At 70.5% G+C, this 115,015-nt stretch carries 91 protein-coding genes and 1 pseudogene (1 of these 92 running past the window's edge); 36 read left to right on the top strand and 56 right to left on the bottom strand.

The window, feature by feature from the left end; translation table 11 throughout:
• Positions 1-77 precede the first annotated feature (77 nt).
• From WMF26_RS01550 to WMF26_RS01525, 6 genes are all read right to left on the bottom strand, one after another.
• Positions 78-1,559, bottom strand: a complete 1,482-nt coding sequence (locus WMF26_RS01550) for a ferritin-like domain-containing protein (protein ID WP_437998854.1) — start codon at positions 1,557-1,559, stop codon at positions 78-80.
• Between the two features lie 178 nt (positions 1,560-1,737).
• Positions 1,738-2,379, bottom strand: a complete 642-nt coding sequence (locus WMF26_RS01545; protein WP_437998853.1) for a peptidoglycan-binding protein — start codon at positions 2,377-2,379, stop codon at positions 1,738-1,740.
• The gene (locus tag WMF26_RS01540; RefSeq protein ID WP_437998852.1) at positions 2,379-5,462 is read right to left on the bottom strand and encodes a hypothetical protein; all 3,084 of its coding nucleotides are present in this window, start codon (positions 5,460-5,462) and stop codon (positions 2,379-2,381) included. Before WMF26_RS01540 ends, WMF26_RS01545 begins: the two co-directional genes overlap by 1 nt.
• Positions 5,463-5,617: 155 nt before the next feature.
• Positions 5,618-8,455: an NAD(P)-binding protein gene (locus WMF26_RS01535; protein ID WP_437998851.1), complete on the bottom strand. Its 2,838-nt coding sequence runs from the start codon at positions 8,453-8,455 to the stop codon at positions 5,618-5,620.
• Positions 8,455-9,774 carry a hypothetical protein gene (locus tag WMF26_RS01530; protein WP_437998850.1) on the bottom strand — a complete coding sequence of 440 codons (1,320 nt, stop codon included), beginning with the start codon at positions 9,772-9,774 and terminating at the stop codon, positions 8,455-8,457. The genes WMF26_RS01535 and WMF26_RS01530 overlap by 1 nt, the downstream gene beginning before the upstream one ends.
• Positions 9,743-13,720 carry a serine/threonine-protein kinase gene (locus WMF26_RS01525; protein ID WP_437998849.1) on the bottom strand — a complete coding sequence of 1,326 codons (3,978 nt, stop codon included), beginning with the start codon at positions 13,718-13,720 and terminating at the stop codon, positions 9,743-9,745. The genes WMF26_RS01530 and WMF26_RS01525 overlap by 32 nt, the downstream gene beginning before the upstream one ends.
• 71 nt (positions 13,721-13,791) lie before the next feature.
• Here WMF26_RS01525 and WMF26_RS01520 point away from each other — a divergent pair, with 71 nt between their 5' ends.
• A complete protein-coding gene (locus WMF26_RS01520) occupies positions 13,792-14,631 on the top strand; it encodes a class I SAM-dependent methyltransferase (RefSeq protein WP_437953601.1) in 840 nt (279 codons plus the stop codon).
• 126 nt (positions 14,632-14,757) lie between these two features.
• Here the strand turns inward: WMF26_RS01520 and WMF26_RS01515 are convergent, their stop codons facing one another.
• Both WMF26_RS01515 and WMF26_RS01510 read right to left on the bottom strand, forming a co-directional pair.
• Positions 14,758-15,810: a protein-glutamine glutaminase family protein gene (locus WMF26_RS01515; protein WP_437998848.1), complete on the bottom strand. Its 1,053-nt coding sequence runs from the start codon at positions 15,808-15,810 to the stop codon at positions 14,758-14,760.
• Positions 15,811-16,079: 269 nt separating this feature from the next.
• Positions 16,080-16,994, bottom strand: a complete 915-nt coding sequence (locus WMF26_RS01510) for a LysR family transcriptional regulator (protein ID WP_437953599.1) — start codon at positions 16,992-16,994, stop codon at positions 16,080-16,082.
• A 118-nt stretch (positions 16,995-17,112) separates the two neighbouring features.
• Here WMF26_RS01510 and WMF26_RS01505 point away from each other — a divergent pair, with 118 nt between their 5' ends.
• The gene (locus WMF26_RS01505) at positions 17,113-17,883 is read left to right on the top strand and encodes an SDR family NAD(P)-dependent oxidoreductase (protein ID WP_437998847.1); all 771 of its coding nucleotides are present in this window, start codon (positions 17,113-17,115) and stop codon (positions 17,881-17,883) included.
• Between the two features lie 37 nt (positions 17,884-17,920).
• Here WMF26_RS01505 and WMF26_RS01500 read toward each other — a convergent pair whose 3' ends face one another.
• Positions 17,921-18,520, bottom strand: a complete 600-nt coding sequence (locus WMF26_RS01500; RefSeq protein ID WP_437998846.1) for a MarR family winged helix-turn-helix transcriptional regulator — start codon at positions 18,518-18,520, stop codon at positions 17,921-17,923.
• A 107-nt stretch (positions 18,521-18,627) separates the two neighbouring features.
• Here WMF26_RS01500 and WMF26_RS01495 point away from each other — a divergent pair, with 107 nt between their 5' ends.
• A complete protein-coding gene (locus WMF26_RS01495; RefSeq protein ID WP_437953596.1) occupies positions 18,628-19,128 on the top strand; it encodes an SgcJ/EcaC family oxidoreductase in 501 nt (166 codons plus the stop codon).
• A gap of 65 nt (positions 19,129-19,193) precedes the next feature.
• Here WMF26_RS01495 and WMF26_RS01490 read toward each other — a convergent pair whose 3' ends face one another.
• Complete coding sequence (locus WMF26_RS01490; protein ID WP_437998845.1) at positions 19,194-20,258, bottom strand: LLM class flavin-dependent oxidoreductase; 1,065 nt, start codon at positions 20,256-20,258, stop codon at positions 19,194-19,196.
• A 738-nt stretch (positions 20,259-20,996) separates the two neighbouring features.
• On the opposite strand from WMF26_RS01490, the gene WMF26_RS01485 reads away from it, so the two are divergent.
• On the top strand, positions 20,997-23,522 hold the full coding sequence (locus WMF26_RS01485; protein ID WP_437998844.1) for a penicillin acylase family protein: 2,526 nt from the start codon (positions 20,997-20,999) through the stop codon (positions 23,520-23,522).
• Positions 23,523-23,630: 108 nt separating this feature from the next.
• On the opposite strand, the gene WMF26_RS01480 is transcribed toward WMF26_RS01485, so the two are convergent.
• Both WMF26_RS01480 and WMF26_RS01475 read right to left on the bottom strand, forming a co-directional pair.
• Positions 23,631-24,473: a dienelactone hydrolase family protein gene (locus WMF26_RS01480; protein WP_437998843.1), complete on the bottom strand. Its 843-nt coding sequence runs from the start codon at positions 24,471-24,473 to the stop codon at positions 23,631-23,633.
• A 99-nt stretch (positions 24,474-24,572) separates the two neighbouring features.
• Complete coding sequence (locus WMF26_RS01475; protein ID WP_437998842.1) at positions 24,573-26,399, bottom strand: FG-GAP-like repeat-containing protein; 1,827 nt, start codon at positions 26,397-26,399, stop codon at positions 24,573-24,575.
• Positions 26,400-26,824: 425 nt separating this feature from the next.
• Between WMF26_RS01475 and WMF26_RS01470 the strand changes: the two genes are divergently transcribed.
• Positions 26,825-27,445 carry a hypothetical protein gene (locus tag WMF26_RS01470; RefSeq protein WP_437998841.1) on the top strand — a complete coding sequence of 207 codons (621 nt, stop codon included), beginning with the start codon at positions 26,825-26,827 and terminating at the stop codon, positions 27,443-27,445.
• A 108-nt stretch (positions 27,446-27,553) separates the two neighbouring features.
• Here WMF26_RS01470 and WMF26_RS01465 read toward each other — a convergent pair whose 3' ends face one another.
• Complete coding sequence (locus tag WMF26_RS01465) at positions 27,554-28,231, bottom strand: hypothetical protein (RefSeq protein WP_437998840.1); 678 nt, start codon at positions 28,229-28,231, stop codon at positions 27,554-27,556.
• A 15-nt stretch (positions 28,232-28,246) separates the two neighbouring features.
• Positions 28,247-29,209: an NAD(P)-dependent alcohol dehydrogenase gene (locus tag WMF26_RS01460; protein ID WP_437998839.1), complete on the bottom strand. Its 963-nt coding sequence runs from the start codon at positions 29,207-29,209 to the stop codon at positions 28,247-28,249.
• Positions 29,210-29,502: 293 nt separating this feature from the next.
• On the opposite strand from WMF26_RS01460, the gene WMF26_RS01455 reads away from it, so the two are divergent.
• Positions 29,503-32,952, top strand: a complete 3,450-nt coding sequence (locus tag WMF26_RS01455; protein WP_437998838.1) for an AgmX/PglI C-terminal domain-containing protein — start codon at positions 29,503-29,505, stop codon at positions 32,950-32,952.
• Between the two features lie 33 nt (positions 32,953-32,985).
• On the opposite strand, the gene WMF26_RS01450 is transcribed toward WMF26_RS01455, so the two are convergent.
• From WMF26_RS01450 to WMF26_RS01415, 8 genes and pseudogenes are all read right to left on the bottom strand, one after another.
• Complete coding sequence (locus tag WMF26_RS01450) at positions 32,986-33,741, bottom strand: class I SAM-dependent methyltransferase (protein WP_437335448.1); 756 nt, start codon at positions 33,739-33,741, stop codon at positions 32,986-32,988.
• Positions 33,742-33,925: 184 nt separating this feature from the next.
• On the bottom strand, positions 33,926-34,312 hold the full coding sequence (locus WMF26_RS01445) for a VOC family protein (protein WP_437998837.1): 387 nt from the start codon (positions 34,310-34,312) through the stop codon (positions 33,926-33,928).
• 110 nt (positions 34,313-34,422) lie between these two features.
• Complete coding sequence (locus WMF26_RS01440) at positions 34,423-35,031, bottom strand: GyrI-like domain-containing protein (RefSeq protein ID WP_437998836.1); 609 nt, start codon at positions 35,029-35,031, stop codon at positions 34,423-34,425.
• Between the two features lie 31 nt (positions 35,032-35,062).
• On the bottom strand, positions 35,063-35,551 hold the full coding sequence (locus WMF26_RS01435; protein ID WP_437998835.1) for an Appr-1-p processing protein: 489 nt from the start codon (positions 35,549-35,551) through the stop codon (positions 35,063-35,065).
• A gap of 338 nt (positions 35,552-35,889) precedes the next feature.
• Positions 35,890-37,410, bottom strand: a complete 1,521-nt coding sequence (locus WMF26_RS01430) for an L-fucose/L-arabinose isomerase family protein (RefSeq protein ID WP_437998834.1) — start codon at positions 37,408-37,410, stop codon at positions 35,890-35,892.
• Between the two features lie 296 nt (positions 37,411-37,706).
• Positions 37,707-39,038 (bottom strand): xylose isomerase, encoded by a 1,332-nt coding sequence (gene xylA, locus WMF26_RS01425; RefSeq protein WP_437953574.1) that lies wholly within the window; start codon positions 39,036-39,038, stop codon positions 37,707-37,709.
• A 361-nt stretch (positions 39,039-39,399) separates the two neighbouring features.
• Positions 39,400-39,552 carry a hypothetical protein gene (locus tag WMF26_RS01420; RefSeq protein ID WP_438002516.1) on the bottom strand — a complete coding sequence of 51 codons (153 nt, stop codon included), beginning with the start codon at positions 39,550-39,552 and terminating at the stop codon, positions 39,400-39,402.
• A 152-nt stretch (positions 39,553-39,704) separates the two neighbouring features.
• Positions 39,705-39,791: pseudogene (locus WMF26_RS01415) on the bottom strand (hypothetical protein); the annotation flags it as partial.
• Positions 39,792-39,995: 204 nt separating this feature from the next.
• Between WMF26_RS01415 and WMF26_RS01410 the strand changes: the two are divergent.
• Positions 39,996-40,655 (top strand): glutathione S-transferase family protein, encoded by a 660-nt coding sequence (locus WMF26_RS01410; protein WP_437998833.1) that lies wholly within the window; start codon positions 39,996-39,998, stop codon positions 40,653-40,655.
• A 58-nt stretch (positions 40,656-40,713) separates the two neighbouring features.
• Here the strand turns inward: WMF26_RS01410 and WMF26_RS01405 are convergent, their stop codons facing one another.
• Positions 40,714-41,109, bottom strand: coding sequence for a GFA family protein (locus tag WMF26_RS01405; protein ID WP_438002509.1), 396 nt, complete (start codon positions 41,107-41,109; stop codon positions 40,714-40,716).
• Positions 41,110-42,245: 1,136 nt separating this feature from the next.
• Between WMF26_RS01405 and WMF26_RS01400 the strand changes: the two genes are divergently transcribed.
• The 3 genes from WMF26_RS01400 to pabB are packed head-to-tail and all read left to right on the top strand — an operon-like array spanning position 42,246 to position 49,324.
• Positions 42,246-46,409: an amino acid adenylation domain-containing protein gene (locus WMF26_RS01400; RefSeq protein ID WP_437998832.1), complete on the top strand. Its 4,164-nt coding sequence runs from the start codon at positions 42,246-42,248 to the stop codon at positions 46,407-46,409.
• Positions 46,410-46,466: 57 nt separating this feature from the next.
• Entirely contained in the window at positions 46,467-47,057 is a 591-nt protein-coding gene (locus WMF26_RS01395; RefSeq protein WP_437998831.1) for an anthranilate synthase component II, read from the top strand.
• Positions 47,054-49,324 carry an aminodeoxychorismate synthase component I gene (gene pabB / locus WMF26_RS01390; RefSeq protein ID WP_437998830.1) on the top strand — a complete coding sequence of 757 codons (2,271 nt, stop codon included), beginning with the start codon at positions 47,054-47,056 and terminating at the stop codon, positions 49,322-49,324. Before WMF26_RS01395 ends, pabB begins: the two co-directional genes overlap by 4 nt.
• A 69-nt stretch (positions 49,325-49,393) precedes the next feature.
• Here pabB and WMF26_RS01385 read toward each other — a convergent pair whose 3' ends face one another.
• A complete protein-coding gene (locus WMF26_RS01385; protein ID WP_437998829.1) occupies positions 49,394-49,885 on the bottom strand; it encodes a hypothetical protein in 492 nt (163 codons plus the stop codon).
• Between the two features lie 266 nt (positions 49,886-50,151).
• Between WMF26_RS01385 and WMF26_RS01380 the strand changes: the two genes are divergently transcribed.
• Positions 50,152-50,661, top strand: coding sequence for a hypothetical protein (locus WMF26_RS01380; RefSeq protein ID WP_437998828.1), 510 nt, complete (start codon positions 50,152-50,154; stop codon positions 50,659-50,661).
• A gap of 43 nt (positions 50,662-50,704) precedes the next feature.
• On the opposite strand, the gene WMF26_RS01375 is transcribed toward WMF26_RS01380, so the two are convergent.
• A complete protein-coding gene (locus tag WMF26_RS01375; RefSeq protein WP_438002508.1) occupies positions 50,705-51,370 on the bottom strand; it encodes a dihydrofolate reductase family protein in 666 nt (221 codons plus the stop codon).
• A 153-nt stretch (positions 51,371-51,523) separates the two neighbouring features.
• Positions 51,524-52,483: a protein phosphatase 2C domain-containing protein gene (locus tag WMF26_RS01370; RefSeq protein WP_437998827.1), complete on the bottom strand. Its 960-nt coding sequence runs from the start codon at positions 52,481-52,483 to the stop codon at positions 51,524-51,526.
• 810 nt (positions 52,484-53,293) lie between these two features.
• On the opposite strand from WMF26_RS01370, the gene WMF26_RS01365 reads away from it, so the two are divergent.
• Complete coding sequence (locus tag WMF26_RS01365) at positions 53,294-54,256, top strand: ATPase (RefSeq protein ID WP_437998826.1); 963 nt, start codon at positions 53,294-53,296, stop codon at positions 54,254-54,256.
• 174 nt (positions 54,257-54,430) lie between these two features.
• Here the strand turns inward: WMF26_RS01365 and WMF26_RS01360 are convergent, their stop codons facing one another.
• From WMF26_RS01360 to WMF26_RS01350, 3 genes are all read right to left on the bottom strand, one after another.
• Entirely contained in the window at positions 54,431-54,760 is a 330-nt protein-coding gene (locus WMF26_RS01360; protein ID WP_437998825.1) for a hypothetical protein, read from the bottom strand.
• Between the two features lie 306 nt (positions 54,761-55,066).
• Positions 55,067-55,324: a hypothetical protein gene (locus WMF26_RS01355; RefSeq protein WP_437998824.1), complete on the bottom strand. Its 258-nt coding sequence runs from the start codon at positions 55,322-55,324 to the stop codon at positions 55,067-55,069.
• 100 nt (positions 55,325-55,424) lie between these two features.
• Entirely contained in the window at positions 55,425-55,676 is a 252-nt protein-coding gene (locus WMF26_RS01350) for an addiction module protein (protein WP_437998823.1), read from the bottom strand.
• A gap of 821 nt (positions 55,677-56,497) precedes the next feature.
• On the opposite strand from WMF26_RS01350, the gene WMF26_RS01345 reads away from it, so the two are divergent.
• Positions 56,498-56,911, top strand: a complete 414-nt coding sequence (locus tag WMF26_RS01345) for an LIC_13387 family protein (protein ID WP_437998822.1) — start codon at positions 56,498-56,500, stop codon at positions 56,909-56,911.
• A 390-nt stretch (positions 56,912-57,301) separates the two neighbouring features.
• On the opposite strand, the gene WMF26_RS01340 is transcribed toward WMF26_RS01345, so the two are convergent.
• The 7 genes from WMF26_RS01340 to WMF26_RS01310 all read right to left on the bottom strand — a co-directional run bounded on the left by WMF26_RS01340 (position 57,302) and on the right by WMF26_RS01310 (position 66,849).
• The gene (locus WMF26_RS01340; RefSeq protein WP_437998821.1) at positions 57,302-58,648 is read right to left on the bottom strand and encodes a DUF1552 domain-containing protein; all 1,347 of its coding nucleotides are present in this window, start codon (positions 58,646-58,648) and stop codon (positions 57,302-57,304) included.
• A 337-nt stretch (positions 58,649-58,985) separates the two neighbouring features.
• Positions 58,986-59,300 (bottom strand): HNH endonuclease, encoded by a 315-nt coding sequence (locus WMF26_RS01335; protein ID WP_437998820.1) that lies wholly within the window; start codon positions 59,298-59,300, stop codon positions 58,986-58,988.
• Entirely contained in the window at positions 59,276-59,491 is a 216-nt protein-coding gene (locus WMF26_RS01330; RefSeq protein WP_437953534.1) for a hypothetical protein, read from the bottom strand. Before WMF26_RS01330 ends, WMF26_RS01335 begins: the two co-directional genes overlap by 25 nt.
• Before the next feature lie 428 nt (positions 59,492-59,919).
• Positions 59,920-60,414 carry a TetR/AcrR family transcriptional regulator gene (locus WMF26_RS01325; protein WP_437998819.1) on the bottom strand — a complete coding sequence of 165 codons (495 nt, stop codon included), beginning with the start codon at positions 60,412-60,414 and terminating at the stop codon, positions 59,920-59,922.
• A 42-nt stretch (positions 60,415-60,456) separates the two neighbouring features.
• Positions 60,457-62,793 carry a hypothetical protein gene (locus WMF26_RS01320; protein ID WP_437998818.1) on the bottom strand — a complete coding sequence of 779 codons (2,337 nt, stop codon included), beginning with the start codon at positions 62,791-62,793 and terminating at the stop codon, positions 60,457-60,459.
• Positions 62,794-63,122: 329 nt separating this feature from the next.
• Positions 63,123-66,083 carry an RHS repeat domain-containing protein gene (locus WMF26_RS01315; RefSeq protein WP_437998817.1) on the bottom strand — a complete coding sequence of 987 codons (2,961 nt, stop codon included), beginning with the start codon at positions 66,081-66,083 and terminating at the stop codon, positions 63,123-63,125.
• A gap of 193 nt (positions 66,084-66,276) precedes the next feature.
• Positions 66,277-66,849: a TetR/AcrR family transcriptional regulator gene (locus WMF26_RS01310; RefSeq protein WP_437953532.1), complete on the bottom strand. Its 573-nt coding sequence runs from the start codon at positions 66,847-66,849 to the stop codon at positions 66,277-66,279.
• Positions 66,850-67,062: 213 nt separating this feature from the next.
• On the opposite strand from WMF26_RS01310, the gene WMF26_RS01305 reads away from it, so the two are divergent.
• On the top strand, positions 67,063-67,422 hold the full coding sequence (locus tag WMF26_RS01305) for an EthD domain-containing protein (protein WP_437953530.1): 360 nt from the start codon (positions 67,063-67,065) through the stop codon (positions 67,420-67,422).
• A gap of 329 nt (positions 67,423-67,751) precedes the next feature.
• Here WMF26_RS01305 and WMF26_RS01300 read toward each other — a convergent pair whose 3' ends face one another.
• Entirely contained in the window at positions 67,752-68,837 is a 1,086-nt protein-coding gene (locus WMF26_RS01300; RefSeq protein WP_437998816.1) for a hypothetical protein, read from the bottom strand.
• Between the two features lie 245 nt (positions 68,838-69,082).
• Entirely contained in the window at positions 69,083-69,928 is an 846-nt protein-coding gene (locus tag WMF26_RS01295; RefSeq protein WP_437998815.1) for an AraC family transcriptional regulator, read from the bottom strand.
• Between the two features lie 34 nt (positions 69,929-69,962).
• Here WMF26_RS01295 and WMF26_RS01290 point away from each other — a divergent pair, with 34 nt between their 5' ends.
• Positions 69,963-70,385 carry a YkgJ family cysteine cluster protein gene (locus WMF26_RS01290; protein ID WP_437335418.1) on the top strand — a complete coding sequence of 141 codons (423 nt, stop codon included), beginning with the start codon at positions 69,963-69,965 and terminating at the stop codon, positions 70,383-70,385.
• Positions 70,386-70,570: 185 nt separating this feature from the next.
• On the opposite strand, the gene WMF26_RS01285 is transcribed toward WMF26_RS01290, so the two are convergent.
• On the bottom strand, positions 70,571-72,076 hold the full coding sequence (locus WMF26_RS01285; RefSeq protein ID WP_437998814.1) for a hypothetical protein: 1,506 nt from the start codon (positions 72,074-72,076) through the stop codon (positions 70,571-70,573).
• Positions 72,077-72,290: 214 nt separating this feature from the next.
• Positions 72,291-73,349: a hypothetical protein gene (locus tag WMF26_RS01280; RefSeq protein WP_437998813.1), complete on the bottom strand. Its 1,059-nt coding sequence runs from the start codon at positions 73,347-73,349 to the stop codon at positions 72,291-72,293.
• A 517-nt stretch (positions 73,350-73,866) separates the two neighbouring features.
• Here WMF26_RS01280 and WMF26_RS01275 point away from each other — a divergent pair.
• A complete protein-coding gene (locus WMF26_RS01275; RefSeq protein WP_437998812.1) occupies positions 73,867-74,817 on the top strand; it encodes an integron integrase in 951 nt (316 codons plus the stop codon).
• Positions 74,818-75,182: 365 nt separating this feature from the next.
• Here the strand turns inward: WMF26_RS01275 and WMF26_RS01270 are convergent, their stop codons facing one another.
• Positions 75,183-75,461 carry a helix-turn-helix domain-containing protein gene (locus tag WMF26_RS01270; RefSeq protein ID WP_020464947.1) on the bottom strand — a complete coding sequence of 93 codons (279 nt, stop codon included), beginning with the start codon at positions 75,459-75,461 and terminating at the stop codon, positions 75,183-75,185.
• Between the two features lie 161 nt (positions 75,462-75,622).
• Here WMF26_RS01270 and WMF26_RS01265 point away from each other — a divergent pair, with 161 nt between their 5' ends.
• From WMF26_RS01265 to WMF26_RS01245, 5 genes are all read left to right on the top strand, one after another.
• Complete coding sequence (locus WMF26_RS01265; RefSeq protein ID WP_437998811.1) at positions 75,623-76,276, top strand: RNA polymerase sigma factor; 654 nt, start codon at positions 75,623-75,625, stop codon at positions 76,274-76,276.
• A 5-nt stretch (positions 76,277-76,281) separates the two neighbouring features.
• On the top strand, positions 76,282-76,908 hold the full coding sequence (locus tag WMF26_RS01260; protein ID WP_438002507.1) for a JAB domain-containing protein: 627 nt from the start codon (positions 76,282-76,284) through the stop codon (positions 76,906-76,908).
• A 469-nt stretch (positions 76,909-77,377) separates the two neighbouring features.
• On the top strand, positions 77,378-77,599 hold the full coding sequence (locus WMF26_RS01255) for a hypothetical protein (protein WP_437998810.1): 222 nt from the start codon (positions 77,378-77,380) through the stop codon (positions 77,597-77,599).
• Positions 77,600-77,859: 260 nt separating this feature from the next.
• A complete protein-coding gene (locus tag WMF26_RS01250) occupies positions 77,860-78,111 on the top strand; it encodes a hypothetical protein (protein ID WP_104985568.1) in 252 nt (83 codons plus the stop codon).
• A 52-nt stretch (positions 78,112-78,163) separates the two neighbouring features.
• The gene (locus tag WMF26_RS01245; RefSeq protein WP_437998809.1) at positions 78,164-78,547 is read left to right on the top strand and encodes a hypothetical protein; all 384 of its coding nucleotides are present in this window, start codon (positions 78,164-78,166) and stop codon (positions 78,545-78,547) included.
• Here WMF26_RS01245 and WMF26_RS01240 read toward each other — a convergent pair.
• Both WMF26_RS01240 and WMF26_RS01235 read right to left on the bottom strand, forming a co-directional pair.
• The gene (locus tag WMF26_RS01240) at positions 78,487-78,813 is read right to left on the bottom strand and encodes a type II toxin-antitoxin system RelE/ParE family toxin (RefSeq protein ID WP_437998808.1); all 327 of its coding nucleotides are present in this window, start codon (positions 78,811-78,813) and stop codon (positions 78,487-78,489) included. The two genes, WMF26_RS01245 and WMF26_RS01240, sit on opposite strands and share 61 nt — an antisense overlap.
• Complete coding sequence (locus WMF26_RS01235; RefSeq protein ID WP_020464932.1) at positions 78,810-79,052, bottom strand: addiction module protein; 243 nt, start codon at positions 79,050-79,052, stop codon at positions 78,810-78,812. The genes WMF26_RS01240 and WMF26_RS01235 overlap by 4 nt, the downstream gene beginning before the upstream one ends.
• Before the next feature lie 209 nt (positions 79,053-79,261).
• Here WMF26_RS01235 and WMF26_RS01230 point away from each other — a divergent pair, with 209 nt between their 5' ends.
• From WMF26_RS01230 to WMF26_RS01205, 6 genes are all read left to right on the top strand, one after another.
• Complete coding sequence (locus tag WMF26_RS01230; protein ID WP_437998807.1) at positions 79,262-80,269, top strand: GlxA family transcriptional regulator; 1,008 nt, start codon at positions 79,262-79,264, stop codon at positions 80,267-80,269.
• Between the two features lie 81 nt (positions 80,270-80,350).
• Positions 80,351-80,986, top strand: coding sequence for an HD domain-containing protein (locus tag WMF26_RS01225; protein WP_437998806.1), 636 nt, complete (start codon positions 80,351-80,353; stop codon positions 80,984-80,986).
• Between the two features lie 16 nt (positions 80,987-81,002).
• The gene (locus WMF26_RS01220) at positions 81,003-81,788 is read left to right on the top strand and encodes an alpha/beta fold hydrolase (protein WP_437998805.1); all 786 of its coding nucleotides are present in this window, start codon (positions 81,003-81,005) and stop codon (positions 81,786-81,788) included.
• 378 nt (positions 81,789-82,166) lie between these two features.
• Entirely contained in the window at positions 82,167-83,390 is a 1,224-nt protein-coding gene (locus WMF26_RS01215) for an MFS transporter (RefSeq protein ID WP_437998804.1), read from the top strand.
• A gap of 201 nt (positions 83,391-83,591) precedes the next feature.
• Positions 83,592-85,772, top strand: a complete 2,181-nt coding sequence (locus tag WMF26_RS01210; RefSeq protein ID WP_437998803.1) for an ATP-binding protein — start codon at positions 83,592-83,594, stop codon at positions 85,770-85,772.
• 267 nt (positions 85,773-86,039) lie between these two features.
• Positions 86,040-86,318, top strand: a complete 279-nt coding sequence (locus tag WMF26_RS01205; RefSeq protein ID WP_437998802.1) for a hypothetical protein — start codon at positions 86,040-86,042, stop codon at positions 86,316-86,318.
• A 118-nt stretch (positions 86,319-86,436) separates the two neighbouring features.
• On the opposite strand, the gene WMF26_RS01200 is transcribed toward WMF26_RS01205, so the two are convergent.
• Positions 86,437-87,048 carry a TetR/AcrR family transcriptional regulator gene (locus tag WMF26_RS01200; RefSeq protein ID WP_437998801.1) on the bottom strand — a complete coding sequence of 204 codons (612 nt, stop codon included), beginning with the start codon at positions 87,046-87,048 and terminating at the stop codon, positions 86,437-86,439.
• A 62-nt stretch (positions 87,049-87,110) separates the two neighbouring features.
• On the opposite strand from WMF26_RS01200, the gene WMF26_RS01195 reads away from it, so the two are divergent.
• Positions 87,111-88,082: an aldo/keto reductase gene (locus WMF26_RS01195; RefSeq protein WP_061626310.1), complete on the top strand. Its 972-nt coding sequence runs from the start codon at positions 87,111-87,113 to the stop codon at positions 88,080-88,082.
• A 9-nt stretch (positions 88,083-88,091) separates the two neighbouring features.
• On the opposite strand, the gene WMF26_RS01190 is transcribed toward WMF26_RS01195, so the two are convergent.
• Entirely contained in the window at positions 88,092-88,841 is a 750-nt protein-coding gene (locus WMF26_RS01190; protein WP_437998800.1) for a glutathione S-transferase, read from the bottom strand.
• Between the two features lie 120 nt (positions 88,842-88,961).
• On the opposite strand from WMF26_RS01190, the gene WMF26_RS01185 reads away from it, so the two are divergent.
• The 3 genes from WMF26_RS01185 (at position 88,962) to WMF26_RS01175 (ending at position 91,745) form a co-directional block, all read left to right on the top strand.
• Positions 88,962-90,401, top strand: coding sequence for an AAA family ATPase (locus WMF26_RS01185; protein WP_437998799.1), 1,440 nt, complete (start codon positions 88,962-88,964; stop codon positions 90,399-90,401).
• Positions 90,402-90,509: 108 nt separating this feature from the next.
• Positions 90,510-91,130 (top strand): glutathione S-transferase family protein, encoded by a 621-nt coding sequence (locus WMF26_RS01180; RefSeq protein ID WP_061626300.1) that lies wholly within the window; start codon positions 90,510-90,512, stop codon positions 91,128-91,130.
• Positions 91,131-91,370: 240 nt separating this feature from the next.
• Positions 91,371-91,745 carry a molecular chaperone DnaJ gene (locus WMF26_RS01175; RefSeq protein WP_437998798.1) on the top strand — a complete coding sequence of 125 codons (375 nt, stop codon included), beginning with the start codon at positions 91,371-91,373 and terminating at the stop codon, positions 91,743-91,745.
• A gap of 92 nt (positions 91,746-91,837) precedes the next feature.
• Here WMF26_RS01175 and WMF26_RS01170 read toward each other — a convergent pair whose 3' ends face one another.
• Entirely contained in the window at positions 91,838-92,752 is a 915-nt protein-coding gene (locus tag WMF26_RS01170) for an NmrA/HSCARG family protein (RefSeq protein WP_437998797.1), read from the bottom strand.
• Positions 92,753-92,874: 122 nt separating this feature from the next.
• Between WMF26_RS01170 and WMF26_RS01165 the strand changes: the two genes are divergently transcribed.
• Complete coding sequence (locus WMF26_RS01165; protein WP_437998796.1) at positions 92,875-93,900, top strand: AraC family transcriptional regulator; 1,026 nt, start codon at positions 92,875-92,877, stop codon at positions 93,898-93,900.
• 282 nt (positions 93,901-94,182) lie between these two features.
• Here WMF26_RS01165 and WMF26_RS01160 read toward each other — a convergent pair whose 3' ends face one another.
• From WMF26_RS01160 to WMF26_RS01145, 4 genes are all read right to left on the bottom strand, one after another.
• Positions 94,183-95,178 carry a metal-dependent hydrolase gene (locus WMF26_RS01160; protein WP_061626303.1) on the bottom strand — a complete coding sequence of 332 codons (996 nt, stop codon included), beginning with the start codon at positions 95,176-95,178 and terminating at the stop codon, positions 94,183-94,185.
• Between the two features lie 233 nt (positions 95,179-95,411).
• Positions 95,412-95,978, bottom strand: coding sequence for a hypothetical protein (locus tag WMF26_RS01155; RefSeq protein WP_438002506.1), 567 nt, complete (start codon positions 95,976-95,978; stop codon positions 95,412-95,414).
• 205 nt (positions 95,979-96,183) lie between these two features.
• A complete protein-coding gene (locus WMF26_RS01150) occupies positions 96,184-97,269 on the bottom strand; it encodes a Gfo/Idh/MocA family protein (protein WP_437998795.1) in 1,086 nt (361 codons plus the stop codon).
• Between the two features lie 182 nt (positions 97,270-97,451).
• Positions 97,452-97,859 carry a hypothetical protein gene (locus WMF26_RS01145; RefSeq protein WP_437953488.1) on the bottom strand — a complete coding sequence of 136 codons (408 nt, stop codon included), beginning with the start codon at positions 97,857-97,859 and terminating at the stop codon, positions 97,452-97,454.
• Positions 97,860-98,341: 482 nt separating this feature from the next.
• Here WMF26_RS01145 and WMF26_RS01140 point away from each other — a divergent pair, with 482 nt between their 5' ends.
• The 4 genes from WMF26_RS01140 (at position 98,342) to WMF26_RS01125 (ending at position 103,301) form a co-directional block, all read left to right on the top strand.
• A complete protein-coding gene (locus WMF26_RS01140) occupies positions 98,342-99,355 on the top strand; it encodes a galactose ABC transporter substrate-binding protein (protein WP_437998794.1) in 1,014 nt (337 codons plus the stop codon).
• A gap of 79 nt (positions 99,356-99,434) precedes the next feature.
• On the top strand, positions 99,435-100,949 hold the full coding sequence (locus tag WMF26_RS01135; RefSeq protein ID WP_437998793.1) for a sugar ABC transporter ATP-binding protein: 1,515 nt from the start codon (positions 99,435-99,437) through the stop codon (positions 100,947-100,949).
• Between the two features lie 35 nt (positions 100,950-100,984).
• The gene (gene mglC / locus WMF26_RS01130; RefSeq protein WP_437335386.1) at positions 100,985-102,028 is read left to right on the top strand and encodes a galactose/methyl galactoside ABC transporter permease MglC; all 1,044 of its coding nucleotides are present in this window, start codon (positions 100,985-100,987) and stop codon (positions 102,026-102,028) included.
• Positions 102,029-102,293: 265 nt separating this feature from the next.
• Entirely contained in the window at positions 102,294-103,301 is a 1,008-nt protein-coding gene (locus WMF26_RS01125) for an aldo/keto reductase (RefSeq protein WP_437998792.1), read from the top strand.
• Between the two features lie 12 nt (positions 103,302-103,313).
• On the opposite strand, the gene WMF26_RS01120 is transcribed toward WMF26_RS01125, so the two are convergent.
• From WMF26_RS01120 to WMF26_RS01095, 6 genes are all read right to left on the bottom strand, one after another.
• The gene (locus WMF26_RS01120; RefSeq protein WP_437998791.1) at positions 103,314-106,634 is read right to left on the bottom strand and encodes an ATP-binding protein; all 3,321 of its coding nucleotides are present in this window, start codon (positions 106,632-106,634) and stop codon (positions 103,314-103,316) included.
• 192 nt (positions 106,635-106,826) lie between these two features.
• Positions 106,827-107,255 carry a hypothetical protein gene (locus tag WMF26_RS01115; RefSeq protein ID WP_437998790.1) on the bottom strand — a complete coding sequence of 143 codons (429 nt, stop codon included), beginning with the start codon at positions 107,253-107,255 and terminating at the stop codon, positions 106,827-106,829.
• A gap of 577 nt (positions 107,256-107,832) precedes the next feature.
• The gene (tnpC, locus tag WMF26_RS01110; protein ID WP_437998789.1) at positions 107,833-109,725 is read right to left on the bottom strand and encodes an IS66 family transposase; all 1,893 of its coding nucleotides are present in this window, start codon (positions 109,723-109,725) and stop codon (positions 107,833-107,835) included.
• Between the two features lie 50 nt (positions 109,726-109,775).
• Entirely contained in the window at positions 109,776-110,117 is a 342-nt protein-coding gene (gene tnpB, locus WMF26_RS01105) for an IS66 family insertion sequence element accessory protein TnpB (protein ID WP_437562944.1), read from the bottom strand.
• A gap of 11 nt (positions 110,118-110,128) precedes the next feature.
• Complete coding sequence (gene tnpA, locus WMF26_RS01100; RefSeq protein WP_437996734.1) at positions 110,129-110,437, bottom strand: IS66 family insertion sequence element accessory protein TnpA; 309 nt, start codon at positions 110,435-110,437, stop codon at positions 110,129-110,131.
• Positions 110,438-110,683: 246 nt separating this feature from the next.
• A protein-coding gene (locus WMF26_RS01095; protein WP_437998788.1) for a wHTH domain-containing protein crosses the window boundary here: on the bottom strand, positions 110,684-115,015 show its 3' portion. It continues 471 nt past the right edge of the window; the window shows 4,332 of its 4,803 coding nt (coding positions 472-4,803); the start codon falls outside the window, past its right edge — the gene reads right to left on this strand; it ends in the stop codon at positions 110,684-110,686.

Below are 115,015 nucleotides of genomic sequence, written 5' to 3'. Positions count from 1 at the left end.
AAGAAAAGATCAATGATCTTCCTGCCTTCATGTGAACTCTCCCCGGGTAAATTTGAGCACTACCGCTCGCCCCCGGGCTACCCGAGCAGCGCGCGGCGGCACGGCTCAACCACCTCGGCGAGCGCCTGCCGCCGCAGCGCGCCCATCATCTCACGCGACAGCAGGCCGTGCTCGGGGGCGACGGCGCCGGGCGCGACGTCCGGATCGGCGCTCATCCCCGCGACCGCGCGCTCGAAGGCGCTCGCCGCCACCGCCCGCAGATCGTCGCCGGCGCCGCGCAGCAGCCAGGCGAGCGCCCGCCACCCCAGCTCCGCGTGCCGCCCCTCGTCCTCCGCGATGCGCTCGTACGTCCCGACGAGCGCCGGATCGCGCACGAGCCCGGCGAGCGCGCGCGCCTCGGCGGCGCCGACCGTCTCGCCGACGCACGCCTCCTCGACCAGCGCCGCCACGATCGCCGCGGCCGAGGTGGCCGGGGCGACGCCGGTCACGTCGAGCGGCCCCGGGCCGAGCGCGGCGCCGGCGTACGCGCTCGCGAGCGTGTACGCGGCGCGCGCGTGGGCGACCTCGTCCATCGCCGCCTGCTGCGCGCCGGCGAGCAGGGCCGGCGGCGCGCCGAGCGCGAGCAGCTCCAGCGAGAACCGCGCGAAGCTCGCGATCGACGCGTGCTCGAGCGCGGCGACGTCGCGCCAGTGCGCGGCGAGCGCGGCGCGCACGTCGCCGCAGAGCCCCGTGGTCTCCGGGGTGAGCGAGGCAGAGGTCCAGTCGGAGCGCGCCGCGCCGCCGGCGGTGCGCGCTCGGCCCTCGACGGCCAGCGGCCGGCCGATGGCGCAGCTCGGCGGCCGGCACGCCCACTCGCCCTCGCCGTCAGGCGCGACGCACTGCTCGTCTCCGGCCCTGCAGTCGGCCTCTGTGCGGCACGCATCGCCGGGGGCGCGGCAGGCGAGATCCAGCTCAACGCCGCACCCGTCGTCGTACAAGGAGACGCCGCACTCGCCGCTCGCGCAATCGTCGTTGGTGCGGCAGCCCGCGGAAACGCACGTCGGAAACACAAAATTGGTCGGCAAGACGCCGGGGCACACGCAGGCCTCGCCGGGGTTGCAGTCCTGATCCGTGGCGCAGGGATACACGCAACCGCAGTGCCACGCCGGGCCGTCGAAATTGTCGACACGATACGAGCCGCACTTCCCGCCGGGCTTCTGCGTGCAGTCAGCGTCGGTCTTGCACGACATCTCGTCCTCGACGCCCTGGCACGCCGGCAACGAGCCCTCACAGGCGACGGCCTCGACGCGGTGAATCGTGCCGTCAGGGCACCTGGCGAAGCCGCTGTGCGCCCCGTTCGGCTGGGGTAACGGCACCGCGCCGTCGCACACGAAGGCGGGGTCCGCCGCGCCGGTCGAGCCGGTCGCGCCGCCCCCTTCGCCGCCGGTGCTCGCGGGGTCCACCGTGACGTGACCGCCGCACGCGGACGCCGTGAGGCCCAGGGCGGCCCAGATCGAGGCGCGCAGCGGCGCGAACGCGGGGACGAGAAAGCCGCGATGAATCGAGCTTGCTTTGAGCATGATTGACCTTCGTGTGCGGGTTCGCCGGGGGCCGCGGACGACTCAGGATCGCGCACTTCCCGGCGCTGGTCGGCGCAAATCACGCCCGAAAAGTGCTCCGGGAAGCGCTTTGGGAGTCCGGCCCCCGATGTGTCGTCATGCGCTGCGGCAGGAGACGATGATCCGCGGGGTCCCCCGGCTACGAGCCGTGCGCGGAGGCGAGCTTTGCGAGCGTCGCTCCGTCGGCCTCTCCCGTCACCGGCAGGCCGTGGTCGCTCTGGAAGTCTTCCAGGGCGATCCGAAGGAGGCCCTCCTCCCGGCCCTGCTCTTCGCTCTCCAGGTAACCGAGGCTCACGAGCCGCACCAGCGGCCCTTCCGCCGTATCGAGGGGCGGAAGATGGCCGAGCGAGAGCGCCATCTCTTCCTGGTCCTCGCCGGTGCCCAGGAGGAGCCGTCCCCTCGCCGCGGCGGGTGAGATGGGCACGACGATGAAGCCGTCGCCGTCCGTAGCGCCCTCGAACGTGGCGCCGTCGATCTCGAGCACGTAGGGCACGCCGGCGCGCGGCTCGGACTTCGCGTCCAGGAACCGGAGCCGCAGCTCCTCGGGCACGCCGCGGCGGCGGAAGGTGTGACGAGCGCCCGTGGGCCGCTCTTCGATCTTCAAGCGCTTGTCGGGGATGAAGACGACATCTTCGGTCGGCGAGAGGGCGCTGGGGTTCGAGCGCTTCTCGCGGAGGGCCGCGTTCTCGGGCAGGTTCCAGAGCGTATCGGGGTAGAACCCATAACGAAAAGCGATGCTCGACAGACACTCTCCTGGCCTCACGACGTGCTTGAAGCCCATCACGAATTCTCCTTGTCCTTCGAGCCCGTCGTCTCCTCGCCTCTCGAGACCACCTTCGAATTGTCGTTCGATCGGAGGAGCTGCGCCTGGAACTCACCGACCTCGAAGTATGGAATCGGCTCGAAGCGGCTCTCCTCGTCCCCCGGCGTGATCGAGCCGTACGTCTCGTCCTCGTCCTCCAGATCGAGATCGCCGAGGACGTAGTTGAGGAGGTGCAGGTAGCGATTGGCCTTATGGACGCGGTTGCAAAGGTCCATGTCGGCGCCGACGAGCTGCTCGAAGCCTTCGGGCTTCCCCGCCACCCAGCAATCGAGGAGATACCCCCGGGCTCGTCGATCCCACAGATCTTTGGATTCTGGACCCCTGTCGATCCATCCCAGGCCCACCTGGCGTAGATCGTCGTCCGACAGCTTCGTTTCTTCGAGCTCCATGCTCGTCGGGCCGACGTTCTTCGCCTTCTTGTTCTTCTTTTCCGCTTTCACGGGAGCGGGGCCGAGCTCGAGCACGGCCCTCAGCCCCGCGTCGATGGGATCGGCTTTCAACCGAGCGATCATGAAGTTTTTGAGCCGCTCGTCGGTCGGACGTCGGACGTCGTGGCAGTACGAGAGCCACAGCAGCAGGGACTCGCTGGTAAGCCCCCTGGACTCCTTGGCGAACGCTCCATAGTCCGCCTCCGGCACCTCGGGCGCGAGATCCGTTAGATCGGGATCTTTGAGCACGCACGAGAGGAGGACACAGAAGCTCTTGAGGCATACGGTCCAGTCGTCTCTCTTTCCTCGGCGCTGCTTCGCGAGCTCGCAGAGGTCGGCCAGCGACTCGCTGATCCCTCGAACGGCGTCCCTCCGCATGCACGCCACCTTTTCGCAGGCTTCCTCGATCTTCGACCTGAAGTCTCTCGGTAATTTCTGGATCTCGAACCGGCGCCAGGATTGGGGGCGGTCCCCGGTGCAGAGGAGGGCGCCCACCGGGCAATGGTCGCTGATGTCCGACCACCAGTTCAACGCGCGATGGTCGAAGTCGAGCGGCAAGAGGCCGCCGCCCGGGGCGACGATCCCCGCCTGCCGGAAGACGAACGTCTTCGAGTGCGCGAAGAAGTCCGCGCGCTTGTTGAGGACGACGACCCTCCGCTCTCCTTCTTCCCCGTCTTCCTGCTTCGCGAGGATCATCCGGGTCGTGCGGTCCTGGATGTTCTGGGCGTTTCCCTTCAAGCGGGTCTGGTTCGTCGCCGACACCGAGATCGCGAGGTCGAGGTTCGCCTTGGCCAGATGGGACTCGAAGAGCTGGCTCTTGCAATGGTTCAGCTTGGTCGACTTGACCACCGTCGACTCGGGATCGAGGTAGTAGTCGCCGGCGAGCACCCAGTGCCCGCCTGCCTTGCCGACGTAGGCGAACATCCCTTCGAGCTGCTCGTACTCTCCCTGTCGCTTGAGCCCGTGCCCCGCGGGCGTCGTGTGGACGACGCCGACGGAGACCTTCTGGCCCTTCGGCTCGAGGAGCTCCAGGTCGTGGACGACGACGGGCCGGCAGTAGGCTGGCCAGAAGCGCGTTTGCAGGTAGGCGACGAGCTGCCCTTCGGGCTGGGCGTCGAGCTGCCGGCACGCCTTCTCGTAGTTCTTGAACTGGCGAACGAGCTTCTTGTCCGGCTTGGCCTTGTTGCTCGTCTTCTTATAATCGGCGATCACCTGCTTCAAGTCGTCCGCGGGCTTCATCTGCACGAGCAGCAATTGGACCTCGGGGTGCTGGTCGAGCGTGAAGACCCATTTGCGGACCCAGGGCGCTCCTCTGGAGCGAGCGGTGCTCTTGATCGAGCGGACGTAGGTGCCGGCGTTGGTCCGCACGGGCGCCCCTCCGTTCTTGTTCAGCTGCTTGTTCAGCTCCTCCAGCAGCGCCACGGGCAGGTAGACGGAGCCGTCCTTCGGTGGTTTTTTCAGAGGAAGTCTCTTCACGATGGACAGAGCCTTTTCGCCTGGAAGCTCGCACAGCTTGAGGGCGCAGGGTTTCTTTGCCCAGTAATGGACCCCGGGCGCCAGGCGCTCGCCGTCGTAGGACGCCCAAGCGTCGTCTTCGCGAGCCTTCCTGAACATGCGGGATCGCACGACGACGGGGTAGTACTCCGGCTGGCCCAGCCGCACGCTCTTCCAGGTCTTGAACCACCCCAGGTCCACTTCCACTTCGCGGAGCTTCACGCCCTCGCCCTCGCCCGTCACTCGGACCTTGAGGTCCTTCCCCCAGATCGACCATGTCTCCTCTCTCACGGAGCCGGGATCGTAGACCTCGGGGGCGTCCTCTTCGGGGGAGCCGTCGTCGTCTTCGCCCTCGTTGTCCGTCTCGTCGTCCTCGCCCTTCGTGCCCCCCTCGTCCTCCTCCTCGTCGTCGACCTCGATCTCGGGGCCGACCGCGGAGAACGATCGCATGAGCGGGCCGAAGCGGCACTCGAGGCCCCCCTCCTCCAGCGTGGCCACGAACGCGGCCTTCTCGAGCACGTCTCTCCCGGCGAGGTTCACCTCCTGGAGGGCCAGGACGTCGATCCAGAGGTGGCGCGTGAAGATCCAGGTGATGGTGCTGGTCTTCTCCTCCGCCTGGTTGATGTGGTTGAGGTTCCACGTCGCCACGCCGAGGCTGAGAGGAGGGGGCTTTCGCGTGTTGTCGGACCGCTTCGTCGGGTGCCCTTTGCCCGCCTTGGCGACCTTGAGCAGCTTGGGATCCGGTTTGAATCTCTTGTTCGGGTCGAAGGTCGCCCCCTCTCCCTCCTTGGCGCGCGCCCTCTTGGCCTTGCTGGAGGGCGGGTCCTTCTCGGGCGGGATCTCCGTGCTCGTCGAATCGAACTTGATCGACCAGGAGCTCCAATTCAGCCACTGCTCCTGCACGTTCGGCACCTGCGGGTACAGCCACGAAGAGCCGAAGTCGAACCCGACGAGGCGTTCACTCTCGTGCATGTGGCGCTCGTGCGAGTTCCGCGCGCAGTCCGGGTTGGTGCAAGCGAAGCAACGACCGCATTGGGTCCGCCGCTGGCAAGAGAAGCATCCGTAGAACGTGGTGAGGGTCTCGCACTTGGGGCACAGCGGCTCGTCGATGACGTTCATGGCAATCCTGTCGCTCCGATGTTGCTCACGATGGGTTCACGGGATCACAGAACGCTTGCGCGATCGCGGGACCGCGCTTCTCTCGACCGAGGCTTGAGGCTGCGAATCCTCTCGATGAATAAAAGCGTTTTGGACGTTGCCCCCTGCTGGCGCGCTCAGGCCTGCTTGCTCCCCTCCTCCACCGCCTTTCGGATCCCCCGCAGCATCTCCAGCACGGCGTCCGCGCCGCCCCACGGGTACGCCATCCGCAGGGTCCCCTCGAGCAGCGCGTCGAGCGACGCGCCGTCGGCCCCGGCCGGCCCGGCGCCCGCCTGCGCCCCAGCCGAATGGGCGAGCTTGGAGACGAGCGACGGGATCCGCTCGATGCCGAGGAGATCCCACGGGTGCGGGAGGCCGCGCTCCAGGCACCAGGCGTCGTACTGCTTGGCCAGCGCGAACTCGGGCAGCTCCCAGTGCTCCATGTCCCAGATCGCGCAGTAATCGCCGGCCGGGGTGGAGCGGTAGAAGACCTCCGATCGCATGTGGCGCGCCGCCTGGGGCGCGGCGCCGGCGTAGCCCCCGCCCGGCGCCGGAGCGGGCCCGCCGGCGGGGACGCCCGAGGCCGCCGGCGCCCCGGCGGGCGCGCCCGGCGTGGCCGCGGCCCCCGTCGCGGGCGCCTTCACGAGCCGCAGGTGGTCGAGGATCGCGTTGACCGCGTGGCGCCCGGACTCGTTCGCCGCCTCCATGGTCGACATGCGGGTGAAGGTCTTCAGGTACACACCGGCGAAGACCAGCTTGCCCCAGTGCACGAGATAGCCGCCGTGGGGAGCCTGCCACAGCGCCGCGTCCGGCGCCTTCGCCGGCGGCGGGCTCACCACCCGCGGGGTCGGATCCCACGGCGGCGGGCCGGGGCGGCTCTGGAAATCGGCCTTGATCGGCACGAGGTACGGGACCCGGGCGCGCGTGAACACGCCGCGCTCGTCGAACTCGAGGTACTCGTCGAGGTAAAACCAGGTCGGCGCCGGAGGATCGTAGATCGGCGCCTCGGCCGCGCCCGCCGGGCGCATCTCGGCCACGATCTGCGCGAATACCTGCTCGGCGATCTCCACCGGGCCGCACTCGGCCGCGGTCCTGCCGGCCGCCGCGCCCTCCCGCGCCCGGGTGTTCCAGTCGCAGAGGTCGATGCTGAGCAGCGAGACGAACCCGTCGCGCTCGAGCGTGGGGCGCCGCCGCCAGAACTGCGCGCTGTTGATCGAGGTCAATCCCCAGGGCGCCTGGCTGTAATAGACATATCCATTGTTGATCTTCAGCTCCTGGGTGAAGAAGAACTGGAGACCCGACATCGTCTGGAAGCGATCCCAGGCCGTCACGCCGAACGCGTGCCCCGCGCCGGCCGCCGGCCGCGGCGCCCCCTCGCCCTCCTCGGGCGGCGCCGGCCGGACCTTCGTGGTGAAGCCGCCGAGATCCCTCGGCACGCCCGCGGCGACCCCGGCCCGGCGCAGCGGCTCGGTGACCGCCTCCGCCGAGCACGCGTCGGTGGCGACCACGTGGTAATCGGCGCTCCGGAGGGCCTCGGCGAGCTCCCGCTCCCGCGGCGTGAGGTCGTCCCCCGCGGGCCGCTCCCCGGTGGCGAGGCGGATCAGGAAGCCGTGGGGCACGATCTCGCCGCCCTCGAGCTCGAGGCGCTCCAGCCCGCCGAGGATGAACTGCACCCCGAGGCGGCGCTCCAGGTACGCCCTCCAGGGCTCGAGCCACGCCTCGGTGGTCGGGCCGCTCAGCGTGCCGTCGACCTTGGGCAGCGTGCGGACCCAGTTGTAAAAGAGCTGCACGTACGTGTTCCCGCACGTCCGCGCGTCGCCCCACACCGCGTCGAACGAGGCGAGGACGCGCGATTGCGTCTTGGCGTCCCGCTCGAACCGCTCGCTGTAATGGTAGAGCCGGGCCCCGGTCGCGGGATCGTACCCCTCGAGGTACTCCCACCACGAGATGCGCTCCATCTCCTGCGCCCGGCGCCCGGCGGAGGTGCACATGTACCGCAGGACGCGCAGCATGAGCTGCGTGAGATCCGCCGCCGTGTAGCCCATGGTGCGGAGCGCCGCGAGGCGCTCGGCGCGCTCGTGATCCGAGCCGGGCGGCGAGCGCGGCATGATGAGCGGGCTGAGCCCGCCGCTGACGATGCCCTGGTTCGGGGTGGGCACCACGTTGTCGTAAACGGTCCTGCCGCTCTCGTTGCCGTCCTCGTCGAGGAGCGGGATCCGGCGCATCGTGTCGAAGACGTGGTTGTAATACGAGGGGAAGAAGCGAAAGCCGTGCTCGCCAGGGAGCACCGTGAAGCAGACCTCGACGACGGCCCAGCGGTTGTGGTCCGGCGCCTCGCCGTCCGAGCGCCGCGGCGCCCGCTCGCCCTGCCTGCTGGCCGCGATCGTGCACGCGGCGCCGCCCGCGGCGGCGGCGATCAGCGCGCGCGCCGCCTCGGCCCGCTCGACGCAGAGCTCGCGGTGCTCCTCGGGGTTGGTCAGCGGCCGCGAGCCGGGGCCGGGCGGCGGCGCGTCGTCGTGGGCGTCGGCGTAGCCGGTGATCTCCAGCCGGAAATCGACGTCCTTGCCGCGGAGGTACGCGAGCAGCGCGCGCACGCGCGCCTCGACGTCGGCGCGCGTCTCGCCGCCGGGCGCGTCGTGGCGCCCGCGCGCGAACGGGACGTGGATCGGGACGAGGCGCAGGTCGCGCGCCTCGGCGACGGCGCTCATCCCGTCGACGTCGCTGCGGCAAAACCGCGCCGACCAGGGCCCCTCGGCCCCGCCCGGCCGCGCCTGCCGGCCGATCGCGTACTGCGTCCGCGCCACGCCGCCCATGGCGATCCGGCGCCGGCCGTGCCGGTCGAGGCAGGTGTCCTGCTCGACGACGCGCACCACGAAGCCGCGCTCCGCGAGCTCGTGCGCGACCGTCAGCCCGGCGATCCCGGCGCCGAAGACGTTCACGGTGGGCCGCCGGCCCGCGTCGCTCCCGCCGCCCATCAGAACGCCGCCTTTCCGCCGCCGTGGAGGTACGCGCCGGGCTCGTCCGCGAGCGCGCCGGCGCCGCGACCCGGCCCGACGCGGAGCTCGACGCGGCCCCGCTTGGTGGACGCGCACTCGAGCAGGAACTGGCTGTCGGGGACGTCGGGCGTGGGCGTCAGGCACAGGGAGTGGACGCGCCAGACGGCCTCAATCTCGGCGGCGGCCGGGCCGCCGCGCAGCGAGCCGAGGAGCCGGGCGATCGAGAGCCCCTCGGCCTCCATCGAGAGCCACGCCGAGCGGTAGAGGAGCTCCCCGTCCGACCTGCGCCGGAGGAGCAGCCGAGCGCGCCCGCGCGGGCGTAGATCGGCGCGCACGCCGCCGAGGTCGGGGAGGAGCCCGACGCCGCAGAAGCGGAGCGACTCGGTCTCGGTCTCGAGCGGGTCGGGGAAGCGCGTCCACAGCGCCCCCTCGACGAGCGCCTCGGGCTCGGCGGGATCGTCCTGCCGCACCTCGTCGAGGCCAGGGGTGCCCCAGAGCTGCAGCGCGCGCTGCTCGCCGTCCTCGTGCTTGCGGAGGACCAGCGCGACGCGCCCCGCGCCGGCCGCCGAGCCCGCCCAGAAGAGGCAGGCGCCCGGCGCGACGCGATCCCAGAGGGCGCCGCCCCACTCCCGGAAGGGGCGGAGCAGCTCCGGCGCGTCGGCCGGCGCGATGGCCTCGCCGAGCTCCCGGCAGCGCTCGAGGCCCACAAGGCCGCGCCCGATGTCGCCGTGCCTGCCGCCGTCCCAGCCGCCCACGCACAGGGCCGCCGTCACCGCGTCCTCGGACAGCGCCGCGAGCGGCACCCGGCCCTCGATGAACAGCGCCCGGGCGATCGCCGGCCGCCCCTCGGCGTAGACGCGCGCAGGGTCCGCGATCGGGACGCCCGTCAGGTGCTCGGCGACGGCGCGCGCCCACGCCTCGCCCGCGGACGCGTCGAAGCGGCGGTAGGCGCCGTGCTCGAAGGCGCGGGCGAGGCGGCCGCCGTCCCGCGCCCGGTCGAGGAGGAGGCCGGCGATCGCCTGGGGGTCGTCCGGCGCCCCGCCCTCGTCCGGGAAGAGATCCGGGTCGTTGAGCGCGCGGCGGAGCCTGGGCGGCTCGAGGTCGGCCGCGAAGCTGGCCGCCCTCGCCTTCACGCCGTCGCTCCGGAAGGCGCCGAGCGCCCGCTCCAGCGCGGGAGGAGCGGGCGTTTCCGGGCGCGGCGCGGGCGCGGCCTCCGGCGCGCGCGCTTCGCCGCCGTCGAAGAGGTGCACGGGCGCCTGCACGGGCCTACGGCGCGGATCGGTGTGTCGCTGCTGCATGGGTCCTTCCTTCCGGTGAGAGATCGAGCCCCGGCGCCACGGCCGCCGCGAGCGCCCGCGGCCGCGCCACCCCCTGCGCCGCCATCCACGCCTCGGCGCGCCGGATCTGCGCGGCCCCCGCGCTGCCCCCCGCGAGCTGCCCCAGCGCGAGCCGCGCCGCCTCGCGGTGCAGCGCCATCTCCAGCCGATCGAACCCCGCGATCGCGGCCTCGAGCGCGCGCGCCGCCTCGCCGGCGCGCCGCTCGACGCGCGCGAGCCCGGCGCGGAGCAGCTGCCCGATCGGCGCGCCGGCCGCGAGCGGATCCCGCTCGATGCGGCGGATCTGCGCGCGCGCGTCGTCGAGCAGCGCCCGCTCGGTCCACCCCGCGCGCCGCGCGCGCGGGCGCGTGGCCGCCGCCGCGAGCGCGGCGCGCGCCCGCGTCCAGCGCAGCTCGAGGCCCGTCCCGCGCAGCGGCAGCAGGAACGACGCTTCCAGGCGCGGCCAGTGATCGAGCACCGCCGCCCACGCCGCCCAGGGGTCGCCCCGGTAGAGCGCCGCGTAGCCCGACGCGATCATGGCGGCGTACTCCTGGCGCCGATAGCCGTGCTCGGGCCAGCGGCGCGAGCGCGACGCCTGGCGGCCGAGCGCCGCCGCCGCGCTCGCCTGCGCCTCGTCGCCGCGGTCGGCGGCGAGCCACGCGAGCATCGGCTCGCCCACGTGCGCCTCGCAGAGCGCGTGCACGTCGCCGCGGCGGCGCGCGTCGCCCGCGAGCTCCGACAGGCGCGGGAGCAGCTCGCGCAGCTCGCCGAGCCAGGCCAGGGCGAAGTGGTGGAAGATCGCCACGGTGACGCGCTCCCAGGCCGTGCCGGGGCAGCGCTCGCGGAAGAGCGTGTCCGCGCGCCGGCACGCCTCCGCCGTCCTCCGCCACTCCCCGCGGGTGAACGCCACGTTGACGAGGGCCAGCTCGCGCCACGCCGCGTCGTACGGGTCCCCCGTGCGGACCGCGAGCGCGCTCACCTGCTCGAGCAGCGCCTCGACGCTGCGGTCGAGCAGGGCGCCGCCGAGGTGCGCCTCCATCGAGGCCTCGTAGGCGAGCGCGCGGCAGACGGTGGAGGCGTCGCCGACCTTCAGCACCCGCCGGAGGTGCAGCATCCGGAAGGCGTCGGCGAGGTGGGGGCTCAGCATCGACATGCTGGTGGAGGCGGTCCACAGCGCGTCGAGCCGCGGGCGCTCCGCGGCCGGCAGCGCCGCGGGGAAGGCCCGCCGCCGCGCGTCGGAGCGCCCGAGCAAGAAGGCGAGGCGCCGCCACGACGCGGCGGCGAGCGCGCCGGCGAACGATCCGGGGATCGGCACGCGGAGCGCCTCGAGCGTGCTCCTCATCTCGCGCCACCCCGCGTCGATGAACCCCGCCTTGAGGTGCTGCTCGGCCGCGCGACGCCGCAGCGCCAGCGCCCGCTCCGCGGCGGGCGGGCCGCCGACGTGCGCGGCGGCCTCGAGGTAGCGCTCCGCCGCCTCGGGCGCGCGGCCCAGGTTCACGAGCGCGTCGCCGAGCTTCTCGAGGATGCCCGCGCGCCCGGCCGCGTCGCCCGAGAGCGCGAGCCCCTTCTCGTAGAGGACGGCGGCGTGCTCGAAGGCGAGCGCGGCGGCCGCGCGGTCGGCGGCGCGGAGCGCGTGCTCCCCTGCCCTCCGGGGCTCGCCCGCGCCCTCCCAGTGGTACGCGAGCGCCTCGTGGTCGCGCGCCCCCTGCGCCTCGAGCGCCTCCGCGATGGCGCGGTGCCTGCCGGCGCGCTGCTCGGCCGGCAGGGCCGCGAGCAGGGCCTCGCGGATCCGGTCGTGGTAGATCGCCACGCCGCTCGCGCCGTCGCCCGCGATCTCGCGCAGGAGGTTCGCGTCGCGGAGCCGGGCGACGAGGGGCCGCTGCCGCTCGTCGAGCCCCGCGGCCGCGAGCGCGACGCCGCGCTCGAGCGGCTTGCCCGCGACGGCGGCGATCTCGAGGAGGCGCTGCGGCCCGGGGTCGAGCGCGCGGACGCGCGCCATCACGAGCGCCGCCACGTCGAGGGGCGCGCGCTCGTCCCCGGCGCCGCCCTCGGCGGCGCGCGCGCCGAGGTAGCGCGCCATCTCGGCCGCGATGAACGGGTTGCCCTCGGCCTGCGCGACGACGGCGTCGATCTGCCCCGCGCGCCGGGCGCCGTCCGCGCCGAGCATCGCCCGCGCGAGCGCCGCGACGTCGTCCACGGCGAGCGCGCCGAGCTCGATCGTGCGCGCCGCCCCGCCGCCGCCGTCCGCGCCCTCGAGCAGGTGCCGCAGGAGCGGGCTCCGCTGCCGCTCGTCGCTGCGGTACGTGAGCAGGAGCAGGAGCGGCGGCGCCGGCGCGCGGGTGAGCTCGTCGAGCAGCGGCGCCGAGTCGACGTCGCCCCACTGCACGTCGTCGAGCCACAGCACGACGAGGCGCGTCGCCGCGAGGCGGCCCATGAGGTCGCGCAGGGCCGCGGCGCCCTGCTGCTGGAGGGCGATCGGGTCGGGCTGGGCGGCGGGCTCGGGGCCGGAGAGGAGCGCGGGGAACTGCGCGAGCACGGGGAAGAGCTGGGTCAGCGCGCGGGCCCCCGCGGGCACGAGGGCCGAGAGCGCCTCGGCGGACAGCGTCTCGAGGTGGGCGGCGAGGCCGTCGATCGCCGCGTCGAGCGCCTTGTACGGCAGGCTCTCCGCCGGGTGGCAGCGCCCCTGCAGCACGAGGAGGTCGCCCGCGCGCCGCTGGGCCTCGAGGAGCTCGCGCACCAGCGTCGATTTGCCGATCCCCGAGGGGCCGTGGACGTGCACCGTGATCTGCCGCCGCGCTCCGGCGACCTCGTCGAGCGCCCGCGCGATCGCCGCCATCTCGGCGGCCCGCCCGACGAACGGCGGCCCCGGCGCGGCCTCCGCGGCGCGGGCGGCCCCGGCGCCGCCCTGCCCCGGCGCGAGCACGGCGAGGCACGCCTCCGCGCCAGGGCGCCGATCGGGATCCACGGCGAGGAGGGCCATCGCGAGCTCGAGGAGGTCCTCGGGCGCGTCGGGGGCGAGGGCGAGCGCGGGCTTCGGCGCGTACTGGACCTTCTGGTAGAGGATCATGTCCACCGTCCCGCGGAACGGGAGCACGCCGGTGAGCGCCTCGTAGAGGATGACCCCGACCGCGTAGAGGTCTGCCGCCCGCGTGATCGCGCCGAGGCGGGCCTGCTCGGGCGCCATGTACGCCGGGGTGCCGGCGATCTCGCCCGGCGGACGCTCGCTCGCGCCGCGGAACGCCGTGACCAGCCCGAAGTCGAGGAGCGTGATCCGATCGCCCGCGGAGACGAGGACGTTCGCGGGCTTGACGTCGCGGTGGACGCGGCCGGACGCGTGCAGGGCGTGCAGCCCCCGGACGAGCCCTGCGAGCCCCTGGCGCAGGCGCGCCCAGGCCTGCTCGGGGACGGGCCCCTGCGCGCCGCGCACTTCGTCCAGCGCGGCGGGCGCGGTCGGCGCGCCCGCCGCGCTCGACGAAGGGCGCAGCGCGAGCGGCGGCGTCTTCCCCGCCGCGCTGGCGGTCGTGTCGCCGCCGGGCGCGGGGGTGGCCGGGGTCAGGGTCATGGTGGCCGTCGCGCGCTCGGCGGTCGGCGCCTGGACGGAGGCCCCGGGGATGCCGAGGTCGTCGCGGATCCAGCGGAGCAGGTCCTTCCCCTCGACGAGCTCCATCGTGAAGAAGCAGCGCTCGTCGTCGACGAAGAGCTCGTGCAGCTGGAGGAGGTTCGGGTGCGTCACGCCGGCGAGCGCGCGGAACTCGCTCTTCAGGCGGAGCACCTGCTCCGGCCCCGGCTGGCGCATCATCTTGAGCGCCACGTCCTGGCCGAGCTCGCGATCGTGGACGCGGTAGACGGTCCCCATCCCGCCGTGGCCGAGGTGGGCTCGGAGCTCGAAACGCCCGGTGCCCAGGAACGAGGCGCTCTTGCTCGTCATCCGCGGGTCGGAGAGTATAGAGGAGAAGCGGACGTCCACGCAGTCGCGCGGGCAGGGTGGCAGGAAAATCGATGGTCGCGCCGAGCCCAGAGCGGCACCTCTTGAACCACAGCCTGGCGATGGCGCTCCTCTCGTGGAACCTGCACGTGTTCCAGCCGGCGCTGGCGCTCCGCCGGCTGGGCCTCTACCGGCCGGCGACGCTCGGCGACCGGCCGGAGGCGGGCGCGCCGCGGGGCGGCGGGCCGGATCTCTCGCTGCGTCACGCGCAGCCGGTGCTGCTGCCCGGCGAGCCGGAGGGCTACGAGAGCGTGCGGGCGTTCGACGACGTGGCCCACCTGTACGAGGCCGTGGTGCGGCCGTTCTCGGATCCCATCGTGGACGAGACGGTAGCGCTGATGCGGCCCTACCTCGCGCCGAGCGCCCGGATCCTCGATCCCTCCGCCGGGACGGGGCAGGCGGCGATCCGGCTGTCGCGGCTCGTGCCGGAGGGGGAGGTCGTCGCGGCCGATCTGTCGCGGGGGATGATCGAGCAGGCCCACGAGGGCGCGCGGCGCGCGGGCTGCGGCAACATGGCCTTCTTCCAGGCCGACGTGGCGCGGCCGCCGGCGGCGTTCGCGGGGTACTTCGACGCGATCTTCTGCTGCCTGTCGTTCCACCACTACCCGGACGGCGCGGCCGCCGCCCGGGCGTTCCGCGGCGCGCTCGCGCCCGGCGGGAGGGCGTTCGTCGCCGACGCCGGCCCCGCGTGGTTCGTCGAGCTGGCGCGCCCGATCTCGATGCTCGCCGATCCCGGCTTCGTCCGGCACCGGACGGGCGAGGAGTTCCAGCGCCTCTTCCTCGAGGCGGGCTTCTCGTCGGTGTTCTGGATCGAGGCGCTGCCGGGGATCGGCGTCACCATCGCGTCCGCGTAGCCGCGACAGCGCCTCGCCCCGGAGGCCCGCGTCAGCGCGCCGCCGCGGCGCCTGCGCCCGGCCGAGCGTCGCGCTCGGACGGCGGCACGCGCGCCGGGCTCCGGCGCGCGTGCCTGGTCCTCCGGATCACCACGCGATCGTCAGCGACACGGGCTGGCTTGTGTGCGCTCCGTTCGACGCCGTCACCTCATAGACGCCGAACGGATACTCCTCCTCGATCAGGATCCTGCGCTTGTTGATCTGGGAGATGGGGGCGATCACGTCGATGCCGTTCCCGGTGATGCGCACGGTCGTCAAGCCCGGGACGAAGTTGTCGCCGATCACGTAGATGGGATACCAGACGGGCATGTCGGTCCGGTCCGACGCGAACCGCAGGATGCTCGGCGGCAGGTTCGGGTTGGGCGCGGGCTCGGGGGGGCAGGTGGTGACCCACGGCGGGCAGTCGCCGAGGGAGCGGTACGGATCGCGCCCGAGCAGCTCCTGAACGCGCCATTCGGAGACCAGCCGCATGCGGATCCCGTCGTAATCGGACGCCATGCTGGGGAGCGACGGCGCCGCGGGCACCGCGTCGACGCAGCCGCTGTCTTTGGCGTGGTCGCGGCACACCGCCGTGTCGAACGAGCCGGGGGCGAAGCGAGAGATCCACTGCGCGATCGGGAGAGGCCCCGCCGGCTCGATGGCGGGGTCGAGGATCATGAGCTGTCCGCCGACCCGGACCACGGGCGCGACGTGGTGGCTCCACGACACCTCTCCGTCCGGCTCGTTCTCGGTCTGCAAGGTCAGATTCCCGGTCACCCTGGCATACCAGGGCGTCGGGTAATTCGCCTCGTGGAGGAAGTAGGTCGCCGCCGGGGCCCGCTCCTCGCAACCGTTCTCGGGGTCGAGCCAGGGGATCCGCCGCGGAAAGCCGGGCTGGGACGGCACGGTGAGCTCCTCGAACCGCGTGTCGCGGATCAGGGCGAACCCGGAGCTCAGCTGCGCCTCGGTCCAGCTGGGCACGCAGTCGACCGGCACGTTCGCGAGCGGGCCCTTGAGCTCGTTGTACGAGTGTGCACCGTCCAGCAGCGGGCAGCTCCCGCTGCCCTCGAGCGGCGCCGTCCCGTCGGATCGCTCGATGTCGAGATCCGGCGCGGCATCGTCGCCCTCGTCGCCGCCGCAGGCCACGGGGCCAAGGGCCATTGCCGCGACACAGAACAATTTCGCCAAGGCAAGATATGACGGTCTCATCGATTCACTCTCCCTGCATGCGCGACACGAACCGCCACGGGAGCCTGGCTCCCCTGGGGGACAGGACGGTTATCCGGGTGAATGCGGGCAACCTCGGTCGTCCTTCGCGCGAATCGCCCCGACCGCGTCGTTTTCCTGCTGCGCGCGCCCCTCGGCCGCGACGAGCGGGTGAGCTCGCTCGAACACGCGTGGTCGAGCGAGCTTCAGCGCGGCTGCCCGGGTCAGCGGTCGAGCGCGTCGACGTGCGGAGAGAGCACCTCGGCGATCCAGCTCATCACCGCGCGCACGCGGCGCGGCACGCTCCTGCCGTGCGTGTGGAGGAGCGAGACCGGCATGGGCGCGCAGGTGAGGGCGGGCAGGACCTCGACGAGCGCGCCTGCGGCGAGGCTGCTTCCGATCCTCCCTGCCCGCGGCGCCTGGATGATGCCGAGCCCCGCCACGCACGCCGCGAGGTAGGCGTCGGCGCTGTTGACCGTCACCACGCTGCGCATCGGCCGCTCGCGATACCCGCCCTCGTGAGGGTACTCGAACGACGGCGCGTCGGCGCCGAGCGTCGACGCGTAATGGACGACGAGGTGCCGATCGAGATCTTCGAGCCGGCGAGGCGTACCGTGCTCGCGCAAGTACGACGGGCTCGCGCAGTTCGCCATCCGCAGGGCGCCGAGCCTGCGGCCGACGAGCCCCGGGTCTCCCGGGGCGCCGATGCGCAGGACGCAGTCGAAGCCCTCGCGGAGCGGCTCGACGCGCCGATCGGTCGTGCTGAGGAGCACCTCGAGCCCCGGGTGGCGCGCGAGCAGCTCGGGCAGGCGCGGGATGATGACGTCGCACGCGAAGCGCACGGGCAGATCGATCCGCACGCGCCCCCGCAGGGCCCTCGCCGCCTGGAACATCGCGCCGATCTCGTCGGTCTCGAGCGCGAGGCGCCGCGCCCGCGGGAGGAGCTCCTCGCCGTCGGGCGTGAGGCGCACGACGCGGGTCGAGCGCTGGAGGAGCCGGGTGCCGAGCTCGGCCTCGAGGGCCGAGATCCGCAGCGACACGCGCGCCTTGGGCATGCCGAGGTGCTCGCCCGCGCGCGTGAAGCTCCCGAGCTCGGCCACCTTCACGAAGATCTTCAGCGATTCGAGGTCGACGCTCATTGTTTCGGCCAGCGAAACAGTGTGTCGGAACCCCGGGCCTTTCTCAACCGGGATCGGGTCGCTATTCACTACCGCAGACAGCGGCGAGCGGCCGCGTCTCCACCGAAAGGACCCGACCATGAGCACATCGAAGCAGAGCCCCGTCGCCCTCGTCACCGGCGGGAGCCGCGGGCTGGGAAAGAGCATGGCGCTCCACCTCGCCGATCGCGGCGTGGGCGTCATCCTCACCTACCGCGGCGGCGCGGCCGAGGCGGCGGACGTGGTGAAGCAGATCGAGGCCAAGGGGGGCAAGGCGGCGGCCCTCGCGCTCGACGTCGCCGACACGCGCGGCTTCGGCGCGTTCGCCGAGGCGGTGAAGGCGGAGCTCGCCGGCCGCTTCGGGCGCGATCGCCTCGATTTCCTGGTGAACAACGCCGGCATCGGCGTCCACGCGAGCTTCGCCGAGACGACGGAGGAGCAGTTCGACGCGCTCGTGAACGTCCACCTGAAGGGGACGTTCTTCCTCACGCAGAAGCTCCTGCCGCTCATCGCGGACGGGGGGCGGATCCTCAACGTCTCGTCGGGGCTGGCGCGGTTCACGTTCCCCGGGTACGCCGCTTACGCCGCGATGAAGGGCGGCGTGGAGGTGCTCACCCGCTACATGGCGAAGGAGCTCGGGCCGCGGAAGATCTCGGTCAACGTGCTCGCCCCGGGCGCGATCGAGACCGACTTCGGCGGCGGCGCCGTGCGCGACAACGCCGAGCTGAACAAGATGATCGCCGCCCAGACCGCCCTCGGCCGGGTCGGCCTCCCGGACGACATCGGCGGCGTGGTCGCCGTGCTCCTCTCGCCCGAGAGCCACTGGATCACCGGCCAGCGCATCGAGGCGTCCGGCGGCATGATGCTCTAAGGCGCGCTCTGGAGGGACGGCGGGAGGCGCCGCCCCTTCAGGAAGTCCGGCGCGGCCGCGCCTTCGCGCCCCTCTCGGCGCGGGCGCCCGTCTCGGCGCGCGCGCCGGCGCGAGGCGCGGCGCTCGCCGGGGGCGCCTCGGGCGCGGCCGGGCGCTGCATGCGGGCGATCTCCTCCGCCATCAGCGCGGTCGCCTGCTCGAAGAAATCGCAGATGAGCCGCAGCTCGGCGAGCGAGTAGCGCGAGCAGAGCACCGCCCAGCGCTCGCGGAACGGCGCGAAGAGCGCGCCGATCTCGGCGTAGCGCTCGACCACCGGCTCGACCACCAGCTGCCGCCTGTCGCTCGGGTGCTTCACGCGGCGCACGAACCCCGCCGCCTCCAGCCGATCGAGCACCCCCGTCACCCCGCCCGAGGTCAGCCCGGTGAGCTGCACGAGGTCGCCCGGCGTGACCGGCCCCGCCTCCGCCGCCCGCCGGAGGACGTCGAGGTACTTGTGGTCGGTGCCCTTCAGCCCGAGGCGCTCGGCGATCGCCTGGTGAAGGAGCACCGACTGCGTGCTGAGCTCGCGGCCCAGCCGGTCGCCCAGGCTGTCGATCAGCTCGCTCACCTCCTTCGCGCTCGCCCGTTTCCCGGCCATCGCCTCTCGCCTCGATCCACCCGCACTCTACCCGAGCCGCCGCGGGCTTGACAATCCGCGCTAACTATCTTACTTACTAAGAGAGTTACATCGCAAGGAGAGTTCCCATGGATCGTTCGACCGACGAGGCGGCAATTCGGCGCCTGTTCGAGGCCCTGTGCGAGGCGTGGGCGCGCGAGGGCGCGAGCGCCGTCGACGCGTTTTACACGCCCGACTCCGACTACGTGACGTTCGACGGCTCGTGGCTGCGCGGCCGCGAGGCGAACCGCAGGGCGCACGAGGAGCTCTTCGCCGGCGTGCTCGCCGGCACGCGCCTGGTCGGCGAGATCGAGAGCGTGCGCTTCCTCGGCCCGGACGCGGCCGTGGTCGTCAGCACCGGCGCGGTGCTGTGGCCCTGGCAGAAGACGGCGCCCCCGAGCCGGCGGTCGCGGCAGACGCTGGTGGTGGTGCGGGGCGACGACGGGCGCTTTCGGGTGGCGTCGTTCCAGAACACCCGGGTGCGGCCCCTGCCCCCGTCCGACAGCCTGTCCATGCGCCTCTTCGCCGCCGTGATGCGCTGGCGCCTCGCCCTCTGGCGACGGCGCCACCCCGAGGCCCTCGCGGCCTGAGCGCCCGGCGACGAGCGCCGCGACGCCGCGTGGCGCGCGCGCCGTGGTACGGGCGCGCGATCCGTCTACGCGTCCTGCAAGGCCGGCATGACGCGCGCCGCGAACAGCGCCATCGCGCGCGTGACCTCGGCGTGCGGCAGCATCTCGCCGAAGTTGAACCAGGCGATGATGCGCCCCATGCCGAAGCGCGCGGCCAGCGCGCGCAGGCGCTCCACGCACCCCTCCGGCGTGTCGAAGACGCCCATCGACGCGTCGAGGCTCGCGAGCGTGGTGGCGCGCATCCCGGCGAGGAGCGCCAGCAAGCGCTCGCGCTCCGCCGGCACGGAGGCCGACTCCACCTGCGGCGCGAGCGCCGATGACACCATCGCGACGTAGCTCGCGACGCCCGGGGCGAGCTGGCGCTCGATCCCGGCGCGGTCCTCGGCCACGAAGAGCGGCATCACCACGGAGATGTCGTCGGGCGCCGCCGGCGCGTGGCCCGCTTCGCGGCGCGCCTCGCGGTACGCACCCAGGAGCCCCTCCAGCTTGGGGAACGGCGTCACGTGCGAGGCCGTCAAGACCGGCAGCCCCATCCTCCCGGCGAACACCGCGGTCTCCATCGAGTTGGCCGCCACGCGCACCGTCGGGCCTCGCGCCTGCACCGGGCGCGGCACGATCTGCACGCCGGCGACGTCGAAGTGCCGCCCCCGGAACGAGACGCGCTCCTCGCGAAAGGCCTGCAGCAGCAACGCCACGCCCTCCTCGAAGCGCGCGCGGCTCTCGGCGATGGGCACGCCGAAGCCCGCGAAATGCGCCGGGTGCACGCCGCGGCCCACGCCCGCTTCCACGCGCCCTTCGCTGAGCACGTCCAGCGTCGCCAGCTCCTCGGCCGCGCGCAGCGGATGGGTCAAGGGCAGCTGCACGATGCCCGTGCCCAGCCGCAGGCGGCTCGTGCGCGACGCGACCGCCGCGAGAAACAGCGCCGGGCACGAGAGCACCGACACGCGCGGATCGAAGTGGTGCTCGACCGGCCAGATCGACTCGTATCCCAGCTCGTCGGCGGCGAGCGACGAGGCAAACGTGTCCCGGTAGCGCTGGTGCACGTCCTGGCCCTCGGCGCAGGAGACCAGCTGATAGATGCCAAACCTCATGCCCGGCCCTCGTGCAAGGACAGGGCCGCTCCTCGTCGCGTGGATCCCCGCCTTGGTGCTGCCTCATGCGTAGGCGCGTGCGCATCGGACCGAAGAGACGTTTGGCGCGGGACGAGGAGGTCCTCGCCTCCGCTCAGCGGCGCCGCCCGGCGGGCCGCGCTTTCGCTCCGGCGCGATCGTGATCGTGGCCGACCGCGCTGCCGCGAACGGCCCCAACCAACGCGAACCGATGGCGCGAAATCGTGAGCAGCGCTTTCCTTCTGCCGTGGCGCTCGGGGGCTCAGCACGCTGGATCAGCCGACAGCTCGCCTCCAATGCATAGAGCTCATGCGCTCGGCGCAGCGGGCGCATCGTGCCAGACAAAGCTTCCTTGGTGGGTGACCTAACTGGCCGGTGACGCTGCATCGACCCGAGGGGCGCCCTGGGGTTGACCTTGTGGCGACGACCTCCTTGCACCGCGCGCCCGAGCCCCGGACGTACCGTGTGCGAGCTCCGCGAACGGTGTGGTCGGCGTCCTGAAGAGCTCGGTTCACCATGGGTTCCGCGCATGGCGCGTACACCGTGGAAGTGCTAGTTTGCCAGTTTTGGCAGCCGTCCAGTTCTTCCGAGACGGCATGCTGCAATGTCGACCGCTCTCCGCACGCGCGCGCTGAAGGGGGCTTGGTGGCGCAGGTGAGCGCGGCGCACATCGGCTGTGGAGCGCGGCCTTCGTGAAACGTCCAGGAGGAGATGCGCACGATGAGACGAATGACCGGCGTGGTGTTCCTGTTATCCGCTGCTGCGTGCAGCGTCACCCGGGATGGTGGGGGTTTGGCGGAGCGAGCGGGGGAAGGGCTGCTCGCCGTCGAGATCAGCGGGCGCGGGGTCGCGTCCATCCGCGTGGATGCTCGGGGGATGTCCCACGTGACCGCAGAGGACGAAGCGACGGGCTACGGCGGCCTCTGCTATGCGATGGCGCGCGACCGGCTCTTCCAGATGGACGTGCTGCGCCGGAGCGCCAAGGGGCGCCTCGCGGAGATCTACGGGCCCGGCGACGGCGACAGCATCCTCGATCAGGATCTCCTCGCCCGCGCGCAGAACCTCTCGGCGTTCGCCGCGGCGCGCTACGCGGCGGCGGCCTCGCGGACGAAGCGCGCGCTGCAGGGCTGCGCGGCGGGCGTGAACCAGTACATCGCGGATGCGAGAGCGTCGACGACCGGCCTGCCGCTCGAGTTCCAAGCCCTCGGCGTTCAGCCGGATCCCTGGACGCCCGAGGACAGCGTCCTCGCCTACATCTACGTGGGGGTCACCTTCGACACGCTGACGTGGTTCACCAAGCTCGAACGCGCCGCGGTGGCATCCATCGCCGGGACGGAGGTCGCGACGACGCTGATCAAGGAGGCGGGGAACGAAGTATCGATGTTTGATGCGCAGGGCAACCTGAGCCCGATCTCGCAGTTCCTCGTGCCGCCCGGCCCGAGCGGGCCGGCCGCGACCATCGTCAATCCGCCCCCGCCGGCGTGCCTCGCGGGCTCGCGCTGGCTCGCGGGGCGGTCCCTGGGCATGACGCCCGCGAGCGGGCGCGCGAGCAACGCCTGGGCGGTCGACGGGCACCTCACCTCGACCGGCAAGCCGCTCCTGGCGACAGACCCGCACTTCCCCCATGCGACCCCGTCCTCCGTCTACGTGGCTCAGCTCAAGGTGAGCGGGCAGTACGACGTTGCAGGCTGGATGGTGCCCGGCTTCCCCGGGTTCATCAGCGGCCACACGGAGAGCATCGCCTGGGTGCCTACGTATGCGCTCTTCGACAGCGTCGACCTGTACGTGGAGACGCTCCGCCCGGCGAACGGAGGCGGCGAGGAGGTGCTCGTCAACGGCCAGTGGAGGCGCGTCACCACGCGCACGGAGACCCTCCGCGTGAAGGGGCAGCCGGACGTGCAGCGGACGTTCCGCGCGACGCCCCACGGGCCGATCCTCAACGATGGCCTGGAGGGTCTGGAGGCGTTCGGCACCCTCGCGCTCAAGTCGACCGCGGGTCAACCGGCGTGGAGGGTCGACGGCTACTTCGAGATGCCGGCGGCGCAGACCTTTGCGCAGTTCCGGGCGGCGGCGCTGAAGCAGAGCATCGGGTGGAACTTCATCTTCGCGGATTACGCGGGCACCCACGGCCACATCGGCTACCAGCTCTCGGGGCTCGCGCCGCAGCGCGAGAGCCCGCTGAACTCGCTCTATCCGGTGCCGGGGACGGGCGGGCACGAGTGGACCGGATACGCGACCGACGCCGAGCTGCCCTCGGTGTACGATCCGCCGTCGCATCTCCTCGTGACGGCGAACCACCGGATCGTTCCGCGCGGTTACGCGCCGCAGGGCCGGCCGGTCCACCTGGCCAACTACTGGGACATGCCGTGGCGCGCGCAGCGGATCATCACCCGCCTCACCACGGCGACGGCGCCGCTCACGCCGCAGGACATGGCCTCGATCCAGCTCGACACGCAGACCACGATCGGGCTGCCCCTGCGCGACAGCTACCTGGCGGCGCTCGGGCGCGCCGGGCTGCCGGCGGACGATCCGAGCGCGGCGGCGGCCGCGGCGGCGCTGGCGCAGTGGGACGGGAACGCGGCGGCGGGCAGCCAGGGGGCAGCGGTGTACGAGATGCTCACGCTGATCCTGCTGCGCAACACGGTGAGGGACGTGATCGGTCCCGACGAGTACGCGTTCTTCGCGCCGAGCGTGTTTCTCACGAACCAGCTCGGCGGCTTGATGGATGTGCTCGAGAGCCCGCGCGCGCCGTATTTCGGCATCAGCGCGGGCGTCGACCCGGGCGCCGCGCGGGACCAGGCCGTCCGCGCAGCCCTCGCCGAGGCGGACGCGATGCTCCGCGCGTCCCTCGGCTCGGACGTGAGCGCGTGGACCTGGGGCGGGATCCACGAGCTGACCTACAACCACCCGCTCGCGGGCGCGGACGCGCGGTTCGACATCGGCACCTTCCCCGCGACCGGCGACGTGGAGACGGTGAATATCGGCGGGTGGTTCGGGAAGGTCGGTATCCTGGCGCTCCCGCCTGGCGAGCTCGAGGAGGCAGGCGGGGTGCGCGCCGCGCTCGATCAGGACTCGCTGAGCGCGACGCGGATCATCTGGAACCTCGCGCCGCTCGACGGGTCGCTCGGGGTGATGAGCACGGGGATGAGCGGTGATCCGCGGACGTGCCGCTACGCGGATCACGCGGAGGCGTGGAGGGCGGGTCAGATCTTTCCGATACCGTTCACGTCCGCGGCGATCCCTTGAATCGACGGGCGCCGCCGGCGCGCTCGCGGGGCGCCTGAGCGCAGGGGGCGATCGAGACGCCGGCGGCGCCGCGGGCGAGGGCGGGGCGCGGGCGAGCCAGACGGCGCGCTATGCGGCCAGGAGCTTGTCGCGAAAGAGCTGGAGGACGCGGTCGAGCGCGGCGCGCGTCGGCTCGCCCGGAGCATCGATCAACGCGCCGGTGAGCACCGAGTGATGCTTCTTGAGAGGGCCCTCGGGGTGCCCGTCCGCTTGCTCCAGCTCCACGGCGACGAAGCCGTCGCCGAGGCGCTCGCGCAGGAACTGGAACCGCTCCTCGGGCACCAGGGGATCGCCCTTGAAGCGGAGCCCGATCACCCGGAGGCCCTCCCGGTCGCAGCGCTGCGCCACCGCGTCGAGGGTCGCAGGATCGCAATCGACGGATCGCCGCCGGCTCTCGTTGAGCCCGAACGGGAGCGACGGCTGCGACATGACGGGCGCCAGCACCCGAGCGTCCGCCGCCATGGCGAGCGCGAACCCGCCGGTGAAGCACATCCCCACGACGCCCACGCCCGGCCCGCCGCAGCGCTCGTGCTCTGACGCGGCGAGGGCGCGGAGCCAGTCGACGACCGGCGAGGAGCGCCCCGTCGCGAAGACGGTGAACTCCTTGCTGACGCAGGCCTTGGCCATGGTCGAGAGCGCGTAGAGCGTGCCCGACAGCCTGGACGGCTGCAGAGGGTCGCGGCCGGCGGTCCCGAAGAGGTTCGGCAGCACGGCCGTGCAGCCGAGCGCCACGCCCCGGTCGGCGAACCCGAGCACCTGGGGAGAGATGCCCGGCATCTCGGTCAGCACGAGGACCGCGGGGCCCTTCCCCTTCCGATAGACGTCGCGCGTCTCCCCGTGGTGCGTGACGCGCTCGCGCTGGAAGGTGGCGAGATCGCCCTCGGGCGCCTTGGGTTTGCTCGGTGTGGTCACGGCGTGACTGCATCACGGCGCGCGCGCGCGGTAAAGCCCGTCATGGCGGCGTGGCCGCGCGGGCGACACGGCGAAGATCGATTCGCCTCCTCGCCGGCGTCAGGCGCGGCGATGTCCCCTCCGCCGGGCCGCGACAGCGAGCGCGGCGACGGCCGCGAGCGCGAGCGCAGGAGGTGTCGCGCCGCTCGGGGGCGCTCCGAGGCGGCACCCGCACCCGCCCGAGGCATCGCCGTCCGAGCCCGCGCCGAAGCCCGGAATCGCGCCGAGGAAGCCTTCCGGCATGACCCGTCCGAAGGTGTTGTCGCTCTCGTCCGGATCCGCCGTGTCGCTGCGGACGGTCACCCGCGTCGCGATCCGCTGCTGTCGATAGTCGATCCCGCCCCGCGGGGTGAGGGACCAGATCTCCCCCTCGGGGAGCTCTGCCAGCTGGCACGACAGCGTGGTCCCTTCCAGCGCGCAGTCCGCGTCGCGGCTCGACGTCCAGCTGACACGGGACATGTCCGCAGGCAGCTGCTGCTCCAGGATCACGCGGCGCGCCAGAGAAGGACCGGAGTTCACCACGCTCAGCGGGAGCATCAGCTCCGCGCCGTCGACCATGATGCTCACGTGGCCGCTCAGATCGGCGCGCTCCTCGTTGTCGATGGGGACCCTCAGCGCAGCGCGGTTGTTGCTCGTGTCGGCGTCGAACAGGGAGCCGCAGGCCGACACGCTGAGGTCCACGTGCTCGCCCTCCCCCACGCTCAGCGCCGCCGAGAACAAGAGGCTCTGCCCGGCGTCCAGCTCCAGCCGGGAGCAATCCTCGAGGCCGCAGCCCAGCGTCACCTGGCCGTTCTCTCCGCTCTCGGCGAGGAGGGCGACGCGGCCCGCCGCCGAGGGTCCCCGGTTGGTCACCGACAGCGTCATGGAGACGCCGCCGCCTGCCCGGACAGGGCCGGGCGGCTTCACGATGTCGAGCGCGAGGTCCGCGCGGACGCCTCGAGAGAAGGAGATGATCCCGCCGGCGTTGACGAGGTCGAGCAGCCCGTCGCCCGTCAGGTCGATCAGCCCTGCGGGCATGTCCTCGAACGAATCGCGCTCGGTGAACAGCCACCGTCCCTCGCGGAGCCGCCCGACCGAAGCGCCGATGACCACCTCGTCGCCGCCGTCGTCCGAGAGATCGGCCACGAGGATCCCGCCGCGCCCGCGCTCCCTGTCCTGCGGCGCGAGCGCCGTGAAGGTGCCCGCGGCGCCCTGGAGCCACGTGTGGAGCCGCGTCGCGCCGTCGCCCGACGAGCCAGGGATCCTCGCGATCACGGCGACGTCCTGCAGGCCGTTGCCATCGAAGTCGCCGAACGCCCCGAGCTCGTAGCTCCCGTCCAGCGCGAGCCGATGTACCGGCTGAAAGTCGCCAGATGCGGTCCGCCGGGCGACGGCGAGGCCGTCCGCGGTCGGGTACAGGAGGTCGTCCAGGCGATCGCCGTCGACGTCCCGCGCGGCCATCGGGTGTCTGTGGGCGACGCTCTTCTCCAGGACGGCCACGTCCGTCAGCGTCTGCGCCGCGCTGAACGCACCGCCAGAGAAATGGAAGAGCCGCAGCTCGCCCGGGCCCGTCTCGACGACGATATCAGCCTGGCTCTGGCTGAGGAAGTGTCCGGCGGAGAGCAGCAGCGAATCCAGCGAGCTCGGCGTGACGCCGAGGTGACCGAGGAGAGCGAGGTTGCCCGACGACTGCTGGACGACGAAGACGCTGTGCTCGTCCCTGACGACGAGATCGAGCTGACCATCGCCCGTGACGTCGGCCACCGCCATCTGGTGCACGTACAGATCGTCGCCCGCGGCGTCCGGGAACGTCGAGGTGGCGCGCAGCGCGCCGTCGCGATCGCGCAGCTGAACGACGATCTTGTCGGGTCGTGTCAGGATCCAATCGATCGTGCCGTCTCCGTCCATGTCTGCGAAGCGCGCGTTGTGCGTTCCGAGAGGGACGTCGAGATCCGTGTTTCCCCAGGCAAAGAACACCGCTCCGCAGTCTTCGGCGGCGTGCGATACGCCCGGCAAGCCGAGTGTTATCGCACAAGCAATTTCGAAAACATGCCGTCTCATGCGGCAACGCTATCATGCGATTGCGGCGCTCGGGGTGACGATTCAGCGGTCTCCAGCGCGGAGGTCGCGGAGGCTGTCGCGGCTGATGCGTGACATGTCACGGCTGCAGCGTGACATGTCACGTGACATGTCACGGCTGGTGCGTGGCATGCGGGCGCCCAGCGCGGCCGTATCGATGCCGTGCCTCGCGGCCGCTGGGTGGCATGGGACGTGCAAAGCGCGACGAAGGAACGGAACGGATCAACGCAATGACGTAGAAAGGTGTGAGTCCGATGCAGATGCACAGCCTGATCATGCGGTTGGCGACGGCGGCCTTCCTTGCTCTGGCGGCGTCCGGCTGCGTCATGGCCGAGAGCGCAGAGCAGTCCGAGAGCGAGGCGCTCGACTCGGCAAGCGCAGCCCAGATCGGCGTTGGATACAAGGCTTGGCGCCTGTATACGGCGACCTTCGCGAACAATAAGCCACTCTTTCAGGTCCTTGCGATCGGCGGTACCAGCGTGGGCAACTACCAGGCGAACACGGAGTACTTCTCTGTGACCACCGCCAACCTGCAATACCTCGGTCAGAGCAACGTGATTTTCAGTCACACCGACGGGGACGGCACGCCGCCAGCGCAGAGCGGCTCGCAGCAGTTCCAAGTGCCGCGGCTCCCGTCCTGGGCGTCGTTCTCGACGGACCAGGTGAGCGGGGGATACCGCTACGACAGCGGCGCCGTGCACCTGCGCATCGGCACGGCCGGCGGTGAGATCACCCGGCTGACCTGGTACCAGACGATCCCGACGGGGCAGAACCCGGCCAACGTCACGCCGAGCGGGACCTTCACGACCGGCTCCGGCGCCGTGACGGTCCCGGGCGGGAGCGCCGGATATTACATCGACAGCACGATCCAGTGACGCCGAGGGGCCCTCGCGCACCGTCCGGCCGTCGTGGCCGCTGGACGGGTGCATCCTCTTCGACCCCGCGACGCCTCGCGACGAGCTCGGGGTGCCCGAGCTCCCCGCCTATCCTCTCTCGCGCCGTGCTCCACCGACAGCAGTGGAGCGATACCTCGACACGGCAGCCTCCACGCCCGATCTCGGGCTGCTCAGGACAGGGATCCCGAGATGTCGGACGAGCTCGGCAGCGGGGGCCATCGACGCCTGCGCCAGCAGCACGAGATCGCTCGGGAGCGCGGTGGTCTCGATGGTCCTGGCGATCTCGCCGGTATAGCCGGCGTGGTCACCCGCCTCGAAGAGCCGCCACGCGCGCTCGCACAGCGTCTGGACAACGTCGATCGAGCGCTCCGCGTCGGACGCTATCTGATGCAGCAATGCCACGGTCGGCTGCAATGTGCTCTGGAGCGCGGCCAGGACGACGATCCGGCGGCCGCTCGCGACGGCTTGCTCCGCCATCGGGCGATCGATCCGCATCACGACGCAGCCGTCGACGGGCACCGCCTCCGCGACGCCGCCGAGGGTCGAGCAGGTGCACACGATCACCCGCGCGCCGCCGCCGGCGAGGGCCTGGACGACCGCGGCCGTGGCCGACCTGACGCCGTCCGTGATCCCGCCGGCCGCCACCGCGTCCGCGAGGAGGCGCTCCTGGACCTCATGCCGAACCGGGATCGCGTCGTCCACCGCCCGGACGAGGCGGCTGAAGGTCTCGACGTGGACGCGGGCCGTGTGGATGAACGCGAGCATGCCTCTCCCTCGGGGTCACAGGGTGATGACGATCTTCCCGCACGCTCTCCCCTCCCCGAAATAGCGAAACGCGTCGGCGACCTCGGCGAGCGGGTAACAGCGATCGATGACGGGCCTCACCTTCCCCGCTCGAAACAGCTCCGCCAGGGCGGCCAGGTCATGGTTCGCCTTCGCCGCCAGGATGCGCATCTTCTTTCGCTCGCTCCTCGAGATCCACGGACCGAGCAACAAGAGCTCGAGGATCCGACCGACGGATCCCCCGAGCATCACGTAGGTTCCCCCCGGGCTCAGCGCGCGCGAATAGTCGAACATCGAGCGATGCGCCGCGGCGTCGAGGATCAGATCGTACGTTCTCCCGTTCTCCGCGAAGTCTTCTCTCGCGTAGTCGACGACGTGATCCGCGCCGACCGAGCGCATCGTCTCGAGCTTCTCCGCCCGGTCCACGCCGGTGACCTCGGCGCCGAACGACTTCGCGATCTGGATCGCGAACGTGCCGACCCCTCCCCCCGCGCCGTTGATCAAGATCGTTTGCGCGGGCCGGATCGCCCCCTCATCGCGGAGCCCCTGCAGGGCCATGGCGCCCGCCTGGGGGGTGGCTGCGGCCTGCTCGAACGTCATCCCGGCCGGCTTGAGCGCCAGCGCGCTCTCGCGGGCGCGCGCGAACTCCGCGAAGCCGCCCCAGCCGCACTGGCAGAGATCTCCGAACACCTCGTCGCCCGGGCGGAACCGGGTCACGTTCTTGCCCACCGCCTCGACCTGCCCCGCGACGTCCGCGCCGGGGACCCTGTGCTTGGGCTTGAACAGGCCCCAGAAGCGGAAGAACACCGGCGTTCCGGTCACGAGATCCCAGTCCCAGGAGTTCACGGACGCCGCGCGGACGCGCACCAGCACCTCGTCGTCCCCGATCTCCGGCACGGCGATGTCCGCGAGCCTCAGCACGTCGGGCGCGCCGTACCGGTCGTAGACGATGGCCCTCATGTCGCCTCGGCCGGCGCGGCGAGGCGCGCCCCTCCGCGCAGCGGCGTCGGACCAGCCTCGATGACGGCCGGCGCGCATCGCGAGCGCGGCGTGATGGGATGGCTCATGCCGACGATTCTAGTCATCTCCTCGCCACGACCGCCACCCGGCGCGGCGGGCCGGCACCGGCGGCGACCCCGGCTCGAGCGACGCAGCCGGGAACCTCCGACCCACCCCGATGTCGATCGCCCCATCCCACGCCGGCGGTCCTGCGCGTTCAGGCGCGGCCCGCCGCGCCACGACCGGAGGCCCTCGTGCGAAGCTCCCTCCCCCGCGGCCGCGCTGCGCTCGCCGCGCTCGCCGCCCTCGTCCTCGCGCTCTCGAGCTGCGCCGACAGCGCCTCGCCGCCCGCCGCCCCGGGCGCGCACCGGCGCGGGCCCGACCCCGCCGCGTCGCGCGCCCAGCCCGCCGAGCCGGCCCCCGCCACCGCGGCGCGCCGCCCCCCGGCCGCGCCGATCCGGCTCACCGCCGCCGACGGCACGGGGCTGCGCCTCGTCGCCCTCACCGGCCGCGCCGTGATCGAGGCGCCGCTCGCGTTCACCGAGCTGCACCTCACCTTCGAGAACCCCGAAGATCGCGCGCTCGAAGGCACCTTCCGCGTCACCCTGCCGCCCGGCGCGAGCCTCGGCCGCCTCGCCATGCGGCTCGGCAAGCGCTGGCAAGAGGGCGAGGTCGTCGAGCGACAGCGCGCGCGCGAGGCGTACGAGGACTTCCTCCACCGCAAGCAGGATCCGGCGCTGCTCGAGCAGGCGTCGGGCAACGAGGTGACCGCGCGGGTCTTCCCCATCCCGCCGCGCGGCGTGAAGGAGATCGTCCTCGCGTACTCCCAGGAGCTCCGCCCCGACGCCCCCTTCACCGTCCCGCTGCGCGGCCTGCCCGTCGTGAGCTACCTCGATCTCGAGGCCACCGTCGCGGGCGCCGCCGCGCCGATCCAGGCCCTCCACCGGACGGACGAGGCGCCCGACGCCGACTTCGTGGTGGCGCCCGCGCGCCTCGCGCCGATGGAGGCGCGGGGCGGCCTGCGCAGCGGCGAGCTCGCGCTCGCCCGCGTGCGCCCCACGGTGGAGTCGCGGCCCGATCCGCTCGCCTCCGCCGTTGTCCTCGTCGACACCAGCGCCTCGCGGGCGCTCGATCTCGAGGAGCAGCTCGGCCTGCTCGCGGCCGTCGCGCGGACGGCCGCGCGCGCGGGCGGCCCGGACGCGCCGCTCACCGTGGCCTGCTACGACCAGACCGTCGCCCCCGTCTTCGACGGCGCGGCCTCGGCGTTCGGCGAGGCGGAGCTCCGGCGCATCCGCGAGCGGAGGGCGCTCGGCGCCTCGGATCTCGGCCGCGCGCTCCGCTGGGCCGGCGAGCGCGCGCGCGCCCGCGGGCCGCTTCGCGTGGTGCTCCTCTCCGACGGCGTCGCCACCGCGGGCGAGGTCGCGCCGGGCGCCCTGCGCGGCGCCGCGGCGGCGCTGCGCGACGCGGGCGTCGAGCGGCTCGACGCGGTCGCGCTCGGCGGCCTCCGCGACGAGGCCCTCCTCCGGCAGTTCGTCACGGCGGGCCTGCCCCGCGACGGCGCCGTGATCGACGGCGCCCGCGGTGTCGCCGAGCTCGATCGGCGCCTCTCCTCGGCCACCCGCTCGGGGATCGCGGTGAGCGTCGAGGGCGCGCGCTGGGTCTGGCCCCGCACGCTGGACGGCGTGCAGCCCGGCGACGAGGCGCTCGTCTACGCCGAGGTGCCGGCCGAGCTGCCGGTCCGGATCACGGTGGACGGCCGCACCTCCGCGCCCGACCTCCGCGGCGTGGAGCGCCCCCTGCTCGAGCGCGCCTGGGCCCGCGCGAAGATCGACGGCCTCCTCGCCGGCGACGTCGCGCCCGGCGGCCAGGACGCCCTCCGCAAGCAGGTCGTCGACCTCTCGATCGCGCACCGGGTGCTGAGCCCGTACACCGCGCTGCTCGTGCTGGAGACCGAGGGCGACTACGAGCGCTTCGACATCCCCCGGCGCGGCCTCGCCGACATCCTGACCGTGGACGGCGGCCGCATCGCCGTGCAGAAGCGCTCGTGGCCGCCGGCCGAGAAGCCGCAGGCAGCCGCGCCGCCCGCCGGCCCGCGCGCCGACGACGCCGCCGGCGAGGCCGCGGCCCTGCGCCCGCCCCCCGCGCCGCCGGCGCCGCCTCCCGGCGCGCGCGAGGCGTCCTTCGGCGCGGGCGGGCTCGGGCTGTCGGGCATCGGCGAGGGCGGCGGCGGCCGCGCCGAGGGCATCGGCCTCGGCTCGATCGGCACCCTGGGCCACGGTGCCGCCGCGCCCGCGCCGTCCGCGGGCGCCGGCCAGGGCTTCGGCAGCGGGCACGGCCGCCTCGGCGGCCACCACCGGGCCGCGGCGCCCTCGGTCCGCATGGGCGTCACGCAGGTGAGCGGCCGCCTCCCGCCGGAGGTGATCCAGCGCATCGTCCGCCAGAGCTTCGGCCGCTTCCGCCTCTGCTACGAGCGCGGGCTCGAGCGGAGCCCCCGCCTGCAGGGCCGCGTCGCCGTGCGCTTCACCATCGACCCGAGCGGCGCGGTCGTGAACGCGCGCGACGGCGGATCCGATCTGCCCGACGGGGCCGTGGTCTCCTGCGTGATCCGCGCCTTCTACGGGCTGACTTTCCCTCGGCCCGAGGTCGGGAGCGTCGACGTGGTGTACCCGCTCCAGCTGGCGCCTCCGGACGCCGCGGCCGCGCCGCACGCCGCCCCCGGCGCCGCCGCGCCGCACACCGCCGCGCCGCGCGCCGCCGCGCCGCCGCCGGAGCTGCCGGTCCAGCCGTACACCGGCCGCTTCGCGCGGGTCCACGACCTCCTCGCCCACGGCGACGCGCAGGCCGCGGCGCGCGACGCGTCTGCCTGGCACGCCGACGCGCCCGGCGACGTGCTCGCGCTTGTCGCGCTCGGCGAGGCGCTCGAGGCCGCGGGCGACGCGCCGGGCGCCGCCCGCGCGTACGGCTCGCTCATCGACCTGTTCCCGGCGCGCGCCGACCTCCGCCGCTTCGCCGGCGCGCGCCTCGAGCGCCTCCCGGCCGAGGTGGGCCTCGATCTGGCGGTGGACACCTACGAGAAGGCGCGCGAGCAGCGCCCCGATCACCCCTCCAGCCACCGCCTGCTCGCGTTCGCGCGCCTCAAGCGGGGCGAGCACGCCGCCGCCTTCGACGCGCTCGCGGCGGGCCTCGCGCGCCGCTACCCGTCGGGCCGCTTCGCCGGCGTCGAGGGCATCCTGCGCGAGGACCTCGGCCTCGTCGCCGCCGCGTGGCTCAAGGCGGAGCCGGCGCGCCGGCCTACCGTCCTGGCCCGGCTCGCGAAGGCGGGCGCCGCCCTCGACCGGGCGCCGTCGCTCCGCTTCGTGCTGACCTGGGAGACCGACGCCAACGACGTCGATTTCCACATCCGGGACGACCGCGGCGGCCACGCCTACTACGAGAGCCCGACGCTGCCGAGCGGCGGCCGTCTCTACGCCGACGTCACCACCGGTTACGGGCCCGAGTGCTTCACCATCCGCGCGCCCCGGGACCGGCGGGCCAGCCGGTACACCCTGCAGGCGCATTACTATGCGCGCGGCCCGATGGGCTACGGCATGGGCAAGCTGCAGATCGTCGATCACGACGGCAAGGGCGGCCTGAGCTTCGACGAGCGGCCCTTCGTGATCATGACCGACCAGGCGTTCGTGGATCTCGGCGCGGTCGCGCGCTGACGCGGAGGACGCCGTCGACGCGCGGCGGGACGGTCACGCCCGGCGGAGGATGATCATGTCGTCGTCCTGGCTCAGCCGGTACGCGCCGTCCTCGGTCCTGCACCGCGCGGCGTGCTCGCGGATCTTCTCGTCGAGCGCGCGCGCCTCGCCCTCCGTCATCGCGGCGAGCTGCTCGGCGGAGATGCAGTCCGCGAGCACGAAGAAGCGACAGAGCGTGACCATCTCCTCGAGCGTCTCCGCCGTGTAGGCGTTGTGGCTCCCCACCACGTCGAACGCGAGCTGCTTGTCCCGCAGCGTCTTGATGAGCACGGAGCTGTCGATGACCATCGACGTGAAATCGCGGTGCATCTCGTAGTTCTGCCCCCGATCGGCGCCGAGGACGATGGCGCAGTACCCCGCCGGCTTGGCGAACGAGAGCAGCCTGTCGATGAAGCCGCCCCAGTCCGCGAGGGGCACGTGGTAGAGCATGTGGGAGCAGAGGACGAGATCGTAGCGGCGCGGCGACTCGAACCGTTCGAAGGTGTCGCGGAAGATCTCGGCGCCGGCCGGCGCGGACGCGCCGAGCTGCGCCTCGTTCGGCTCGATCAGGGTCATGGCGCCGAACCACGGCGCGAGCCGCGCCGCGATGGCGCCGGGACCGGCGCCGACGTCGAGCAAGGACGGCCCCTCGGGCAGGTGGGGGACGATGCGCTGCCGGATTCCCTCCGCGATGTTCTCCGGGTGCCTGGAGGTCGCGGAGAGGAGGCGGAACGCGGTGGCGTAGTCCTGGGGCGACAGGGTGATCTGCATGGGGCATCTCCTTGAGCGAGGGGGTTCGGTCTGGCTCGGGCGCGCTGTGAGGTGAGCGAGATCGCCTCGGCAACGCGGGCGATCGCGCGGGAAGCGTATACCCGAAGCCCGGGGGCCACGACCGCCAGACATGACAGGAAGCACCTGTCAGGCCGCACATTCGTGTTGAGGCCGATCGCCCCGGTCATCGGCCGGCAGGCGGCTCCCAAAGCTCTACCTTGTTTCCTTCTGGATCGATGACCCAGGCAAATTTTCCGTACTCGGAATCGTCGATCTTCTCGAGGACGTTGCAACCTTCTTCGCGCAAGACTTGAACGAGGGCGTGGAGGTCCTCGACCCGGTAATTGACCATGAACGTCGCGGCGCTGGGCGCAAATTGATCGCCTTCTGCCGGGGCGATGGACCAGACGGTCGTGCCGGCGACCGGCTTACCTTCGCCGTCGGTCCAGGTAAAGGCCGTGCCGCCCCACGCTTGGACATCGATCCCGAGGTGCCGCTTGTACCAAGCCTGCAGCGCCGGAGCGTCTTTGGCTTTGAAGAAGATGCCCCCGATGCCGGTAACTCGCTTCATAGAACCTCCGAGGACGGGTCGTGGTGGTGAGGGAGCGCGTGTCTTCTGCGGGCGAAGCCTGAGTCGAGCCGCGCCGCGAAGCGGCGTCGGCGCGAGCGCTCTGCCAGCCATCACTCCATGGGCTGGCGGATGATGGTCTTCCACTTGGCTGGGTCGGCGCGCCGTATGTCGCTCAGATACACCTCGTGGTGCTTTCCTGCGAGCGCCGAGCGCGCATCGATGAAATCGTGGACTCGCTGGATGGTCGGCCCTTCTTCCGTGAAGGGGCCGATGTGAAGTACCTGAGCGCAGGATCCTTCGGTGAAGCTCTCCAGCCTGAGGGCGTCTACCGCGGGAAGCGCCTTCTTTCGCCTCACCTCCGCCATGGCCGCGTGAATCACCGCATCCTCCACGAAATGAGGCTGCATGATCATCATCGTCCATTTCCATCTCGACCTATCGTTGGCGGTGAAGACGGACATGTCATCCGACCACCAGAGGCCTTCGAGCGGCATGACCGCATAGTCGATCCCCTGCGACCCCTTCTTCACCATGAACTTCGCCGTGTAGGAGACGGAGAACAGCGCCTCCACTGCCTCGACGTACGCCTGTGATGTGTTGGGGTCCCCCTCGCCGTCGACCATGAGGAACTTGAATGTCGGCACTTCGACCTGAACCACCTCCTTCGCGGATGCCTGGTACAGATGCTTGAGCTCTCTCTTGAGATCAACCTTCGACACGAATGCACCTGAGGCTAGGCGGGGCGGCGGCTCACCGCTGACCCGGGAGGTCATAGACATTGACGCGAAGCCCCGCCGAGCACAGGTTCCGCTCGATGAGGGGCTCTATCTCGCTCCAGCTGCCTCCGGCCAAGCCTGCCCCGATGCGAGGCATGTGCACGGACGCGTCGTGCTGACGCGCGAAAGCGGCGACCGCCGCGAGCGCAGCGTCGATCGCCTCGTAGCGCACCGGTGGGACCCCGCCGCGCGCCCTCACGTCGTGCTGGCCGATCATGTTCGCGACCCACAACCTGGGCTCGACCTCCACGAGCTGCACCTGGCCAAGCCCGAACGGCGGATCGGCCAGCTCACCTCGGTGCCAGCGGCGGTATTCTACCTCTGGCGCAGCCCAGCGCGCCGACAGCGCGGTCACGAAGCCCCGCCCCCAGCCGCCGACGTCATTGCACACGTGGGCGATGATCCGCGAGCCCTCGCCGACCGGCCTGGTAGCGTCGCCGACCACGTAGTTGATCGTCGTCATCAGTCCTCTGCTTCACCAACGGGTTCGACGTCGCTCATGATGCGGGAAGCGTACCGCAAATTCGGCCGGGTCACGAGCGGGACCCGCCTCGGCGCGGGTCATGGGCGAGGGTCCGTGGCTCGCGAGGGCGGGAGGAGGCGGCCGCGGGGGCGGGCTCGGCGTGCGCGGCGCGGCGTCCACGGGGGGCGCCGGGGGAGGCTCGGGCAGGGCCGGCGGCTGCGGTGGCCGGCCGAGGCGGGCCCCGGACTGCGGCCCTGCCGTCGGCACGAGGCGCTCGGCCTCCGATCGCTCGACGCGGCGCTCGCGCTGCCTCGTCGACGCGCGCCGCCTTCGAACCGCTAGAGCTCTTCCACCGTGCTGTGCTCGTAGTACTCGATCAACTCGCGGCCTGTCTGGCTCAGGCCCGCCTGGGCGTTGATGTACGGCAGGGCGTCTCGCACGGCCTTCATGGTGGTGGCGATGGCCTGGCCCTCACCCACGACGAGGGCCGTGTGGTGCTCCACCGCCCGCTTGGGGTCGGTGACGTGGCGGAAGAGCTTCTGGATACGCGGAATGTGGACGCGACCGCGCGTGCCGAAGGTCTTGATGCGCTCCTCCGTCACGCGCCCCACGCCGCCATACATGAAGATGTTGCCCTCCCGCGCGTTGGTGCACGGACGCAGAAAAGCGCACGTGCCGGGCTTGAGATCGCCGTCGACCGCGCCCCAGCTGTTGTCCTTGCCCACCTCCTTGGCCAGGATCTGATGCTCCGTGATCCTGGCCCCGGGGTGCATGACGCTCTTGGCCCAGACGCCGCAATGAAAGAGGTCGACCTCCTCTCGGTCGTCGTCGAACATGTTGTTCCAGTCCCCCAGGACCGGAACCAGGCCGGACGCGCATTGCAGCATGTACATCCCCATCCAGCCCGCGATGTCCGTCTCACACGCGGCGGGCAAGAGCTTGTCCGAGAGCATGCTCATGCACGTGCACGGCATGACCCCGACCGTCCCGCCGATCTGGTACTTCTGCATCTCCGTCCAGCAGCGCACGGCGATGCCGTCCAGGTCGTTGTCGCGAATGAAGCGGTCGAAGACCACGCCCATGCGCGCGATGGCGTCCAGCGACGACGGCGGGACATCGACCGCGCCGAAGTGGGCGCGGATCTCTTCGCGCTTGTCCGAGAGCTGCGCTGCATCGACCTGGCGCATCTGCCGGTCCAGGGCGATCAGCTCCAGCCCCGCCGTGCTCAACCCCATGTGCCCCAGGAGCTCCGTGGAGACGTGGGTGACCGTCTGGAAGGCGTCCGGCCCCGATCCCACCAGCCCCAGGCGAACGCCGCGGCCGCGACGCCGGAACTTGGAGGCCAGCACACACGTGGCATAGAACGCGTGCAGATCCCGCGCGAACTGGGCGGAGCGCACCGACTCGCAGTGCTTCGTCGTCAAGGTGTAGGGATACCCGATGTGGCGCAGGGCGTTGGCCGCGGAGAAACGGCCACAAGCGCCGTCGCGACGGCCCCGCTCCCCCATCCTCCCCTGGCCACGCACGTCCGGCTCCGTGTGGATCAAGACCGGGATGTTCAGATCCGCGAGGCGCAGGAAATCCCGGATGCCGTTCTCATCCGAGAAATTGTACATGGAGCAGATCACGCCGATGGCGCCAGCGCCATCGACTCCCTGCCGATACTCCTGAGCCGCCCCCGCAGCGCGCTTGGCGTCCGCGTAGGACTCCACATTGCCTAGATCGACGTATTCGACGTGCTCTCCGAGCAGCGCCTCTACGACCCCGGCCGTCGCCCGCGCGCCCTCCACCGCGAACTCTGTGGGAAAGAACCCCCGGTTGCCCATGAAACCCAGAATGACCGGCTTGCGCGTCCCCATCGCCAACCTCTTTCCACGTCCGACGCGGTCCGCGGACCGCCCTCGATTTGTCCAACTTCCCTGTACCTGCCGCCACCCGCGACGATGGACGAGCGCCCCCCGCCGAGCCCGAGGGCTCGGCGCGCGTCCGCGGCGGGTGGGACAAGCAACCGTGTTCCGCAGGGTCAAGGCTCTCGGAGCCGACCTGTAACGGCAGGATGAAGCTCGTCGCCGTGATCCTCTCGAAGAGCGGCGGCGAGGGTGGGGGCGAGCTGAAGCGGCGCCTGAGATGCCGTTCGCTCGCGCGCCCTATCGAATTACCGAATCCACCGATTGACGATGTTTTCGTACAGCTCCTGTTGACCGCTCGTGAGCTTGACCTCACCACCAGCGTTGCCGATCTCGGCCAGCTGCTCCAGCGTCAACTTGCCCTGCTCGAACTCTGCGCCCTTGCCGCCGTCGAACGACGCGTAACGAGCCTTGCGCATCGACTCGAGCGGCGACTTGCGGATCAGGTCGTCGGCGATGATGAGCGCGCGGGCGAACACGTCCATGCCGCCGATGTGGCCGTGGAAGGTGTCGATCAGATCCGTCGAGTTGCGGCGGCGCTTCGCGTCGAAGTTGACGCCGCCGCCCTGGAACCCGCCGCTGCGGAGCAGGATGAGCATCATCTCCACCGTCTCGTTGATGTTGTAGGGGAACTGATCGGTGTCCCACGCGTTCTGGTAGTCGCCGCGGTTCGCGTCGATGCTGCCGAGCATGCCGGCGTCCGCGGCCACCTGCATCTCGTGCTCCATGGTGTGGCCAGCGAGCGTCGCGTGGTTCGTCTCCAGGTTGAGCTTGAAGTCCTTGTCCAGGCCGTGCTGGCGCAGGAACCCGATCACCGTCTCGGCGTCGAAGTCGTACTGGTGCTTCGACGGCTCCATGGGCTTCGGCTCGATGAAGAAGGTCCCCTTGAAGCCCCGGGCGCGCGCGTAGTCGCGCGCCATGGTCAAGAAGCGCGCGAAGTGCTCCTTCTCGCGCTTCATGTCCGTGTTCAGGAGGCTCATGTACCCCTCGCGGCCGCCCCAGAACACGTAGTTCTCACCGTTCAGCGCGATGGTGGCGTCGAGGGCGTCCTTCAGCTGAGCGCCGGCGTAGGCCACCACGGAGAAATCCGGGTTCGTGGAGGCGCCGTTCATGTAGCGCGGGTTCGAGAACAGGTTCGCCGTGCCCCACAGCAGCTTGACGCCCGACTGCGCTTGCTTCTGCTTGGCGTACTCGACGATGCCCTGAAGGCGGCGCGACGTCTCGGCGCGGCTGTCGCCCTCCTCCACCAGGTCGATGTCGTGGAAACAGTAGTGCGTCGCGCCCAGCTTGGTGATGAACTCGAAGTTCGCGTCCATCTTCATGCGAGCGCGGGTCAGCGGGTCCTTCCCCTCGTCCCAGGGGAAGTTGATCGTCCCCGGACCGAACGGGTCGTGCCCGCGACCACAGAAGGTGTGCCAGTAACACACGGCGAACTTGAAGTGGTCCTTCATGGGCTTGCCAGCGACGACGCGGCTCTCGTCGTACCACTTGAAGGCGAGGGGGTTGTCGGACTCAGGCCCCTCGTAGGGGATCTTGCCGACACCGGGGAAGTACTCTTTGTTTCCAATCACGACGGTCATGGCGGCTCTCCTGCTCGTGGCTTGCGTGCGCCTTCGTCAGACCCTGACCAGGCGCACCACGGGGTTGACGGATCATCACGGCGGCCTTCCACGGCCTGCATCACGTGGTCCGAGAGTAAGTTAGCACTATTTACTAAGTCAGTCCAGCCCTTTGATCGACGCACCCTCGCGCGCTTCGTTGCGCGCTCCGTTGCGCGCCGCGCAAGCCGCCGCGTCGGCGCGCCAGAGCTCGCCCCGACCGGCCAGCGACTGCCATGTCCGGGGGCGCCGGCGCTGCGCGGGCCGCTCCCCGAGCCGCTCCACCAGGCCCCGGTGCACGCTGGCTGCGCCGCGACGGGGTGGAGCGCCGGCGTCCCCCGCGTCAGGCGTGGCTCGCGATGAAGCGGGCGGTCGCGTCGGGCGACGAGAGGATCGCCCACTGGCGGTCGACGCGCTCGGCCGTGAGCGGCGCGTGCGCGAGCACCGCGTCGAGCAGCGCCGCGTGGAACCGCGCCGGATCGTCCTCGTGGCGCATCCTACGCGCAGCCGGACGACGCCCGTGGCGTGCTCGGCCCCCTCCCAGTGCGCGACGCCGAGCGCCCGCTGGCGCGCCCGGGTCGGCGGGGAGAGCGCGACGGTGCTGGGCAGGCGCCCCGCCCGGATCTCGTCCGGCGTGCGCTCCTCATAGAGGCTCACGCCTAAGCCCTCCTTCTGGAGGTGCAGCGCGAGGTGCAGGCCGGCCATGCCGGCGCCGACGATTGCGATGGTGGGCATCCTTGTCCTCCTCGTGTGGAATCGACGTCGAGGAGCAGCGGTCGCTCATGCGTCGACCTGGATCGCTCACGCCTCGACCCGGGTCGGCTCGCTGGGCCGCGTCGGGTTGGGTCAACCGGCCTGGCGCCGGAGCTCGCGCCGCCGTCCGCAACATGGCACGCTCCGGCGCCGGCCGGGGGATCCGGCCATCGATCGGAGAACGACATGATCACGCTCTATGGCTTCGGTAGAATCTTCCCCGAGGGGATCGGCGAGACGAAAGACCTCCGGGCGCAGTGGGCGCTCGAGGAGACCGGGCTGCCGTATCGCGTCCACGCGCTCGACCACACCGCCGGCGAGCTCGACAGCGACGCCTACGGCCGCATCAGCCCCTTCCGCCAGGCGCCGGTCATCGACGACGACGGCTTCGTGGTGGCCGAATCTGCCGCGGTGGTGCTCTACCTGGCGGAGAAGGCCGGCAAGCTGATCCCGGGCGACGTCCAGGGCCGCACCCGCGTCGTCCAGTGGTGCTTCGCCGCGGTCGGCACCGTCGAGCCGACCCTGGTGTGCCTCGACATGATCGGGATCTTCGACAGCGGCAAGGCCGCACGCACGCTGCACGCGGAGGTGCCCAAGCTCGCCCGCCGCTGGCTCGGCGACGTCGAGCGCCGCCTCGAGGACCGCGAGTGGATCGCCTGCGCCGATTTCACGGCGGCCGACATCATGATGGCCGGCGTCCTGCGCGGCATCCGCAAGACCGACCTGATGGAGCCCTTCCCGAGGCTCAAGGCGTACTTCGAGCGCTGTCAGGCCCGCCCGGCGTGGCAGCGCACCCTTGGCCTCTACGCCGAGCGACTCGGCGTGAGCGTCGACGACATCCGCTAGAGCGCGAGCCCTCGTCACGGCGGGGCAGCGCGGACGGCGCGAGGATGACTTCAGTCGCCTAGCGCATGTGCTCGATGTCTCGCGGCATGACCACCCAGCCATGCATTCGCTCTTCATAGACCGATACCGTCGGACCGGGGAAGGCCGGGTCCGCGAAGGCTCCCACCGGTATGGCGATCACGTCCTCGTGCCCGGCCATGGTGTAATAGACGGTGGCGCCACACTCGGGACAGAACGTGAAGGTGCTCTTCGTCCCTTCGTCTCCGATTCGAACGAAGTCCTTCCCCTGCCCCTTTATCTTCACGTTCTCGCGGCTGAACCTGGCCTGAGCGGCAAACACGCTTCCGGTCCGTCGTTGGCAGGCCAGGCAGTGACAGACGGACACGCGAATCGGCTCGCCTTCGACCTCGGCCGACAACTTGCCGCAACTGCAGCTCGCGAGGCGATTTATCATCATGGTGCTCCGGTGGATAGATAGCGTATCCGACGGCTGCCCCACCTTGTCAAGGAGACCGGCCCGGGACCGCGCGGGCCCTGCACCGGACGAAGGCGCGAGCGGGCCCTCGATGCCCTACCCCTCCGCAACGAAGAAGTGCCCCCGCGACGGCCTGACCATCAGCGGCGGGGGTGTTCAGGTTGTCGCAGCGCGCCGAGCTCTCCACCGCGCAGGGCGGGCCTGCCGTGGCGAACGCGCGCGAGGGCGGGCTCCGGAGCATCGGCCGGCGGGGAAGCGGACCGGCCAGCGACGGCGACTGGGGCGCGCCGGGCCAGGGCGGCGACGGAGGTGGCGGCCGCAGGGGCGGGCTCGGCCTGTGCGGCGCCGCGTCCAGGGGGGGCGCCGGGGGAGGCTCGGGCGGGGCCGGCGGCTGCGGCGGCCGACGCGGCAAGGGCGCGAGAACGGCTACCCGAGCATCGCCCTCGTCGCGCTGCACGCCAAGGTGACCTTGCGCGACTGAAGGCAAGGCCAGCTCTACTGACCGGGTGACTAGGATCAGATTGCCATTTCCATGTTCATCAGAAACTTCCATGAAACAAACCGCTTGTTTGGACGTTGACAGCGTTTCCGAGCCCGGAGCCACCGTCTGCACCGATGCCTTCCGCACCTCAGCGCGCCGCGCCGTTTTCTCGAGGCGGTAAGCTGCTTCCCTCTGGAATCCACGCTCCCGCTGTTTCAAATCCGTTGACACGCTCTGCAGTCATCACTACGTCCACGCGACCAACATGAGCGTGGTCTCGTGTGCGCGAACCTACCAAACCCTCCGACCAACGCCAGATCGTGGTAAGGTCCTCGTGCTCCCTTGCGGGAATGAACGACGCGGCGCACGCCCGAACGCGCATGATCGACCGTTCTTGGTATACTTGAGAAGGACCTGCGGCGGTTGACCGGCCTCGGCGGCCTGCCGAGCTGTGAGTGCCCCTCTGACCGACCGCGCGCCGAAAGAGGCGGCTCAACTGGGTATCATTGGGATACTGGCGATCGCGCAAGAAGCTTGAGCTAGGGTTTGGCTTTGCACAAATATAGCCTAGCTATCGCCAGGGGCCTGCGAATCGCCGATGCGTTTGGACGTTCCACTCCCTGGAGGAGCAGGTATGGCTGTCGATGAGGGTTCGTATGTTCACGTCACGGGTCGTTCGGGGCTCGTGCACGACGAGGGAGGCATCGTTCGCGAGGAGGCAGCGAGCTTGCAGCCCGTCGTGATGTCGCCCTCGGCCACGGCAGCGTCACCAGCGGCGGCGGATGAACTGCAGGCGCCGCCGGCGCCCGGCGACGAGGGCTGCCCGCTGTCCTTGTTCCAAGAGCGGCTGTGGATCCACCACCAGCGCAGTCCAGAGAACACGAGCTACAATCTGCCCCTCCTGCTGCTCGTCCGAGGCAACCTCGATGTCGCTGCGCTGGAGCAGAGCTTGAGCGAGATCGTCGCCCGTCACGAGAGCTTGCGCACCTGCTACGGGCAGACGGACAAGGGAGAGCCCGTGCAGCTCGTCGCGCCGCCGGAGCGCGTGCGCCTGCCGGTCATCGCCGTCGACCGCGCTCGGATGCTGGAGCACCTCGAGCGACACCTCGAGCATCGCTTCGATCTCCTCCGGGGTCCGATCTTCATCGTGAGCTTGCTGCGCCTGGCGGCGGACCGGCACCTGCTCCTGTTCAACGTGCACCACATCGCGGCGGACGCCTGGTCGCTGAAGGCCGTCTTTCTGGGGGAGCTCCAGAGCGCTTACGCGGCGTTCTGCCGCGCGGAGCGGCCAGCTTTGCCGCCGCTGACCGTACAATACAAGGATTACGCACGCTCGCAGCGGGCCTCGGAGTCGTCCGCGCGCCTCGACTACTGGCGTCGAACGCTCGAGGGCTACGAGGACAGCCTCGAGCTCCCCACGACGCATACGCGGCAGGCGAAATCCGGCACGAAGAGCCAAAGCTTCGTGCATCGCTATTCGAGCGAGTTTGCGCGAAACCTCGAACTCCTGTCTCGCCAGCACGGCTGCACGCTCTTCATGTCGTTGCTCGCGGCGCTCGGCGTCACGATCGGCCGGTACACGAACAGGGACGACCTCTGCATCGGCACCACGACGTCCAACCGAACGGACGTCGAGTTCGAGCCCTTGATCGGGTTCTTCATCAATATCTTGCCGCTCCGGCTACACATCGACGAACAGACCAGCGTCGGCGCGCTGCTCAAGGCGGTGCGCGCGCAGGTGCTGACCGCGTTCGAGCATGCCGTGCCCTTCGAACGGATCCTGCAGGCGACCGACGTCGCGCGTCGCGGCGGCGCGAACCCGCTGGTGCCCATCGTCATGAGGCATCAAAATTTCCCTGAGACCTCGCTGGGCGCTCCGCTGCCGGGCGACGTGAATTTCTACGCTTACCCCGATCCCGACGAGGGCGACGACGCGGTCCGGAGGCTGCTCGCGAGAGAGCACGTCCCTGCGCGATGCGAGATCGAGCTGTCGTACTCGGGGGGGGCGGACGAGCTCGAGGTGGAGGTGGTGTACGCCTCCGATCTGTACGACCGCGAGGCCATCGAGCGCTTGCTCGCTCACCATCAGCGGGTGCTGGAAGGCATGTTCAGCGACGCGAATCGGCGCGTGCTCGAGCTGCCTCTGCTGCGCGACGCCGACGTTCAGAAGCTGCTCGAGCGGTACAACCGAGCGCCGGCGACCCCAGCGCCAGCCTGGTCCTTCGTCCAGCGCTTCGACGCGCAGGTCGAGCGCTCGCCGGGCGCGGTGGCGTGCTGGGACGCGCGGGGCGCCTGGAGCTACCTCGAGCTCGCGCGGCACGCGAACCAGGTGGCGCACGCGCTCGCGGCGCGGGGCGTCGCGCGAGGGGACCTGGTCGCCGTGTGTCTGGATCGCAGCGGCGAGCTGCTCGCGACCCTGCTCGGTATCTGGAAGGCGGGGGCGGCGTACGTGCCGATCGACCCGGCATACCCGAAGTCCTACGTGCGGCAGATCCTCGAGGACGCGCGCCCGAGCGCCGTCGTTTGCGGCGCCCAGCACCAGGCCCAGCTCGAGCTCGACGACGCCCGGTGCCTCAGGCTCGAGCAGGTCTGGAACGCCGCGTCGAAGTACCCGGATACGCCGCCGGAGCTGCGCGCGCAGCCCGAGGCGCTCGCCTATGTCATGTATACGTCGGGGTCCACGGGCAAGCCCAAGGGCGTCCGGGTGCCCCATCGCCAGCTCGACAACTGGCTGAGCGCCCTCGAGACCTGGCTGCCGTTCGAGGCGGGTGAGGTCGTCGCCCAGAAGACGACGTTCGTCTTTGCGGTCGCGGTCAAGGAGCTGTTCGCGGGCCTGCTCAACGGGTGCCCGCAGGTGTTCATCGGCAACGACACCGTCCGAGATGCGGCGGCCTTCGTCGCCGCGCTGGCCGAGCACCACGTCAGCCGCCTCAACATCGGGCCCTCGCACCTCGCGAGCGTCATCGAGCACCTGCAGTCGAGCGGGCGGCGCTTGCCGGCGCTGAAGATATGTATCACCGCCGGCGAGCCGCTGCCGAAGGCCCTGGTGCTCGCCTTCCGCGAGGTGTTCCCGAGCGCGCGCCTGCTCAACAACTATGGCTGCACCGAGCTCAACGACATCAGCTACTACGATACGGCGAGCTTCGACGGTCACCGCGATTTCGTCCCGATCGGCACGCCGATCGCCAACACAAAGGTCTACGTGCTCGATCGCCAGGGCAGGCTGGTGCCCGAAGGCGTCCCCGGGGAGCTGCACGTCGCCTCCGTGAGCTTGCCCGAGGGGTACCACGGCCTCGACGCCCTGACCGCCGAGCGCTTCGTGGCCAACCCGTTCGGCGCTGAGCCGAGCGATCGCCTCTACAACACGGGCGACGTCGTCAGACACCTCCCGGACGGCACGCTCGACTACATCGGTCGCTGGGACTTTCAGGTCAAGGTGCGGGGCTTTCGCGTCGACGTGCGCCAGGTGGAGAAGGTGCTCGGCGACTTCGAAGGCATCCGGGCCCGGGCGGTCGTGGGCAAGGGCGATCGGCTGATCGCGTTCTACACCAGCGCGCCCGGCAGCGCCGTGCGCCTCCTGGAGCTGCGCGCGTTCCTGCAAGACAGGCTGCCGGCGTACATGGTGCCGGACGCGTTCGTCCTGCTCGACGCGATGCCGCAGCTGCCGAACGGCAAGATGAATCGCCGCGCGCTCCTCGAGGCGCAGGGCGAGCTGCAACAGAGCGACCCGTACGAGCCTCCGGCGAGCCCGACCGAGCGCGCGCTCGCCGACATCTGGTCCCTCGTCGTGAACGTGCCCGCCGCGCGCATCGGCCGCCGATCGCACTTCTTCGGCATCGGTGGGCACTCGCTCTCTGCCATGCGCGTCCTGGCGAGGATCAAGGACGTATTCCAGGTCGAGCTCGTCGTGTCGGAGCTCTTCGATGCGCCCAAGCTCGACGCGATGGCCGCCGCGATCGACCGCGAGATCGCGCGCCGGCCTCCCAGCGAGCGAAAGGCGCAGCCCTCCTCCACGGCTCGACGAGCGCCGAAGACGCGGGCGGGCTCGGGGCTGCTCCACGACAAGGTGGCGCTGGTCACCGGCGGCAGCCGTGGTATCGGGCTCGCCACCGCGCTGCTGCTCGCGGAGCACGGCGCGAGGGTCGCCATCAACTACCGGGACAGCGAGGCGCAGGCTCGGCGCGTCAAGGAGCAGATCGAGGCGGAGGGCGGGGTCGCCGAGGTCTTCGGGGCAGACGTGACCGACGCCGCCGACGTGGCCAACCTCGTGAAGGCCGTCCACCAGCGCTTCGAGCGCATCGACGTCCTGGTGGCGAACGCGCATATCAACTTTCGTCATCGCCCCTTCGTCGAGTACGACTGGGGCGATCTCGAGCGGAAGGTCAGCGATGAGCTCAAGGCGGTGTTCCTCCCGTGCCAGGCGGTCGTCCCGGAGATGCTCCGGCGCAAGAGCGGCAGCATCGTGGCGGTCTCGAGCAGCCTCTCCAGGCGCAGCAACGAGGGGTTCCTCGCGCAGAGCACGGCGAAGGCCGCGGTCGACGCCTTCGTGCGCGCGCTCGCCGCCGAGCTGGGTCCTTCTGGCGTTCGCGTCAACACCGTCGCGCCCGGGCTCACGTTGACGGACGCGGCCATGCCGATGGCGCCCGCGGTCAAGGAGGCGATCGCTTCCAAGTCCCCGTTGCGCCGCAACGGCTTGCCGGAGGACATGGCGGGTGCCGTGCTCTTCCTGGCGAGCGACCTGTCGCGGTTCATGACCGGCTCGTACCTGCCGGTCGACGGTGGGCTCACGATGTTGTAGCGGCCGCGCCGGGGAGGAAGGCGGCGCCCTCTCTCACAGAAAACACGAGGCTAGAGCATGCCTGCCAAGCTTCTCGTCATCGACAACTACGACTCCTTCACCTTCAACCTCGTGCAGATGTTCCGCAGCTACGACCTGGACATCTCGGTGTTCCGCGCCGACGCGCTCTCGGTCGAAGACGTCGCGCGCCAGCGGCCCGACTACGTCCTCGTGAGCCCTGGCCCCAAGAGCCCGAGCGCCGCCGGGATCTCGACCGAGCTCATCCGTCGCTACCAGGGCGAGGTCCCCATCCTGGGCGTGTGCCTCGGCATGCAGTGCATGAACGAAGCGTTTGGCGGCAGCACGGTGCACGCGCCCGTGCCGATGCACGGCAAGACGAGCGCCGTACATCACGACGGGACCGGTCTCTTCGAAGGCGTCCCCCAGCCGTTCACGGTGGCGCGTTATCATTCGCTCGCCGTCACGGGCATCAGCGAGGAGCTGAGGGTCAACGCCCGGTCCACGGACGGCGTGCCGATGGCGATCCAACATGTCCGCCATCCGCTCTTCGGCGTCCAGTTCCACCCGGAGAGCTTCCTCACCCAGCACGGGTTCACGCTGGTCGAGAACTTCCTGCGCTCGGGTCCGCTGAAAGGAGCGCTGTCATGAGCACAGCTGCGGTCGACGTCAGCCTGCCCTGGCTCCGGAGGGTGACGGGGGTGCATTCGGAGCCCCTCGACCTGAAGGAGCCGTTCGTGGACGTGGTGCGCCGCTTCGCGCATCTGCCCGGCACCGTGGCGCTGATGAGCGGCGGGGAGCTCGACTCCGCCCGTCACCACATCCTCGGCGTCTATCCCTGGCTGTCGCTGAGCGGTCACCGCGCGCGGACCACGCTCGCCGACGGCGACCATCGCGTCGAGCTCGACGAGGACCCGTTCACCGCGCTGCGCCGCCTGCTTCGGCACTGCAGCGTGCCGGAGCTGGGAGCGCCGCTGCCGCTGTCCAGCGGGCTCCTCGGCTACTTCGCGTACGATCTGAAGGACTGCCTGGAGCAGCTGCCGAGGACGAGCATCGACGATCTCGAGCTGCCGCTGGTGCACCTCGTGGCGCCGGCCATCCTCGTGATCCACGACCGGGTCTCGGGAGCGACGACGCTCCTGGCGATGCGCTTGCGAGGATTGCAAGAGCACGACGATGCGTTTCGCCGAGACGTGGCGCGCTTCAAGGAGGCGCTCGGCGCGCCGGCGGCGGCGCTCCGCGAGCCGGCGCCGCGAGCGAGCGGCCAATGTGCTTCGATCGTTTCGCGGGAGGAGTACCTCTCGGCGGTCGAGGCGATCCGCAGGTACATCGTCGACGGCGACGTGTACCAGGTGAACATGTCCCAGCGCTTTCAGGCGCCGTTCGCCGGGGACCCCTTCGACTGCTTCGCCAGGATGTATGCGGCCAATCCGGCGCCCTTCTTCGCGTACATCAACGCCGGAGACCACCAGATCGTCTCGACCTCCCCCGAGCGGTTCATCGAGCTCAGGCACGGCAGCGTGGAGACGCGACCCATCAAAGGCACACGGCCTCGCGGGAGGACTCCGGACGAGGATGATGCCCTGCGGACGGAGCTCCTGGAGAGCGCGAAGGAAGACGCCGAGCTGTCGATGATCGTCGACCTGCTCCGCAACGACATCGGCAAGGTCTGCCGCCCGGGGTCGGTGCGCGTGCTCGAGCACAAGCGCCTCGAGGCCTATCAGAACGTCTATCACCTCGTCTCGATCGTGAAGGGCGAGCTCGATCCCGGCATGGATGCCGTCGATCTGCTCCGCGCGACCTTCCCGGGCGGCTCGATCACGGGGTGCCCGAAGATCCGGGCGATGGAGATCATCGACGAGCTCGAGCCGGTCCGCAGGCACATCTACACGGGCAGCATCGGCTACGTCGGGTTCGACGGCACGATGGATCTATCCATCGCGATCCGGACCGCGACGTTCACGGGCGGCAGGGTCGTGTTCTCCGTCGGCGGCGGCATCGTCTTCGACTCGGATCCAGCGAGCGAGTTCGATGAGACGCTCCACAAGGGGCGCACGCTGATGAACGCCCTGGCCGCGACGGGCGGCGACGAGCGGAGCGCCGGCACGGTCTGGCACGACGGGGCCTTCAAACCCAGCGCGGCCGCCTCGGTGCCGCTCGACTGCGAAGGGCTGGCGTATGGCTTCGGCTTCTTCGAGACCTTGCGCGTCCAGGCGGGCCGTCCGATCCTGCTCCAGGCCCATTTGCAGCGCTTCGAGCTCGCCTGGCGGGAGTTCTTCCAGTCCGCGCCGCCGGATGTCACCTGGGCCGACGTCATCGCCCAGCTCATCCGGAGGAACGGGCTGTCGAGCGCGATCGCCGTGGTGAAGCTCGTGGCGGCCGCGGGCAAGCCGAGCGGCGCGCGGCCGTCCCCCGTGCTCTTCGCGAGCGCCAGGCCCTATTCGCCGCGCCCTGCCCTGAGCTCGAAGCCTGGGCTGGCCCTCCGGGTGTATCCGCACTGCCGGCACACGCACCTCGCCAGCCACAAGACCCTCAATTACATGTACTATAAACTGGCCGGGGACTGGGCCAAGCGCCACGGCGCGGACGAGGCGTTGATCCTCAACGCGGATCGCTCCGTGTCGGAGACGAACACCGCGAGCGTGTGCTGCGTGTTTGGCGATACCGCATGCTTCCCCGCGTCAGCGCACGCGTTGCCGGGCACCATGGCGGCCGAGGTCCGGCGGCTCCTGCCGCAGTGGGGCTTCGCCGTCGAGGACCGGCGCCTCACGGTGGAGGATCTGATGGCCGCGGACCAGGTGTTCTTGACGAACTCGTTGATGGGCGCGGTCCCCGCGGTGAGCCTCCACGACGCGAAGCTCGGCTACGACGCGGCGCTCTGCGACAAGATCAACGGAGCCGTGTTCGACGGAGCCTGACGGCGGGTGACACGGGGCCACCCGGGCACACCGGGCCGGCCCGAGGGCGAGCGGGCGGCGGGCGCGCGCTCAGCCCTCGCGCGCCACGCGGAGCGCCTCCGCGAGCTCCTCGGGCGTGATCTCCCGGTCCTGCAGCACCATCGCCGCCCAGGCCGCGACCTCGCCCGGCGTCCGGAAGATGTTCGGCGCGGGCGCCTGCGACCCGCGGGGCTGCAGCCGCATCATGATGGCGCGGACCGACGCGGCGATGAACCCCTCGGCCTCGACGAGCGTGGCCACGCCCTTCATGTACTCCCCTGGAGCGCTCGCCGCCCGCTGCATCGCCGCCCGGCTCTCCTCGTTGGGCGGCCCGGTGTGCTGACGGGGGACCACGATCAGGAACGCTGCCCCTCCCGGCTGACGCTCCGCCCAGGCCCGGAAGTGCGCCCGGGAACGCTCGATGCCGGCGACGCTCTCCTGCCCGCGCCAGATGAGCAGCATGAGCCGCCGCCAGGTCGCCACCACGTACACGTCCGTCCGTTCCAGCAGCTCGACCTGCACCGACGAGGAGGTGGTCACCATCTCACCCGATTGTCCTCCCTGTAGGCTGGCCACCGCAAGAACTCCGGTGTGTCAGGGCAGCAGCCCGGCGTCGCAGCCGCGGCGATGCAGCTCCTCGGTATCCGTGCAGCGACCTGCATCCTGAGGCGGAGCGGGCTGCGGGCATAGGCTTGCCCGGGCGGGCCTGGGACGGTGCGCAAGAAGACCCACACTGGCACAGGCACATCCTCATCACGCAAAAAAGCTCGCGATTGGCGCTGGCACGTCGCGTGCCTCAGGGGCACGGCATGAAGACCTCGATGCGGTGGTTCCTCCCCGTTGCGCTGCTCCAGGTGCTCGCCTGCTCCGATGCCGTCGAGCAGCCGACTGGAACCGGTTCGGGGGGCGACTCGTCCGGAGGAACCACGTCGTCGAGCGCGTCGAGCGGCGCCGGCGGCGGCCCCGTGGCGTCGTCGAGCGCGTCGGGAGACACCGGCGGCGGCCCCGTGGCGTGCGACGACCTGGGAGGCGGCGCCGAGCCGGGCGCGGCCTGCGCGAACGAGGACGAGATATGCGACAGCGCCTGCTCGGGCTGCTGGAGCAGGTGCATCGACGGCGTCTGGGTCGAGGAGTGCGATCCGTGCCCCGATGCGCTGCCCGAGAGCGGGACGAGCTGCGAGGGCCATGACGGCGTGGGGCCGTGCAGCTACGACAACGAATGCGGCACGGCGATCGCCGAATGCGACGGAGCGACCGGGTTGTGGGTCGTCGAGGGGGACGACTGCGGCGGCGGGGAGGACGAGGGCGGCTGCGGCTGAGCGGCGCGGGGTCCCCGCCCGCGCAGCGCCGTGGGCTCAGAGGCTACTTCGTCAAGACGACGTGAGTGGCGTCGTCCGAGGAGGCGCGCTCCGTGCACGTGTAGCCGAGGCTCACCGTATCGATGCCGGCGAGGAGATGCTCGCCCCTGCCCAGGAGCACGGGGGAGATCACGAGGTGGATCTCGTCGATCAGCCCGGCGGTGAGGTACTGGCGAACGGTGGCGACGCCGCCGCCGAGTCGGACGTCCTTGCCCTGAGCCGCTTCCGTCGCGCGCTTCAGCGCGGCATGGATGCCATCGGTCACGAAGTGGAACGTCGTTCCGCCCTCCATCGTGATGGGCGCGCGACCGTGGTGCGTGAGCACGAAGACGGGTACGTGGTAGGGCGGGTTGTTGCCCCACCATCCCTTCCAGCCGTCGTCGGACCAAGGGCCCCGCATCGGCCCGAACATGTTGCGGCCGAGGATCCAGGCGCCGACGTTCTCGAAGCCGCGAGCGGCGAAGTCGTCGTCGACGCCTTCTCTGCCGACCTGGTCGCCGATCAGGGATCCGGCGAAGTCGGCGCTCATCCGCTGGAACGTCTTCGTGCCCAAGACCCACTTGTGCAGCGCCATACCTCCGATGCCCATCGGATTGTCCAGAGCCTGGTCGGGACCGGCGCCGTAGCCATCGATGGAGATTGAAAATGCGTTGACCCGAAGCCTCGACATGAGCGTAACTCCTTGCGGCGCAGGCATCGCCTGCGACCGTCGTGACCGCCGTCTTCTGAAGTGGCGACGAACGAGCCAGGGGCGGATCGACACGCCGGCGAGATTTTCTTCCGCTGGGCGGTCGTCACAGGAAAGCGCGGTCTATTCAAGGACTTAGGCGACGTGCTCGCCGAGGACCACCGCGACGTCGTCGTGCAGGTTGCCGGACGGGAGGGTCACCGCCTGGATCAGCGCTCCCACCGCCGTCTGCACGTCGCCGGTGCGCGCGAGCGCGCTGATCGTCGCATGCGACGCGTACTTCAGGAGGCCGTCGGTGGCGACCAGGAGGCGCCCCGAGAGCGGACGGCGTCGGATGCCGGCGGGCCTGCACGCGCCGCTGCCGACCAACGGCTTCCGGCTCTGCGCCGCCGTCAGATCGATCACCCTGTCGGGCTCGACGAGGAGCGCTCCCGAGTCCCCCACGCTGGCGCCCCACAGCTCGCCTCGGCGCATCTGGACGACGACGAGCGTCGTCTCGCCGCACGTGGGCGTTGCTTCCAGCTCGCCGTCGAGCCGACGGAGGCGCTCGCACCAGCCGTCGGCATCGAGCTCCATCTCTGCGCCGAGCGCCACCATCGCGCTCACCGCCGCGCGGGCCGCGGCCGCGCCGCCAGCGAGCCCCCCCGCGCCGTCGGCGACGGCCACGGTCCACCGGTCGCCGCGGCAGGAGAGCTCGAGACGGTCCTCGTTCGCGCTACCTGCCACGCGGCGTGACCAGAAGCGCATCCAGCCCGAGGGAGGTTCGATCTGCTCGCACGCGTCGCCGCCTTCCGAGGGCGTGATCTCGACGCTGGAGACGATGTTGTCCCGGAAGAGAAGGACCGCGCCGTCGCCCTGGCCGCATCCGGGACAGCCGGCTTCGACGAGCCCGGGGACGGCGACGAGCCCACCCACGTTCTCGCCGTGATCGTCGAGCGGCGCCGGGCGTCCAGGCGGATCGAACCAGCAGATCGGGTCGCCGATCCTGTATTCGTGCTGCCGGCAATAGCCGTACCGAACCTGGATGCGCCATTCCGGGGAATGCCCACAGCCGGGGCAGCGGGCGTGGGCGATGACGACGTCGAACACTCCCATGGCCAGCCGGTCCTCCTGTGCAGCCCGTCGGCGCTCCCGGACAATACAAGCCCCGGCGCTCCTGCGCAGCGCCGTCGGCCGTCCTGCGCAGCCCCGCAGGCCCTCCTGGGCACGCCCGGCGCCCTCCTGCGCAGCCCCGCAGGCCCTCCTGCGCAGCGCCGTCGGCCGTCCTGCGCAGCCCCGCAGGCCCTCCTGCGCAGCGCCGCCGGCCGTCCTGTGCAGCCCATTGGCCCTCCTGCGCAGCCCCGCCGGCGCTCTTGCGCAGCGCCGTCGGCCGTCCTGCGCAGCCCATTGGCCCTCCTGGATAAGCCCCGACGCCCTCCTGTGCGGCCCCGGTGGGTCTCCTGCGCAGCCCCGCAGGCCCTCCTGCGCGGCCTGGGCGCCCTCCTGCGCACCCCCAGTTGGTGTCCTGCGCTACACGAGCCGCCGTCCTGCGCGGCCCTCGCGACCCTCCTGCGCGCCCCCGTCGGGGTCCTTCGTCATCCTCGTCGGGTTCCTGCGCAGGCCCGATGGGTCTCCTGTGCAGCCGCGGCGTCGTCTCGCGCGCCTTTCGTGGTTGCAGCGCAACTCTTTTTCCCTCCTCCCTCGTGCACCGCCTCCGCGGCCCGCTACCCGCGCCGCCAGACACGCCGCCCCCCTCGATTCGATGCGCGGCACACCGCCTCTCCCAGCCTCGGCCCGAGCGCTTCTTCGCGGCGCGACCGACTCGTGCTCTCCTCTGGCCGATGCCTTGTTCGCCGATACCCTCGCCGATCTTCCGGCCCCTCATTCCGAGGGGCGCTGGCCCCGACAAGGAGGCGTATTTTTACCATGGCAAAGGCATCCACCACCACGTCGTCCAGGACCGACAAGGCCGCAACGAAGCGCGCGTCGCGCGAGACGCGGGGCGCGCCTCGCTCCTCGACGGGCGCAGCAGCGTACACGCTGAGCGCCGCCCGCGAGGCCGAGCTCCTGCGAGAGGCCGAGTCGCTGGGCGACAACACCGTGATTTTCCCCGGCAAGCTCGCCCGGCGCGTCATCTGGTCGAGCCGCATCCAGCTCGCCGCCGAGCGCGACGCGGCCGATCTCGTCCGCACCCCCTTCCCCGAGGACGAGCCCGCGCTGACACGCGAGGAGATCCGCGCGCTTCGCGACAAGATCGAGCTCCTGCGCGTCACGCAATCGCGCTGGCAAGCCGTGCAGCAGCGCCAGGAGCGGGCCATCGCGATGTTCAAGGGGCCGGCCGCGGAAGCCGCCCTGCACCGGCAAACGCTCCTCCGCTTCTTCGATCTCCGCTTCAAGAACAGCCCCGAGGGGCAAAAGCGGCTCATGGCGATCCGCGCGGGCAGCGGCGACGCGGATCTGGTCCAGGACGTCTCCGACCTGCTCTTGCTCTGCTCCGAGCACGCGGAGGCCCTCCGCAAGGCGCCCCGCGGCGAGGGCGACGCGGCGGCCCGCCTCCGCGCGCTCTCGCCCGAGCTCGCGCGCATGCTCGCCGACAAGACGTTCTCTCCCGAGGCGCAGCGCGCGCGCAAGCTCCGCGACGCCGCGTACACGCTCGTCATGCACGCCGAGCGGCGGCTGCGCGCCGCCGCGGAGTACTGGTATGCCGGCACCGACAGGATGAAGGATTATGCGCCCTTCCCCGTCTCCCGCGGCGCCGCGTCCACCGGAGATGAAGAGGAAGAGGAGGAAGGCGAGGCCGCCGCGGAGAACGGCGCGACGGAAGGCGACGCGTCGGAGGAGGGCGCGACGGAAGACGGTGCGCTGGGCGAGGACGAAGACGAGGGGTGATCGCCCCAGGCCGCGGCCGGCGCGTCAAGGAGGGGGGCGCCTGGCGCGTCGCGAGGGGTCGAGGCTCCCCCGCCAGCGCGCCGGCCCGGCCGGGCGCCACGCGGGGGAGGCTCGGGCGGGGCCGGCGGCTGCGGGGCGTCGTGACCGTCCGCGCGGCGCCGGTCACCTATCCCATCAGGGGCCTGGCTGCGGCGCGGCCTGGCACGTGCCGGCCACGCACGCGAGCTGCGGCGGTGGCGGGCACGGGGCGCACTGGAGGTTCCGGCACGCGGGGGGGCTACGGGCGTTGAGCTCACGGAAGAAGTCTCCGCTGCCGTCGTAGATCATCAGGTTGGACGCACTCGCGACCGCCCTCGACGAGATCGTGCCGCAAGAGCAGCAGCGGTCGGCCGCGGCCACGATCACGCAGTCCGACGCGGCAGCGCAGGTCGCCGGGCCGGGCGGCAGGGGCGACCCCGTCGGCCCGCCGGCGACGGTCGCCGTCGATGCCACAGTCGGCGTCACGGCGGCTTCGGGCGGCTGCGCCGCGCCCCGCGGGCGCCCACCCGGACGGTGTGCGTCGCCGCACGCGGCCAGCAGCGCGGCGATCGCGATCACGAGACGACCAGCTCCTCGGCTCAAGCTCGTATGCATTCCGGGGGAACGGTCGACCCTCCTGCCCCCTTACAGTGCTTCACGGGGCACGTGCGGGCGGACCGCGTAGGACAGGACGCCGACAGCAGCCCCGTGTCGAGCAGGCCCAGCGCTTGCACGCTGCGCCCTCCCACCAGCGTCAGCGGGAGCATCGGCGCAAGGCTTCCGGCGACATGCTCAGAGGCGCGCGCCAGGAAGGGGAACTGCTGACCCGTAACAGACAGGTTGCGGTTCCTGTTCGGTGCGCAAGGTCTGGAGGAGCGTCTCGGCCGCCTCAAACGCTTGGTCGGGCGACCACACGGCGTAGGACTGGCCCGCCCGGAGCGCAGGCGGCTCCTCCGCCTCCGTCAGCTCCTGTGCGAGGAACTGGATCAGCTTGAGCTTGTCGGCACGCGGCAAAGGCTGGATATCCGGGAGCAGCTCCACGAGCGACATGACGCGTCACCTCACTTGATTCTCAGCGATGAACTCGTCGCCCAGCCCGGGGCGCCTCTCGTCGTACCAGCTGGCCGCCGCACGAAGCTCAGCGCGCGCTTCAGGATGAAGCTCGACCCGCACGCCGCTCCTCGAGCTCCTTCAGGATCTCCGCTCGCGCCGTGCCCCAGTCGACCGTCTGGACCTTACCCTCCGCGACGTCGCGCGCCCGGCGCGTCAGCTCACCCGTCCACGCAGCAGCGACCTCCTCGGCGTCGGGCTCCTCAAGGCTGGAGAGCACTTCTTCTGCCAGCCGGGCCCGCTCGTGGCGGGGCAACAGCAGCACCTGCGCGAGAAGTTCCTCGGTGGACATAGGGGAGCAGTAGCATGGCTCGGGTCCGCCACGCACGGCGATGCGGCCTCCAGCTCGACGGCCCGCCGCACCCGCGCCAGGCTGGTTTGCTCGCGGGGCAGAACAGGCGATGGTACCGGCATGCCGGTGCTTCTCCGGGCCGCGCAAACACCGGTCGAGATCCTCCGAGGCAGGTGTTTCGCCCCACCTACGGGTGGGGGCCATGACGGCAAGGATTTGCCCGGGCCGAGCGACGTAGCCGACGGCGCCGATGGGAGGGTCGGCGGCGATGCGTGCTCGGTGGAGACCGTGACCGGCGGGCTGCCGTGGTGAACCCGTGCGAGGGCGAGCTCCCGAGCGTCGGCGGCAAGAGCGGTGACGGGTCGCCCGGCGGCGCGGAGGACGGGCGCGACGGCGAGCCGACCCCGACGCCGAACCACGGCAAATACGGACTGCGAGGAAGCGGGGAGGTGGCCGACGTGGGCTGCCAGTTAGTATGGACTCCGGGGCGCCCCTCGACGTCCGAGACCAGCCCGCTGCTCGATTCGCCGGCGCCGAACGCGAAGCGCTGGTGGTGGCGGAGCTGGCCCTGATCGACGTTCTCGGTGAAAGACCAGTCGAAGAGGGCCGAATCGTTCATGGCGGCGGTGCCCGGATCGCGCGGTGCGAGCTGATGCCAGACGACGCCCGCGGAGGATTCGGCTGAGCTGTCGGTCACGGCGACGATCGCACCGTAGACCCTCCGGTGTCGTATTGAAACCTCCAGGGCCGTGCTCTAGGTCCAAACGGCAGCATGGGGAGCGCACCCGCCAGGGGCCGGCAGCAAAGAGACGAGGGCTGTCATGAGTAGCCGTGCACAGGTGCTGTTTCAGGTGGGCGCGTGGGCGTGGGTCGTCACCGGGATCGGGCACCTCGCGATCACCGCGCTGCTGCTCGGTCGCCCCGCGACGCCCGCCGCGGAGACCGCGGTCCTCGGCGCGATGCGGGCGCACCGGATGACCATGATGGGGGTGTCGCGCGACCTGCTCGGCCTCTTCAGGGGGTTCAGCGTGGCCATGGGCCTGGTGCTCGCGCTGCACGGCGCCGTCGGCGTGCTCGCCGCGCCCGCCCTCGCCGCGCTCCCTGCTGTCGTGGCGCTGAACGCGGCGGTGTCGCTGGCGCTGCTGGCCATCGCCGTCCGCGCGTTTCCGCCGCCGCCGATCGTGACCATGCTGGTCGCGACGGCGTGCTTCGGTTCGGCGCTCGTGGGGCGCTGAAAAGGTCGGAAGCCGTCTCGCAAAGCGCCTCGCCCGCGCGAAGATCTCGGCTTCAAGCCCGAGTTCCCGCGCCTCCAGGATGCGATCGCGGCGGGCGCGTGATGTTCTCCAGTCGTCCAGGTCGGCGGACGCGCATGCCTCAACACGCGCGCCATCGACCACAGTCGGTCAACGAGCGCCACGAGACGCGGGGCACCGCTGGATACGGCGCTCCACATCGCCGGTGAAGTCGGGTAAGTCCGCGCCACAGTCGCGAGGCGGCGGCCCGCAGGCTGGGGCGTGAAGGCGAATGGGAGGTCTCGGCGATGACCTCAGCGGTCGAGGATGGCTCGCGCCCGCCGCTCGCGCCGGCGGCGAAGCTCGCCTTCAGCCAGGCATCGCGGGAAATGCCTACGTGAGGTTCGTGAGCGGCCCGGTGCAGTACGCCGGCGCGCCGAACGTGGTCCGGGTGTCGCCGAACAGGTTCAGGATAGAGACGAGCAGGTTGTTGTGCGGGAGGTTCGGGTACCGGACCCAGCGCCCGGTGCGCAGGCCCCCGCCGCCGCCGGCCAGCAGGAACGGCATGTTCGTCTTCATGTGGGTCGGCGGATCCGAGATCTCGGAGCCGAAGAAGACGACGCTCTCGTCGAGCAGCGAGTGCCCGCCCATGTCGACCTTCTCCATCTCCTGCAAGAGATAGAGGTGCTGCTCCGAGTACCAGGTGTAGATGAGCTCGCACTCGGCCGGCCTGAAGCCGCCCATTTCCTGGTAGAAATGGTGGTGCTCGGTCAGGTTCAGCCACGGCAACGTGTACTTCGCCTCGGTGTCGCTCCACTGCAGGGTGCCGACCGCGGTGATGTCGCAGGCGAGCGCCATCACCAGCATGTCCGTCATCAGCTTGCCCACCTTGGGGATCGCCGCGTCGGTCGAGGTGTCCTTGATCGAGCCGGGGTCGTCCGCGTTGAGCCCCGCGCTCGGGTTGTAGTCGGACGTGTCGACCCTCGTCGGGACCCGACAAGCGCTCGTCGCAGCCGGCGTGCTGCTGAGGCTCTGCTCGATCTCGCGGATCTTCGTCAGGTGCTGGTCGATCTTCTGCTTGTCGGCCGCGCCGAGGCGCGCGGAGAGGGCGGCGTAGCGCCGGTCGAGGAAGTCGAGGATCGATTGCTTCCGCGCGAGGCGACGGGCGGCGTCGTCGCTGGCGCCGGGGTTTAGCGTGCCGAAGAGAGCGGTGAAGATCTCCACCGGATCGAGGCGCGGCTGGATGGGGCTGTACGGCGCGGCCTCCTCGAAGTTGGCGATGTTCATCGGCGTCATCAGGCCGTGGGACTTGCCCGTCGCCCAGCGCACCGCGAGCTGGATGCTCGCCTCCGCCGTCCGACCGGCGGAGATCCGGGAGGCGATCACCTGATCGATGGACGGCCCCCTCCCGTAGCCGCCGTTGTTCGCGCCCTCCTGCGACGTGCCCGTGAGCCAGGCGATGATCCCGCTCTGGTGCTGCTCACCGCGCGCGCTCTTCATGTCGAGGCCGTCGACGACGAGCAGCCGGTCCTGCACTGGCGCGAGCGGCGCCAGGATGGGGCCCAGGGTGAAGCTCGTCTCGGTGCCGGTCGGACGCCAGCGATCGATCAGGGTCCCGCCGGGCGTGTAGACGGCGAGGAAGCGCCGGGCGGGGGCGGGTTGCGCGCGCGCCAGGCGCTCGGTTCCCATGATCTCCAGCCACGGGAGCGCGACGGCGATGGCGCCGGCGCCTCGCAGCATGGCACGTCGGCTCAAGCGGAATTTCGACATACCCCTCTCTCCTGTCGTCGGGATGGCCGACCGAGGCCCCCGAGATGACGCGCCTGCTTCGCTGTCACGCCTCGTCCGCTCCGGACGCACGGAGGCTTCCTCATCGAACCACAGGCATTCTTGATGAGGAGTTCGAGGTCATCGCGAAGGCCACGAACGGAGCTTCCGGCAGCGCAGAGAGCTCCAGCATCGTTCTGGCGAATCAACGGTTTCACCAATGGCAGTAGCAGATGGCCATCGGACCGGCTCACCACGAGAGCAGATATTGCCGGAGCGAAGTTTTCCCGTCGCAGCGTGAACCTGCAGCTCACCGCGACGTGGCATGCCACAGCATCTCGGTCGCAGCCCGCCTGGGATGATAGAGCTGTACGACAAGCTTGCTCTCGGGGTCGATCGACGCGATATTCGGCCCCTTCTTCAAGTTGCAGCGAATGCAGCATAGACGCAGGTTGTCGACATCATCCGAACCACGATGTTGCCTTCCGATGATGTGGTCTACCTGGTGGGGCAAGATCGATGCGTCCTGCGGAAGATGGCAGTACTCACATGCCCCCTGGGCGCGCCGCTGGACCAGCTCTCGCGTGTCGCTCGGCAGCTTCACGAGGCCGCGCGCAGGGTCCATACCTCCTCTGCCTGAAGCTTGAGGAGGCTGAGCATGTCGTTGAGACGGACGACCTCGGCATACTCTCTGTGCTCTTCAGGCGTGAGGACGCCGCTTGTGCTCTTCTGAGCGAGCTCCTCGACGCGGGGCGCCAGGTCCTTGCTGACGGCGTCGAGCGCCGCCTCGAGCTGCTCGATGGTTCGCTTCTCCATGAGGTTCTCCGTCTTCAACGCCTCGCGTCAGCATGTCCTCGGTCTGCCGTCGGTTCAAGGTCCGCCACGGCCCTGTGGCCGTGCAGCCCAGCCGCTGGGCAGGCCCGCTCGTAACCGAGCTGGGAGCATTCCTCGCCGCCGTCGAGCCGCCCGTCTACGTCAAGTCGGCAGCATGCCTGCGGACCAGCAGACCGGCCGCATCGTCGTCGCGGCCGTGCGAGCTGCGAGGCGGCGTGTCGTCCTGTCGCAGGGGTGGGCCTGCCGTGGTGAACCCGTGCGAGGGCGGGCTCCCGAGCGTCGGCGGCAAGGGCGGCGCGGCGTCCAAGAGGGCGCCGGGGGTCACGCGGCCGCGATCCGTTCGGTGTCCTCTCGCCGGGCGCGGGAGCGCGGCGGTGGCCGCTGGCGGGCGGGTACGACGAGGCGGCGGCTCAGCGCTTCGGAGGTTGAAGGCCGGCCATGGTGACGGACACGAGCCGGCGGACCGCCGCCAGCGAAGGCATGCTGCTGGCCGCCGAGAGCGCGTGCAGGCAGAAGCTCGCGAGCTCGGCGGGGGGGACGTCATCGCGGAGCCTTCCGCGCTTCGCGCCCTCCGCGATCAGGTCGCGGAGGAGCTCGCTGAGCTGTTGATAGCCCCTGGTGACGTGCTCACCGTGGCGCAGCAGGGCGACGAGCTCGGTCCCGTGCTCCTCGTGGGTGATGCGGGCGTAGGTGCCCAGGGCGATCTCGAGCCGGCGTTCTGGATCGCCCGCCTTGTCGCGCGCGGCGAGGAGCTCTGCGAGGTGGCGGCCGACTTGCCGCTCGTGCCACGCGACGAGGATCGCCTGCACGTCGGGGAAGTACTTGTAGAGCGTCGCGCGTCCGATGCCCGTGCGCTCCGCGACCTCCGACATCGTGACCGCGGTCACCCCTCTTGGCTGGTTCAAGGTCGATGATGGCTTTGTCAGTATGAAATCATGAATCGGCCATCATTCCATCGTGGAACGTCCATCGTCGAGTCCCGCGGGCGCGACCCCGGACGTCGAGCATTCCTTCGATTCGGCCTTCGTCCGCGCTTTCCACCGGAGCGCCTCGGGGAGAACGCTGGCGGCGGCAGCGAGCGCGTCCTCTCCGCCGATACGCGCGATGAGGGGCGCGAGCTGCTCCACGCCGCCCCAGCGGCTCAGGGTCGAGACGAGCGAGACGTCCTCCGCCGCGTCCCCAAGGCTCCCGACGAACAGCCTTGCCGCCGTCGCGAGCGACATCCAGGGAGCGCAGCTCACCACGCTCTCCAGAGCCTCGGTGCCCCGGTCGTCGTGGTAAGCAGCGACGGCGCGCGCCGCGAGCGCGGGGCGCGACGGCTCGGGGGCGGCGAGACAGAGCGCCGCGAGGGCCATGATGCGCGCGGTCTCCGAGCCACCTCCGCCGCCACCTTCGGCGATCGCCACCGCCGCATCGAGCCCGAGCACCTGGATCGCCTCGGCCGCGTGATCGCACACGAGCCCCGCGGCGACCCACGGGGGATCCAGCGAGGCCACCGCGTCGCGCGCCGCTTGCACGAGGGAGCGGCCTCCCTCGGTCGCTGCGGCGCAGAGCAAGGGACGAGCGGCGAAGATCCCGCCGCCACAACGCTCTCGGATGATGCCGAGCGCGCGCTTCGGAGCGCCGAGCTCGGCGAACCGCACGGCCAGCGCGGAAGCGGACGGGAGCGCCTCGGCCAGAAGCCGCGAGAGCTCGGCCATCCCGAGGAAGGGAAGCAGCGCCGCGGTGCATGCGCCGGTGTCGTGCCTCTCGGCGCCCTCGTCGTGGTCGGCCAGGAACGCATCGAAGGACATCGAGACAGCGAGGGTCCGCTCCGCATCGGGCAGCCCTGGCAAGAGGGGCGCCAGGGCGTTCGCTCGGGACGTCGGTGGAAGAGGCACCGCCGCGCGGAAGATGGCGAGCGCCTGGTTCCGCCCCATCCCTTGCGCCGTGGCGAGCCGCGCGAGCGCCTGCCCCGGCTTCGCGCTCGACAGCGCGCGCTCGACGGCTTGCTGGACGAGCGCTTCCGCCTCGGCGCGCGGAAGGAAGTCGGCCGCCGTGAGCCACGCGCTCAAGGTGCCGTCGGGCCCTCCTTCCGCGCGCCACGTGGCCGAGACCGCCCACCGCGCGAACGTCGACGCCTCGTCGCCCGGTGCAGCGCGCGCCGCGGCGAGCAATGCGAGCGCATCCTCCCAGCCATCACCGCGCCATGCCGCGCCTGTCCGCCTCACGACGTCGAGCGCGGGCGCCTCGATGCTGGCGCGCCGCGAGGGCGAGGCGCGCGCCGCGAGAGCGAAGAGTGAGACGGCGAGCGCCCGCTCCGTGTCGTTCCACGCCTCCTCGTCAGCCCGGTCGGCTTCAGGAGGCCACGCGCGGTGCAGCGTCGCGAGCGCGCCCTGCGCGAGCGCGAGCCGCACGAAGCTCGACAGCGCGTCGGGCGGGATCTCCCTGGCCTCGGAGGCAAAAAGCGGTGCCGACATCGAGCGTCGCACGCGCCCTAGCTCCGCCCGACGCGCAGCGAGATCCTCGCGCGAGCGCGGCCATGCCCACCGCGGTGCAGCGAGCGGAAGGAGATCGGCGCGCGGTGCGCCGGCGGAGACGAGGTGATCGCCGGCGTACCGACGGAGGTAGGTGACCGCGCCCCGCTCGCCTGTGTCGACGCTCTCCCAGGTGCGAACGAGCGCTCGGGAAGCCTCGGCGAACCGCTGCTCAGCGAACGCGACGTGCTCCGGGTGCGCGGCCACCCAGGCGGCGCGCAGCGTTTCATGACGAAAGCGGATCCGGCGACCCTCTTCACGCCACTCTAGAATCGGCTCCACGGCGTCGCGGTGCGTGTCGAGAGAGCCGGTCACCTCGGCGACGTGCGCGCCGAGGAGCGGCGCCAGCTCGGCTGCGTCGAGCGGCGCGAAGGCGCACGCGAGGGTCGTCATGAGCTCTTCCAGCGGAGCCGCGCCACGGTCGCGGAGCGATCTCGCGATCACGTCCACATGGGCGCCTGGACCTGGACCGTCCACCGCCGCCCAGGCGAGATGGTCGCGGAGAGATGGCTCGACGTCCTCCAGGCGGAATCCGCCGACCGAAACATACGTCACGTCCGCGGCGCGTAGACCGAGCCGCTCTGCCCACCGCTCGGCAACGTCGCGCGCGCCGGAGACCGTCACCAGCACACGCGCGGCGGGGCCTGGCTCGTCCAGCACCGAGCGGCGAGGGTCGTCCGGCCAGTCCACGCAGGCATCAGGCGCGAGCAAGCCAATCAAGAGCTGCGGCTGGCCGTCCTCGCCGTCCCAGTTCACGATGCGGTTCACGAGGCTCGTGCGGACACCGAAGTGAAGCTCGTCGAATCCTGTGCCTTCGGGCCACGGGCCAGCCGAGAGCCGCGCGAGCACTTCCTCCTCGAAGGCCGCGCCAAACGTGCGTCCGGCGTGGACGAGGAGCTTCAGGGTGCCAGGACCCGTGATCGAGCGGAAGAGGCGTTCAACGACCGTTCTCTTCCCTGCGCCGGAGGGACCATGGACGACGCACGCCGACGGGCGCCCCGCTTCATGCCAGGATCGCAGTGCCTCGAATGCTCTGGACTGGCTTTCACCAAAGAACCGTCCCTCCATCGAACTCTCCTCAATGCGGGGATAATACGTCATCTTCGCCGGTACTTCCCGAACTTGCCGCGCTTTCCCTCCTCCCCTACCACCGCGTGGCTGATTCCGAGGTTGGCGAACATCTGCTGGCACAGGTCGCAAGGGTTGACGCGGTTACCGCCTTTACTCTGAAATGTCTCGATCGAGACGTTGGGGTTGTCGAATTTGGCTTTGAGCCGGCGGTTTACCTCTGCCTCCTTTTCCTCGCTGGTCATCGGAACGAATGGCTGCCTCTTGGTCCCCCTCTTCTTGCCGGCGTTCTGCTCGCCTTCGACCTCGGCGACGATGTCATTCTTCATGCGCTGGAGCGCTTGAGTCTCGGCGCACGAGTTCTTGTGGTAGCTGTGCGGGATCTGTCCACCTGCTTCGGGCTTCTTGTTCCTTGCCTCATCGATATTGTATCCTTCGTACAGCACCGTCGCCGGCCGCGTGCTGTTGTCGACGATGCGCGTATAGACGAGCCCCCACGGGTCTCCGTAGCCGAATGGATCGTTCCTGGCGTAAGCGAATGTGTTTAGCCCGCCGAGCGGCTCCACCGGATCCGGCGAGATGTACCGGCCGAGCGCCGGATCGTAGTAGCGGTAGCGGTTGTAGTGGAGCCCCGTCTCCGCGTCGGCGTAGTGCCCGAGGAACCTGAGCGGCGTCGCCGCTCGCGCTCCCTCGCGCATCGCGGCTTCGCCCCACGCCGTCCTCGCGATCTCAGCGGTGATCTGGCCGTCGCCGCCGAGGAGCCGCTCCGGGAATCCAGCCAGGTCGTTGACATAGTAGACCCACGCGGCTTCGTGGGTCTCGCCGCCGCGCCGGACGCTCTCCCGGTGCGCCAGCGGCTCGCCGTCGTCATCGAAGCAATACCACCGCTCGAACCTCACCTCGTCAGCGTCGGTGACCTCGTGCAGCAGGGTGCTCCCGTGCCAGTAGAACCGTGTGCGCCGGAGGAGCTGCCGGTTTCCGTCGGCGCCTCTCCGGTAGACCTCCTTCTTCAGCCGCCGCGCGAACGCGTCGTACGCATATTCGATCACGCTCCCGTCCGGCAAGACCACCTCGGACAGCGTACCCGCCTCTGCCCACCTGTACGACGTGACGCGCTCGCCCGCATCGGTCCGCGCGCGCCGCTCGGTCAGCCTGCCGAATTCGTCCCAGACGAGCGCTGTCGCGCCCGCGCGCACGAGCAGATCGCCGCCGCCGTACTCCCGGCTTGCGCCCGTCCTCCGCCGCCCGCCGGGCTCGATCTCCTCGACCACATTGCCCAGGCCATCGTGAACGAACCGCCAGATCTGCCCGCCCGGCTCTTCCAGGGACACGAGTAGCCCTTTGTTGCTGTACTTGTAGGAGGTGACCGCGCCGCTCTCGTCGCAAACCGATGTGCAGCGCCCGAGCTCATCGTACGTCGCTTGCCAGAGCACGACGCCGCGCTCGTCCGAAGCCTCGACGGCGTTGGCGTGGTCGTCGTAGCGATAACGCCGGCCCCGCCCGTTGGGGGCCATCGTCTGCAGGGGCAGGCCGCGCGCGTCGTAGCGCAGCTCGAACAGCGCGCCGGTGGGATCCTTGATGAGGACCGCGTCCTTCGTGTACTCGACGACCGTCTCGCCGCCGCCCGGATCGACGACCCGGGTGATGTCTCCGTTCGGCAGGCGCTCGATGTGCGTCTCCTGGCCGAGCGCGTCGATCACGCGCGTCTCGTTGCCGAGCAGGTCGCGTTCCCAGCGTGTGGTCGCGCCCATCGCGTCCGTGTACGACGTCAGGTGCCCGCGCGCATCGTAGGTCCGGGTGAAGACGCGGCCGTTCGCGACCGCCTTGTCGGCTTTGCCGTGCGCGTTGCCAAAGTACCGGAACACGCACGCGGCGTCGGCGACCTCGCTGTAACCGTGAGGGCCGTAGTCGATCTTGACGTGGTGGATCCCCTTGGCCCTGGTGTGCCCGTCCGCGAGGAGTTCGGGCAAGTCGTCCTCGAGGCACGGATCGACGCCGCTCTCATGCTCCCCCCACGTCTCGATGCCGCGCCCCTCTCGATCGTAGCGGAAGAAGAAGACCAGGCCTGTCGGCAGGCGGTACGACGAGAGCCGATGGTCGTCGTCGTACGTGTACGCCGTCGCGTAGCCGTCCGCGTCGGTGACCTTGGCGAGATTTCCCGCTGGGTCGTGCTCGTACGTCGCGGCGCGCACGATCCTCCCGGAGGCGCACACGATCTCGAGCGCCGCGATTCGCCCCTCGTGTGTCGTCAGGACACGAACTGTCCGGCCAACGGAGTCGACGATGCGCGAGAGCGATGCTCCGCGGTAGTGGAGCTGGATCCGGTTCCCGGCGCGATCCTCAACTCGAGCGAGGCGGAAGCGCCGGCGCGCCGGGTCGCCGAGATCCGGCTCGAAGATTCGCCGCGTGCCGTCGGGCACGTCGAGCGCGAACCCCTCCTCGTGCCGGTGGAGCACCCATCCGTGCGGTCCGATGACGCCCGTGCCCCGCTCGACGACGCCGAAGGACACGTCAAGGCCGTCGTCCGTCCAGACCTTCGCGCCGCCGCCGCGGCGCAGCTCCACCTCCCAGGCGAAGCTGTGCGTCCAGCCGTGGCCGAGGCCGATATCCCGCTCGCGGCTGGTCGTGGAATACGAGCGTGCGAGCTCGAGCGGCAGCGGCCCTGGAAGATCGAGGTCCACGACGGGCGCGGTGAACACGCGACCGGTGATCACGTCGATGGGATCTCCATGCGACGCCGCGCCGCTACTGCTCCCGCCGTGGTGCTGGGGGCATCCGCCGCCGTCCTTCCCGGGGGAACCGCAGGCGCTCTTGCCACCGCCGCTGGCGCCGCTGCCGCCGTTCTTTCCGTCGGAGCCTTGGCCGTTCTTCGACCCGTTGCCGCCGCGCGCCCCGCTCCCGCCGCCTCCTCCTCCTCCGCCCATGACGAAGACGCCGGGGTTCATGCCGGGGATGGCAGGGATGTTCGGGACCGGGGCGGTACGGGCCATGCGCCGAGGATACGCCAGCGGACCGGGCGTGCGGAGCGGCTGCGGCAGGAAGGGCCGGCGGGGAGCCCGGGTCGCCCCAACCCGAGTCGGCCCAACCCGAGTCGGGTGCGGTCCGCGCAGGGCGGGCCTGCCCTCGCCGGGCGCGGGGGGCGCGGCGGTGGCCGCTGGCGGGCGGGTACGACGAGGCGGCGGCTCAGCGCTTCGGAGGTTGAAGGCCGGCCATGGTGACGGACACGAGCCGGCGGACCGCCGCCAGCGAAGGCATGCTGCTGGCCGCCGAGAGTGCGTGCAGGCAGAAGCTCGCGAGCTCGGCGGGGGGGACGTCATCGCGGAGCCTTCCGCGCTTCGCGCCCTCCGCGATCAGGTCGCGGAGGAGCTCGCTGAGCTGTTGATAGCCCCTGGTGACGTGCTCACCGTGGCGCAGCAGGGCGACGAGCTCGGTCCCGTGCTCCTCGTGGGTGATGCGGGCGTAGGTGCCCAGGGCGATCTCGAGCCGGCGTTCTGGATCGCCCGCCTTGTCGCGCGCGGCGAGGAGCTCTGCGAGGTGGCGGCCGACTTGCCGCTCGTGCCACGCGACGAGGATCGCCTGCACGTCGGGGAAGTACTTGTAGAGCGTCGCGCGTCCGATGCCCGTGCGCTCCGCGACCTCCGACATCGTGACCGCGGGCACCCCGCGCTCGGTCGCGATGGCTGCGGCCGCATCGAGGATGGCGTCGCGGACCTCCCGGCGGTGCGACTCGAGGGTGTCGTTCCAGAGCTTCGGCATCGCCCGCATCCTACACCGAGACGGACGGATCGAGGCGAACTGGATTGACTGGATACACTATGTATCGTAAAACCATCCGGTCGCTCCCGGAGCCGCGCGGCCGGAGGCCTGAGCTGGCCACGTCTTCACCTGGCCCGGGTGCCGATGAGCTCGGCCGGAGAGCCCTCGTCGCCGGGGCTCGATCCGGCGAAGACGGCGAAGAGGAGGAACGACATGGTGAAGCTATTCGCCTTTCTCACCAGGAGGGAAGGCATGGATGTGCGCGACTTCGTCGACTACTACGAGAACAGGCACGTGCCGTTCATCTGCAGCCTGGCGCCCGTTCCCGCGGTGTACAAGCGCAGCTACCTGAAGCGAGGCGACGCGCTGAACATGGAGGATGCTGCGATCGGCTTCGACGTCGTGACGGAGACCGTGTTTCCGGACAGGGCCGCCTTGCAGGCGTGGCTCGGGAAGATCTTCGCGCCAGGCACCCGCGAGCGGGTCGTCGCGGACGAGGAGAAGTTCCTCGATCGGTCGCGGTACTGGGCCTACGTCGTCGAGGAGCGCGTCACATCCGAGAGCTGTCGATGATCTGGGCAATCCGCGGGAATTCGGGGGAGGTCACCGACGAAATCCGCGTTCGATGCCGGTGAAGACCCGCTGAACGCCGGCGATCACGTGGCCGCGGTCTTCACCGATCCTGCGCGGGACGGGATGATCACCGACATCTCCACATGTGCGTCCTCAGTCGCGTCCTCGTTCCGTTGTCGTCCGTGTGCCTAACGCCTTGCCAATCTGCTGCGGGGCAGGCTGCCGAGCGAAGCGCGGTTGCCCGAACCGTCAGCCGCATTGGCATGTTCGGCACCCGGTCAGGAAGAACGAATCACGCGACCGCCACCGCAGCTTGCGTTCTCCCGTCGTCATTTTGAAGGGCCGCGCGTCTTTCGTCGGCGCGCGGGCTGCCGCCCCGATGCCGCCCCGAGGCGCTTCTGAATCGCAGCCTGCGTTTGGCGGGGCAGCGTCGCGAGGTACTCCTCCGACAGCGCACGAAGCATCGCGTCCGGCAACGCGAGCACCGCCTGCGCCTCGGTGAGCCCTGCGAGGCGCTGCTCGGGCGCGAGCCCCGCGAGGCGCTGCTCGGGCGCGTACGCCTGCAGCACCTGCTCGGGCGCGTACGCCTGCAGCACCTGCTCGGGCGCGAGCCCCGCGAGGCGCTGCTCGGGCGGCAGCCGCGCAACGAGGCGTGCCAGCGCCTGCTCGAAGCTCTCGACGACCCGCTTTTCGTCCTTCATGTGCCGCTTCCTCTGCCCCGGGAGGGGGTGTCGAACCTGCTCGACATGCTCCAGGAGCGCCCAGAACGCCGCGACCTCCGCCGGGGAGAGCGCCGGGATGCCGCCGGGGTCGGCGACCATCCCAGGGGTCACAGTGTACAGCAGATGCTCGCCCTCGCGAGCGTTGGCGGCCACCGTCTCCACCACCCGCAGCGGGAAGACCCCGAGCCGCCCCTCCTGCGTGCCCGGCCCGGTCGGTGTGAGCGTGCAGCCCAGCGACCTCAGCGCCTCGGTGAAGCGCGGGGTCAGGCGGGGCGCGAGCACGCGGAGGGCGACCGCGCCGGGATCGTCGATCTCGGCAACCACGAGGTACTGGAGCGCGTACGCGAGGAGCATGCGCGCGTCGTCGCGCTCGAGCTCGTCGGTCGGCCCCTTGAAGTGCACCAGCGTGTGCTCGGCCAGCTCGCCCACCACGCTCGTGAGCAGGCGCGGCCTGGGTGGGGCTCCGCGACGGCTGCGACGGAGGATGACGATGTCGACGCGGAGCGGCTCGCGGGCGAGCTGGAACTCCGAGATGCACTGGTACCAGCCCTCGGGGAGCACGTGCTCCAGGAGCGCGACGAGCACCGGGTGCCAGGCGGTGTAGACGCGAACACGCCGCTGTCGCTGCGAGGAGCGAACCTCGCGCGCCGTCGCCATGCGGTTGCCCTTCGCCATCAGGAGCAGCGCTACCACGACCGTCGCCGGCCGGCGACCTCGTGGCGCGGCGCGGTGACATCGGCCACGACGTACTTTGCCCCGCGGCGTTCCCGCCCGTATCGGGCGTCGGGCGACAGCAACCGTCGGCTACGCTCTCCGGCGCCGAACGATTTGCGGGTGTGCTGCGGGGCGGCGTGCCGAGCCCCGCGAGGCTCGGCGCGCCGTCAGCACCAGCCCCCTGTTCGGCGGCGCTCAGCATGCTTCCCTCCGGCTGGGCCGCGCTACGACGAGGCCGCGAAAGACCCCGGTGTTCGTCCGACGACGCGCTTGAAGTCGCGCGCGAAATGGGCCTGGTCGGCGTAGCCGAGCGAGGCGGCGAGGTCGGCGAGAGGGGGAGGGGTTGCCGCCTTGAGCTGTTCGGCCGCCTCGTGCAGCCGATAGCGGCGGATGACCCATTTCGGTCCCACGCCAACGTAGTGACGGAACCGGCGCTGGAGCGAACGAATGTCGACGTCGAGCACCGTCGCAACGTCGCTCGAACGCAAGAGCGATGGATCTCGCATCATCCTTTCGGTGATGTCGCGCGTGCTCTCGGCATCGCGGCTGAGTGGCTGAAGACGCGTCGCGAGGAACGCCTCGGCGATCGAAAGTGACTCCTCGAATTCCGGCGCGCGGCTGAGTGCGCGTGCCCAGAGCTCACCGTCCTTCCCTAGCACCCTCGCAACCCGAACCGTCCGATCGGTGAGGCTCGACATCGGCGCACGGAGAAGATGCTGAAATGCGGCCGGGCGAAAGGTGATGCCGAAGACGCGACCGGCGCCCTGGCGAATCATTTCCGTTCGGCCCGTGCGCACGCCGGCGACTTCCTGCTGACCCCCGAGCTCCACGGTGAGGCACGCCGTGGGATGCAAGAGGCCCTCGGCGGTGAACGGCGTTCGCAGGTCCCACGCTACCGCCCAGAAGTGATGCACGAACGGGGCGAGCGCCTCCGACGGCGCGACGCGACGGCTGACGAGCAAGCCGTCAGGGCGCGTTCGTTGCAAGACACCTCGCGGCGGGGGCAGCGGACGACGTTCTCGTGCCAGATCCATCGCGTCGAGGATCGCGCATGTGTCGCGTTTCTTCAAGACGGAACCCTCACCCGCCTGCTTCTCTCGGCCCATGCGCAGCGGAATGGAAGCCGAGCTCGGGACCCTCTGTCGGTCATGTGGACTCTGTTGCGACGGGTCGCTGTTCGGGGGCGTCACCCTCGAGCCCGAGGAGCTCCCCGGCGCGCGCAAGAATCGCCTCCAGGTGCTCCAGCGAGGGAACGCGTTCGAGCAGCCGTGTTCGTCGCTGTCGACGCTGGGGGCCCAACGCGCATGCTCGATTTACTCCGACCGTCCTCGCGCTTGCCGTGCCTTCACGTGTCGCCTCTACGACCGCCAGCGACACGACGGCGGCCCGCTCGAGGCGCGGCTCGAATCGGTACGGCGTGTCCGCGCGCTTCTCGGGCTTCTCGAGACGACGACCGACGAGGAGGCCCTGCGAGGCGCTATTGCGGAGCTGACCCGACGAATACAAGCGGACTTTGCGAGAGCCTAGCCTTCATGCGACCGGTCGTGGCACCACGCTCGCCCGCCGAACGCCCTGGCGCTCACCCGCGGGGCGCCGCGCCGGGCCTAGCCCGGCACAGGTGCGTCGTCGGTGTGCAGCGCCTAGTTGGGCCGCGTCTCGCCTCTTTCGCGCCATCGTGCTCACTAGTCGCCTCCTCCCGCCGCCCTTGCCCGCTACGACGACGAAACGCGCTCCTCGGCGATGAAGCTGCGTCCCGCGAATGTTCGGTCACTCTCCGCGACTTCCCACCACTCCTGCTGCTCCATCGGATACCCGAGGTCACCAACCTCCCAGCCATTGATGGCGCCGCGGTAGCCGGCTGCCAGCCCAATCAGCGCCACCAGCATGGTTCGCACGAGCGCTACGCGGCGCAGGTCGGCGACCGTGTCATATCCGTTGGGGGCCATCAGTCCTTGATGCACTACGATATCTCGCCCACGCAATTCTTCGCGAAGATTCTTGGTGAGCTTCAAGCCGTATGCAAGGAAGGCGCTAGGAACGACATTTCCTGAAGCGAGTCGGCACGCACCCTTGACCTTCATCACGAGTGCGTCCTCGCGACCCTCTACGGCATGCTCCCGAATCGATTCCTTGTTCTCTCGCACCCACGCCTCCCACGCATCCTTGCTCTTGACGTCCAGCGGATCTCCCTGGCCCCTTTGTTTGAGTAGCCAGAAAGCGAATGCTTCCAGTCCAATCTGAAGGTGCATGTAGTCGAAGTCGAGATGCCTCTGCATCGCATCGAGGTACATGTCAAGCGCAAGCCAATAGCTCTTGTCCGAGTGAGGCAATTGTCGCCATGCGGCACTGATTTTCTCGAAGAAGAGGGAGGGCCAGGAGACGTCGATCCATTTGTCGTTGTCGCGCTCCAGGGGCACGGGCGGGAAGCTGTGTTTCTCGAGATGCCGTCGCCTGTCGAATCCGATCGTGCACGCGACGGTCCGCCGACTCAAGTCTAGCCCCACCAACATCGGCATGCACAGCTGGCGGCCGAGCACGAACTCGAGCACCAGAAAATCCCGGCCGACGGCCTCCATCTCTGGCATCCCCGTGCCGTTCGTGTCGACGACGAGATGCCAGGCGATGCTGCTTCGATCACTACTGCGATGCTGAACAAGGTAGTACTTATACCGTCCGAACAAGGCAAAGTGACGCCGATGTCCAGCAGAAGGACAATCCGCAACTCTGCGTTCAATGATGAGATTGCCGCTGAAATTGATCTCTCGCATGCCCTCGACGACCCCGACCCACAGCGATGGCGCATCTCCTTCGACAGCGGTCCACGTTCCGGCTTCGATCGTGACAACCTCGCGCATTCCGAATTCTTGGGAGACGCTCATGGACCGGCTTATCCTGAGAATCATGTGCCCGTGGAGGCGAACGCCCCCGTCCAGCATCCCGTCAAGCTGGGCATCCATGGGGAAAGGCATGAGCCCGGCCAATCCATCGCCCCCAACCGTCACTTTCAGCCTGTTGTTGTGCAGAACCAGGTCTTGCACCGAGTCGGAGAGATCGACGCCACCACATCGAAACTGCTCGACGCGACCGAACTTCATAGGGACTGGCGTCCAGCCGTAGGCGAGAGCGCACAGAAGACCGCGAACCCCATCTGGCACGGGAACGGGCGGGGTGAGGTCGGGAACGTCGACGTCTTCTACGTCGCCTTGCTGGTCCTTCATGTCCTACCTCTCGACTATCTCCCCCACCATACGCCGGTCGAGACGCAAACACCAGCCACTGGATAGTCGTGGCCCAACGCCTTGCCAATCTGCTGCGGGGCGGGCTGCCGCGCGAAGCGCGGTTGCCCGAGCCGTCAGCCGCATTGGCATGTTCGGCGCCCGGTCAGGAAGAACGAATCACGCGACCGCCACCGCAGCTTGCGTTCTCCCGTCGTCATTTTGAAGGGCCGCGCGCCTTTCGTCGTCGCGCGGGCTGCCGCCCCGATGCCGCCCCGAGGCGCTTCTGAATCGCCGCTTGCGTTTGGCGGGGCAGCGTCGCGAGGTACTCCTCCGACAACGCACGAAGCATCGCGTCCGGCAACGCGAGCACCGCCTGCGCCTCGGTGAGCCCGGCGAGGCGCTGCTCGGGGGCGAGCCCCGCGAGGCGCTGCTCGGGCGCGTACGCCTGCAGCACCTGCTCCGGGGCGAGCCCCGCGAGGCGCTGCTCGGGCGGCAGCCGCGCGACGAGGCGTGCCAGCGCCTGCTCGAAGCTCTCGACGACCCGCTTTTCGTCCTTCATGTGCCGCTTCCTCTGCCCCGGGAGGGGGTGTCGAACCTGCTCGACATGCTCCAGGAGCGCCCAGAACACCGCGATCTCCGCCGGGGAGAGCGCCGGGATGCCGCCGGGGTCGGCGACCATCCCAGGGGTCACAGTGTACAGCAGATGCTCGCCCTCGCGAGCGTTGGCGGGCACCGTCTCCACCACCCGCAGCGGGAAGACCCCGAGCCGCCCCTCATGCGTGCCCGGCCCGGTCGGTGTGAGCGTGCAGCCCAGCGACCTCAGCGCCTCGGTGAAGCGCGGGGTCAGGCGGGGCGCGAGCACGCGAAGGGCGACCGCGGCGGGAGCTTCGATCTCGGCGACCACGAGGTACTGGAGCGCATACGCGAGGAGCATGCGCGCGTCGTCGCGCTCGAGCTCGTCGGTCGGCCCCTTGAAGTGCACGAGCGTGTGCTCGGCCAGCTCGCCCACCACGCTCGTGAGCAGGCGCGGCCTGGGTGGGGCTCCGCGACGGCTGCGACGGAGGATGACGATGTCGACGCGGAGGGGCTCGCGGGCGAGCTGGAACTCCGAGATGCACTGGTACCAGCCCTCGGGGAGCACGTGCTCCAGGAGCGCGACGAGCACCGGGTGCCAGGCGGTGTAGACGCGAACACGCCGCTGTCGCTGCGAGGATCGAACCTTGCGCGTCGCCGCCGTGCGGTTGCCCTTCGCCATCAGGAGCAGCGCTACCACGACCGTCGCCGGCCGGCGACCTCGTGGCGCGGCGCGGTGACATCGGCCACGACGTACTTTGCCCCGCGGCGTTCCCGCCCCGCATGAGGTGTTGGGCGACAACAACCGTCGGCTATGCGCTCTGGCGCCGAACGTCGCAATCATCTGTCCCGCGCGACATATCTTCGCATTTTTGCATGTAGGCTGCGAACCGTGGTGCCCGATCACCGTATTCTCGCGGATGAGTCGCGGCACCCCGCAGCATATCTACATATTCCCGCGGATAGGCCGCGATCTTCCGCAGGTTATCTGCGCATCTCCGGAGATAGGCCGCCGCTGCACAACTACGTATCGCCGTTGATGGGCTTCGGACGGCGACGGTGTGCCGAGAAGCAAGATGCGTGCCTGTGATTGATTGCCTCGGGCGACTGATGTGCGGCCCAAATATCCGCTGGCCGCCGCAACTCGCGCCCGCCCTGCGCCGATAAGGGTCACTGCGGGTCCGACGAACCGGCCCCAACCAATCGGAACCACCCCCATGACCCTCATCGAAGCCGTGCGCGCCACCATCCGGCGCCTGCATTACTCGCCGCGTACCGAAGAGGCGTATGTCCACTGGATCCGGGCATTTATTCGCTTTCATCACGGCAAGCACCCACGGCAGATGGGCGCGGAAGAGGTCACGGCCTTCCTCAACGATGTTGCGGTCGCGCGCCGCAGCGCGGCGTCCACGCAGAACCAAGCGCTGTGCGCGCTCCTCTTCCTTTACAAGCGGGTCCTCGACCTGCAGATCCCCCGGCTCGGAGCGCTCGAGCGTGCCCGCCGGCCGGAGCACCTCCCCACGGTCCTCTCGCGAAAGGACGCTCTCACCTTGCTCGAGCACCTGATCCCACCTTTTCGACTCATCGGCGAGCTCCTCTACGGAAGCGGCCTCCGCCTCCTCGAAGCGCTTTCGATTCGCGTCAAAGACGTCGACCTTGATCGACGGCAAATCATGGTGCGCCGCGGGAAAGGACAGCACGACCGGCCGGCCTTGCTCCCCGCTCGGGCGCGCGACGAGCTGCAGGCCCAGCTCGACGCCGTGGCGCAACGGCACAAGAAGGAACTCGCGGCTGGCCGCGGCGAGGTCGACCTGCCCCACGCTCTGCGAGCGGAGATGCCAGGAGCAGCCACGAGCCTCCCCTGGCAGTACCTCTTCCCCGCCTCTCGCCCTTGCACCGATCCAGCGACGGGTCGACAGGTCCTCTACCACCTGCACGAATCGGCGGTGCAAAGGGCCGTGAACAATGCCGGACGGGCGTCGGGGCTCACCAAGCGCGCGACATGCCATACCCTCCGCCACAGCTTCGCGACCCACCTGCTCGAGGCGGGCACCGACATCCGGACGATCCAGACATTGCTCGGCCACAAGGATGTGCGGACCACGATGATCTACACCCACATCGTCGACCGCGGCCCTCTCGGCGTAATCAGTCCTCTCGACCGCTGACCGCCGCTTCCGCGTGGAGCGCCTTGAACTCCGCCCCCACCCCCTCGTGCCGCCCCCATGCATCGTGGAAAGGTAGCCTAGCCGACGGCTGGCTCACCTTGTCAAGGAGGCCAGCGCAGGACCGAGCGGGCTCTCCAACGGACGAAGGCGCGAGCGGTTCCTCGATGCCCTACCCCTCCGAAGCGAAGAAGTGGCCCTGCAATGACCCGGCCAGTCATCGGCTGGGGCCCTCAAGCTGCTACGGCCTGTAGAGTTCGCCGCGGCGCGGTGCAGCGTCTGCGCAAAGCATGCGCCAGCTCTGCGTCACGGTGAGGAGCACCGGCGATAGCCGTAGGCGGTCGACTGCGGGCAGCGAGGGATGGCCGTCAAGGGCCGGCGAGACGCTTGCGCGGCCTCCCGCGCGTCGTCTCCGGCATCTCGGCTGGCCGGAACAGTGCTGCTGGTGTCACGCCGAGGGCGTTGGCGATCGCCACAAGCGCCGCGACGCTGACGTTGGTCTTGGCGCGTTCGAGGCGATGGAGAAGGCCAGGGCTCACGTCCGCCGCTGCCGCCAGCTCGTCCTGGGTCAGCCCTCGCCTGACCCGAAGCCGCTGCACGTTCGCCGCGATGTACCGAAAAACCGTATCAGTCTCGATGGGTTCCATCGCCACGGGCTGAACCTGGGCAGGCCAAAAGTAGTCGTGGATGGCGACTTTCCTTGACTCGGATCGCGCCTCGCACGTACCCTGAACAAAACACAAAGTGCCCCCGCGACGGCTGGCACCGTCCGGAGGCGTGGCCGAACCCCGCTTGCACGAGGTCCGACATGGAAACCGTACGTCTACGCCCTGATCAGGGCCAAGAGATCGATCCGCCCTCCCGTCGCCGTCCCCGTCCCGCTGCTCTCATCCGGCTCGCCCGCCCGCCCATACCCCTTCATCACCAGCCCCCGCACCCCGCCGTCTACCTCGACCCCACCGCGCTCCTCGAACAGCGCCCGCTCATCCGCCGCACCCTCCACGCCCGCGGCGTCCTCCCCGCCGATCTCGACGACCTCACCCAGGACACCCTCCTCGGCGCCTGGCGCAGCCTGCGCGCCGGCCGCTTCCGCCCCTCCCCCGCCCTTCCTCCCGCCGACGCCCTCCGCCGCTGGCTCGCCGGCATCGCCTCGCGGCATGCCTCGCAGTACCGCGACAAGGCCCACCGCCGCCACGAGCTCCCCGCGGTCGACCCGGACCGCCTCTCCGCCTTCGCCGCCCCCTCTCCCGAGGCCCGCCTCGTCGCCCGCGGCCTCCTCCGCGCCTTCCACCGTCTCCGCCCCGAGCTGCGCGAGATCCTGTCGCTCGCCGCCACCGGCCTTTCCTCGCTCGAGATCGCCGCCTCCCTCTCGCTCCCGCGCCCCACGGTCGCCACCCGCCTCCGCCTCGCGCGCCGCCTCTTCGCCCGCGCCCTCACCCGCTCTCGGAGGTGGCCCCGATGAGCCCGATGAGCCGCGCCCCCGTCGATGCCCCCGCCGAGACGGCGGCCGAGCTGCCGACCGCGACCGAGGCCGCCCTCCTCGAGATGGTGCTCGGCCTGCCCGGCGTCGGCCCGCGCCTCCTCGGCACGGCCGCTCTCCCCTCCCTCGGCCGCCTCTCGCCCGCGGCGCTAGCCGAGCGCACCCAGATCGCCCTCTTCGACGCGACCCGGCTCGCCGCCGCCTTCGAGCTCGGCCGCCGCTACCACGCCGCCCGCGCGCGCCGCGGCGCGCTCCTCACCGACGCCGCCCGCGTGGCGCGGTACTTCGGCCCGCGGCTCGCCTCCCTGGTCCACGAGGAGCTCTGGATCGCCGCGCTCGACGCTCACGGCCGCGTCCGCGAGACGCGCCTGCTCGCCCGTGGTTCCGACGACGCCCTCTACGTCGGCCGCTCCACCGTCCTGCGCACGGCGCTGGACATGGCCGCCCACAGCTTCGTCCTGGCCCACAACCACCCCAGCGGCGACCCGACGCCCACCCGCGAAGACGAAGCGATGACCTTGGAGCTGCGCCACCTCTCCGCGGAGCTGCACGTCCCGCTCACCGCCCACGTCATCGTCACCCCCAGCGGCCGCTACGCCGCCGTCCACGAGTAGGCCCTCGCGGGACTCGCGGGACGCTGCGCCCCTGCGGCGCGGCACCCCGCCCCTGCGCATCCAGCCGAAAGCCGCCCGCGCACCGGCCCGGCCGGCGGTTCCGTGAGCCGCAGGCGAGGGCACGAAGTGCTGGAGCACAGGGCGCCACCGCGGGACCCGACCCCGGGCACTGCATCGAGGTCGATCTGCACTCACGCATCGCCTCCGGCGACCGCTGGCGCGCCGGCGTCCGCACCGAGGCCCGGCATCGTGCGCCCGACGTGCGACCTCAACGTGGATGGCGCGCGAGCAAGGCGCTCGCGAGGTTGGGCGGTGGGAGCCCCCCGGCCGCGGCGACGTCCAAGGCGGGAGGAGTGCGACGAGCGTACGCGTTCAGGGCGACAGCCGACCGGCCTCAAGAGGGTTGCTCGCCCGCTATCGTCGCGGATCACCACCGTGGTACAGTGGGTCAGGAGCCCGACGCCGATGCATGATCGTCAAGCCGAACGAACAGGGGCTGGACCCTCCCACGCCGAGAAGAGCTGGGATCAGCGGATATTGGAAAGAGTCCCCTCCCGGCGTTGACGCCTCGCTCATCGCCGAGAACCTGCGCCTGACTCCCATCGAGAGAGTCGAACGGCTGCGGAAGGCACTGGAGTTCATCGAGGAAGCGAATGCAGCCCGTGGTCACCGACTTTCGGCGCGTCGTTGAAGCGCTCGTCGGTGACCATGTCGGTTTCGTGATCAATGACGGGCTCGCGGGTAACTGAAGGCCGGCTTCGATCGACGCATGCGCTCCTGCACGGCAGGATGATGGGAGGTCGGCTCCGCTGGATCTGGCAAGGAACTCCGATGTCGGCCAGGTGCGAGCGTGGGGCGAGGGAGGGCACCCCGCCGGAACGACACCCCGCCTCGCGAGGGACCAGCGGCGAGCCCTTCCCGTGCGAGCGATTTCTGCTAGACTCATGATGTATGTCGATGGTCGACACCTCGCCGCAAGCGGACGCTCGCTACCACGAGCTGCTCCGGCGCATGCCTCCGGAAAAGCGGCTCGAGGCTGCGATGCGGCTGAGCCAGGCGGTCCGTGAGCTCGCCCTCGCAAGCATCCGTGCTCGCCACCCCGGGGCGGACGACCAGGAGCTTCGCGTCCGCCTTGCGGTGAGGCTGTACGGGCACGACTGCGCGCGCCGGCTGTTCGGTCACGTGCCGGCCGACGCCACGTGACGTCATGAGCAGCTCGACGGATGTCGTCTCCGCGCTCGACGTGGCGTTGCGCGTGGCCGCCGCGCTCGAGAGCCTCGGCTGCGAGTACTTCATCGGCGGCAGCCTCGCGAGCTCCCTCCAAGGTGAGCCGCGCGCGACGAACGATATCGATCTGGTCGTCGCGATGATGCCCCGCCATGTGCGCGCGTTCGCGGAGCTGCTCGGCCCGGACTTCGAGGTGGATCAAGACATGCTTCGCGACTCCCTGATCCGCCGAAGCTGCGCGAACATCTTCTACCTGCCGATGGTGACGAAGATCGATATCTTCGCTCTCGGGCCGAGCCCCTACGATGAGGTCGAGTTCAGTCGCCGGCGCCCGCCGACACCAGGGCCGGGTCAGCCCATTCCACCTTCGTCTCGATCGCGCTTCTTCCAAACAGACGGGCTACGCCGCTGATGGAGTACGGCGAGGATGACCGTTGCCCGCTCGTTTCCTTCGCCACAGAGCAGAAAGTAGACCGCATAGGGGAATCGCTTGAGCAGCGCGCGCCGGACACCCCGCCCGACGTCGGGGAACTGCGACGGGAGATCGCTGATCCGGCGGACGATGTGCCATAGCTCATCGACAAACTGTCCGCCCAGCCCGTCCTCCTCGCCCTCGTACCAGTCCGCCGCCTCCCGGATGTCCAGCTCGGCAGACGGGCGAACAAGGAGCCGGCTCATCGACGCGTCGCGAGGCGTGCACGGAGGTCGGCCTCGACCTGTTCCCAGGACCGGCCAGCATCCGGTGCGGCCTCGTACTCGGAGAGCCGGCGATCGAGCTCGGCCTTGTGCCACTCGGGTACCGGCACCTCGTCCTCCCTCGCCGCGATCCGCTCCCAGAGCGCCTGGACGTACTCGATCTGCTCGTGCACGGTGAGATCGTCGAAGCCGGGCGGCGGGGCCTGGATGGCTCGTTCCATGAGCCGCAAGATACCACGAGGTACCGCGACGGCGCAGCACACGCCCCTCGCGGTCGAGAACGAGCGGCGCCGACGGCGAACCCCCCTCGACGCCCCCTCTCCCGGGCGGCGCACCGATCCCGTCGTGGCGCGGGCGCCCGCGGGAGCGCGCGCATTCCCGCTCTGCCGCGCCCCCGCCTGGCCCGCCTCGATCTATCTACTCTCCCCTCATGCCACCGAGCTTCACCCAGCCCCGCCTCGTCGTCCTGCTCGCCTTCGAGGGCGTCGCGCTGCTCGATCTCGCCGGCCCTCTCGAGGCCTTCAGCGTGGCGAACACCCTGCGCGCGCCGGGCGCTCCTCCGCCGTATCGCGCGATCGTCGCCTCGACGGCCGGCGGGCCGGTGCGCACCACGACCGGGCTCGCGGCCTGTGCCGAGCCGCTCGCGGCGCTCGACGACGAGGCCATCGACACCCTGATCGTGCCGGGCAGCGGGCCGCCGGAGGCCCCGGCCGTGCCGCCGGATCTCGTCGCCTGGCTCGCCCGCCGCGCGCCGCGCGTGCGCCGCACCTGCGCCGTGTGCACGGGCGCCTTCCTCCTCGCCGCCGCGGGCCTGCTCGACGGTCGCCGCGCCGCGACCCACTGGCGCTCCGCGCCGCTCCTCGCGGAGCGCCACCCGCGCGTCCGCGTCGACGCGGACTCCGTCTACCTGCGCGACGGCTCGATCTGGACCTCGGCCGGCATCTCCGCGGGCATCGACCTCGCCCTCGCGCTCGTCGAGGAGGACCTCGGGCACCGCGCGGCGATGGCGGTCGCCCGGCTGCTCGTCGTGTTCCTCAAGCGGCCTGGCGGCCAGTCGCAGTTCAGCGCGCCGCTCGCGGCGCAGGCCGCCGAGGGCGGCACCTTCGCCGACCTGCACGCCTGGATGGCCGACCGCCTCGCCGGCGATCTCCGCGTCGAGCGCCTGGCCGCGCAGGCGGGGATGAGCCCGCGCACCTTCGCGCGCGCGTACACGGCCGCGCTCGGGCAAACGCCGGCGAAGACGGTCGCGGCCATGCGCCTCGAGGCCGCCTGCCAGGCCGTCGCGGGCACGGACCTCCCGCTCAAGCGGATCGCCCACCAGTGCGGCTTCGGCGACGAGCAGAACCTGCGCCGCACCTTCCTGCGCCGGCTCGGCGTGGGACCGCTCGAGTACCGGGAGCGCTTCTCCGGGAACGCCCGCGCGCGTGGCAGGAAATGACCGCAGTTCGGCGGGGCGCCCGGCCAGCGAGCGCGCACCCTCCTCTCGCTCGGCCTTCGCCGGCAGACAGGAGCCCCCGCCATGACCACAGCGATCGCAGGAATCCACGCCCCCGACACGCGCCTCGCCCAGGACGCGACCGCGCTCGCGCGCGAGGTCTCGGCCCCTTACCTCTTCCACCACGTGATGCGCTCGTACTACTTCGGCGAGCTCGCGGCCCGGCAGCGCGGCCTCGCCTGCGACCGCGAGCTGCTCTACCTCTCCGTGGTCCTGCACGACCTCGGCCTGACCGAGCGCTTCGCCGGCCCCGAGCGCTTCGAGGTCGACGGCGCCAACGCCGCCCGGACCTTCCTCGCCGAGCGCGGCCTGCCCCGGGAGAAGGCGTCCCTCGTGTGGGACGCCATCGCGCTGCACACAAGCCTGGGCATCGCCCCGCACAAGGAGCCGGAGGTCGCCATCGCCCACCTCGGGATCGGGATCGATTACGGCGGCCTCGGGCTGGAGGCGCTGCCGCGCGGAGCGGTCGAGGAGATCCTGAGGGCGTATCCGCGGCTCGCGATGAAGCAGGATTTCCGGCGCGCCCTCTGCGGCGTCGTGGAGCGGAAGCCGCACACCACGGCCGGCAATTTCCTCTCGGACTTCGGCCGCCGCTACGTGCCGGGTTTTCAGCCCTTCGACGCGAGCGCCCTCCTCGAGGGCGCCCCCTTCGACAGCTGAGCTGGACGGAGCGCTCATGAAGATCACGGCGAATCGGATCCAGATCCATGTCCGGGAGCGAGGCGAGGGGGACATCGCCCTCGTCTTCCTCCATTACTGGGGCGGCTCATCGCGCACGTGGGCGGCGGTGGCCGAGGCCCTCTCCCCGAGGTGCCGCACGGTCGCGATCGACCACCGCGGCTGGGGCGACTCCGACGCACCGGAAGAGGGCTATCGCATCGGCGATCTGGCCGATGACGCGGAGGCCGTGATCCAGGCGCTCGGCCTCGAGCGCCACGTGCTGGTGGGCCACTCGATGGGCGGCAAGGTCGCGCAGCTGCTAGCGTCCCGCCGGCCCGCCGGACTGCGGGGGCTCGCCCTCGTCGCCCCTGCGCCGCCCACGCCGATGCCGCTCAGCGACGAGCAACGCGCGACCATGGCCCGCGCCTACGACTCGCCGGAATCGGTCGGCTCTGTGCTCGATCATGTGCTGACCGCGCATCCGCTGAGCGCCGCGCTGCGCCAGCAGGTCATTGAGGACAGCTTGCGCGGCGCGCCCGCCGCCAAGGCCGCCTGGCCGCACGTCGCGTCGCAGGAGGACATCTCCGCAGACGTCGCGTCGATCGACGCGCCCGCGCTGGTGATCGCCGGTGAGCTCGACAAGGTCGAGCGCCTCGACGTCCTGCGGCGCGAGGTGGTGCCGCGCATCGCCGGCGCCCGCCTGCGCGTCCTGCCCGGCACAGGGCACCTGTCGCCCCTCGAGGCGCCCCTCGCGCTCGCGTCCGCGCTGCGTGATTTCGTCACGGAGCTCGAATCCGCGTGAGCCGGAAGGCGCAAATCGCGGACGCCCCAAGGAACTCTCCGCGGCCCTCGTTTCACGCGCGGGCCTCTCGCCCTCGCCGATGCCCGTCGGCCCGAGCCCGCCCTCGAACGTCCGTCAAGGGAGACATCGTTGCGCCATACCGGATGCCCCCTTGCTGCGCCAGCAGCGGACGCGTGCTGCGCGGGTGCTGCTGGAGCAGCAGGCGGCGGGCGGCGCGCTGACGCCGGCCTCCTGCCGCGGCGCCAGCGGCGACGAGGCGGTCGCCATGGGCCTGCGCCGGCCCGGGAGCGTGATTTGCAGGGCGCCCGCGCGGCAGCCCCCCGATTCGGCACGGCGGACGAACGCGCCGTCCGCGGGCCGCTCGCCTCGGTTCGCGTGATGACCTCTTCTCCGTCTCTCCCCCAGCGTTATCTCCTCGGCTTCATGGTGCTCGGCCTGCTCGCGGGCACGAGCAACGGCGTGGCCAAGGTGGTCCTGCCGCTGTATGCCGCCTCTCTCCACGCCTCCCCCTGGCAGATCGGCCTGGTCGGCGGCCTGCAGTTCACCGGCATGCTGCTGCTCTCGATGCCGGTCGGAGGCTTGATCGACCGCCACGGCAGCCGGCCGCTCTACCGCTTCGGCGGCCTCGCGGGCGCGGCGCTGTACCTGCTCGGCTTCACCCAGATGGATCGGCCCTGGCAGCTCATCGCGGGCGTCGTCGTCTTCGGGCTGCTCAACCCATTTCGCATGGTCGCGACCCAGACCGAGTTTCTCCACCTGCTCCCTCGCCTCGGCCCGCGCAAGGCAGGCTGGCAGCGCGCGTCCCACTCGCTCGGCATGTTCTTCGTGGGCCCGATGCTCGGCGCGCAGCTCCTGGGCCTGCTCGGCTACACCGGCGTGTTCGTGGTGACGGGGCTCGGGCTGCTGGCGACGGTCGTCGTCGGCGATCGCGTGCTCTCCGGGGCTCCCCCCGGCCGCGGGCGCTCCGCCACGCCGCTCGTCGAGCGCCTGCGCGGGCAGGTCGGGATCATCCTGTCTCGCCGCGAGCTGCGTCAGAGCATGCTCATCGAGCTGTGTGGTCAGATGGCGATGTCCTACTTCGCCGTGTTCGTGGTGTTGATCGGGATTCGCGAGTTTCACCTCTCGGTGCCGCAAGCCGCGAGCCTGGTAACCCTCCAGGGCGCCGTGTTCGTGCTGACCTTGCTCCTCGCCGGGGGCGTCCTGTCGCCGCTGCGCGACGCTGCCCGCTACGCGATCGCCTTCTCGCTGCTGCTCGCGACCGAGCTCCTGCTCGCTTTCCCCCTCGGCGTCGCGTCGCTGTGGATCGGGGCGGTCTTGCTCGGGCTCGGGCTGGGCGTGCAGCACCTCACGAGCGTCAATCGCTTCGCGGCGCTCACCGCCGAGCTCGGCCGCGGCCGGGTGGGCGGCCTGTTCTCGCTCTCGGGACCGGCCGGGAGCCTGATCGGCGCGGTGGCGGGCGGCTCGCTCGGGCAGCGCTTCGGCCTGCTCAGCGGTTTTCGCGCGCTCGCGGCGCTCTATGCGGTGCTGATGGTGTGGCACGGGCGCGGCGTGCTCACCGAGAGCGACCAGCCCGTCGCGCTCGCCGAGGGCGAGTCGGAGTGACCGCAGCAGCTGAGTCAGCTCACGCGGCGCACGCGCCACGTGCTCGTCTGGCATGCCTGGATGGAATGCGGCACAGCCCGCCGCGATGCGGAGGCTCGTCCGCTGTAGAGCGTCAGCAAGACAGCTTACGACGCGACTCGCCCCGGCTCTGGAAATTCTGCGGAGCGCGGACGCTCGGGCGTTGAGCGTCGAAGTGGCTCCGTGCCTGCTGCGCAGTACACTGCAGTGCGAACGCAAAGGGAGCGGATCGAGGAAGCCCTCGACGCCGCCCGATCGGTACACGTGCCGCCCGACCCGACATTCGCTCTTGCAGCCGAGGCGCCCAGGCAAGCGCGAGCCGAACACGCGCACCTGAGGATCCTGGCAAAAGCCGCGAGTCGGCTCGTCCTCTGCGACGAGCCTTCGGCTCTCCTCGGATCCCTCTTCGAGGAGCTGGCAAACGACCTCGGCGTCGAGCTCTACTTCAATTACATGCTCGGCGACGAGCCGAATACCCTCGTCCTCGAGTCGGCCGCGGGCATCTCGCCCGAGGACGAGCGGCGATATCGGAAGATCGGGTTCGGCCAGTTCATGTGTGGGACCGTGGCGGCGACGCGGATGCCCCTCATCGCCTTCGATCTCCAGCGCTCGAGCCTGGAATGCGGGTCAGAGCTGAAAAAGGCGGGCGTGCAGGCCTATGCGGGATATCCACTCATCTCGCACGGCCGACTGCTCGGGACCCTGGCCTTCGCCACCAGCAAACGCCCGCACATGAACGCCGACGAGCTCTCGCTCATGCAGACGCTGAGCGTGCAGGTGGCAGCCGTCCTCGAACGCAATCGCCTCTGCCGGAGCTTGCGCGCGAGCGAGCAGGCCACGCAGCGCCACCTCGCGCTCCTGCAGAACGTGTATTCGACGGCCCCCGTCGGCCTCTGCTTCCTCGACCGGGATCTCCGGTACGTGAGCGTCAACGAGACGCTCGCGCGCATCACAGGTCGGCCCATCTCCGAGCACCTCGGCCGCACGCTCGGCGAGTTCATCCCCGAGGCCACGTCGTTCAAGGACCTCTGCGAGCGTGTCCTCGAGACGGGGCAGGAGGTGACGAATTGCGAGCTCCGGTGTGCGCGGCCCGAGGGGGACCGTCATTGGCTGGTCAGCGTCCACCCAGTGCGCGACGAGGCAGGCACGATGCTCGGCATCAACGTCGTGGTGCAGGAGGTGACCGAACGAAAGCGGGCAGAGCAGGCGCTGCTCGAGAGCGAGCAGGCCCTCCGGGAGGCCGATCGCCGCAAGGACGAGTTCCTGATGATGCTCGCCCACGAATTGCGCAATCCGCTCGCGCCCATTCGTACGGCCATTCAGGTGCTCGACATCACCGGCGGCGACGCGCCCGAGGTCATTCGGACGCGCGACATGATCGAGCGTCAGGTGGCGCACATGGCCCGGATGATCGACGACTTGCTCGACGTGTCGCGCGTCGCCCGGGGCAAGATCGAGCTACGAAAAGAGCCCTGTGATCTCGCGCAGATCGTCCGTCAGGTCACGGACGATTATGCGCCGGCCTTCCAGGGCAATGGCATCGAGCTTCTGGTCTCCGCCCCGGACGAGCCGGTCTGGACCTACGGGGATTACACGCGCCTCACGCAGGTCATTGGCAACCTCCTGCACAATGCGCTCAAATTTACGGACACGGGAGGCCGGGTGCTCGCCTGCCTGGAGACGGATCCGGCGACGAACACCGCGGTGATCGTGGTGGAGGATTCGGGGATCGGCATGGATCCATCAATGATCCCGCGCGTCTTCGAAACCTTCAGCCAGGCCGACAGCAGCCTCGATCGACGGCGCGGCGGCCTCGGCCTCGGGCTCTCGCTCGTGCACAGCCTGGTCGCATGGCACGGCGGATCCGTCGAGGCCCACAGCGAGGGCCTAGGTCTCGGATCGACCTTCCGCGTCCGATTGCCGCTCTCCTCCACGCCAGTTCATTCCGTCCGACGACCGGAGCGCGTCCGGCCTGCGACCGCGTCGCGAGATGTGCTCCGGGTGCTCGTGGTCGAGGACAACCTCGACGCGGCGGACATCCTCAAGCAATTGCTGGTCCTCCTCGGGTATCACGTCGAGGTCGCGTACACGGGCCCCGAGGGGCTCGCCGTAGGGCGCACGCTCGCGCCCGACGTGGTGCTCTGCGACCTCGGATTGCCGGGGATGGATGGGTATGCCCTCGCGCGGGCGCTGCGCGCCGATCCCGCCACGGCGCGGGCCTACCTCATCGCTCAGACCGGGTACGGCCACGCGGAAGATCGCCGGCGCGCCCGGGAGGCGGGGTTCGATCTACACATGACGAAGCCCATCGATCCCACCGAGCTCGAGCGGGTCCTGTCCTCCGTCGGCACCCGCGCTTCTTAGTCAAAACATCCGCAAGCCCATCGTGACGCCGGGCCAGCGGGCGCAGCGCGACGTGCTGCTGCGGGCCCTCGCCGCTCCCCCGGGCGGGACGTGAGCCCGCCCCGGCCCTCGTCTGCCGGTCATCCCCGCGGCCCGGTTCCGCACCCCCATGAAAAATCAGCCGGCCGCGTACGAATCTCTGAAGGAAAGGCTGTTTCTCGCGCGAGGAGCCCCCGGCTCGACTCCGCGGCGCGCTACGACGTCCTGACGTGGCTCAAGGACCGCGGCGTGAACACGCAGGGGGGCTCCCTTCGGACCACCCCCTACCAGTTCACGCACGCGCCGCTGACGAGCACGATCGAGGCGGAGAACTTCGATTACGGCTACGAGGGCCTCGCCTACCACGACACCACGGTCGGCAACGCGACCGGCTTCTACCGTGGTCAGCACGTCGATCTCGAACCGACGGCCGACGCCCCCACCGGCCCCGGCGCCAACGTCACCGGCACCGCGGCAGGCGAGTGGCTCAATTACATCAACCTGAACTGGCTCCGGTTCGTGGAGTAGCGCGCCGATTCGTGGAGTAGCGCGGCGACGGTGGAGCAGACGCTCCTCAGAAGTGAAGAAACCCAAACGCTCGACCTCCCCGGCGTCGGCCCGCGCATCCTCGGCACGGCCGCGGATCTCATCCTCGTCGCCGACCCACGCCTGCACCCGGCCGATCACCGGACGCGCTGAGCACGCGCGACACGAGCGCGAGCAGCATCTCGCGCGCGCGGTCGCGGTCGACGCCCGGATCGCGTAGCCGGATCGCCTTGCCGCCGTCCAGCACGGCGAGCAGCAGGGTCGCGAGGTCCGCCGCCGGCAGCGTGTCGTCGACGAGGCCGGCGGCCTGTCCACGCGCGATCGCGCCCGCGAGGAGCTGCTTCATCTCGGCGCTGTGGCGCCGGAGCCGATCCGCGATCGCGGCGTTGCGCTGCGACTCGGCGAGCAGGTCGAAGAGGAGGGCCGGCCCCTTGCCGCCGTAGAGGTCGGCCACGAGCGCGGGGAGGTCGCGCGCGTCCTTCACGTCGCCCGACAGGTGCGCGGTCGCTTCGTCGAGCACGAGCTGGAAGATGCCCTCGAGGATGGCCTCCTTGCTCGGGAAGTAATGGTAGAGGTGCCCAGGGCTGACGCCCGCCTCGGCGCAGATGCTCGCGATGGAGGCCTGCACGCCCTCGGCGGCGAAGCGACGCAGGGCGGCGCGGAGGAGCTCGCGACGCTTCTTCTCGTGCTGGTCGGGGTTGACAGTGCGCATGCGGCGAACCATTGTTAGAGCGTTCGCTCTAACATTGAGGGGAGGATCGAACAATGCCCATGATACCGCGCACGCATCTCGGCAAGAACGGTCCGCTCGTCGGCGCGCTGGGCCTCGGCTGCGGCGGGATGTCGCCCAGCCGCGGCGCCGGCAGCGACGCCGAGAGCATCGCCACGATCCAGGCGGCGCTCGACGCCGGGATGAGCCTGCTCAACACCGCCGACTTCTACGGCATGGGGCACAACGAGGCGCTCATCGGACGCGCCATCGAAGGCCGGCGCGACCGGGCCTTCGTGAGCGTGAAGTTCGGCATGCTGCGTAGCCCGGGCGGCAAGTTCCTCGGGATGGACGGCCGCCCGGCCACGGTGAAGACGTTCGCGGCCTACTCGCTCCAGCGCCTCGGCGTCGACGAGATCGACCTCTACCAGCCCGGGCGACCCGATCCCGACGTGCCCTTCGAGGAGACGATCGGCGCCATCGCCGACCTCGTGCGCGAGGGCAAAGTCCGTCACGTCGGCGTGTCCGAGGTCGGCGCAGAGCTCCTGCGCCGCGCGCACGCGGTGCACCCCATCGCCGCGCTCGAGATCGAGTACTCGCTCGCGTGCCGCTTCATCGAAGCAGAGATCTTGCCGACCGCGCGCGAGCTCGGGATCGGCATCGTCGCCTACCGCGTCCTCGCCGACGGGCTGCTCAGCGGCGCGACGGCGCCGAGCCCTGGCGCGCATTTCGTGGCGCCGCGGATGGAGGGACACGCGCTGGAGCAGAATGTCCGCGCCGCTCGCCCGCTCGTCGACATGGCCGCCCGGAAGCGCTGCACGCCAGCCCAGCTGGCCATCGCGTGGCTGCGCGCGCGCGGCGACGACATCGTGCCGCTCGTCGGCATCAGCCGGCGCGCGCGGCTCGACGAGAACCTCTCGGCGCTCGACGTGCGCGTCTCCCCGGACGAGCTCGCGCAGCTCGACGCGGCGTTCGCGCCGGGCGCGATCGTCGGCGATCGGTACCCTCCGTTCGTCATGAAGTACGCGGCGCGGTAAGCGACTCATTCATCGTCTCTTCGACGTCGCCGGATCGAGCTCCGGATAGCGCCGGAAGATGCCGTCTTCGTTGAAGGGTATCCGCCGATCCGAGGCCAGGTAGGCCGCGATCCGCGGGCGCTCGGCCACGCGGTCGCGCAGCGCGACGAGCCCAGGGATCCTGGGCGCGAAGGCGGCCATGGCGTACGGGAACGCGTAGCGGAGGCCCTCGATCACCTGGAACAACGAGAGATCCACGTAGGACATCGCGCCTCCCAGGAGGTGACGGCCGCCGTGGCGCTCGAGGACGCGCTCGAAATAGCCGAGGAACTTGGGCATGCGCTCGGCGAGGAAGGCCTGGCTGCGGCGGAGGGCCTCGGGCTTCTGGTCCTCGTAATAGAGCCCGACGGAGATGGGGTGATGCGTGTCGTGCACCTCGGCGACCAGATCGGTGATGGTGAGCTGGAGCTGATGGGCGCCGAGCCTGCTCGCCTCGTCGTCCGGCGCGAGGCCGAGGCGCGGGCCGAGGTAGAAGAGGATGTTGGCCACCTGCGCGATCACGAGGTCGCCGGAGCGGAGGAACGGCGGCGCGAAGGGCTCGAGCGCGAGCGCGTGGCTCTTCATGAGCTTCTGCATGGCGGCGACGCCGCCGTGCTTCGCCGCGGGCAGGCGGGCGACATCGACATAAGGAGCGCCGGCGTCCTCGAGCGCGAGGCGCACGAATTCGCCGCGGCCCTGAATGCCCGGCCAGTAATACAGCTCGTACGTGGGCGCGTTCATGACGGATAACTCGCGCCGCCGGTGGCCGCGGTCAATGGGCGCGCGGCCGAGCGGTCCGCCGGGTCCGGCGCGGGCACGCGAGCCGGTGCCCCCTGCGCCGCGCCGCCGAAGGAGAGGTCCATGGCCGCTGCGGCTCGTGTAGCCTCGGCGGTGGTGGTGACGAAGATGACCGACCCCAAGCTCGACCCGTCGACGTTCGGCGCTTCTTTTCAGGCGTTCCTCGAGCAGATGACAGCGCAGGCGCCCGCACAGGAGCCGGAGATACGGCGGCGCATTCGCGAGCACCTGGGCGGAGATCCGGCGCAGATGCCCGTCGTGTCCGAGCAGTTTGCGAAGTACGAGCACCCCAACCTGCACCTCGCTCTCCAGGCCTACCTCGGTCAGCCGGAGCGCGAGGCCGAGCTCTTCGGGATCACCTCGACGCACGAGATGTTCACGGCGAGGCTCTCGCAGATCGCGTCGCCCCGGAGCGCGATGCCCGGCGCAGGGATCGACGTCGGGCCCGTGGAGTACGTCAACCTGCCGCTCGATCAGGGCCGGGTCATCGCCTGCGTCCGCAGCGGCGTGCACCTCGTCCGGCGCGGCGAGCAGCGCCTGGTGGTGTACGTGAGCGCGTCAGCGGGGTGGCGCGAGAGCCTCACGCTGGAGGTGATGGCCGCGGAGCGCGCGGAAGCGGAGGCGGTGCTCGCCGAGGTGCGGAACACGATGCGCGCGCGGAGCATCTACCGGGGCCACGTCATCTCCCTCGAGCAGCCGCAGCAAGGCACCATCGACGTGCGGTTTCATCGGCTGCCGGCCATCGGCAAGGATGAGATCATCCTGCCGCAAGGTCTCCTCGAGCGAATCGAGCGCCAGGCCGTCCGCTTCGCCGAGCTCCGCGGCGAGCTCAGGGCGATGGGCCGCCACCTCAAGCGCGGCATGCTGCTGCATGGACCTCCTGGTACGGGCAAGACGCTCACGGCGATGTACCTCGCGGGGCAGATGCCGGATCGGACGGTGATCCTGCTGACCGGGCGGGGCATGGGGCTCATCGAGCAATCGTGCGCGCTCGCGCGCCTGCTCGAGCCGGCGACGGTGATCCTCGAGGACGTCGATCTCGTCGCGGAGGAGCGCACCCGGCAGTGCGCGGGGAGCAACGCGGTCCTCTTCGAGCTGCTGAACCAGATGGACGGGCTCTCCGACGACGCCGACATCCTCTTCATCCTGACGACCAACCGGCCCGACATCCTCGAGCCGGCGCTGGCGGCGCGGCCGGGGCGCATCGATCAGGCGCTCGAGGTGCCGCTGCCCGACGAGGGCTGCCGTCGCCGCCTCTTCGAGCTCTACGGCCGAGGGCTCGAGCTGCGCCTCTCGCAACTCGACGCCTTCGTGGCGAGGACGAAGGGCGTGAGCGCGGCCTTCCTCCGCGAGCTCCTGCGCAAGGCCGCGCTCTTCGCCGCCGACGAGGGGGCCGGGCGCGTCGTCGAGGACCGGTACATCGACACCGCGTTACGCGAGCTCGCGGTCGAAGGCGGAAAGCTCACCCAGAGCCTGCTCGGGGCCAGCGCCATATCGGAGTGAGCCGCCCGACGCTTACCCGCGAGGATGACGCGCTGGCCTGGAGATCGAGCTCATGCGCGACGAACGAAGCCCCTTGCGGATCGCGCGCGGCGGGGTTCTGCTCGCCGCATGTCCGACCTCAAATTCTATTACGCCCCCATGACGAGCGCAGACCGAGTGCACTGGGCGCTCGAGGAGCTCGGCGTCCCCTACGAGAAGGTCAAGCTCGACCTCGCGGCGGGAGATCAGCGCAAGCCCGAGTACCTCGCGCTCAACCCGAACGGCAAGGTCCCGCTGCTGGTCGTCGATGGAAAGCCCATCTTCGAGGGGCTCGCGATCCTGCTCTACCTCGGCGAGCGCTACGGCGTGGACAAGGGCCTCTTCCCGCCGCTCGGCGCCGATCGCGCCGAGGCGTTCAAGTGGATGGCCTGGGCCAACGTCACGCTGTACGAGGCGACGACGCGCCTCCTGCGCAACACGCTAGAGCGCTTCCCCGCCGACGAGCGCAACCCCAAGGTCGCCGAGGGCGCGAAGCAGGACCTCGCGGACGGGGTCGGGATCCTCGACCGCGCGCTCGAGGGCAAGGAGTACCTCGTGGGCAACCAGTTCTCGCTCGCCGACGTGGCGCTCGTGACGGCCCTGCCGTTCCTGGCCCGCTTCGGCGTGGATCTCTCGCCGTTCGCGAACGTGAACGCGTGGATCGCCCGCTGCACGAGCCGTCCTGCGGTCAAGCGGGTCCGGCCGGGCTGACGTCTCCGCCCCAGCCGTGGCGCTTGCGGAGCATCACCAGGAGAGCCGGGCCGCCGATCTGCGCAGTCGGCGCGCCGACGGGCGGCTCGGTGCCGAGGGGGCGGGCGCGCCGCTGCGCTCGCAGCGAACCACGCGCAAAACGGAGGATCGCCCCAGGCGAGGCTCCCACGAGCCACGATCGCCTGTATGCTCTCGGCATGAAGGACCCGAAGCACCCACCCCGACCCGAGGGCCTGGCTCATGACCAGTGAATCCTGCGGCGTCTGCGGCGGCGACGGCCGCATCGCCAACTCGTTCTCCGGCAGCACCGCCACCTGCCCGGGCTGCCACGGCACCGGCCGGCGCTCGGACGACCCCCGCTTCCGCGACGTCACCAAGACGAAGCCTTCCCACTTCCGGCAGCCGAACAAGACGGCGGCCGTCGAGAAGCCGCAGGGACCCGCGTCGCTGGAGGGCATCCAGCTCGCCAGGGAGGTGAACGCGGCTGCGCATCTCTCCAGCGGGACGAAGGCCAAGCTCACGCTCGAGATCATCGAGCATGAGGCCACCCACGGAAAGTGCACGCAGACCTTCATCAAGAAGGTCCGCAAGCAGCTCCGTCCGCCCGGATCGTGATCGGCTTGCCGCGAGCCCTTCAGGAGCGCGGACGCTACAGCGTCACCTGAATCGTTCGACACGACGGCTGCCGAGGGCCTCCGGGTTGAGATTCACACACGGTGGTGTCGAAGCCAGGTCTCGAAGTCGGTGAGCGGAATGCCGAGCGCGCGCGCCGCCTCGGGGGTGGCCGGGCTGCCGTAGTGGTTCAGCCGCGCGTGCGGGTGCGCGATCATGGGCATCAGACCCCGGGCGATGGCCTCGTCGGCCGTGAGCGACGGAGCTTCGATGGGGAGGTCGAGCGCGCGGGACAGCGCACGAGCGATCTCGCGCATCGTCAACCGTTGGCTGGCGAGCTCGAGCTCCACGCCGTGGAACCGTGACGGCTCCTGGACAGCGGCCGCGGCCGCTGCCCCGATGTCCTGCACGGCGACAACGGCGAGCTCCGTGTCAGGCGCGATCGTGGTGAGCAGGCGGTCGCCCGTGCCCCCCTCGAACATGATGGAAGGGCGGATGAAGTTCTCCATGAAGAAGGACGGCTTGATGAGGGTCCAGAAGCGGAATCCGGCATTCTTCACCAGCTCTTCGGTGTACGCCTTGCTCTCCCAGTAGTTGCGGCTGGCGCCCCGCTCGAGCTCCCAGCCCGGCGCTCGCCGGTGGTGCGCGCCGGCTCCGGACACCGACGTATGGATGAACTGCGGAACGCCGGTCGCCCGGGCTGCCTCGACGAGGTTCTTCCCCTGCGCTCGCTCGGAGTCCGACTCGAGGTCGGCCATGTTCGGGTGCTGCACGGAGAACACCGCCCGCGCTCCCTCGCAGACGGCGCGCAGCGAGCCGGGATCGTCGAAGTCGCCCCGCACGAGGACCGCACCGCGCGCGCGCAGCGCGATCGCAGGGGCCGCGCCAGGGTCACGAACGAGCGCACGCACGGGGACGCCTCGCTCGAGCAGCGCAGCGGCGACGGCTCCGCCTTGCCTGCCAGTGGCGCCGGTGACCAGCACCGGCTCGGTGGTCGCTTCGGTGGACATGAGTTATCCTTTCAGAGGCGAATGAAGGCCTCGAATTACCCCCCAACCATGCGGCGCTCGCGCGGAGGCGACCAGTCGAGCGCGTCCACGTTGCTTGCGAAATCGTCCATCCGGGGCCGCTCGTGGACCCGCTGAGCGAGCTCCTGTCCTCGGTTCGAGCGAGGGCGGCGTCGTGGGCCTGCCTCGACGCGAGGGCGCCGTGGGGCGTCGCGCTTCGAAGCAGGCCTTCGACCTTCTGCATCCACCACGTGGTGAGCGGCGCGGCCTGGCTCTCGACCGAGGACGACGGCCACGCGCTCGACCTGACGGCCGGCGACGTCGCCGTGGTGCCGCACGGCCGGGCGCATTCGCTCCGGGATCGCAAAGGCACGCCGGTCGTCGCGCTCGAAGAGCTGCCCGGGGTCCGCGCGAGCGGCGACAGTCGCGTGTGGCACCTGACCCTGGGCGGCGCGGGGACCGAGACGCGGATCACGTCGGCGCTCGTCGAGCTCGAGGATCCGTTCGCCGTCCCGATCGTGTCGTCGTTGCCGCCCGCGTTCCGGCTCACGGGTGCGGGCGCGGGTCAGACGTCGCTCGTGGAGCACCTCCGCTTCCTCACGCGCGAGATCGAGTCGAGGCCGTTCGGCGCCGATCTCGTGCTCGCTCGCATGGCAGACGTGCTGTTCGTCCACGTGATGCGGGCGTATGTCGAGACGCTCGGCGACGGGCCCTCGCACTCGTGTCGATCGCTCGAGCTGGTCAGCGCGCTGCGCGACCCGGGCGTGGCCACGGCCATGGGCCTGATGAGCCGTCGGCCGGAGCATCCGTGGACGGTCGCCTCGCTCGCCGAGGAGGTCGGGCTGTCGCGGTCTGCCTTCGCGGCGCGCTTCACGAGCCTCGTGGGCGAGCCGCCGCTCGGCTTCCTCACGCGGATGCGCATGCAGAAGGCCACGATGTTGCTGCGCGAAGGCGCGACGCTCGCGCTCACCTCTCAGCTCACCGGCTACGCGTCGGAGGCCTCGTTCGGCCACGCGTTCCGGCAGTGGTCGGGCATGGCGCCGGGGGCCTACCGTCGCCAGCAGCACGCGCGCCAGAGCGATCTTGGCGTTGAGCCAGGCGCTCGGCCTCGAGCCCAGGCTCCGCCGGCTCGACGCGCCCCGAGGGCGTGAGGCGCCGATGCGCGCCCATGGCGTCGGCGCGCCGCTGCGTACCCGATGGCGCTGTGCGTCCGCACGCCGTTGTAGAGAGGAAACAAGATTCAAACCACGGAGGCACAGAGGGCACAGAGGAGTGCAAGAAAAGAACTCTCTTTTCCTCTTCTCCTCTGTGCCCTCTGTGCCTCTGTGGTTTGTCTCCTTTGGTTCTCGGGCCCTCTGCGTCGACGATGAAAGCCTCTGGCAAATGCAAGAGGCGACGCGGGTGCGTTGCGTGCTCGCGGCAGGCGCGAAGCGCTACTGTCGCCAGCGGTCGAGGAGCTCGCGGGCGGAGCCGCCGCGCTCGAGGCGGGCGCGCGTCACCGCGCCGTCGGGGGCGATGTCGACGATGAACTCGAGCGTCGGGTCGCCGCGCAGGTGGTAGCGGAGGTCGGCGACGCGCACGGTGGTCCCGCCGTCGCCGGCGGGCGCGTGGCGGACCACGGGGAAGCGAGCCCAGGCGAGCGCCTCACGCACGGTCGGGACGGCGGCGACCCGGGCGGGGACAGGGCCGCTGGGCGCGCGCGCGACCCGGCGCTCCTCGGTCGGCGCGCCGCCGAGCAGGTCGACCGTGCCGGCCGCGTAAGCGTCCTCGTGCGTCGCGATGAAGCGCCATGTCGTCACGCCGAGCATCGCGGGGAACACGGCGACGCGCTGCGCTCCGGGGTGGGCGGCGGCGACGCGGGCGACGAGCACCTGCTGCATGGCGATCCGGCCGCCGACGTACACGGCGGCGACGGCGGCGCCGACGAGGATCGCGCGCCGCCAGCGCGCCCGCCGGCGCCACGCGACGAGCGCGCCGAGGGCGAGCGGCAGCGTTACCAGCGGGTCGAGCACGCCGGTCCAGTCGAGCGTCAGGCGCGCGTCCGAGAACGGGAGGAGCAGGCGCGTTCCCCACCCGGTCCAGAGATCCGGCAAGAGGTGCGCGAGGGCGACCGAGAGGACGCTGAACGCGTAGACCGGGCCGAACCGAGCCCGCCGCCGCAGGACGAGCCAGGCGACCCCGGCGGCCACCGCCGCCACCACCGGCGCGAACAGGAGCGCGTGCGACGGCCCGCGGTGCGCGCGCAGGGTGCGCAGCACCGCGTCCCCGGCCGGCCAGAAATAGTCGAGATCCGGCAGCTCGGCGGCGATCACGCACGAGAGCAGGACGGCGCGGTCGGTCGGCGACGCCCGCCCCTCGCCGGGCCTCATGTCGGGGCGACGCGTCGCGCCGACCGCCAGCCCGAGGAGCCCATGCGTCAGCGTGTCCATGAGGGCCGTCAGCTACCTCATGGCCCCGAGCGAGCGCAAGGCCGTGACCGGCTCGGCGAGGCGAGCTCTGCGGCCTTGCGCACAGCGCCGAGGTCCCGGCCCCGCCGAGGTCGAGACGCTACCAGCGACCGCGCGCTGCGGGGACGAAACCGAACCCAGCCGAGCTCGCCCTGGCGCGCAAGGTGACGGCCTGACCGTGCGCCATGGGTCGATAGCGCACGTCGCGGGTCCGCCTACGGCGCTGCGCCCGCGTGAGCTTGCTCCCGCGCCGCCCTCCGAAACAGCCGGGCCGATGTGAGCCACAACGCGACGAAGACGCCTGTCAGGATCAAGGTGTAGCCCCATCCGGCGATCAGCGCGATCACGGCGACCAACGCCTGGGCGATCGCCGTCGCGACCAGCGCGCGCTCCATTCCATGTGGCTGGAAGCGCGCGATGATGGCCCCGAGGATCCCGACGGCGAGCACCCCGCTATACATCAAATTGGCGGGGTTCTCCTCGTTCCCGATGATCCCGACGGCGAGGTTCATCCAGACGAGGACGAACGCCGCCGCGAGCGCAACGCCGACGGCGGCTCGGTACGCGTTGTTGCTCGTCCCCCTCGCAGCCAGCTCGTAGGCGCCGCAGGCGCCGACCAGCATGGATCCGAAGATGACGAAATCCGCCAGATCCCAGGCCACCTCTTCGGTGAACTGCATCGCGATCAAGGGCAGCAGCAGGACGAGCGCTGCAATGCCCCAGACCGCTACCCTCCAGGGGCTTCCGCGCCGTCCGCCACCGTTGTGCGCCGTTCCTGTCATCGCCTCACCGCCGTGCTTGAGTGATGGCTTCACCCTAGCTCACAGGACGGGTGGGCGGCATGAGCAGCTCGTGGAGCTTGGTGGAGCGATCCGTGCAGCTTTCGTGAAGAACGGCGCCTGGCCGTGGGCGGCGACGCGCCGGGAACGGGCGGGGCAGCCCAACGAGCCAGCGGGGCAGCCCACGAGCCAGGCGAGCTCGCCGCGCTCAACGCACGCTTCTGAGCGGTCTCCCTCCCGCGCCTGTCGCGGGCGAGATCTTCTCCCAGCGCCCGCTCTCGGCGGAACGGAAGAGGGCGTCGATGACGCGCATGTTGCCGACCGCGACCTCGATCGAATTCTCGACGGGCCCCCCGGCGCGGATGGCGCGCGAGAACGCCTCGCTCTGCAGGTGGTACTGGTCGACGGCGGGAAACGAGATGACCTTGGCCGAGCTGCAGTTCAGCGTCGAGCCGTCATCGAGCCATACCTTGCACGGCTGGTCGCCGGGGGCGTTGAACGGGATCTCGATCTCGATGCGGCCCTTGGTGCCGAACGCGTTCACGCGCTGGTAGGGCACCGCCTGCGTGCTGCACGTGAACGTCAGGTGCGCGCCGCCGTAGTCGAGCAGGCCCGAGGTCAAGCGGTCGGTGCCGAACTCTGGATCGTGGTCGACGAGCGCCATCGCCCGCACGGGCTCGCGCCCGAACAGGAAGCGCGACGTGTTCACCGCGTAGCAGCCGATGTCGTAGAGCGCGCCGCCCCCGACCGCCTTCTTGTTGCGGATATTTGCGGCGTCGCGGTTGTAGTACGAGAACGCCGCCTGGACGCTGACCAGCTCGCCAATCTTGCCGCGGCGCACCCAGTCCCTCGCCTGCTGCCACTGCGGATGGTTGCGGATCATGAACGCTTCGGCGATCAGCTTGCCCGTCTCGCGCTGCACGTCGACAAGCGCCTCGGCGTCCTCGGCGCTGAGCGCGATCGGCTTCTCGCAGAGGACGTGCTTGCCGGCGCGGGCCGCGCGCGCCGTCCACTTCACGTGCAGGTGGTTGGGCAGCGGATTGTAGATCGCGTCGATCTCCGGATCGTCGAGCAGCTCGTCGTAGCTGCCGTACGCCCTCGGGATGCCGAGCGATCGCGCGGCGGCGGTCGCCTTGCCGATGTCGCGCGACGCCAGCGCGGCGAGCTGGGTGAGGGGCCCCCGCTTCATGGCAGGGAGGCTGACCGTCAGCGCGAAGTTGCTCGCCCCGAGGACGCCCCAGCGCACCGGGGTGAGTTGTTCGTCGGACTCTGGACCTTGGGCTGATGTGGACATGGGCACCTCACTGCTCGCCAGGCTAGTGGCGAGCGGCGCGTCTGTAAACGCAACGTCGTCGGGATCGGCCGGAGCTCTCCCGGGCCAGCGTTGGCCTGAGCCCCGGCGGGTACGGCCAGGGCTGCCAGGAGGGGGCGCGCCCGGCGCGAGCTGCGGAGAGGGGGAGCGCCGTGAAAGGCGCCTCAGAACGCGGCGTCGCGGAGCTTCGCCTTGTACTCCGCCTTGTACAGATCATGGCACGCCTTGCAGCTCGCCTTGGCGCCGTCGATGTCGCCCTTCTTGGCCTTCTCCGCGCCTTCCTTCGAGATCGCGACCCACTTGGGCATCCCGGGCGGCGGCTTCGACGCGACGTAATCCAGCGCCGACGCGATCTTCGCGCCGTCGCCGCTCGTGGTCGCCGACTGCATCACCGTCTTCATCCAGCCCTGCATCGGACAGGCCTTCTGTCCTTTTGCACCACAACCGAAATCCTTCCCCTCGGCCACCGAAGCGGGGACGTCCGCCGCCCCGCCCGCGGCCCACGCGGCCCCCGCAAAGCCAATGCCGACGCTCATCAACATGGCACCCATCAGCTTCATGCTCATCGACATGCGACGTCTCCTGTCAGGTAAGGGCAAGCTCAGCCGCGAGATCGCGGCTCAGGACGCATATGTTAACGTTAACATGACGGGCGTCAATCCAAATCGACCGATGTACGCCGCCATCCTCGACGGGCGCGCAGCGGCGGCCGGCCGCCGCGACCGCGGGCGGGCGCCCTCCCCGCCTGACGCGGCGCTTCGGAGGAGCCCCGCTCGCCTCGTCCTCCCCGGGATCGAGGCGGCCCGCAGGCCGTTCGATTCGCGTTGACACCCCATATGTTATCGTTAACATGTGGACGAAGTGCGTGCTTTTGCTTCGCCACGGGCGGGCCGTCCTGCGCGCCGAGACCTCCGGGTCTAGGCACCGACTCCGTCGCTCGGTCGTCGTGGAAGCGATCGCCGCTCGACGGCGCTCGTCCTTTCACCAGCGGGAATCCAGAGAGACCACGACGAGCCTCGCTCGTTCGACGGCTGATGCGTAAGGAGATCTCCATATGAGGGCGCTTTGTTTCGCGGCGGCCGCCGTCGCCGTCATGATGTCCGGCTGTCAGGAAGGCGGCCCGAGCAGCGGCGCGGCCGCCTCCGGCACGCCCAGGCTGGCGGTCGCCGTCTATCAATTCGACAACACCTTCATGTCGTACATACGGCGGACCATCGAGGAGAGCGCCAAGGGCAAGGCGGAGCTGAACATCGTCGACAGCCAGAACCAGCAGCCCATCCAGAACGATCAGGTCGACCAGTTCCTCGTGCAGGGCTTCAAGGTCATGGCCATCAACCTGGTCGACCGGACCGCGGTGCCGATCATCATCGACAAGGCCAAGGCCAAGGACGTGCCGGTGGTCTTCTGGAACCGCGAGCCCCTCAAAGAAGACATGGCCAGGTGGGACAAGGCCTATTACGTCGGCGCCGAGGCTGAGCAGTCCGGCACGATGCAGGGCGAGATCGTCGTCGACTACTGGAAGGCCCACCCCGAGGCCGACCGGAACAAGGATGGAAAGATCCAGTACGTCATGCTGACCGGCGAGCCCGGGCACCAGGACGCCCCGATCCGCACGGAGTACTCCATCAAGGCCATCACCGGCGCCGGGCTCCAGGTGGAGAAGCTCGCGGAGGACACGGCCATGTGGGAGCGCGTCAAGGGGCAGGAGAAGATGGCCGCCTTCCTCGCCGCGCACAACGACAAGATCGAGGTCGTCCTCGCCAACAACGACGACATGGCCCTCGGCGCGATCGAGGCGCTCAAGGCGGCCGGGTACTTCACCGGCGGCAAGTACATGCCGGTCGTCGGCGTCGACGCGACGCCGCCCGCCCTCGACGCGATCGCGAGCGGCACGCTCCTCGGCACCGTCCTCAACGACGCCAAGAGCCAGGGCAAGGCGATCTTCGACATCTCCCTCGCGCTCGCCACCGGCGCCGAGGTCAAGACCAGCGTCGCGCCGCTCGACGGCAGGTACGTCTGGGTCCCCTACCGGAAGGTCACGAAGGAGAACCACCAGCAGTACAAGTGAGGCCAGCGCGCTGGCGACGCGCGTCGGTCGGGGAGCGGCCGGCGCCGCCTCCCCCGGCCGAGAGCAACAGGAGATCGTCATGGCCGGCGCCGATTACGCCCTCGAGATGAGCGGCATCTCCAAGGTGTTCCCGGGGGTGAAGGCCCTGGACTCGGTGACCCTGCGGGTCCGTCCGGGCACCGTCCACGCCCTCATGGGGGAGAACGGCGCGGGCAAGTCCACGCTGATGAAGTGCCTGTTCGGCATGTACACGCCGGACGCCGGCACGATCGCGCTGGCCGGCAAGACCGTATCGCTGTCGTCGTCGCGCGCCGCGCTCGATCACGGCATCGCCATGATCCACCAGGAGCTGCAGCCGATCGCCTACCGGAGCGTCATGGAGAACCTCTGGCTGGGGCGCTTCCCGATCCGCCGGTTCGGGCCGCTCAAGCTGGTCGATCACAAGAAGATGCTGCGGGACACGCAGGCGCTCTTCCAGGAGCTCCGGATGGACATCGACCCGACCGCCTGGGCCGTGGACCTCCCGGTCTCGAAGCTGCAGTCGATGGAGATCGCCAAGGCGGTCTCCCGGCGCGCCAAGATCATCATCATGGATGAGCCGACCTCGTCGCTCACCGAGCACGAGGTGGAGCACCTCTTCGAGATCATCGACAGGCTCCGGGGCGAGGGGGTGGCCATCATCTACATCTCGCACAAGATGGAGGAGATCCTCCGCATCTCCGATGAGGTCACCATCATGCGCGACGGGCGCCTCGTGGGGACCTATCCGGCGTCCGAGCTCACGACCGATCTCATCATCCAGCGCATGGTCGGCCGCGACATGACGCACCGGTTCCCGCCGCGCGAGAACGACCCCGGCGAGGTGGTGATGCGCGTCGAGGGGCTGACCTCGGCGGATCCGGGGTCCTTCGAGGACGTGAGCTTCGAGCTCCGGCGGGGCGAGATCCTCGGGGTGAGCGGCCTCGTGGGCGCCCAGCGCACCGAGGTGATGGAAGCGCTGTTCGGGCTGCGCTCCGTCGCGAAGGGTCGTGTCGTCGTCGACGGGAGAGAGGCGCAGCTCGGGAGCCCTATCAGGGCCATCGCGCGCGGGATGGCGCTCCTCACCGAGGAGCGCCGCTCGACGGGGATCTTCCCGATGCTCCACGTGGCCGACAACACGCTTTTGGCGAGCTGGAAGAGCTACGAGCGCAGGGCCGGCCTGCTCGATCTCGGCCGCGCCGAGGCGGACGTGCGGCGGCTCGTGGAGGCGCTGCGGGTCAAGACGCCGAGCACGCGCGCCTTCATCCAGGACCTGTCCGGCGGCAACCAGCAGAAGGTCATCCTGGCGCGCTGGCTCCTCACGAGCCCCGACATCCTCATCCTCGACGAGCCGACCCGGGGCGTCGACGTCGGCGCCAAATACGAGATCTACACGATCATCGCGGACCTCGCGAGGCGGGGGAAGAGCATCATCCTGATCTCCTCGGAGCTGCCCGAGGTGCTCGGCATGTCCGATCGCATCATGGTCATGTGCGAGGGGCGGGTCACGGGCATCCTGGAAGGCAAGAGCGCCACCCAGGAGGAGATCATGTCGCTGTCCACGCAGTTCCGCTGAGCCACCGGATCGATCGAAAGCAGAGGGACCACTCCATGGCAACCAGCAGCGCCGGCGGCGCCGCCCGCGATCGCATGAGGGCAGTTCGAGAGTTCGCCAGCCGGCAGGCGATCTCTCTGGTCCTCCTCCTCCTGGTCCTCGTGATCGGCGTCCTGCGGCCCAGCTTCCTGAGCGTGGCCAACCTCATCAACGTCCTCATCATCTCCTCCGTCCGGGTGATCATCGCCCTCGGCGAGGGAGGGGTCCTGATCACGCGCGGGACCGACCTGTCCGCCGGCCGCACGGTGGGGCTCGCCGCCTGCGTCGCCGCCTCGCTGCTGCAGCGGCCCGATTACGCGAGCCGGATGTACCCGCACCTCGCCAGCCAGCCGGTGCTCCTGTGCGTCGCCGCGGCCGTCAGCGTCGGCGCCACGGTCGGGCTCGTCAACGGGTCGATCGTGGCCTTCCTCAACGTGCCGCCCTTCATCGCCACGCTCGGCACGATGATCATGGCCTATGGCGCCGCGTCGCTCTACGTCGACCGCCCGCCGCTCGGCGCCCAGCCGATCGGCGGCCTGCGGGACGACTTCACCGCCATCGGCACCGGCGCGATCCGCTTCGGCGGCGACTGGGCGCTGCCGTATCTCGTCATCATCGCGGCGGTGATCACGTTCTTCATCTGGGTGCTCCTCAACCAGACCCGCCTCGGCAAGAACATCTATGCCATCGGCTCGAGCCGCGAAGCGGCGGTCGTCTCGGGGGTCGACGTCCCGAAGACGCTCCTGCTCGTGTACCTCCTGGCCGGCGCCCTCTACGGCCTGGCCGGGGCGCTCCTCGCGGCGAGGACCGGCGGCGCCACCAACAACTATGGCCTGATGTACGAGCTCGACGCCATCGCGGCCTGCGTCATCGGCGGCGTCTCGACGTCAGGCGGCGTCGGGACCGTCGGCGGCATCCTCACCGGAGTGCTCATCTTCGAGGTGCTCAACAACGGCCTCGTCATCCTCGGGGTGTCCCCTTACTGGCAGCAGATCATCAAGGGCATCATCATCGTGGCGGCCGTCTCCGTCGACATTCGCAAGTACCTGCGGAAGCGCTGAGCCTCCGTCGCCGGGAGCGCCGGGACGAGCCTGGGCGACGCGGCGCTGGCCCGAGAGGTCTCGGCCAGGTCGGGGAACGGCGGGCTCGTTGGGGAACGGCGGGCCCTCTGGCGCGGCCGGCGCCGCGAGATCGCCCGGGTTACGTCCGTTCCTCGCCAAGTTACGCCCCTCGGGTGGCGCCCGCGCGGCTCGAGGCGGGCGGCCCGGGAAACGGCATGCGCCGGGCGCGGTCCCGATGCGGCACCTCGAGCCAGGAGAGCGCACGATGAAGGTCGTCGAGCTGGGAAACACGGGCCAGAAAGTCAGCCAGCTGAGCCTGGGCTGCATGCTGATGGGCACGCTGACGAGCGAGGAGGAGTCGCGGCAGATGCTCGATCGCTACGTCGAGCGGGGCGGCAACTTCCTGGACACCGCCAATTGCTACGGCTGGTTCTTGCGACAGGGCAGCCGCGGCGGCGAGAGCGAGGCGGTGCTGGGGCGCTGGCTCGCGCAGCGCGGCAACCGCGGGCAGGTGTTCCTCGCGACCAAGGGCGCGGCGATGGTGCGGACCCCCGACGCGCACTGGCGCGGCGGCGAGGTCGACTGGACGAGCGCGCGCCGCGACTTCGAGGGCGCCGGCCGCGAGACGCTCGAGCGCGCCCTGGAGGCGAGCCTGCGCCGGCTGCAGACGGACCACGTGGACCTGTACTACGTGCACGTCGACGATCGGGTGACCCCGCTCGACGAGACGCTCGAGGCGCTCGCCCGGCTGGTGAAGGCGGGCAAGGCGCGGTTCATCGGCTGGTCGAACGTGCGCACCTGGCGCCTCGAGCGCATCCGCCAGCGCTGCGCGGCCGAGGGCTGGCCCGCGCCGGTGGCGCTGCAGCAGCAGCACAGCTACCTCCGCCGGCGCCAGGGCCTCGAGCACACGTCGATCGTGGACGACGAGCAGCTCGACTACCTGCGCGAGCACCCGGACCTGACGCTGGTCGCGTACTCGCCCATCCTGAAGGGGATCTACGACAGCGCCGAGAAGCGGCAGGGCCACTGGGCCATGCAGCCCTACGCCGGCAGCGACAGCGACGCGCGCCTCGCGGCCGTCGCCGCGATCGCGCGGAGGCTCGAGGTGCTGCCGCACCAGCTGGTGCTCGCGTGGCTGATGCACCAGCGCGCCCCCCGCGTGGTCCCGCTCGTGGGGCCGCGGACGCTCGAGCAGCTCGAGCAGAACCTGCGCGCCGTGAACCTGGAGCTCTCGCCCGAGCTCTGCGCGGAGCTCGACCGTGCGAACGGCTGAGCGGCGCGGCGCTCAGGTCGGGGGGGTGTAGACGCAGTGCACGCCGGTGCGCAGCGCCGCCTCGAGCTCGTCGGCGATGGCGGGGCTCGCGGCGCGGATGCGGCGCAGCGCGAGCGTCAGGCGGCGGCGGACGTTGACGCGCGCGCGCTCGACCGCCGAGGCGCCGCGCCGCGCGCGACCGCCGAGGCCGAGGCCGCGCGAGAGCTCGCGGGTCACGGCCTCGAGCTCCGCGGCGAGCCGCTCGCGGCGGCCGAGGTCGTTGAAGGCCGCGGCCTCCTCGATCTCGGCGCGCAGCTCGCGCACCCGCGCCTGGTACTCGGCGAGGGCCCGCGCGTCGTGGATCTCGCCCGCGTCGCCGGGATCGACGCCCGCGGGGCTGCCCGAGAGCTCGAGCACGTGGAGCTCTCGGCCGGGCTCGTCCACGAGCTGCGCCAGCATGCGCATGCCGCGGCTGTCCTGCACGCGGCACAGGGCGCCCGCGGCGCTGACGGTCCAGTACTCGCCCTCCCGGACGAGCCGCAGCGGCTCGGCGCGCCCGGGTCGAGGGCGGGCCGGCGCCGGCGCAGGGTCGGCCGGCGCCGGCGCAGGGTCGGCCGGCGCGGGCGGCGCGGGCGGCGCGAGCGGCGCGCCCTCGAGCCCGGCGAGCGCCCGGCGGCAGCGCTCCTCGAGCGCGCTCAGGCCGACCTCGCCCGCGAGGGCCGCGGCCCGCTCGAGCCGCTCCCGGGCGCTCGCCGCGAGCGCGTCGCGCTCGCTGGCCCCCGCCGTGCGCCGGCGCGCGAGCGCGACGCGGGCGTGATCGTGGTGGATGCGCGCCGCGAGGGGCCGCGCGCCCAGCCGCTCGGCGGCGGCGAGGGCCGCGCGGGCGTGCCGCTCGGCGTCGTCCCAGCGCGACAGCGCGGCGCTCAGGTTGAGCAGGGCGAGATCGACCAGCCCGTGCAGGGAGAACGCGGTCGTGGTCAGCACGAACGCCGTGCCGGCGGACGGGGCGAGCTCGTCGTAGAGCGCCCGCGCCCAGGGCGCGTCCCCCAGCGCGCACGCGATCTCGACGGCCAGCTCCGGCATGTGGATGTACCCGGCGACGGTCGGATCGTCCGGCCCGGGGCCGCCGCGCGGGGGCTCGGGACGCCGCAGGAAGCCCGCGTAGCCGCGCGCGCACAGCGCGTCGAGCGCCGCGCGCGCGGGCCCTTCCTGGCCGCGCCAGCTCGCGAGCAGCGCCGTGAACAGGGGCACGGCGGCGCTGTCGGGCGCCCGGCTCGAGAGCTCGCCCAGGAAGCGCTCGAGGCGCTCGGGGTCGTAGCGCCCGAGCGCCCGCGCGAGCGGCCGGGAGGGGACGAGCCTCGCGCCTTCCGCGGCGCCCTGATCGCGGATCCGGCGCGCCTCGTCCTCCCAGCGCAGGGCGCGCTCGAGGTCGCCCTGCCACTCGGCGCGCATCGACCGGAACATGGCGGGCACCCAGCCGTAGCGCGGCTGGCCGAGCTCGCGCGCGAGCGCCTCGCAGCGGCCGAGCGCGCCCTCGAAGCCGCCCGCGTCGAGCAGCTCGGCGCGATCGAAGGCGAGGCGCTGCGCCGCGAGCAGCGCGCGCGGGCCGTCGCCGAGCGAGACCGCGAGCTCGAGCGCCTCGGCGTTCAGGCCGGCGCGCTCCCCGGGCGGCGCGAAGTCCATCAGGGCGCCGAGCGCGGCGTGGATGACCGAGAGCGAGAGCCCCGGATCGTCGAAGCGCCGCGCCATGGCGATGGCGCTCCGGGCGAGGTCCATCGGCCCTCGCGGGTCGAGCTCGGGCTGGCGCGCGCTGGCGAGCCGCGCGCTGACCCGGGCCGCGAGCGGGCTGTCGCCCGGCGGCAAGAGCGAGAGCGCCTCGGCGAGCAGGCGCGCGACCTCGCGATCGGCGGCGCCGGCGCGGCTCTCCGCGCCGAGCGCGAGCGCGGCCCGCGCGAGCAGCGCGCCGTCCCCGCAGGCCCGCGCGAGCGCGACGGCCCTTTCGCACGCGGCCTCGGCGCTCGCTCGCTGCTCGGCGCGCGCCAGCGCCTCGACGTGCGCGACGAGCAGCTCCCCCTGCCGCGCCGGATCGACGGGCGAGGCGAGGGCCTCGGCCGCGAGCGCCCGCTCGTAGAGCGCGGCGGCGTCCGCGAACGCGAGGCGCGCCATGGCGAGGCGCGCGGCGCGCTCGGCGGCGCGCGCGGCCCGCGGCGCCGACGCGACGCCCGCCTCGAGCCAGTGGCGCGCGATCTCGTGGAGGGGCGCGGCCGGGTCGCCCTCGTGGCGGGCCTCCAGGGCCTCGGCGGCGCGCTGGTGCAGGAGCGCTCGGCGCGCCGGGGGCAGCTCCTGCACCAGCGTCTCGGCCACGAGGGCGTGCGAGAAGCGGTAACGGCCCGGGCTCACCGGCGCGAGCACGCCGAGGGCGCACGCCTCGTGCGCCGCGGCCTCGAGCTCCGCGGCGGGCCGCTCGAGCAGCGCCGCCACGAGGGGCAGCCCGAACTCGCGCCCGACCAGCGCCGCGGCGCGCAGCGCCTCGCGGTGGCCCGCCTCGAGGGCGGCGAGGCGCTCGCCGACGAGCGCGCGCAGCGTGCCCGGCAGGTCCGCCGAGGAGCGCCGCGCGGCGGGCGCGGGCAGCCGCAGGAGCTCGCTCACGAAGAGCGGGTTGCCGTCGCTGGCCGCGTGGATCCGGCGCGCCGCGCCCGGGTCGTCGTCGCCCGTGGTCTGCTGGATCCAGACCCTCACGTCGCCCTCGGACAGGCGCTCGAGCCCGAGGTGCTCGCAGAGCCGCGCGAGCCGCGAGAGGCGCCGCTCGATCTCCGGCCGGCGGCCGTCGACCTCCGGCCGGCGGCCGTCGACGTCGCGCCGGCTGCCGAAGAGCGCGACGCGCTCGGCGCGCAGGCCCCGCGCGACGAACTCCATGAGCTCGAGCGACGAGGGGTCGACGGCGTGGAGATCGTCGAAGAAGAGCGCGATCGGCTCCTCGCGCGCGTGCGCGGAGAGGTGGCAGGCGACCGCGTCGTAGAGCTGGAACACGTCCGCGCCGCGCGCGGGCTCCCCGGGCGGGAGCTCGAGCAAGAGCCCGCGCAGCCGGCCGGCGAACGCCGCGGGCGCCCGCGGCCGCCCGAGCAGCGCGCGCAGGACCTCGAGCCAGGGCCAGAAGCTCGGCGCCTGACCGAGCTCCCACCCCCGCCCCCACGCGACCGCGAAGCCGCGCGCCCGCGCGCGCTCGGCGAGCTCCTCGAGCAGGCGCGTCTTGCCGATGCCGGCCTCGCCGGCCACGAGGGCGCTCGATCCGCGGCCGGCGAGCGCCGCGCCGAGCAGGTCGTCGAGCAGGTTCAGCTCTCGGTCGCGACCCACCCAGGCTGCCGGACGCAGGACCACGCGCCCACCTTACCACCGGGCGGGCGCGCGTCGGCCCGGCATCCGGCGCGGGCGACCCAGGGGAACGCCTGCCAGCGCCGGGCGCGCGCCGGCCTTTGCCGGCGTAGCCGGCGCGCGCACCCGAGCTGGGAGCGGTTTCAAGACGCGCCGCGGGACTACCCGCTACGCTCAGATGCAGATGTCTTCGTACAGGCTAATGCAAGCATTGATGAACTGCTCCCAGCTACAGCCGCCGTTATCGTGGCAGGTCCCCGTCCCGGTACGCGGGTCGACGCAGTAGTCGAGCCACACCCAACAGTATGCGGCGGAATCTGAGGTCTCGCCGACCGACTGCGCTTCTGCGGCAGGACCAGAGGAGGGCCCGCTCCAGCTGCCGAGCGGGTTCTCTGCGGCCTCGCTCGGGTCCAGGCGGACGATCTCCGGCTCCGCAGGCTCTTCGGAGCCCACGCACCCGGTGATGCCCACAGCAGCAATGATGCCAAAGGCCGCGAACGCTCGTCGCATCTTCATGACATAGCTCCTGTATCGCAGGCCGTCGTCCAGGGCGCGGAATGCGCGCGTCGCGCCTGCGATGCGGCGAACATAGAAGAGCCTCACGCGACGTGCAAGACGAAGCATTGATAAGATTTGGTTAAGGCAGGGTGCGACATGAAGCCACGAGCGGTCGCATGGCAGGCTCAGCTTGAGATCTCGCGGGCCACATGGCGGCAACAGCCTCATCAATACATAAATATGGCGTAGATAGACACCGCTGTCTTCTCGCGAGGATAGCAGGACTCATAAGATGCTTCGGCGGCGGTGAGGGGGCGTGGCGGTCTGCCCTGGACGCTACATCGTCGCAAGCGGCCGCTCGCCGTCGGCTTGCATTTCTTTACATTCCTTCGTCGGCTCTAGCCGGACGACGGAGGCCGCCGAGCTCGTCTATCCGTGGAGCCGGAGCGGGGGCTTGTGCCGCGACCTCCCGAGCCGCCAGAGCCGCCGCGAGGTCGCCGTGTGCGCGCGCCCTCCCGCACACTTGCGGCGGCGCGAGCGGCTCGGCGCGTGGGCGGTGATAGCGGCTCGCTCGGGGGTGCCCGGGCTGGCCTCGCCGTGTGATGTGTAAGCGCTGCGCGAAGCGCCGTAGCCCCCAACGTCGGTCAGCTGGTGCAGGATGGGCGCGATGGAACCGGCCCGGTCAGCTCGTCGCGCGCTGCTCTTCCGCGGGAAGCGGGGGCGGGACGGTGATCGGCCCGAGGGGCAGCTTCATCTCTTCGGCGACGAGGCGAGCGCGGGTGCGCGCCCAGTACCTCGGGGCGAGCTCGAGGTAGCGCTCGCGCGGCCAGTAGGGCATCACGCGGATGACGTCGGCGAGGTAGGCCTCGGGGTCGAGGTGGTGGAGCTTGCAGCTCGCGACGAGCGAGAAGAGGTTGGCCGCGGCGGAGGCGTGGTCGTCGCTGCCGAAGAACAGCCACGCCTTTCTCGCCACAGCGATGGATCGCAGAGCTCGCTCGCTCGCGTTGTTCTCCAGGCGCAAGCGGCCGTCGTCGAGGAAGCGCCGCAGGGGCTGCTCCTGGTTGAGGGCGTAGCCGAGTGCGGTGGAGACCAGGCCGCGCTCGCGGGGACGCGCGTGCTCGGCCTTGACCCAGGCGAAGAACGCGTCGACCAGGGGGCGGACGGCCGCGTCGCGGCGCACCTTGCGCTGCGCTGGCGCGAGATCCGCCAGCGTGCGATCGGCGGCGAACAGGGCATTGATCCGGCGCAGCCCCTCGACGCCGAGCTCGTGCTTGCAGACCGCCGCCTCCCAGAAGTTGGTGCGGCAATGCGACCAGCATCCGACCTCCGTCGGTGGCGGTCCACGTCCCTCGTCGGCGGAAGCGCCCCTTGGGGGCGTGCCGCGGAAGAGGGTGTCATAGATCGCGTGGGCGTCCGCCTGGATGTATCGCGAGAAGCCGCGGAACATCTCGCAGACCGCAGCGCTGGTATGCTTGGGCTGGTACTCGAAGAAGACGTGATCCTTGTCCGCGAGGACGACGAAGAAGTGTCCTTTGCGGCACGGTCCTGGCTTCTTGTCCTTGCGCTCCTGGATGGGCCCGGGCTGGATGGAGACCCCGGTGGCGTCCGTGGAGAGGCAGAAGGCGGTCTCGAAGGCCTCTTTCCGTGCGGCCTCGACGATGGCGCCCAGGGTCGCGCCCACATCTTCGGCGTACCGGCACATCGTGCCGCGATCGAGCGATGCCCCCTGAAGCTCCAGCTGCTGCTCCAGCCGATAGAACGGGACACCGAGCAGGTACTTGCTGGTGAGTATGTGCGCAACGACCGACGGCGCGAGAAACGACCTCCGGAACAGCTCCTTCGGAAGCGGCGTCGTGATGAAGACCGTGCAGGTCTCGCCCGTCGGCGCCGACGGCGGCGTGTCGAGAGGTGCGGACGAAGCGCTCGGCGCGCCGGCCGCGGCCGTGTCTTCCGGGCTGACGCTCACAGCAGGCGTCGCCGTCGGGACTTCTTTCGCGACGACCTGGAGCGGGGCAGCTTCCCCCTCGGCCGAGCTGCTCGCATCCGTGACGGACCTCTCGGCCTTGTACACGACGCGTGCGAGCACGATGCGGCGCATGCCTCCACGCTCGTAGCCGAGTCGTGAGGTCTCCTCGACCCCGATGCGCATCGCCGTCGCATCGAGCTCGGGACAGGAGAGCTCGATGCGGACGACGGGGAGGTCGGACTCGGACAGGTCGCGGCGGCCCTTGCCGCCGGGCCGTCGTTTCGGCCCCTTGGGGTCGTCGTGCTGCCGCTCGTCGCCGCTCTTGCGCTCGGCGGCATCCAGGGCCTTCTCGAGGCGCTGGACTTCGAGGAACATCGAGTCGAACGCGAGCTGCTCGGCGCTCACCTCGGCCCGCTCCGCCTTCGCCACGAACAAGCGGCGCCGCAGAAGCTGGAGCTGCTCGAGCGCACGTGTGTAGGCGCGCCGGAGCTGCGCGAGCGCGTCGCGCGCTCCCACGAGCTCGCTCTTCGCCGCGGCGAGCTCAGCTTCGAGCTGCGCGATGCGCTGCTGCTCGGGCGTCTGCGTCGGCTTGTCCGCAGCGTCGTGCACGGCGCCGCTCTACGTGCGCCGATCGTACTTGTCGAGCAAATTCGGCGGAGTCAGTGAACGCGGCGCGGGGCGCGCCTTGTGGGCTTCGGCGTGGGCGCGATCTCGATGCCGTCGAGCAGCGTCTCGAGCGTCGCGTCGTCCACCTCGACGTGCGTCGCGCCCTCGGCCGGCGGGTCGGGGAGCACGAAAGTACCGCGATCGAGGCGTTTCGAAAAGAGGCAGAGTCCGCTGCCGTCGAAGAAGACGATCTTGATGGTGGTCCGCCGCTTTCCAATGAACGCGAACAGCGCGCCGCATCGGGCCTCGTACCCCACGCGCTCGCGAATGAGACCCGAGAGCCGCTCGAAGCCGTAGCGCATGTCCACCGGCTCCAGCGCGACAAACACCTGCACGCCCGCCGGAATCATCGCGCTGCACCGCCCAGGGCGCGGACCACCTCGGCCAGGAGCGTTGGGTCGAACCCCGCGACGACGCGCACCCGCGCGCCGCCGACCTCGACGACGAGCTCCGGAGCGCTCATCGCCGCTGGCGCCTTCGGCACCAGCCGCAGAAAGCGCGGGCGCTCCGCCCGCGAGAGCCGGCTCGACCAGCCGTGCAGCGTCGATGCCGCAAAGCCGCGGCTCCGCGCGAACTCCTCGGCCGACTCGCCGCTCTCGCGCCACGCCCGGACTCGATCCGCCCATTTTTCTTCTGTCGTCGATGTCCTTGTCATGCGCGCCATCATGCGCTGGACGTGGCGGCTGGGGAGAGACGGCGCTTCATGCAGCGCTTACTGTGATGTCGCGCTGCAACTGCTCCGTGCCGGGCGTCGCGTCCGCCACGGGGACTCACACCCACCGGTACGCGCCGCGCTCGACGCTCGCCCCATTCACAGCGGGCGTGCGCGACCTGATCCAGATGGGGCAGCCGTCGGCCGGGGCGGGCACTCGATGGCGCTGCCCGAACGGCGATCCGGTGATCATCGGAAAGACTCCGCAATCGCGATCTCCAGCAGCGGACGCAGCCGCTCGACGCGTGCATCGAACTGCTCATCGGCGAGGTACCAGAGCCGGTAACGAGCCCGTTCCTTGCCTAGCTGGAAGGCGATGGCTGCATCCGGAGCCTCGACGTGATCGAACGCGCTGCATAGACGCTCGTCGTCCATGTCTGGCGGAGCGTCGCCCAGTGACTCTGCACACGCACAAAGGGCGCTGGAGGCGATACCGAGGCGAACAGCCATGCTGATAATATAAGAGAAAGAGCAACGCAGCTTGCGGCCACACCGGGCGATGCGTCTCAGGGAGGCGCCGGACATAAGCCAGGGAGCCTTGCCGTCGATATCGTACGACAGCATGCGCCATTCATCCTCCGTTATCTCTAAGGAGTCAAATTCTCTCTCATCCAGTTTGGGAAGCCGCAAACCGAGCCCCGCAAAGCTTTCGAGACGCCGAACAAATTTCTTTGGATCTATCTCAAGTTCTTTGGACAAAATAAACAAGCGCCGACAAGCGCTCACTTCGTCAATCCAAGGTTCCGAATTGATGTAGCTCCGGAGGAGACGCTCATCCTCATCGGACAACGTAATCGCATCAAGCGCGTCCGCATTCACGGAGGGAGGCACTATCCCGAGTGGAACAAATCTCACCAAGCGTGCGAGGACAACGTCCGTTGAAATCCCCAATGCACGAGCCGCGCGAACGATATGCAGGGGCGACAACTCCCCCTCGAGCCATGGTGCTCTCCCATCAAGATCTCTCGATAGCAGGCAAAGATCCTCATCAGTAACCGTGATCTGGTCAAGCGCGCTCGGGTCAATAGAGGGCGAAACAACACCAATCGACACAAAGCATCGAAGGCGCTCAATGAGCTCTCTGGGGCTAATACCACTGCGTCGACTTACCGCCAATATATGCGCAGGCGATACGCGACCTTTTATCCATGGATACCAGCCGTCCAGATCTTGTGACAGAAGCAACAGATCGTCTTCATTGACATCGATCTCATCTAGCATGTTCGTGTCAACCGACGGAGGCCTCAGTCCGAGCGGCGCAAGCTCCTCGATTCGGCGAATTATGGCGCTCGGTTTCAAGTCTAGGCACACAGAAGCACGAAGCACCTGAAGAGGCGGAACTTCTCCCTCAAAGAAATTTGAGTAATAATATTGGTCGTCCAAACCAATCAAACCGTAAGCACCCATACGGTCATATGATCGTTTGAACAGCAGCAGCGCATCGCCAGGAGCGACAATTAAAGAACATACACTATCGAGAATTGCTGACTGTGGCCAGTTCACTTGAGGCAGACAAGCTACGCATCTGGTCCATAGCATGAGGCGCCAGGCGACGGAAATGTGCAATCCAATCGCTGACACGTCGGCCAACGGATCACGCATTATGCTGCGTGACCCAACTATGTATTCGTCGATCACACTGCAACCCAATGCTTGTATCGGTAGGCGCACTGGACCTGTTGAATCACGAGGGTTAAACGACGCTCCGTGAAACCAGAGATGCGCATCCTTCGATTTCAGAACATCGGCAAGCAACCGCGCGCTTCGCGCAGACGCCACTTCAAGTGACCAGAGGCAGTCAAAACTCAACTCATTCCAATCTATAAGCTCTCGCCAGCTATCCGCCATTGCCGGGCGTATCCAAGAATCGTCCCATTCGTTAACATCTTTGCGATCGACGCTCATTTTTGGATAGCGTCTTCCATGAAGATTCACGACTGCGCACTTGTAACGAGATTCGGTTACAATTCCATCACAAAGCAGCATTCCGTCGCCGTAAGGATACCACCATATATTGGGATCTCTGGTTGCGCGAACGGGCCTTCTGTTACTGTGATACCGTTGATGACGCGTCAATTCCCCAGGTTTCCAGGCCAGTAGCGTCCCGCTCTCTTCAGCAGTCGTCGCGAACTCGGCGACGAGCAGCAAAGCGCCCAGAGTCGACAGGCACGAAATTGGCTCCTCCATTTCATATTTATCTACATACGTGGTCGAGGCCAGCAACAGCCGCACGCGCGTGCCTGCCCCAGGCATCTCGCATTCTCGTCCTTCCTCGAGTCGGAATAGACCGCTGGCACTGGCGATATGAACCACGAGCGGCTCGCCAAGCGAGCCGTCGGCCTCATATCGGCGCGTCCATACCGTCACCTCGTCGGCGAGCATGAAATAGCTGAGGACGCCGATCCCAAATTGGCTGTTCGGGAACAGCTCGATGGGCGGCTTGCATCGCTGCCATGCGGCGCGCTCCTCTACAAAGTCTGGCATGTCGTGGAACCGCCGACCAGCGACCGCAAATACGCGCTCTACCACGTTCTTCGTCATTCCGACTCCGTTGTCGGTGCACTCGATGTAGGGCCGACCTCTCTCGTCGAACGCTTGCTTGAAGGCGATGCGGCCTTCATAGGGCTGGTACGCTGGGCTACCGGTGCGCTCGAGGTACTCCCCGCGAGCGCGCCGGTAGCGGCACGCATCCAGGGCGTTCTGATACATCTCCCGAATCGCGAGGCTGGGATCACCGTAAAGCTGCGCTCCCATGAGGAGCTCGCGAATACGCTGATGATCTAGCCGAAAACGGACGTGCGGTAGTGTGTAGTAAGGCCGGCCGTCGCCTGCGCGCGCGGGTCGAACGTGATCTGCCGAGAAACGCTCGGGAATCTGTGTGAGCAGGGCGAACGGGCCGTGCGGGGTTGCGTCCAGCTTCGCCCGCGTACGCTCGAGCGCGGCATCGGCGCGTTCCACGAGATCACGCAGCACAAAGTCGACCACGGGGTGCGAGCACCCATGGGCGAGGAGATGGCGGTCTTCACCCGCCGACCAGGACGCCTCACGGAGCGCGTCGCGGAGAACCGCGGGGGCTGTCCCGAGGTCACGGCCCACATGGTCGACAGCGACCTCATCCGCCTCGCGGAGATCGAGGGCCTGCCAGCCGGCGACGCACAGCAGGTAGGCCAGGGCCGGGGCGCGGAGGTGCACGCCGGCCAAGGTGATCTCTTCGGCGTCACGGCCGATGCCGCCCTCGGCGTCGAGCGCGTCAGGATTGACGCCGACAGCGCGGGCGAGGCGAATGAGCCGCTCCAAATCGAGCCATGCACCGATGCCAGCAGCATCACGAGACCGCTGGATGGTGCGAAAGAGCTCCTGTACCGGCTTCACCGTGGGCCTACGGCTCCAGAGGTGCGGGCTACGCTCGAGCGCCTGCTGCATCATCCAGAAGCACACTGCATCCCGCGCCTCACCGGTGATCCGGCCAGCGTGGCGCACCAGGTCTGCCCGGCTGCGATGGACCTGCTCGAGCGTGTTGCGCGGCTCGGCCGCACCACCCCGCCCTTCGAGATCAAGCGGCTCCGCGGCGGCCATCCAGACAGCGCCGGCTGCGAAGATCCCCTCGCGAACGAAGGGCGCCACGACCAGCATCCACGTCTCCTCGGGGCCGGCGCTGCCCGGCGCGACGAGGCCGGCGACGCGGTCAAGCACCCGGAGCGGATAGCGATCGTCACGCCAGGGATCGCCGGGCAAGGCCCTCTCGGCCTCCTCCCACGCGCACCAAGCAGCGTGGGCGACCTCCACAGCGAGGCGCTTCAGCGCAGCCACGCGGGCGGCGTCTCGGCGCGCGCAGGCCTGCCAGAGAGGAGAGCGCTCGACGGCATCGGCCCAGGTCACAGGCGAGGGCGGGGTGAGCGCAGCGGGCGAGGCGGGCGCGGACGAGGCCATTGCGAAGCTCCTGACCGAAAGCGCCTCCGAGAGCGTGTGGGCGAGATCATCCTCCAAGGCGAACGTGAAATCCGCGGTGAAACGATAGCTTCCCCCCTGGAGCCGGGCCGCAAGCCGCGGCCAGGTCGTGACGCCGGCACCCTCAGCCCCGAGTTCGAGGCAGCCGGCGGTATAGCCGTACTTTCGGTCGAGCTCTCCGCCGGCAAGCTTCTGCACACCGAACAGCGACGCCGCCTGCCAGATCCGCCGCGCGTCACCGCCGCCTAGCCTCCGCGTCTCGAAGAGCGCCTCGTGGAGGTGGCCGCAAAAGTGGGCGGCAAAATACTTCTCGGCGAGGAACACAGGATTATCGAGATCGCGGCTCCTCGCGGCGAACCAAGACGGCGGGTGATGCGTGAGCAGGAACGCCAAGGTGCAATGATCCAGCCATCGCAGCAGGTTGTTGTCGCACGCTGGCTGGATTTGACGGGCGTCCATCCACAGGTCGCCCTCGCCTACGTCATCGGAGATGTCCAGGAAGGCCGAGTTCATCCCAACGAAGCCGAACCTTGCGCCATCCTTCTCGAGCACGTAGGCGAAGTCGCCGGGTAG

Origin of the sequence: Sorangium sp. So ce185 (genome assembly GCF_051526825.1) — a bacterium.
Lineage (GTDB): Bacteria > Myxococcota_A > Polyangia > Polyangiales > Polyangiaceae > Sorangium > Sorangium cellulosum_D.
Note: the sequence above shows the minus strand (reverse complement) of the source record. Positions and strands in the feature narration are given on the sequence as shown.

Bases quoted from the DNA above. Each gene is read 5' to 3' on its own strand.
- WMF26_RS01550 (WP_437998854.1), bottom strand. From the start codon at position 1,559: ATGCTCAAAGCAAGCTCGATTCATCGCGGCTTTCTCGTCCCCGCGTTC.
- WMF26_RS01545 (WP_437998853.1), bottom strand. From the start codon at position 2,379: ATGGGCTTCAAGCACGTCGTGAGGCCAGGAGAGTGTCTGTCGAGCATC.
- WMF26_RS01540 (WP_437998852.1), bottom strand. From the start codon at position 5,462: ATGAACGTCATCGACGAGCCGCTGTGCCCCAAGTGCGAGACCCTCACC.
- WMF26_RS01535 (WP_437998851.1), bottom strand. From the start codon at position 8,455: ATGGGCGGCGGGAGCGACGCGGGCCGGCGGCCCACCGTGAACGTCTTC.
- WMF26_RS01530 (WP_437998850.1), bottom strand. From the start codon at position 9,774: ATGCAGCAGCGACACACCGATCCGCGCCGTAGGCCCGTGCAGGCGCCC.
- WMF26_RS01525 (WP_437998849.1), bottom strand. From the start codon at position 13,720: ATGACGAGCAAGAGCGCCTCGTTCCTGGGCACCGGGCGTTTCGAGCTC.
- WMF26_RS01520 (WP_437953601.1), top strand. From the start codon at position 13,792: ATGGTCGCGCCGAGCCCAGAGCGGCACCTCTTGAACCACAGCCTGGCG.
- WMF26_RS01515 (WP_437998848.1), bottom strand. From the start codon at position 15,810: ATGGCCCTTGGCCCCGTGGCCTGCGGCGGCGACGAGGGCGACGATGCC.
- WMF26_RS01510 (WP_437953599.1), bottom strand. From the start codon at position 16,994: ATGAGCGTCGACCTCGAATCGCTGAAGATCTTCGTGAAGGTGGCCGAG.
- WMF26_RS01505 (WP_437998847.1), top strand. From the start codon at position 17,113: ATGAGCACATCGAAGCAGAGCCCCGTCGCCCTCGTCACCGGCGGGAGC.
- WMF26_RS01500 (WP_437998846.1), bottom strand. From the start codon at position 18,520: ATGGCCGGGAAACGGGCGAGCGCGAAGGAGGTGAGCGAGCTGATCGAC.
- WMF26_RS01495 (WP_437953596.1), top strand. From the start codon at position 18,628: ATGGATCGTTCGACCGACGAGGCGGCAATTCGGCGCCTGTTCGAGGCC.
- WMF26_RS01490 (WP_437998845.1), bottom strand. From the start codon at position 20,258: ATGAGGTTTGGCATCTATCAGCTGGTCTCCTGCGCCGAGGGCCAGGAC.
- WMF26_RS01485 (WP_437998844.1), top strand. From the start codon at position 20,997: ATGAGACGAATGACCGGCGTGGTGTTCCTGTTATCCGCTGCTGCGTGC.
- WMF26_RS01475 (WP_437998842.1), bottom strand. From the start codon at position 26,399: ATGGACGGAGACGGCACGATCGATTGGATCCTGACACGACCCGACAAG.
- WMF26_RS01470 (WP_437998841.1), top strand. From the start codon at position 26,825: ATGCAGATGCACAGCCTGATCATGCGGTTGGCGACGGCGGCCTTCCTT.
- WMF26_RS01465 (WP_437998840.1), bottom strand. From the start codon at position 28,231: ATGCTCGCGTTCATCCACACGGCCCGCGTCCACGTCGAGACCTTCAGC.
- WMF26_RS01460 (WP_437998839.1), bottom strand. From the start codon at position 29,209: ATGAGGGCCATCGTCTACGACCGGTACGGCGCGCCCGACGTGCTGAGG.
- WMF26_RS01450 (WP_437335448.1), bottom strand. From the start codon at position 33,741: ATGCAGATCACCCTGTCGCCCCAGGACTACGCCACCGCGTTCCGCCTC.
- WMF26_RS01445 (WP_437998837.1), bottom strand. From the start codon at position 34,312: ATGAAGCGAGTTACCGGCATCGGGGGCATCTTCTTCAAAGCCAAAGAC.
- WMF26_RS01435 (WP_437998835.1), bottom strand. From the start codon at position 35,551: ATGACGACGATCAACTACGTGGTCGGCGACGCTACCAGGCCGGTCGGC.
- WMF26_RS01430 (WP_437998834.1), bottom strand. From the start codon at position 37,410: ATGGGGACGCGCAAGCCGGTCATTCTGGGTTTCATGGGCAACCGGGGG.
- xylA (WP_437953574.1), bottom strand. From the start codon at position 39,038: ATGACCGTCGTGATTGGAAACAAAGAGTACTTCCCCGGTGTCGGCAAG.
- WMF26_RS01420 (WP_438002516.1), bottom strand. From the start codon at position 39,552: ATGCGCCACGAGGACGATCCGGCGCGGTTCCACGCGGCGCTGCTCGAC.
- WMF26_RS01410 (WP_437998833.1), top strand. From the start codon at position 39,996: ATGATCACGCTCTATGGCTTCGGTAGAATCTTCCCCGAGGGGATCGGC.
- WMF26_RS01405 (WP_438002509.1), bottom strand. From the start codon at position 41,109: ATGATAAATCGCCTCGCGAGCTGCAGTTGCGGCAAGTTGTCGGCCGAG.
- WMF26_RS01400 (WP_437998832.1), top strand. From the start codon at position 42,246: ATGGCTGTCGATGAGGGTTCGTATGTTCACGTCACGGGTCGTTCGGGG.
- WMF26_RS01395 (WP_437998831.1), top strand. From the start codon at position 46,467: ATGCCTGCCAAGCTTCTCGTCATCGACAACTACGACTCCTTCACCTTC.
- pabB (WP_437998830.1), top strand. From the start codon at position 47,054: ATGAGCACAGCTGCGGTCGACGTCAGCCTGCCCTGGCTCCGGAGGGTG.
- WMF26_RS01385 (WP_437998829.1), bottom strand. From the start codon at position 49,885: ATGGTGACCACCTCCTCGTCGGTGCAGGTCGAGCTGCTGGAACGGACG.
- WMF26_RS01380 (WP_437998828.1), top strand. From the start codon at position 50,152: ATGAAGACCTCGATGCGGTGGTTCCTCCCCGTTGCGCTGCTCCAGGTG.
- WMF26_RS01375 (WP_438002508.1), bottom strand. From the start codon at position 51,370: ATGTCGAGGCTTCGGGTCAACGCATTTTCAATCTCCATCGATGGCTAC.
- WMF26_RS01370 (WP_437998827.1), bottom strand. From the start codon at position 52,483: ATGGGAGTGTTCGACGTCGTCATCGCCCACGCCCGCTGCCCCGGCTGT.
- WMF26_RS01365 (WP_437998826.1), top strand. From the start codon at position 53,294: ATGGCAAAGGCATCCACCACCACGTCGTCCAGGACCGACAAGGCCGCA.
- WMF26_RS01355 (WP_437998824.1), bottom strand. From the start codon at position 55,324: ATGTCGCTCGTGGAGCTGCTCCCGGATATCCAGCCTTTGCCGCGTGCC.
- WMF26_RS01350 (WP_437998823.1), bottom strand. From the start codon at position 55,676: ATGTCCACCGAGGAACTTCTCGCGCAGGTGCTGCTGTTGCCCCGCCAC.
- WMF26_RS01345 (WP_437998822.1), top strand. From the start codon at position 56,498: ATGAGTAGCCGTGCACAGGTGCTGTTTCAGGTGGGCGCGTGGGCGTGG.
- WMF26_RS01340 (WP_437998821.1), bottom strand. From the start codon at position 58,648: ATGCTGCGAGGCGCCGGCGCCATCGCCGTCGCGCTCCCGTGGCTGGAG.
- WMF26_RS01335 (WP_437998820.1), bottom strand. From the start codon at position 59,300: ATGGACCCTGCGCGCGGCCTCGTGAAGCTGCCGAGCGACACGCGAGAG.
- WMF26_RS01330 (WP_437953534.1), bottom strand. From the start codon at position 59,491: ATGGAGAAGCGAACCATCGAGCAGCTCGAGGCGGCGCTCGACGCCGTC.
- WMF26_RS01315 (WP_437998817.1), bottom strand. From the start codon at position 66,083: ATGGCCCGTACCGCCCCGGTCCCGAACATCCCTGCCATCCCCGGCATG.
- WMF26_RS01310 (WP_437953532.1), bottom strand. From the start codon at position 66,849: ATGCCGAAGCTCTGGAACGACACCCTCGAGTCGCACCGCCGGGAGGTC.
- WMF26_RS01305 (WP_437953530.1), top strand. From the start codon at position 67,063: ATGGTGAAGCTATTCGCCTTTCTCACCAGGAGGGAAGGCATGGATGTG.
- WMF26_RS01290 (WP_437335418.1), top strand. From the start codon at position 69,963: ATGCGCAGCGGAATGGAAGCCGAGCTCGGGACCCTCTGTCGGTCATGT.
- WMF26_RS01285 (WP_437998814.1), bottom strand. From the start codon at position 72,076: ATGAAGGACCAGCAAGGCGACGTAGAAGACGTCGACGTTCCCGACCTC.
- WMF26_RS01275 (WP_437998812.1), top strand. From the start codon at position 73,867: ATGACCCTCATCGAAGCCGTGCGCGCCACCATCCGGCGCCTGCATTAC.
- WMF26_RS01270 (WP_020464947.1), bottom strand. From the start codon at position 75,461: ATGGAACCCATCGAGACTGATACGGTTTTTCGGTACATCGCGGCGAAC.
- WMF26_RS01265 (WP_437998811.1), top strand. From the start codon at position 75,623: ATGGAAACCGTACGTCTACGCCCTGATCAGGGCCAAGAGATCGATCCG.
- WMF26_RS01260 (WP_438002507.1), top strand. From the start codon at position 76,282: ATGAGCCGCGCCCCCGTCGATGCCCCCGCCGAGACGGCGGCCGAGCTG.
- WMF26_RS01255 (WP_437998810.1), top strand. From the start codon at position 77,378: ATGATCGTCAAGCCGAACGAACAGGGGCTGGACCCTCCCACGCCGAGA.
- WMF26_RS01250 (WP_104985568.1), top strand. From the start codon at position 77,860: ATGTCGATGGTCGACACCTCGCCGCAAGCGGACGCTCGCTACCACGAG.
- WMF26_RS01240 (WP_437998808.1), bottom strand. From the start codon at position 78,813: ATGAGCCGGCTCCTTGTTCGCCCGTCTGCCGAGCTGGACATCCGGGAG.
- WMF26_RS01235 (WP_020464932.1), bottom strand. From the start codon at position 79,052: ATGGAACGAGCCATCCAGGCCCCGCCGCCCGGCTTCGACGATCTCACC.
- WMF26_RS01230 (WP_437998807.1), top strand. From the start codon at position 79,262: ATGCCACCGAGCTTCACCCAGCCCCGCCTCGTCGTCCTGCTCGCCTTC.
- WMF26_RS01225 (WP_437998806.1), top strand. From the start codon at position 80,351: ATGACCACAGCGATCGCAGGAATCCACGCCCCCGACACGCGCCTCGCC.
- WMF26_RS01220 (WP_437998805.1), top strand. From the start codon at position 81,003: ATGAAGATCACGGCGAATCGGATCCAGATCCATGTCCGGGAGCGAGGC.
- WMF26_RS01215 (WP_437998804.1), top strand. From the start codon at position 82,167: ATGACCTCTTCTCCGTCTCTCCCCCAGCGTTATCTCCTCGGCTTCATG.
- WMF26_RS01200 (WP_437998801.1), bottom strand. From the start codon at position 87,048: ATGCGCACTGTCAACCCCGACCAGCACGAGAAGAAGCGTCGCGAGCTC.
- WMF26_RS01190 (WP_437998800.1), bottom strand. From the start codon at position 88,841: ATGAACGCGCCCACGTACGAGCTGTATTACTGGCCGGGCATTCAGGGC.
- WMF26_RS01185 (WP_437998799.1), top strand. From the start codon at position 88,962: ATGGCCGCTGCGGCTCGTGTAGCCTCGGCGGTGGTGGTGACGAAGATG.
- WMF26_RS01180 (WP_061626300.1), top strand. From the start codon at position 90,510: ATGTCCGACCTCAAATTCTATTACGCCCCCATGACGAGCGCAGACCGA.
- WMF26_RS01175 (WP_437998798.1), top strand. From the start codon at position 91,371: ATGACCAGTGAATCCTGCGGCGTCTGCGGCGGCGACGGCCGCATCGCC.
- WMF26_RS01170 (WP_437998797.1), bottom strand. From the start codon at position 92,752: ATGTCCACCGAAGCGACCACCGAGCCGGTGCTGGTCACCGGCGCCACT.
- WMF26_RS01160 (WP_061626303.1), bottom strand. From the start codon at position 95,178: ATGGACACGCTGACGCATGGGCTCCTCGGGCTGGCGGTCGGCGCGACG.
- WMF26_RS01155 (WP_438002506.1), bottom strand. From the start codon at position 95,978: ATGACAGGAACGGCGCACAACGGTGGCGGACGGCGCGGAAGCCCCTGG.
- WMF26_RS01150 (WP_437998795.1), bottom strand. From the start codon at position 97,269: ATGTCCACATCAGCCCAAGGTCCAGAGTCCGACGAACAACTCACCCCG.
- WMF26_RS01145 (WP_437953488.1), bottom strand. From the start codon at position 97,859: ATGTCGATGAGCATGAAGCTGATGGGTGCCATGTTGATGAGCGTCGGC.
- WMF26_RS01140 (WP_437998794.1), top strand. From the start codon at position 98,342: ATGAGGGCGCTTTGTTTCGCGGCGGCCGCCGTCGCCGTCATGATGTCC.
- WMF26_RS01135 (WP_437998793.1), top strand. From the start codon at position 99,435: ATGGCCGGCGCCGATTACGCCCTCGAGATGAGCGGCATCTCCAAGGTG.
- mglC (WP_437335386.1), top strand. From the start codon at position 100,985: ATGGCAACCAGCAGCGCCGGCGGCGCCGCCCGCGATCGCATGAGGGCA.
- WMF26_RS01125 (WP_437998792.1), top strand. From the start codon at position 102,294: ATGAAGGTCGTCGAGCTGGGAAACACGGGCCAGAAAGTCAGCCAGCTG.
- tnpA (WP_437996734.1), bottom strand. From the start codon at position 110,437: ATGACAAGGACATCGACGACAGAAGAAAAATGGGCGGATCGAGTCCGG.